The organism is Bacillus sp. 16GRE42 (genome assembly GCF_019837435.1).
Lineage (GTDB): Bacteria > Bacillota > Bacilli > Bacillales > Bacillaceae_G > Bacillus_A > Bacillus_A wiedmannii.
The window spans coordinates 1095755-1211097 of sequence record NZ_JADAXF010000001.1; the positions used below are offsets into that span (position 1 = coordinate 1095755).

At 35.5% G+C, this 115343-nt stretch carries 118 protein-coding genes and 3 pseudogenes (2 of these 121 running past the window's edge); 30 read left to right on the plus strand and 91 right to left on the minus strand.

Going from position 1 to position 115343, the window contains the following annotated elements; translation table 11 throughout:
• From ILS93_RS05590 to ILS93_RS05600, 3 genes are all read right to left on the minus strand, one after another.
• Window positions 1–30, minus strand: the 5' portion of a protein-coding gene (locus ILS93_RS05590; RefSeq protein WP_088047028.1) for an ABC transporter ATP-binding protein. Its footprint begins 822 nt before the window's first position; the window shows 30 of its 852 coding nt (coding positions 1–30); it begins with the start codon at window positions 28–30; its stop codon lies beyond the left edge, outside the window.
• A gap of 45 nt (window positions 31–75) precedes the next feature.
• Complete coding sequence (locus tag ILS93_RS05595; protein ID WP_064476994.1) at window positions 76–864, minus strand: helix-turn-helix domain-containing protein; 789 nt, start codon at window positions 862–864, stop codon at window positions 76–78.
• A 439-nt stretch (window positions 865–1303) separates the two neighbouring features.
• Window positions 1304–1507, minus strand: a complete 204-nt coding sequence (locus tag ILS93_RS05600) for a hypothetical protein (protein WP_064476995.1) — start codon at window positions 1505–1507, stop codon at window positions 1304–1306.
• A 152-nt stretch (window positions 1508–1659) separates the two neighbouring features.
• Here ILS93_RS05600 and ILS93_RS05605 point away from each other — a divergent pair, with 152 nt between their 5' ends.
• Entirely contained in the window at window positions 1660–2472 is an 813-nt protein-coding gene (locus tag ILS93_RS05605) for a GNAT family N-acetyltransferase (RefSeq protein WP_064476996.1), read from the plus strand.
• 171 nt (window positions 2473–2643) lie between these two features.
• On the plus strand, window positions 2644–2856 hold the full coding sequence (locus ILS93_RS05610) for a CsbD family protein (RefSeq protein WP_016077378.1): 213 nt from the start codon (window positions 2644–2646) through the stop codon (window positions 2854–2856).
• A gap of 227 nt (window positions 2857–3083) precedes the next feature.
• Here the strand turns inward: ILS93_RS05610 and ILS93_RS05615 are convergent, their stop codons facing one another.
• From ILS93_RS05615 to ILS93_RS05630, 4 genes are all read right to left on the minus strand, one after another.
• Window positions 3084–4562, minus strand: coding sequence for a DUF4822 domain-containing protein (locus ILS93_RS05615; protein ID WP_222660142.1), 1479 nt, complete (start codon window positions 4560–4562; stop codon window positions 3084–3086).
• A 441-nt stretch (window positions 4563–5003) separates the two neighbouring features.
• On the minus strand, window positions 5004–5255 hold the full coding sequence (locus ILS93_RS05620) for a DUF2164 domain-containing protein (RefSeq protein ID WP_001983516.1): 252 nt from the start codon (window positions 5253–5255) through the stop codon (window positions 5004–5006).
• Window positions 5256–5272: 17 nt separating this feature from the next.
• Entirely contained in the window at window positions 5273–5725 is a 453-nt protein-coding gene (locus ILS93_RS05625; protein ID WP_064476998.1) for a peptidoglycan recognition protein family protein, read from the minus strand.
• Window positions 5726–5740: 15 nt separating this feature from the next.
• Window positions 5741–6544, minus strand: a complete 804-nt coding sequence (locus ILS93_RS05630; protein WP_222660144.1) for a protein phosphatase 2C domain-containing protein — start codon at window positions 6542–6544, stop codon at window positions 5741–5743.
• Between the two features lie 114 nt (window positions 6545–6658).
• Between ILS93_RS05630 and ILS93_RS05635 the strand changes: the two genes are divergently transcribed.
• A complete protein-coding gene (locus tag ILS93_RS05635) occupies window positions 6659–7498 on the plus strand; it encodes a YitT family protein (RefSeq protein ID WP_141669153.1) in 840 nt (279 codons plus the stop codon).
• Between the two features lie 20 nt (window positions 7499–7518).
• On the opposite strand, the gene ILS93_RS05640 is transcribed toward ILS93_RS05635, so the two are convergent.
• Window positions 7519–7890 (minus strand): VOC family protein, encoded by a 372-nt coding sequence (locus ILS93_RS05640; protein WP_001246933.1) that lies wholly within the window; start codon window positions 7888–7890, stop codon window positions 7519–7521.
• 235 nt (window positions 7891–8125) lie between these two features.
• Between ILS93_RS05640 and ILS93_RS05645 the strand changes: the two genes are divergently transcribed.
• Window positions 8126–9658: a BA3702 family sensor histidine kinase gene (locus ILS93_RS05645; RefSeq protein ID WP_064477001.1), complete on the plus strand. Its 1533-nt coding sequence runs from the start codon at window positions 8126–8128 to the stop codon at window positions 9656–9658.
• 44 nt (window positions 9659–9702) lie between these two features.
• Here the strand turns inward: ILS93_RS05645 and ILS93_RS05650 are convergent, their stop codons facing one another.
• The 12 genes from ILS93_RS05650 to hutP all read right to left on the minus strand — a co-directional run bounded on the left by ILS93_RS05650 (window position 9703) and on the right by hutP (window position 24415).
• Window positions 9703–10311: an alpha/beta hydrolase gene (locus tag ILS93_RS05650; RefSeq protein ID WP_064477002.1), complete on the minus strand. Its 609-nt coding sequence runs from the start codon at window positions 10309–10311 to the stop codon at window positions 9703–9705.
• Between the two features lie 19 nt (window positions 10312–10330).
• Complete coding sequence (locus tag ILS93_RS05655) at window positions 10331–11275, minus strand: ring-cleaving dioxygenase (protein ID WP_064477003.1); 945 nt, start codon at window positions 11273–11275, stop codon at window positions 10331–10333.
• A 350-nt stretch (window positions 11276–11625) separates the two neighbouring features.
• The gene (gene putP / locus ILS93_RS05660) at window positions 11626–13104 is read right to left on the minus strand and encodes a sodium/proline symporter PutP (RefSeq protein WP_222660146.1); all 1479 of its coding nucleotides are present in this window, start codon (window positions 13102–13104) and stop codon (window positions 11626–11628) included.
• 300 nt (window positions 13105–13404) lie between these two features.
• Window positions 13405–13893 carry a cytochrome c biogenesis protein CcdC gene (locus ILS93_RS05665; RefSeq protein WP_222660148.1) on the minus strand — a complete coding sequence of 163 codons (489 nt, stop codon included), beginning with the start codon at window positions 13891–13893 and terminating at the stop codon, window positions 13405–13407.
• Window positions 13894–14005: 112 nt separating this feature from the next.
• Window positions 14006–15580 carry an FMN-binding glutamate synthase family protein gene (locus tag ILS93_RS05670; RefSeq protein WP_064477006.1) on the minus strand — a complete coding sequence of 525 codons (1575 nt, stop codon included), beginning with the start codon at window positions 15578–15580 and terminating at the stop codon, window positions 14006–14008.
• Window positions 15581–15647: 67 nt separating this feature from the next.
• Window positions 15648–16775: an alkene reductase gene (locus ILS93_RS05675; protein WP_088047022.1), complete on the minus strand. Its 1128-nt coding sequence runs from the start codon at window positions 16773–16775 to the stop codon at window positions 15648–15650.
• 918 nt (window positions 16776–17693) lie between these two features.
• A complete protein-coding gene (locus ILS93_RS05680; RefSeq protein WP_170771247.1) occupies window positions 17694–18155 on the minus strand; it encodes a CarD family transcriptional regulator in 462 nt (153 codons plus the stop codon).
• 282 nt (window positions 18156–18437) lie between these two features.
• Window positions 18438–19409, minus strand: a complete 972-nt coding sequence (gene hutG, locus ILS93_RS05685) for a formimidoylglutamase (protein WP_222660150.1) — start codon at window positions 19407–19409, stop codon at window positions 18438–18440.
• Window positions 19388–20659 carry an imidazolonepropionase gene (gene hutI, locus ILS93_RS05690; protein ID WP_000887534.1) on the minus strand — a complete coding sequence of 424 codons (1272 nt, stop codon included), beginning with the start codon at window positions 20657–20659 and terminating at the stop codon, window positions 19388–19390. The genes hutG and hutI overlap by 22 nt, the downstream gene beginning before the upstream one ends.
• A gap of 12 nt (window positions 20660–20671) precedes the next feature.
• Window positions 20672–22330 (minus strand): urocanate hydratase, encoded by a 1659-nt coding sequence (gene hutU, locus ILS93_RS05695; RefSeq protein WP_000416701.1) that lies wholly within the window; start codon window positions 22328–22330, stop codon window positions 20672–20674.
• A gap of 23 nt (window positions 22331–22353) precedes the next feature.
• Window positions 22354–23871, minus strand: coding sequence for a histidine ammonia-lyase (gene hutH / locus ILS93_RS05700; protein WP_000631835.1), 1518 nt, complete (start codon window positions 23869–23871; stop codon window positions 22354–22356).
• 103 nt (window positions 23872–23974) lie between these two features.
• Window positions 23975–24415, minus strand: coding sequence for a histidine utilization transcription antiterminator HutP (gene hutP, locus ILS93_RS05705; RefSeq protein WP_000926520.1), 441 nt, complete (start codon window positions 24413–24415; stop codon window positions 23975–23977).
• Window positions 24416–24609: 194 nt separating this feature from the next.
• Here hutP and ILS93_RS05710 point away from each other — a divergent pair, with 194 nt between their 5' ends.
• A complete protein-coding gene (locus ILS93_RS05710; protein WP_222660152.1) occupies window positions 24610–25557 on the plus strand; it encodes a class I SAM-dependent methyltransferase in 948 nt (315 codons plus the stop codon).
• 13 nt (window positions 25558–25570) lie between these two features.
• Here ILS93_RS05710 and ILS93_RS05715 read toward each other — a convergent pair whose 3' ends face one another.
• Both ILS93_RS05715 and ILS93_RS05720 read right to left on the minus strand, forming a co-directional pair.
• Window positions 25571–26143, minus strand: a complete 573-nt coding sequence (locus tag ILS93_RS05715; RefSeq protein ID WP_222660155.1) for a DJ-1/PfpI family protein — start codon at window positions 26141–26143, stop codon at window positions 25571–25573.
• A pseudogene (locus tag ILS93_RS05720) lies at window positions 26140–26718 on the minus strand (AAA family ATPase). The gene ILS93_RS05715 and the pseudogene ILS93_RS05720 overlap by 4 nt, the downstream one beginning before the upstream one ends.
• Before the next feature lie 253 nt (window positions 26719–26971).
• Here ILS93_RS05720 and ILS93_RS05725 point away from each other — a divergent pair.
• A complete protein-coding gene (locus ILS93_RS05725; RefSeq protein WP_000262403.1) occupies window positions 26972–27268 on the plus strand; it encodes a hypothetical protein in 297 nt (98 codons plus the stop codon).
• Window positions 27269–27371: 103 nt separating this feature from the next.
• A complete protein-coding gene (locus ILS93_RS05730; RefSeq protein ID WP_000889390.1) occupies window positions 27372–27803 on the plus strand; it encodes a DUF2621 domain-containing protein in 432 nt (143 codons plus the stop codon).
• Window positions 27804–27874: 71 nt separating this feature from the next.
• Here the strand turns inward: ILS93_RS05730 and ILS93_RS05735 are convergent, their stop codons facing one another.
• From ILS93_RS05735 to ILS93_RS28930, 3 genes are all read right to left on the minus strand, one after another.
• Entirely contained in the window at window positions 27875–28381 is a 507-nt protein-coding gene (locus ILS93_RS05735) for a CcdC family protein (RefSeq protein ID WP_001028637.1), read from the minus strand.
• Between the two features lie 90 nt (window positions 28382–28471).
• On the minus strand, window positions 28472–29179 hold the full coding sequence (gene ccdA, locus ILS93_RS05740) for a cytochrome c-type biogenesis protein CcdA (RefSeq protein ID WP_001152684.1): 708 nt from the start codon (window positions 29177–29179) through the stop codon (window positions 28472–28474).
• A gap of 16 nt (window positions 29180–29195) precedes the next feature.
• The gene (locus tag ILS93_RS28930) at window positions 29196–29339 is read right to left on the minus strand and encodes a peptidase T (protein ID WP_087944407.1); all 144 of its coding nucleotides are present in this window, start codon (window positions 29337–29339) and stop codon (window positions 29196–29198) included.
• Window positions 29340–29664: 325 nt separating this feature from the next.
• On the opposite strand from ILS93_RS28930, the gene ILS93_RS05745 reads away from it, so the two are divergent.
• Together ILS93_RS05745 and ILS93_RS05750 are read left to right on the plus strand one after the other, a co-directional pair.
• The gene (locus ILS93_RS05745) at window positions 29665–30573 is read left to right on the plus strand and encodes an EamA family transporter (protein WP_000947017.1); all 909 of its coding nucleotides are present in this window, start codon (window positions 29665–29667) and stop codon (window positions 30571–30573) included.
• Window positions 30574–30661: 88 nt separating this feature from the next.
• Window positions 30662–31807 (plus strand): M20 peptidase aminoacylase family protein, encoded by a 1146-nt coding sequence (locus ILS93_RS05750; protein WP_222660157.1) that lies wholly within the window; start codon window positions 30662–30664, stop codon window positions 31805–31807.
• Between the two features lie 37 nt (window positions 31808–31844).
• Here the strand turns inward: ILS93_RS05750 and ILS93_RS05755 are convergent, their stop codons facing one another.
• The 3 genes from ILS93_RS05755 to ILS93_RS05765 form a co-directional block, all read right to left on the minus strand.
• The gene (locus ILS93_RS05755) at window positions 31845–32789 is read right to left on the minus strand and encodes an ABC transporter permease (protein ID WP_000482782.1); all 945 of its coding nucleotides are present in this window, start codon (window positions 32787–32789) and stop codon (window positions 31845–31847) included.
• A complete protein-coding gene (locus ILS93_RS05760; RefSeq protein WP_142289321.1) occupies window positions 32782–33693 on the minus strand; it encodes an ABC transporter ATP-binding protein in 912 nt (303 codons plus the stop codon). The genes ILS93_RS05755 and ILS93_RS05760 overlap by 8 nt, the downstream gene beginning before the upstream one ends.
• Window positions 33694–33801: 108 nt before the next feature.
• On the minus strand, window positions 33802–34350 hold the full coding sequence (locus ILS93_RS05765) for an ABC transporter permease (protein WP_088047019.1): 549 nt from the start codon (window positions 34348–34350) through the stop codon (window positions 33802–33804).
• Window positions 34351–34524: 174 nt separating this feature from the next.
• Between ILS93_RS05765 and ILS93_RS05770 the strand changes: the two genes are divergently transcribed.
• Entirely contained in the window at window positions 34525–35124 is a 600-nt protein-coding gene (locus tag ILS93_RS05770; RefSeq protein WP_088047018.1) for a histidine kinase, read from the plus strand.
• A gap of 63 nt (window positions 35125–35187) precedes the next feature.
• On the opposite strand, the gene alsR is transcribed toward ILS93_RS05770, so the two are convergent.
• Window positions 35188–36093: an acetoin biosynthesis transcriptional regulator AlsR gene (alsR, locus tag ILS93_RS05775; protein WP_098103267.1), complete on the minus strand. Its 906-nt coding sequence runs from the start codon at window positions 36091–36093 to the stop codon at window positions 35188–35190.
• A 152-nt stretch (window positions 36094–36245) separates the two neighbouring features.
• Here alsR and ILS93_RS05780 point away from each other — a divergent pair, with 152 nt between their 5' ends.
• Complete coding sequence (locus tag ILS93_RS05780) at window positions 36246–36611, plus strand: CidA/LrgA family holin-like protein (protein WP_000872362.1); 366 nt, start codon at window positions 36246–36248, stop codon at window positions 36609–36611.
• The gene (locus tag ILS93_RS05785; protein ID WP_048565873.1) at window positions 36608–37285 is read left to right on the plus strand and encodes an LrgB family protein; all 678 of its coding nucleotides are present in this window, start codon (window positions 36608–36610) and stop codon (window positions 37283–37285) included. Before ILS93_RS05780 ends, ILS93_RS05785 begins: the two co-directional genes overlap by 4 nt.
• A gap of 11 nt (window positions 37286–37296) precedes the next feature.
• Here ILS93_RS05785 and ILS93_RS05790 read toward each other — a convergent pair whose 3' ends face one another.
• Window positions 37297–37710 carry an NUDIX hydrolase gene (locus tag ILS93_RS05790; RefSeq protein ID WP_088047016.1) on the minus strand — a complete coding sequence of 138 codons (414 nt, stop codon included), beginning with the start codon at window positions 37708–37710 and terminating at the stop codon, window positions 37297–37299.
• Window positions 37711–37851: 141 nt separating this feature from the next.
• On the opposite strand from ILS93_RS05790, the gene ILS93_RS05795 reads away from it, so the two are divergent.
• A complete protein-coding gene (locus tag ILS93_RS05795) occupies window positions 37852–38052 on the plus strand; it encodes a DUF3903 domain-containing protein (RefSeq protein ID WP_000624205.1) in 201 nt (66 codons plus the stop codon).
• 315 nt (window positions 38053–38367) lie between these two features.
• Here ILS93_RS05795 and ILS93_RS05800 read toward each other — a convergent pair whose 3' ends face one another.
• From ILS93_RS05800 to ILS93_RS05870, 15 genes and pseudogenes are all read right to left on the minus strand, one after another.
• Window positions 38368–39123 carry a sulfite exporter TauE/SafE family protein gene (locus tag ILS93_RS05800; RefSeq protein ID WP_088047015.1) on the minus strand — a complete coding sequence of 252 codons (756 nt, stop codon included), beginning with the start codon at window positions 39121–39123 and terminating at the stop codon, window positions 38368–38370.
• A 99-nt stretch (window positions 39124–39222) separates the two neighbouring features.
• On the minus strand, window positions 39223–39369 hold the full coding sequence (locus ILS93_RS05805; protein WP_000644411.1) for a BC1881 family protein: 147 nt from the start codon (window positions 39367–39369) through the stop codon (window positions 39223–39225).
• 238 nt (window positions 39370–39607) lie between these two features.
• The gene (locus tag ILS93_RS05810; RefSeq protein WP_088047071.1) at window positions 39608–41335 is read right to left on the minus strand and encodes an S-layer homology domain-containing protein; all 1728 of its coding nucleotides are present in this window, start codon (window positions 41333–41335) and stop codon (window positions 39608–39610) included.
• Between the two features lie 213 nt (window positions 41336–41548).
• Window positions 41549–42115: a hypothetical protein gene (locus tag ILS93_RS05815; RefSeq protein WP_088047014.1), complete on the minus strand. Its 567-nt coding sequence runs from the start codon at window positions 42113–42115 to the stop codon at window positions 41549–41551.
• Between the two features lie 6 nt (window positions 42116–42121).
• Complete coding sequence (locus ILS93_RS05820; RefSeq protein ID WP_088047013.1) at window positions 42122–43141, minus strand: nuclease-related domain-containing protein; 1020 nt, start codon at window positions 43139–43141, stop codon at window positions 42122–42124.
• A 118-nt stretch (window positions 43142–43259) separates the two neighbouring features.
• Window positions 43260–45023, minus strand: coding sequence for an ABC transporter ATP-binding protein (locus ILS93_RS05825; RefSeq protein WP_064477022.1), 1764 nt, complete (start codon window positions 45021–45023; stop codon window positions 43260–43262).
• Window positions 45023–46774: an ABC transporter ATP-binding protein gene (locus ILS93_RS05830; RefSeq protein ID WP_064477023.1), complete on the minus strand. Its 1752-nt coding sequence runs from the start codon at window positions 46772–46774 to the stop codon at window positions 45023–45025. Before ILS93_RS05830 ends, ILS93_RS05825 begins: the two co-directional genes overlap by 1 nt.
• Window positions 46775–46899: 125 nt before the next feature.
• Window positions 46900–47121, minus strand: coding sequence for a YneF family protein (locus tag ILS93_RS05835; protein WP_001123316.1), 222 nt, complete (start codon window positions 47119–47121; stop codon window positions 46900–46902).
• A gap of 78 nt (window positions 47122–47199) precedes the next feature.
• Entirely contained in the window at window positions 47200–47640 is a 441-nt protein-coding gene (gene sirA / locus ILS93_RS05840; protein WP_048562540.1) for a sporulation inhibitor of replication protein SirA, read from the minus strand.
• Window positions 47641–47796: 156 nt separating this feature from the next.
• On the minus strand, window positions 47797–49797 hold the full coding sequence (gene tkt / locus ILS93_RS05845; protein WP_088047012.1) for a transketolase: 2001 nt from the start codon (window positions 49795–49797) through the stop codon (window positions 47797–47799).
• A gap of 223 nt (window positions 49798–50020) precedes the next feature.
• A pseudogene (locus ILS93_RS05850) lies at window positions 50021–50502 on the minus strand (coproporphyrinogen III oxidase).
• A gap of 74 nt (window positions 50503–50576) precedes the next feature.
• Entirely contained in the window at window positions 50577–51380 is an 804-nt protein-coding gene (gene phnE / locus ILS93_RS05855) for a phosphonate ABC transporter, permease protein PhnE (protein WP_064477026.1), read from the minus strand.
• Window positions 51380–52174, minus strand: coding sequence for a phosphonate ABC transporter, permease protein PhnE (gene phnE, locus ILS93_RS05860; protein ID WP_222660159.1), 795 nt, complete (start codon window positions 52172–52174; stop codon window positions 51380–51382). Before phnE (ILS93_RS05860) ends, phnE (ILS93_RS05855) begins: the two co-directional genes overlap by 1 nt.
• On the minus strand, window positions 52171–52944 hold the full coding sequence (gene phnC, locus ILS93_RS05865) for a phosphonate ABC transporter ATP-binding protein (RefSeq protein WP_088047009.1): 774 nt from the start codon (window positions 52942–52944) through the stop codon (window positions 52171–52173). The genes phnE (ILS93_RS05860) and phnC overlap by 4 nt, the downstream gene beginning before the upstream one ends.
• A gap of 84 nt (window positions 52945–53028) precedes the next feature.
• Window positions 53029–53967, minus strand: a complete 939-nt coding sequence (locus ILS93_RS05870) for a phosphate/phosphite/phosphonate ABC transporter substrate-binding protein (RefSeq protein ID WP_064477029.1) — start codon at window positions 53965–53967, stop codon at window positions 53029–53031.
• A gap of 184 nt (window positions 53968–54151) precedes the next feature.
• Here ILS93_RS05870 and ILS93_RS05875 point away from each other — a divergent pair, with 184 nt between their 5' ends.
• Entirely contained in the window at window positions 54152–55735 is a 1584-nt protein-coding gene (locus tag ILS93_RS05875; RefSeq protein ID WP_088047008.1) for a bifunctional metallophosphatase/5'-nucleotidase, read from the plus strand.
• 39 nt (window positions 55736–55774) lie between these two features.
• Here the strand turns inward: ILS93_RS05875 and ILS93_RS05880 are convergent, their stop codons facing one another.
• Window positions 55775–56014, minus strand: coding sequence for a DUF896 domain-containing protein (locus tag ILS93_RS05880; protein ID WP_001190582.1), 240 nt, complete (start codon window positions 56012–56014; stop codon window positions 55775–55777).
• 45 nt (window positions 56015–56059) lie between these two features.
• On the minus strand, window positions 56060–56716 hold the full coding sequence (locus ILS93_RS05885) for a YneB family resolvase-like protein (RefSeq protein WP_046956545.1): 657 nt from the start codon (window positions 56714–56716) through the stop codon (window positions 56060–56062).
• Window positions 56717–56857: 141 nt separating this feature from the next.
• On the opposite strand from ILS93_RS05885, the gene lexA reads away from it, so the two are divergent.
• Window positions 56858–57478, plus strand: a complete 621-nt coding sequence (lexA, locus tag ILS93_RS05890; RefSeq protein ID WP_000413737.1) for a transcriptional repressor LexA — start codon at window positions 56858–56860, stop codon at window positions 57476–57478.
• A gap of 87 nt (window positions 57479–57565) precedes the next feature.
• On the opposite strand, the gene ILS93_RS05895 is transcribed toward lexA, so the two are convergent.
• The 7 genes from ILS93_RS05895 to hflX form a co-directional block, all read right to left on the minus strand.
• Window positions 57566–58315 carry a DUF4097 family beta strand repeat-containing protein gene (locus ILS93_RS05895; RefSeq protein ID WP_222660162.1) on the minus strand — a complete coding sequence of 250 codons (750 nt, stop codon included), beginning with the start codon at window positions 58313–58315 and terminating at the stop codon, window positions 57566–57568.
• Window positions 58316–58858 (minus strand): DUF1700 domain-containing protein, encoded by a 543-nt coding sequence (locus tag ILS93_RS05900; protein WP_064477032.1) that lies wholly within the window; start codon window positions 58856–58858, stop codon window positions 58316–58318.
• Window positions 58851–59174 (minus strand): PadR family transcriptional regulator, encoded by a 324-nt coding sequence (locus ILS93_RS05905; RefSeq protein ID WP_064477033.1) that lies wholly within the window; start codon window positions 59172–59174, stop codon window positions 58851–58853. The genes ILS93_RS05900 and ILS93_RS05905 overlap by 8 nt, the downstream gene beginning before the upstream one ends.
• A gap of 304 nt (window positions 59175–59478) precedes the next feature.
• On the minus strand, window positions 59479–60813 hold the full coding sequence (glnA, locus tag ILS93_RS05910) for a type I glutamate--ammonia ligase (RefSeq protein ID WP_000135336.1): 1335 nt from the start codon (window positions 60811–60813) through the stop codon (window positions 59479–59481).
• Window positions 60814–60861: 48 nt separating this feature from the next.
• Window positions 60862–61251, minus strand: coding sequence for a transcriptional repressor GlnR (gene glnR, locus ILS93_RS05915; protein WP_000656785.1), 390 nt, complete (start codon window positions 61249–61251; stop codon window positions 60862–60864).
• Window positions 61252–61425: 174 nt separating this feature from the next.
• Window positions 61426–62697 (minus strand): methionine gamma-lyase family protein, encoded by a 1272-nt coding sequence (locus tag ILS93_RS05920; protein ID WP_064477040.1) that lies wholly within the window; start codon window positions 62695–62697, stop codon window positions 61426–61428.
• Window positions 62690–63964, minus strand: coding sequence for a GTPase HflX (hflX, locus tag ILS93_RS05925; protein ID WP_064477041.1), 1275 nt, complete (start codon window positions 63962–63964; stop codon window positions 62690–62692). Before hflX ends, ILS93_RS05920 begins: the two co-directional genes overlap by 8 nt.
• A 92-nt stretch (window positions 63965–64056) precedes the next feature.
• Between hflX and ILS93_RS05930 the strand changes: the two genes are divergently transcribed.
• Window positions 64057–64680, plus strand: a complete 624-nt coding sequence (locus ILS93_RS05930; RefSeq protein WP_064477042.1) for a trimeric intracellular cation channel family protein — start codon at window positions 64057–64059, stop codon at window positions 64678–64680.
• A 99-nt stretch (window positions 64681–64779) separates the two neighbouring features.
• Window positions 64780–64917: a hypothetical protein gene (locus ILS93_RS05935; RefSeq protein ID WP_064477043.1), complete on the plus strand. Its 138-nt coding sequence runs from the start codon at window positions 64780–64782 to the stop codon at window positions 64915–64917.
• A 31-nt stretch (window positions 64918–64948) separates the two neighbouring features.
• Here ILS93_RS05935 and spoVK read toward each other — a convergent pair whose 3' ends face one another.
• Entirely contained in the window at window positions 64949–65905 is a 957-nt protein-coding gene (gene spoVK / locus ILS93_RS05940; protein WP_048562529.1) for a stage V sporulation protein K, read from the minus strand.
• A 113-nt stretch (window positions 65906–66018) separates the two neighbouring features.
• Between spoVK and ILS93_RS05945 the strand changes: the two genes are divergently transcribed.
• Window positions 66019–66984: a tyrosine-type recombinase/integrase gene (locus ILS93_RS05945; protein WP_064477044.1), complete on the plus strand. Its 966-nt coding sequence runs from the start codon at window positions 66019–66021 to the stop codon at window positions 66982–66984.
• 113 nt (window positions 66985–67097) lie between these two features.
• Window positions 67098–70937 (plus strand): Gly-Xaa-Xaa repeat protein, encoded by a 3840-nt coding sequence (locus ILS93_RS05950; protein ID WP_222660164.1) that lies wholly within the window; start codon window positions 67098–67100, stop codon window positions 70935–70937.
• Window positions 70938–71017: 80 nt separating this feature from the next.
• Here ILS93_RS05950 and hfq read toward each other — a convergent pair whose 3' ends face one another.
• Together hfq and miaA are read right to left on the minus strand one after the other, a co-directional pair.
• Window positions 71018–71242 carry an RNA chaperone Hfq gene (gene hfq, locus ILS93_RS05955; RefSeq protein ID WP_000813896.1) on the minus strand — a complete coding sequence of 75 codons (225 nt, stop codon included), beginning with the start codon at window positions 71240–71242 and terminating at the stop codon, window positions 71018–71020.
• A 21-nt stretch (window positions 71243–71263) separates the two neighbouring features.
• Window positions 71264–72217 (minus strand): tRNA (adenosine(37)-N6)-dimethylallyltransferase MiaA, encoded by a 954-nt coding sequence (gene miaA / locus ILS93_RS05960; RefSeq protein ID WP_064475075.1) that lies wholly within the window; start codon window positions 72215–72217, stop codon window positions 71264–71266.
• Between the two features lie 181 nt (window positions 72218–72398).
• On the opposite strand from miaA, the gene ILS93_RS05965 reads away from it, so the two are divergent.
• A complete protein-coding gene (locus ILS93_RS05965; protein WP_000814419.1) occupies window positions 72399–72644 on the plus strand; it encodes a hypothetical protein in 246 nt (81 codons plus the stop codon).
• A gap of 62 nt (window positions 72645–72706) precedes the next feature.
• Here ILS93_RS05965 and entD read toward each other — a convergent pair whose 3' ends face one another.
• From entD to gabP, 8 genes are all read right to left on the minus strand, one after another.
• Window positions 72707–73639, minus strand: coding sequence for a cell wall-binding protein EntD (gene entD / locus ILS93_RS05970; protein WP_098103122.1), 933 nt, complete (start codon window positions 73637–73639; stop codon window positions 72707–72709).
• A gap of 347 nt (window positions 73640–73986) precedes the next feature.
• Window positions 73987–75846, minus strand: coding sequence for a PTS fructose transporter subunit IIABC (locus ILS93_RS05975; protein WP_098103415.1), 1860 nt, complete (start codon window positions 75844–75846; stop codon window positions 73987–73989).
• 13 nt (window positions 75847–75859) lie between these two features.
• Window positions 75860–76771: a 1-phosphofructokinase gene (gene pfkB, locus ILS93_RS05980; RefSeq protein ID WP_088047334.1), complete on the minus strand. Its 912-nt coding sequence runs from the start codon at window positions 76769–76771 to the stop codon at window positions 75860–75862.
• Window positions 76768–77520, minus strand: coding sequence for a DeoR/GlpR family DNA-binding transcription regulator (locus ILS93_RS05985; protein WP_098103414.1), 753 nt, complete (start codon window positions 77518–77520; stop codon window positions 76768–76770). Before ILS93_RS05985 ends, pfkB begins: the two co-directional genes overlap by 4 nt.
• Window positions 77521–77678: 158 nt before the next feature.
• Window positions 77679–78842, minus strand: a complete 1164-nt coding sequence (locus ILS93_RS05990) for an iron-containing alcohol dehydrogenase (protein ID WP_064475071.1) — start codon at window positions 78840–78842, stop codon at window positions 77679–77681.
• 117 nt (window positions 78843–78959) lie between these two features.
• Complete coding sequence (locus ILS93_RS05995) at window positions 78960–79502, minus strand: DUF420 domain-containing protein (RefSeq protein ID WP_000228316.1); 543 nt, start codon at window positions 79500–79502, stop codon at window positions 78960–78962.
• A 317-nt stretch (window positions 79503–79819) separates the two neighbouring features.
• The gene (locus ILS93_RS06000) at window positions 79820–80131 is read right to left on the minus strand and encodes a hypothetical protein (RefSeq protein ID WP_064475070.1); all 312 of its coding nucleotides are present in this window, start codon (window positions 80129–80131) and stop codon (window positions 79820–79822) included.
• A gap of 159 nt (window positions 80132–80290) precedes the next feature.
• A complete protein-coding gene (gene gabP / locus ILS93_RS06005) occupies window positions 80291–81685 on the minus strand; it encodes a GABA permease (protein WP_098103413.1) in 1395 nt (464 codons plus the stop codon).
• A gap of 270 nt (window positions 81686–81955) precedes the next feature.
• Here gabP and ILS93_RS06010 point away from each other — a divergent pair, with 270 nt between their 5' ends.
• Complete coding sequence (locus ILS93_RS06010) at window positions 81956–83038, plus strand: chitinase (protein WP_098103412.1); 1083 nt, start codon at window positions 81956–81958, stop codon at window positions 83036–83038.
• Window positions 83039–83092: 54 nt separating this feature from the next.
• On the opposite strand, the gene ILS93_RS06015 is transcribed toward ILS93_RS06010, so the two are convergent.
• Both ILS93_RS06015 and ILS93_RS06020 read right to left on the minus strand, forming a co-directional pair.
• The gene (locus ILS93_RS06015) at window positions 83093–84304 is read right to left on the minus strand and encodes an amidohydrolase (RefSeq protein WP_088047332.1); all 1212 of its coding nucleotides are present in this window, start codon (window positions 84302–84304) and stop codon (window positions 83093–83095) included.
• A gap of 112 nt (window positions 84305–84416) precedes the next feature.
• On the minus strand, window positions 84417–85310 hold the full coding sequence (locus ILS93_RS06020) for a metallophosphoesterase (RefSeq protein ID WP_088047331.1): 894 nt from the start codon (window positions 85308–85310) through the stop codon (window positions 84417–84419).
• Between the two features lie 195 nt (window positions 85311–85505).
• Between ILS93_RS06020 and ILS93_RS06025 the strand changes: the two genes are divergently transcribed.
• Together ILS93_RS06025 and ILS93_RS06030 are read left to right on the plus strand one after the other, a co-directional pair.
• A complete protein-coding gene (locus tag ILS93_RS06025) occupies window positions 85506–86321 on the plus strand; it encodes a formate/nitrite transporter family protein (RefSeq protein ID WP_098102220.1) in 816 nt (271 codons plus the stop codon).
• Window positions 86322–86462: 141 nt separating this feature from the next.
• On the plus strand, window positions 86463–86735 hold the full coding sequence (locus ILS93_RS06030; protein ID WP_001043904.1) for an HU family DNA-binding protein: 273 nt from the start codon (window positions 86463–86465) through the stop codon (window positions 86733–86735).
• Between the two features lie 31 nt (window positions 86736–86766).
• On the opposite strand, the pseudogene ILS93_RS06035 reads toward ILS93_RS06030, so the two are convergent.
• The 10 genes and pseudogenes from ILS93_RS06035 to ILS93_RS06080 all read right to left on the minus strand — a co-directional run bounded on the left by ILS93_RS06035 (window position 86767) and on the right by ILS93_RS06080 (window position 95119).
• Window positions 86767–87234, minus strand: a pseudogene (locus tag ILS93_RS06035) (GNAT family N-acetyltransferase).
• A 163-nt stretch (window positions 87235–87397) separates the two neighbouring features.
• On the minus strand, window positions 87398–89818 hold the full coding sequence (locus tag ILS93_RS06040; RefSeq protein WP_103655833.1) for a heavy metal translocating P-type ATPase: 2421 nt from the start codon (window positions 89816–89818) through the stop codon (window positions 87398–87400).
• A 95-nt stretch (window positions 89819–89913) separates the two neighbouring features.
• A complete protein-coding gene (gene copZ / locus ILS93_RS06045) occupies window positions 89914–90120 on the minus strand; it encodes a copper chaperone CopZ (protein WP_000436980.1) in 207 nt (68 codons plus the stop codon).
• Between the two features lie 204 nt (window positions 90121–90324).
• Window positions 90325–90627: a metal-sensing transcriptional repressor gene (locus ILS93_RS06050; protein WP_000349635.1), complete on the minus strand. Its 303-nt coding sequence runs from the start codon at window positions 90625–90627 to the stop codon at window positions 90325–90327.
• Between the two features lie 292 nt (window positions 90628–90919).
• Entirely contained in the window at window positions 90920–91147 is a 228-nt protein-coding gene (locus ILS93_RS06055) for a hypothetical protein (protein WP_000849103.1), read from the minus strand.
• Between the two features lie 259 nt (window positions 91148–91406).
• Window positions 91407–92354, minus strand: a complete 948-nt coding sequence (locus ILS93_RS06060; protein WP_222660166.1) for a cation diffusion facilitator family transporter — start codon at window positions 92352–92354, stop codon at window positions 91407–91409.
• Between the two features lie 43 nt (window positions 92355–92397).
• A complete protein-coding gene (locus tag ILS93_RS06065; protein ID WP_064475063.1) occupies window positions 92398–92643 on the minus strand; it encodes a ferredoxin in 246 nt (81 codons plus the stop codon).
• A gap of 60 nt (window positions 92644–92703) precedes the next feature.
• Window positions 92704–93426: a 2,3-diphosphoglycerate-dependent phosphoglycerate mutase gene (gene gpmA / locus ILS93_RS06070; protein WP_064475062.1), complete on the minus strand. Its 723-nt coding sequence runs from the start codon at window positions 93424–93426 to the stop codon at window positions 92704–92706.
• Window positions 93427–93492: 66 nt separating this feature from the next.
• Window positions 93493–93867, minus strand: a complete 375-nt coding sequence (locus ILS93_RS06075) for an ArsR/SmtB family transcription factor (protein ID WP_064475061.1) — start codon at window positions 93865–93867, stop codon at window positions 93493–93495.
• A gap of 187 nt (window positions 93868–94054) precedes the next feature.
• Window positions 94055–95119, minus strand: a complete 1065-nt coding sequence (locus ILS93_RS06080) for a helix-turn-helix transcriptional regulator (RefSeq protein ID WP_064475060.1) — start codon at window positions 95117–95119, stop codon at window positions 94055–94057.
• 91 nt (window positions 95120–95210) lie between these two features.
• Between ILS93_RS06080 and ILS93_RS06085 the strand changes: the two genes are divergently transcribed.
• A complete protein-coding gene (locus tag ILS93_RS06085; protein ID WP_064475059.1) occupies window positions 95211–95900 on the plus strand; it encodes a class I SAM-dependent methyltransferase in 690 nt (229 codons plus the stop codon).
• Between the two features lie 39 nt (window positions 95901–95939).
• On the opposite strand, the gene ILS93_RS06090 is transcribed toward ILS93_RS06085, so the two are convergent.
• The 6 genes from ILS93_RS06090 to ILS93_RS06115 form a co-directional block, all read right to left on the minus strand.
• The gene (locus ILS93_RS06090) at window positions 95940–96758 is read right to left on the minus strand and encodes an alpha/beta hydrolase (RefSeq protein ID WP_064475058.1); all 819 of its coding nucleotides are present in this window, start codon (window positions 96756–96758) and stop codon (window positions 95940–95942) included.
• Between the two features lie 16 nt (window positions 96759–96774).
• On the minus strand, window positions 96775–97596 hold the full coding sequence (locus ILS93_RS06095; protein WP_048545874.1) for an ABC transporter ATP-binding protein: 822 nt from the start codon (window positions 97594–97596) through the stop codon (window positions 96775–96777).
• Between the two features lie 14 nt (window positions 97597–97610).
• Window positions 97611–98633 carry a FecCD family ABC transporter permease gene (locus tag ILS93_RS06100; RefSeq protein ID WP_064475057.1) on the minus strand — a complete coding sequence of 341 codons (1023 nt, stop codon included), beginning with the start codon at window positions 98631–98633 and terminating at the stop codon, window positions 97611–97613.
• The gene (locus ILS93_RS06105; RefSeq protein ID WP_001173055.1) at window positions 98626–99633 is read right to left on the minus strand and encodes a FecCD family ABC transporter permease; all 1008 of its coding nucleotides are present in this window, start codon (window positions 99631–99633) and stop codon (window positions 98626–98628) included. Before ILS93_RS06105 ends, ILS93_RS06100 begins: the two co-directional genes overlap by 8 nt.
• Window positions 99634–99660: 27 nt before the next feature.
• Window positions 99661–100626, minus strand: a complete 966-nt coding sequence (locus ILS93_RS06110) for an iron-hydroxamate ABC transporter substrate-binding protein (RefSeq protein ID WP_048545878.1) — start codon at window positions 100624–100626, stop codon at window positions 99661–99663.
• 300 nt (window positions 100627–100926) lie between these two features.
• Window positions 100927–101685, minus strand: coding sequence for an exodeoxyribonuclease III (locus tag ILS93_RS06115; protein ID WP_000767613.1), 759 nt, complete (start codon window positions 101683–101685; stop codon window positions 100927–100929).
• A gap of 154 nt (window positions 101686–101839) precedes the next feature.
• Between ILS93_RS06115 and ILS93_RS06120 the strand changes: the two genes are divergently transcribed.
• The 3 genes from ILS93_RS06120 to ILS93_RS06130 are packed head-to-tail and all read left to right on the plus strand — an operon-like array spanning window position 101840 to window position 103855.
• A complete protein-coding gene (locus tag ILS93_RS06120) occupies window positions 101840–102436 on the plus strand; it encodes a bifunctional transcriptional activator/DNA repair enzyme AdaA (protein WP_088047325.1) in 597 nt (198 codons plus the stop codon).
• A complete protein-coding gene (locus ILS93_RS06125; protein ID WP_222660168.1) occupies window positions 102417–102947 on the plus strand; it encodes a methylated-DNA--[protein]-cysteine S-methyltransferase in 531 nt (176 codons plus the stop codon). The genes ILS93_RS06120 and ILS93_RS06125 overlap by 20 nt, the downstream gene beginning before the upstream one ends.
• Complete coding sequence (locus tag ILS93_RS06130) at window positions 102944–103855, plus strand: DNA-3-methyladenine glycosylase family protein (RefSeq protein ID WP_222660170.1); 912 nt, start codon at window positions 102944–102946, stop codon at window positions 103853–103855. The genes ILS93_RS06125 and ILS93_RS06130 overlap by 4 nt, the downstream gene beginning before the upstream one ends.
• Window positions 103856–103892: 37 nt before the next feature.
• Here the strand turns inward: ILS93_RS06130 and pepT are convergent, their stop codons facing one another.
• On the minus strand, window positions 103893–105125 hold the full coding sequence (gene pepT / locus ILS93_RS06135; RefSeq protein ID WP_222660171.1) for a peptidase T: 1233 nt from the start codon (window positions 105123–105125) through the stop codon (window positions 103893–103895).
• A gap of 193 nt (window positions 105126–105318) precedes the next feature.
• Here pepT and ILS93_RS06140 point away from each other — a divergent pair, with 193 nt between their 5' ends.
• Complete coding sequence (locus ILS93_RS06140; RefSeq protein ID WP_001241260.1) at window positions 105319–105957, plus strand: YczE/YyaS/YitT family protein; 639 nt, start codon at window positions 105319–105321, stop codon at window positions 105955–105957.
• 91 nt (window positions 105958–106048) lie between these two features.
• Here the strand turns inward: ILS93_RS06140 and ILS93_RS06145 are convergent, their stop codons facing one another.
• The 3 genes from ILS93_RS06145 to ILS93_RS06155 all read right to left on the minus strand — a co-directional run bounded on the left by ILS93_RS06145 (window position 106049) and on the right by ILS93_RS06155 (window position 108106).
• The gene (locus tag ILS93_RS06145; RefSeq protein WP_222660173.1) at window positions 106049–106366 is read right to left on the minus strand and encodes a hypothetical protein; all 318 of its coding nucleotides are present in this window, start codon (window positions 106364–106366) and stop codon (window positions 106049–106051) included.
• Between the two features lie 318 nt (window positions 106367–106684).
• On the minus strand, window positions 106685–107260 hold the full coding sequence (locus ILS93_RS06150; RefSeq protein WP_064469414.1) for a histidine phosphatase family protein: 576 nt from the start codon (window positions 107258–107260) through the stop codon (window positions 106685–106687).
• A gap of 30 nt (window positions 107261–107290) precedes the next feature.
• Complete coding sequence (locus ILS93_RS06155; RefSeq protein WP_064469413.1) at window positions 107291–108106, minus strand: alpha/beta fold hydrolase; 816 nt, start codon at window positions 108104–108106, stop codon at window positions 107291–107293.
• Between the two features lie 438 nt (window positions 108107–108544).
• On the opposite strand from ILS93_RS06155, the gene ILS93_RS06160 reads away from it, so the two are divergent.
• Window positions 108545–111265 carry a sensor domain-containing phosphodiesterase gene (locus ILS93_RS06160; RefSeq protein WP_064475051.1) on the plus strand — a complete coding sequence of 907 codons (2721 nt, stop codon included), beginning with the start codon at window positions 108545–108547 and terminating at the stop codon, window positions 111263–111265.
• 99 nt (window positions 111266–111364) lie between these two features.
• Here ILS93_RS06160 and ILS93_RS06165 read toward each other — a convergent pair whose 3' ends face one another.
• From ILS93_RS06165 to ILS93_RS06180, 4 genes are read right to left on the minus strand one after another with little or no spacing between them, the layout of a single operon-like run.
• Window positions 111365–112429, minus strand: coding sequence for an undecaprenyldiphospho-muramoylpentapeptide beta-N-acetylglucosaminyltransferase (locus tag ILS93_RS06165; protein WP_064475050.1), 1065 nt, complete (start codon window positions 112427–112429; stop codon window positions 111365–111367).
• A 48-nt stretch (window positions 112430–112477) separates the two neighbouring features.
• A complete protein-coding gene (locus tag ILS93_RS06170) occupies window positions 112478–112798 on the minus strand; it encodes a DUF6572 domain-containing protein (protein WP_064475049.1) in 321 nt (106 codons plus the stop codon).
• Between the two features lie 25 nt (window positions 112799–112823).
• Complete coding sequence (locus tag ILS93_RS06175) at window positions 112824–113735, minus strand: SDR family oxidoreductase (RefSeq protein ID WP_064469409.1); 912 nt, start codon at window positions 113733–113735, stop codon at window positions 112824–112826.
• Entirely contained in the window at window positions 113732–114718 is a 987-nt protein-coding gene (locus tag ILS93_RS06180) for a UDP-N-acetylglucosamine 4,6-dehydratase family protein (RefSeq protein WP_064475047.1), read from the minus strand. The genes ILS93_RS06175 and ILS93_RS06180 overlap by 4 nt, the downstream gene beginning before the upstream one ends.
• Before the next feature lie 310 nt (window positions 114719–115028).
• Here ILS93_RS06180 and ILS93_RS06185 point away from each other — a divergent pair, with 310 nt between their 5' ends.
• Window positions 115029–115343: the beginning of a DUF2515 domain-containing protein gene (locus ILS93_RS06185; RefSeq protein ID WP_064469407.1), read on the plus strand. Its footprint extends 864 nt past the window's final position; the window shows 315 of its 1179 coding nt (coding positions 1–315); the start codon lies at window positions 115029–115031; the stop codon falls past the right edge of the window.

A 115343-nucleotide genomic window follows, 5' to 3' on the forward strand; every position in this document is an offset into this window, starting at 1 on the left:
TAAATTTTTAATTTCTAGAATGTTTGACATCATTTCACTCCTATCTTAGCTTTTAATAAAATAGATTTTCTCCTATTAAAAATTATCCACTTTATCTCTCACTTTCTTTTTTAGTTTAAAAATAATACGATTGCTATATTCTTTATTCTCTACTAAAATCCGATACATCTCCCACACTCCTACAACACGAACAAAAAGATAGACTCCAATCGCAATAAGTACAACACAGTACGGATAATACTGCACTAATTCTCCTGAAGTGATATGCTTTTTCTCAAATAAAAATGGTATCGCTCCTGCTGCTATAAAACAAAATCCAACGATCATTACTGCAGCATACTTTTTCTTAATTACTTCATATCTTTTTGTCAATTCTTTTAGAAAGTTTTGATCAAATAGTAGTTCTTCTTTTTTCAATACATTGTATCTACTCTCTTCTATCGTTACAGGTACCATCATTGCTCCAATTCCAAGGACAGCAATGATAATAACAAGGAATGTCGAAATTGTTGCATTTTCTTTAAATAATAAATACGGTATTGTAGATAAAATGAGCAAACTAAATCCTAGCGCAATATATTTAGAAATTTTTTGCCCATACACTATATACCCTTCTGCCATTTCCTGACTTACGTAATAGCCCTCCACATTTTCATTACTTTGCTCAGCAGTTTCTTTTAATAAATAGTCGAGTGATACTTCAAATACATTTCCAATCATTATTAACTTTTCAGTTTCAGGAAATCCTTGACCGTTTTCCCACTTACTAACTGCTTGCCTTGTTGTGTTTAATTTTTCAGCTAACGCTTCTTGAGAAAGACCCTTTTCCTTTCTTAATTTAAAAAGCTTTTCACCAAATCCCATATGTGTGTCCCCCTTTGTTTTCTTACCTAAATTGTATGTAAACATTGCCCTTATCTCTATCTTCCTGCGGTTGCACTTTGTCAACTTACGGTTGCGATTGTGTTATTTAGCGGTTTTGTATACGATTTAGCTATTTTCCCCCATGATTATGGGGCGTTAATTATATAATCCATCTCAATAACAAATTATAACAATTAAAGGTAATTATTGTTATACAAAATCAAAAAACTCCCTTGTTCATTTAAAGGAGTTTTCGATATAAAATATTTCAAGAGGACTAATATTGATTCACAATTTCTTCTATACATTTTTGTACGTTGTGCAACGATTAATAAGCATCCCACACAATATATGTTGTCATCTCTTTATATAAGGCATACTCACATATATGTAAAATATTACTCCTATTAATTTCCCTAATAAAAACACTTCTCAATAATCATAACGGCTTCTGCTTAAACTTTTCATAATTTCGTACTTTTAATAAAAGGATATTCCCGCAATCTGTACAAATATAAGCATCTACTGGTGAAGATGTAAACATCGTCTCCTTTTTCCGTATTTGTGCATATCCGACAAACTCACCTTCTCCTATATTTTGAGAACCACAATTAGAGCATGTCTGCACGCCTTTCTGTTTCATGAGAGCACCACCTTTAATCTGTTTCCACTCCCTTCGACAGTTCACTTCCATTTTCCTTCCAAAAAACCTCTTATTCTCTTACATTTCAACAGGAATCTCATAACATACATCGTATATGTACTATGAAATATATTTATTAACGGAGGAATTTTATGAGTACTATTATGACGCTCAATACAGCACAAGAAATTGAAAGCGCAGAAATACATATGCTTTCTTCTAGATTAAAGGCACTACAAGCAATAAACGGAAATCCAATGCAAGTACAAATGAAAAAGTTCGGGAGTGCCACTGCCTTTTCATCAAAAATAATTGCTGGTCCTGCTTTTAATACGGTAAAAGGGATTACATTTACAAATACAGATGAGATAGATGAAATCGTCTCTTATTATCAATCGCTACAAATCCCTTGTCGTTTTGAAATTACACCCGCTCAAGGTACAGCCAAATTATTTCAATACTTATCTCAAAGAGGATTTTACCAATCCAGCTTCCATACCGCTTTATATAGTATACCGAGAGAAGACCCTTCCCTTCTTCCTTCTAACATTTCAGTACGCGAACTAAAAGAAAATGAATTTCATATTTTTGCAGACATATACGTACGCGGATTTAACATGCCATCCTTTACAAAAGATGGCGTCCATCAAAATAACGAAATTCTCTACAATAAACCTGGCTGGCATTTTTTCATAGCCGAAGTTCAAAACACTCCTGCGGGTATTGGTGTCCTGTATATAAATAATGGGATTGCATCATTAGCTGCTTCTGCTACTTTGCCAGAATTTCAGCGTAAAGGCTGTCATACTGCATTAATTCAAAAACGAATAGAGACGGCTATTGAATCCAACTGTAACTTAATAGTTGGACAAACAAGGTTCGGTAGCAGCAGTCAAAATAATATGGAACGTGCCCATATGAAAATTGCTTATACGAAATCAATATGGACTGCAAAAGACATGTAATTTACATTCTTTCTCTTCTCATTACAATTTTATACATTTTATGACACTTTCTTTTCTATCCTATTAATCATTTGAATATTCAAACTATATTTGTTACGCTATTACTAGATACATCATTCAACTTGCAATATGAAAAGAGAATTCTAATCAAACTACAAGGAGGAGAAATGTATGACTAAGAATGATCATGGTTTAAAGGAAAAAGTAGAAGGTGCCATTGATAAAGTAAAAGGTGAAGTAAAAGAAGTTGTCGGGAAAGTAACTGACAATAAGAAATTACAAGCTGAAGGAAAATGGGATAAAGTGAAAGGCACTGCTAAAGATACGGTTGGTAATGTAAAAGAGAAAGTACATGAATATAAAGAACATAAAGAGAATAAATAAAAAAGAACAAAGATGTATGGTGGTGCAAGTAGGGAGTTACTAGATCCGAGAAAAAAGAATTTGTATTTTATATTTACCTGTAAAATCATTTTAAAACGACAAATAGATGCCTTCAGGCATCTATTTGTCTATAAACAGCTATTTTTCTTCTACTATATAACTTCCTAATCACTGAGGCTTCTCCTTACCAACATTCCCCAACATAATACCTTTGCTAGAGTAAAAGATCACTTTGTGAAATTTGGTTTTAGGTCGCCTGTATACGGTTCGTGCTCAACAAAGATTTTTATATCTTTTCCATTCGCATCTTTCCCGATTCTTGTATACGTAAATTTCTCTTTATTTAACTCTGTAAGTTCAAGGACCGCACCATATTTATTATTTCCTAACGAAGCGTGAGCTCTTATTTTATTACCATGTACAACATCGAAGAAACCATAATCCCCACGACTTACCCCTGTGTTCACATTAAAAAACTCATATTTATTTGTATTTTTATCATATTTTGCTAGACTGATTAAGTTTGAGTTGTATTTTGTTACATTATTACCCTGTTCGTCTAATACCACCGTTCCGTTCCATAGTGTACTAGATAAAATTTCATCTCCATCAACGTCTGTAACTATTTTCCCTGTCGAGCTTTCTAAATTTTTATCAGGTTGCGTGAAAGAAAGTTCTTTTTCATGGTAAGGAACATGTTCAACAAATACTTCTACATCGTTCCCTTTTGCATCTTTCCCCATTCTTTTATATGTAAATTTCTCCTTGTCTAATTGCGTTAATTCAACAACTGCCTGATAATTTTTCGTTTCAGAAATTAACACTCTTTTCTTTCCATCATTCGTTATAAAAAAGGTACCGCTATCATTACGACTTTCTCCTGTACTTGCATTAAAAAATTCATACCTTGCAGTTTTAGCATCATATTTTGCAAGCCCGATGAAATTTTGATTTTCTTTCGTTACATCATTATGATCTTTGTCATAGACTTTTGTCCCTTTCCAATTTGTTTCACCAAGTATGCTAGCTAGTAGTTGCCCTTTCGTTTGTTGAGTTTGTTTAGTTTCTTGTATTGCATTGTATAAAAATTGTGCGTACTGTTCACGCGTCACATCCATACTTGGAGCAAATTTCCCTCCTCCTACTCCTTTTGCAATATTATTTGTTTGAACAGCACTAATTGCATTTCTTGCCCATGAGTTCGTTGAAACATCATTAAAAGTATGATCACTCTTTGCCTTTAAATGAAAAGCATTTGTAAGAACTTGTGCCATTTCTGCACGTGTTACGGATGCCTTCGGTCTAAAGTTCCCATGCTCGTCACCCGTAAAAACGCCCATTTCTGTTAAAGATAAAATTTCCTTTATATAGCTTGTCGAATCTTCGCTTACGTCCCCATATGGGTTCTCATAATTTTTGTTTTCTGCCATATTAAAATAACGATACATTAATGCTGCAACTTGTTCGCGTGTTACGTTATCTCCAAAACCAAATCTTCCATCATCATAGCCAAAAATAATTTTCTCACCTGTTAATTGATGAATCGCCTCATATGCCCAGTGCCCCTTTGGAACATCTTTGAATACATCAGTATGACTCGTTTGTGGTGGAACCTCTTCTGCTTTTACCTCTCCATTTTTTTCACTCAATAGGCTTCCACCTAAAACTGCTGATATGATACATGTTTTTAAAATCGTTTTATTCATAGCTTCCCAATCCCTTCATTTAACAAAGAATTACACCACTTATCTTCCAAAAGAAGATTCTATGTGAGCAATTCATGTTTTACATTTTGATTACAGCTAATTGGTTACACCTCCAAAGTTCTTTTTCGTAGTATCCATAGCTGTTATATATAGGAATTATAAATAGCAACTATAAATTGCCCATAAATAAATTATTAAAAAAAGATAAAATTAAGATAATATATTTTTAATCTCAATCTAAAAAAACGTTATTCTTTCTCATCTAGCCTGTTAAGAAAGAATAACGTTTTTAGTTCTAGGGTTCTTTTTGACAAAAAAAAGAGAAACTTTATTTTATATGCCAAAAAACAACTTCACGGCCTTTTCCAAACAGAACATCGGAAAAAGCCGTGGCATAATACTTATTTTATAATTGATGGAATACGGCCAAAACGGCTCTTTTTACTTCCCTTCACTCTTCTCTAACACATACAAATCTTCTTCAATATTAGATAGTTTCTCTGTTACAAGCTTTCTAGCATCTCCAATTGCTTGATTGTATGCAAATGGTCCTACTAATTTAATCATTTCTTCTATTAATCGCTCTGCTTGGAAACGTCCAATTTCATCTAAATCTTCTTCAACGAAAAATTGCTGGATTTGTGCCACAAGCTCTTCTTTTTTATCATTTGGTATTTTTATATTCATCATCATTTATGACTCCTCTATATTTAAGATAGTACGTTTCTTAACTCTACCATAGAAAAACGCTTTCCAGGACAACTTTTTGTAACGCCTTCTAGCTCCCTATGACCGAGTATATTTTCTTTCTTTATAGCAAACTGCTTCATAAACATTTTACATAAAAAATATAATGCATTTATTTGTGCGGTAGTTGGATCATATTTGTCAAAATTACCCGTCATACATATTCCAATTGTATCCCTATTATTATCTTTCGCATGTGCTCCAATATGTAAACCTCGCCCTTCGACTACAGTTCCATCTTCTTCAATAAAATAATTGTAACCGATCCCGCTCCACCCTCTTACTTTTTGATGAAATTCATGTGTTTTATACACATCCCATCCATCTTCGGATGTATGGTGGATAATCAGTTTATTAACTTTCTCTAAAGGAACTAATTCATCTTGAAATGTTAAATTAACACATTTAATTTCCATTCGAACATCCTCCCCTTAAAAATCAATGATCATAATTGTTTTATCGTCTGGCCTTATTCTCTTTTCCTCTTCTAGCTCTTCAATAATTGCTACATATTCATTTATACTATTCTTTCTTATATATGCAACAGTTTGTTCAAGTGGCCAATCTGGGTGGAATAATCCGTCTGAACAAAGAAAAATCCCGCTCACTTCATCTATATGTAGTTCACCATGTTGTAAATAATGTATCGCTTCTTTCATTCCATTCGCAACGGAGTACCCGCCCTGCATATTTGCAAGATAACGATTATATTTTAACTGTTCTCGCACATCTTGAAAAACATGTTCTTCTGGTACAGTTAACCCTTTATTACGGTCTTCTTCCCTCTTCTTTTTTGCTCGTTTACTAATTCCTTCAACCGTGTCTTGCGCTAATACTTGCATCGTCCCATTTTGAAGTATTGCGACAATCATACAGTCCCCTAACTGTGCGTATTCAATTTTCTCACCATCTATTTGAACTGCCGCAATACATGTACACCACAAATGCTCTTTCTTTCTCGTATCTACTTCATACTCTAACATTTTCCTTTGCAATGCTTCATTTGCTTTTGCAACAGCAACTTGCAAACTATGATTTTCACGTAATGAAGCAAAATAACTTGCAAATAAATGCGAAGCGATGTATGCTCCATTATGTCCCTTTTCATCACGAAACGGGACGAGCGGTGTTGCACCATCACATACACCATACATCTTTTTTTCTTCATTACAAAAATAAGAATCCTCACATTCTTGCTTCAACGGGCTTTTCTGTTGATACGTTTTTACCTTCATATCTGTATCCCCTTCCAAATGATAAAATACTCGAATTCTTTTGATTAATCTAATTTTCCGAAATAAACTGTTTTTACCCAAAACTTTCAATATCATATATAATCTTGAAATAATATGAATTTTTTAGTGAAGGACGGGAAAGAGATGGTCAGATTTCTTGGTGTTATTATCGGTTCTATTATTATTGCGATTGCATTTAATCTTTTCCTTATCCCCCACAAAATTTTAAGTAGTGGAATTGGCGGAATTGCTATTATTTTAGGGATTGTAACGCCTGTAAACACAGGTATTATTAACTTTGTATTAAACTTACCTATCCTTATTCTAGGATACATAGGTCTTGGAAAAAAAGTAATTTTTAACACGATTATCTCTGTTATTGTATTATCTGTTGCATTATACTATGTTCCAGTGAAAGTCGTAGCAACAGATCCACTTTTATCATCTATCTTTGGTGGTGTCATTGCTGGGGCTGGTATCGGTCTTGTTTTTAACTGTAATGGCTCAACTGGTGGATTTGATATTATCGGTATGCTATTGTCTCGTAAAAGAGATATTAAACTTGGTGGATTCCTTATTATTTTAAATGCAGTCGTTGTAATAATTGCAGGATTCTTCTTCACTTGGGATGTTGCTCTTACAAGCTTACTTTCAATTTATGTAACTGGTAAAGTGATCGATGCTATTCATACGAAACATCGAAAGGTTACACTTATGATTGTAACAAATGAAGCAGAAAAAATGAAAAAACAACTTCTTTCAACTGTTGTACGTGGAATTACATTACTTGATGGCGAAGGTGCTTATTCCAGCGAAAAAAAACGTGTACTTATGACAGTCGTTTCTCGTGAAGAATTAGCAAGTATGAAATTAACAATTTCCGAAATTGACCCTCATGCATTCGTTAACATTACCGAAACTGTTGAAGTATTAGGTTTGTTTAGAAAAAGTTAAAAAACTAGGTGGATTTCCACCTAGTTTTTATTTTCCATAAATTCAATTCGATTTCCGAACGGATCTGACACATAAAATCTAATTACATCTGGCCGTGCATGATCATCTATTACTTCAATACCTTGCTTTATTAACTCTTGTTTAAATTCATCAATTTTTAAAACATAAAAAGCTGGATGCGCCTTTTTAGCTGGATTGAAGTTTTGCTCAACTCCGATATGAATCTCTTGATTTCCACACTTAAACCAGCACCCACCACGCTTCTTTAATTCCTCTGGCTTCGGTATTTCCTCCATACCAATTTTATTACCGTAAAACTCTCGTGCTGCTTCTTCACACCCTACAGGCGCAGCTACTTGCACATGATCGATACCTTGAATATAATTTCTCATTTTCTCTCCCTCTCTTCTACCCTAATGTTATAAAGAAAACCTACTCCTGTAACTTACAAAAGATTTATAAAACAATATAAGCTCCCCTTATTACGACCTTACACTCACTTTTCCAAAATAAAGAAAACAAAATTTATTATATAACTTCCATTTTTTATAGAAATACACATTACATCTATATTATAGTTATGGATAGACAAATCTTTTTAGATGCTATTTGTACGGAGGAACTATTATGAGTCGTAAAAAATATTCATCAACTCAAAGAAAACGTCATCCGAACATTTCTAGACGTTTGCGAAACCATATACAAGATCGTTCATTAACAGAAATGTACGCATCTCTGTTCAAACACAATCCTGATAGTATTATTTCATTAAATTTAGAGGGAGTTATTCTACATATAAATCCTTCTGCCGAAAAAATATTAGGTTACAATTCTTTAGAATTAGAACAGAAAAATATTACCTCTATTTTAGAAGCTCATATTTCTGAGCAAGTATTACAAAATATAAAGAATACTGGAGCAGATAATCAACAAGAGTATATTTTATCTATTTATCATAAAAATGGATTCTTATTAGACGTCGTGACAAAACTAGTTCCTATTTTTGTCCAAAATCGTCTAACTGGCGTATATGCCATTATGAAACCTCTTGAGAAATCAGAAAGAATTGAGAATATGCTAAAAGAAAGTGAGAAGAGGTTACGTACATTAGTGAACTCCATGCCTGCGTTTGTTATATTTAAGGATCATGAGGGGCGCTGGCTTGAGGCAAATGACTACGCACTTTCTTGCTTTAATTTCCATCATGTACCTTACCACGGAAAAAAAGATAGTGAACTCATTCAATATAATGAAGCGTACCGAGAAGCTTTTTTACATTGTGAAGAAGTCGACGAACTAGCATGGCAACAAAGACAAATTCTTCATGGTGAGGAATTTATTATACATAGAGATGATTTCGACCTAATCTTAAGTATATCGAAAGTTCCACTTTATCATCCTGACGGCTCGCGAAAAGGTCTTATCGTCATGGGAAGAGACGTTACCGAGCTAAAAGAAACGGAAAAGTTATTACGAAAATCAGAAAAGCTCGCAGTAGTCGGACAACTGACAGCTGGAATCGCCCATGAAATTCGAAATCCACTCACTTCTCTAAAAGGTTTTCTAACATTGCTACTCCCTGAAATAAATGAAGAGCAGAAATGGTATATCGATGTTATGTTAAGTGAAATTTCACAAATGGAATCTATCACAAGTCAATTTATGGCGATGTCTAAACCACAAGTATTATCTATCCAAACTTGTAACATACAAACTTTAATTGAAGAGGTAGTTACATTTATTTTACCAACTGCTATTATGCATAGTGTTCACATCATTATGGATCATTTTGATTACAAACATGATATTCAATGTGATGGTAACCAGTTAAAACAAGTTTTTATAAATATATTAAAAAATGCGATAGAAGCAATGCCAAATGGCGGAAATATTTACATCCAAACAAAGCCATTTGAGGATACCTTCATCTTAATACGTATTATCGATGAAGGTTGTGGTATCCCAGAAGATCGTATCTCTCGTTTAGGCGAACCATTTTATAGTTTAAAAGAAAAGGGAACTGGACTAGGATTAATGATGTGTTACAAAATAATTGAAGAACATCATGGTAAATTACACATTTCAAGCGAATTAAATAAAGGTACAATTGTTGATATTCAACTACCGCTTTCTTCATCTCACCTTGCAATCCAGTCGTAAATAATAAAAGAAGCATCTGCTAGTTGTTAGCAGATACTTCTTTTTTAAAATGCTTTGTCATACCATTCTTTTGCTTTTTCTACTTCGCCCATTGTTAATTGATGTCCTCTATTTTCCCAATGCATTGTTACAGTAGCGTTTGCATTTTCTAATATTACCTTCAATTCCTCAGACTCTGCTGATGAACAAATTGGGTCATTTGTCCCAGCAGCAATAAATACGGATTTCCCTGCTAAATTAGGCAATTGTGTTCCTCTTCTAGGCACCATTGGGTGATGGAGCACAGCGCCTTTTAATGCATTAACGTAATGGAATAATAAGCTTGCAGCAATGTTTGCTCCATTTGAATAACCGATAGCTACAATGTTATTTCTATCAAATTCATATGTTTTTGCAGCTTCATCTAAAAACTCGTTTAATTCCTTCGTACGGAAAATCAAGTCCTCTTCATCAAAAATACCTTCTGCCAATCTACGGAAGAAACGTGGCATGCCATTTTCTAATACATTTCCTCTAACACTTAATACAGATGCTTCCGGATCAATTATTTCTGCAAGTGGTAATAAATCTAATTCATTACCACCTGTACCATGAAGTAATAACAACACTGGTTTTGACGTATCTTTTCCTTTTTGAAACACATGTTTCATCATAATCCTCTTCCCCTTTCAATCACTTTTCGTCTAAATTTCTCACTTCAAATGGTAAAAGTGTTTGTTCAATTTGTTTTCTATGTGGTTCATATTGCTCCGGTAACTTTAATTCCTCACCCATCGTCTCTAACGATTCGTCATGAGCGAAACCAGGAGGGTCTGTTGCAATTTCAAATAAAATTTCGCCGTGTTCTCTAAAATAAATTGCGTTAAAATAATTTCGATCTTGTACAGGAGTTACGTGATATCCAAAACGAGACGCATGCTCTTTCCAGTCTAGTTGATCATCATCATCACTCGCTCTCCAAGCAATATGATGGACTGTACCAATACCCATTTGGCCACGCCCGATTGTCGATAGCCTCAAGTCGATAATATTCCCAATATCAGCAGAAGAACGGAATCGAACGAATTCACCTTCTTCTCCCATTTTCTCAAGACCCATAACATGCTCTAACAATTCAGCTGTGTTTTGAGGTTGTGCAGATAAAAGAACAGCACCGCCAAATCCTTTAATTGCTACTTCTGGCGTAACTTCTCCAAAAGTCCAATTATTTAATACGCCTTCTTCTCTTTCTACTAATTCTATATGCAAACCATGTGGATCATCAAATTCTAAATACTGCTCTCCAAATCGAGTCATTTTTGTATACGAAATATCGAATTTTTCTAATCTATTTTCCCAAAACTCCATTGCACCTTTTGGTACGACATAAGACGTAATGCCAACTTGACCGTCCCCAATAATACCTTGACGAGCACCTGCCCATGGGAAAAACGTAATGATTGTTCCAGGCTTTCCTCCTTCATTACCAAAATAAAGATGGTACGTGCCTGGATCATCAAAATTCACTGTTTGTTTCACTAAACGTAACCCTAATATACCAGCATAAAAGTCTACATTTTCTTGTGGGTGTCCTACGATTGCTGTAATGTGATGAATTCCCATTGTTTTCTTTTCCATTTTCTCCGCCCCTTTTTATTTCATTTTAAAAACTTTTATACATTAAAATTCATTATTCATTTTGTCCATACTGCAAAGTAAAATCCATCGTTATGATTTTATCTTGAATTCGAGATAAAATACACGAAATTACATATCATTCTCTATCTTTTTAAAATTATCTCGAATTCGAGATAATTACCCAAAAAATTTTTCCATCTAACATCATTAAGAAATCATTACTTAAAATGTAAATTATCTTGAATTCGAGATTTATTATAAGTTACTTATTTTTTATTGTCAATAATTCCTTATTTTCATTTGAAATGAAAATAGAGTAAACGTCAGTTATCGTTTACTCTATTCGCTAATTATTTCGTTTCTTCTTCCAGCACTGCTTCCATCTCATTAAATTCACGATGAATTGCTTTCACTGGTTCTTTCGTTAATAAACTTACAACAATTACAGCTAATAAACTACAGAAGAATCCAGGTACCATTTCATACATAGTCGCTTTTAAACTTGGAATTTGCACCCAAGTAATAACAACTGCTGCACCTACAATCATACCGGCAAGAACGCCCCATTTGTTCGTTCTCTTCCAATATAAACTTAATAAAATAGCGGGTCCGAATGCTGAACCAAAGCCTGCCCAAGCATAACCGACAAGTGTTAAAATTGTATCACTTGGATGATACGCTAAAACAACTGCAATCATAGCTACTACTAACACTGACAGTCTACCGATAAATACAAGTTCTTTGTCACTTGCGTTACGACGGAAGAATGTTTTATAGAAATCTTCCGTTACAGCACTTGAAATAACGAGTAATTGCGAGGAAATACTACTCATAATCGAAGCCAAAATAGCTGATAATAAAAACCCAGTAATGTACGGATGGAATAAAATGTTTGAGAATGTTACAAAGACCATTTCTGGGTCTTGTAACGTCGCATTATTTTTAGCATAATAAGCAATACCAATTAGACCAGTAAGCATTGCACCTATAATTGAAATCGTCATCCAACCGATACCGATTCTACGAGAAGTTTTTAAATCTTTAACAGAGGTAATTGCCATAAAGCGAACAATAATATGCGGTTGACCAAAATACCCAAGACCCCATGCTAAAAATGAAATAATACCAAGAATTGTAGTACCTTTAAACATATCTAAATGCGATGCATCAACTTGGTTAATCGTATTGAATGTTTCTGTTACACCACCGACATCTGTAAAAGCTACAATTGGCACTAATACAAGAGCAATAAACATAATACAACCTTGCACAAAGTCGGTCCAACTTACTGCTAAAAAGCCACCGAATAGTGTATAAGCAACAACGACACCGACAGTTACAAATAAACCAATTTTATAATCAAGGTTGAAAGAATTTTCAAACAAACGTCCACCTGAAACTAAACCAGCCGACGCATAAAATGTGAAAAATATTAAAATGACGATAGCGGAGACAAAACGAAGTATTTTCGTACGATCTTTAAACCGATTTTCTAAAAAATCCGGAATCGTAATTGAATCATTTGCCACTTCTGTATACGTTCGCAAACGCGGGGCAAGAATTAAATAGTTTGCATAAGCACCTATTAATAAACCTATCGCAATCCATACACTTGATAATCCTGTTGCATACATCGCACCAGGTAATCCCATTAGCATCCAGCCACTCATGTCAGAAGCACCAGCTGATAAAGCTGTAACTGCTGGACCGAGTCCCCTTCCGCCTAACATATAATCTGATAAATCGGACGTCTTCTTATAAGACCAATAACCGATATACAACATACCTGCCATATAAATAGCAAGCGAAACCATAATCTCAATCTTCACCAAATCTCTCCCTTAGTTACATAAGCCATTCAAAATTTCGAAAAATGACTTTTTCTATTTTCTTGTTTTCGCTTATGGTTCCCTACCTTAACAAACATTTTTTGTTCTTTCAAGTGAACAAGCCCTTTTCACTACATGTGAAAACCTTTATAAACGCCTTTATCCCAGTGGATTACCCGGCTTTCAAAATAAATTAAAGTAAAAATATTCAAAAAATAAAATACCGTTTTTTTCACACCTTATTCTCATTCACTTATCAGACAAATTTTAAAAGAAAAAAGCCATACGAATGTATGACTTTTAACTTATTGGCATTGCAATTTTCTCTTTCTCTACATATACTTTACGAAATTTCATATAGCAACCAATGCGCCAAGGTACTATATAACAAACTGCAAGAGTGTAAAAAAGAATGCCGATTGACTTTGGATCTAAACCTTGCAAATGTCTTCTAAAATAAGCACGTAAAAGAACGATAACTAAAAATGTAGCAATAAAAGCGATACTTTTTTTTGCATAAATATGACCATCTTCTCTGATTTCATATTCACTTAAAATAATAAGTGGAATTGATAATAACAGTCCAATTCCAGCAGCTATACCAATTTGCCAAACAGCAAGTTGTATCGGTGTAGCATATAAAGAAAAACCTGGTAATAAAAAGAATAATGGCAATAGTAGTCGTCTTCCTTTATTTTTAATTGGGCGATTCATAGAACGCATGCGCCTAAATATAACGAGCCCTATGACGAGTAAAAAAATTGTAATACTGTATGAACCTTGCTGCAAGTGAATCTCTCCCTAAAAATAGTCATTTTTAAAAATACTCCCCTATTATACTCCTAATTTTTCCAAACGATATGATTATTCCTCTGAAAAATCTTACATATTAAATATACTTTTAGGTTTGATTTACTATAGGAAACAATTCCGAAAGAGGAACTACTCTTCCCATCTCATCTTTAAACACAATATGCTCTCTCGTTAAATGACGCGGACTCTTTACTCCCGCTGCTGCCGCAAGTGAAAACAAACTATATCTCATACTTATTATATAGTTCATGACCCGCCACTTCTTCTCATACGGATCTAACGCTTTTTGATAATGAGGATTCGTCGTCGCCACACCAGACGGACATTGCCCAGAATTACATTGAAGCGCCATTATGCAGCCACTTGCCATCATAAAACCGCGGGCTGAATTTACAGCATCTGCGCCAATAGCTAAAGCAATTGCCACTTTATCTGGTGTAATTAATTTCCCCGAGGCAAAAACTTTGAATTTGTCCCGAACATCATAATGATTCGCTGTATCAATACATGTCAGTAACGCTGGAATAAGCGGCATCCCCATACTATCTGCCATCGATTTATACGTTGCACCTGATCCACCTTCTGAACCATCAACTGTAATGAAATCTGGATAGATGTTTAACTCTTTCATCGATTTGAATAAATCTTCCAACGGCTCTTGCTGTCCAATTACAATCTTCATCCCAACTGGTTTACCGCCGTTTTCTTGCAAACGTTGAATAAAATAAAGTGTATCTACTGCATTCTTTAAAAATGGAAATCGATTCGGTGAATTAATCGTTTCTCCTTCTCGCACATTCCGAACAGAAGCAATTTTCTCATTTACTTTTTGTCCCTCTAGATGACCACCACGTATTTTCGCACCTTGCCCAAATTTCAATTCGAATGCTTTAATATTGCTTTCTTTTGCTTTCTCCATAAATTTCTCCATTGAAAAATTACCATCCTCGTCACGATATCCAAATAATCCTGGACCAATTTGCGCAACGATATTTGCACCTGTATGTAAATGTTCTGGAATAACGCCACCTTCGCCAGTATTAATCCACGATCCGCCAGCCATCTTCGCACCAAACCCGCTCGCTAAAATATAATTTTCGCCAATCGCACCGTAAGAAGTTGCTGATGCGCCAAACATGCCATACAGTTTCCACGGATATTTGCGGTTGTCACCGACGATAATTGCATCGTCTTCTTCGTATAACCAAAGATTCGTTGTATCCGCTGTCAATTTTTCTCTTCGTGAAAATAACCCTTCTTTATGAATCACATACTTTTTCCCTTCACGTTCTTTCGTTACATTCATACTTAATTCATCTGTTAATTTCGGAAATAATGTATTAGCGATATAATATCCAGATGCATCAAAATCTCGTTTTGATCCAAAACCGAGTATTTCTGAACGGTATTTTGCTAGAAACATTACACTTTGAAAATCATAACGTGAAAAGGGCTTTCCATCCGTATCATGATCAAACCAATATTGCCTAAATTCCGGCCCTATCTTTTCAAGTAAATAACGCATCCTTCCTAAGTATGGATGTAACTTTAATATAGAATGATGCGTCCGTTTTTTAATAAAAAATGTAATAATAAAAAAAATGATTAATAGTAACATCAATAAGAGCAATACACTAATAATAACGAGTAGCGTTTCACTCATCCCGCTTCCTCCTATGAAAATCCATAATAAAAGGAGAACACCTGATGTGTTCTCCTTTTATCTTTATTCAAATTAAAGTAGCAAGATGCTCTTTCGCATCATATTCAACTAAACTTTCAGCATTTTTAATTCGATGAACAAAATCTGGATTAGCTATTAAAGGTCTTCCGAATGCCACTACATCAATTGTTCCTTCTTGCAACGCTTCTTCAGCCTCTTTCGGATTTAAATTCCCTACTCCTACGATCGTACCATCCCAATATTTTCTTACTAATTGATGAAAGTTTTTTCCGTCAGCAATAACTGCCGTATAATTCATCGTTGAAGGGTGAATCATCGTTAATCCAACTTCTTTGAACATAGTTACAAACGTTTCAATTGCAAGCTCAGGGTTTTCCCACATATAAGTAGGATTATCACCTTTGAAAGCAGAGAAGCGAAGAAGTGTTTTATTAGCTCCAACAGCTTCTATTACAGCCTCCGTTACTTCTTTCATAAACGTTAACCTTTCCTTTAAGTCTCCGCCGTATTTATCAGTACGCTTATTCGCAAACTCATAAGTAAATTGATCGATTAAATATCCGTGTGCACCGTGTATTTCTACTCCATCAAATCCAGCTTCGATCGCGTTTTTCGCGGCTTGTGCGTATTGACCGATCACTTCTTGTATTTCTTCTAACGTCATTGCTTCTGGCGTATCAAACGGTTTACGAAAACGTGGAACATTTCCCTCTGCAGCGATAGCAGACGGTGCTTGTGGCATTTGCCCACCAATTATTTCGTGATGACTCATACGTCCAACATGCCATATTTGAGCAATAATCGTTCCGCCTTCTTTATGTACTGCCTCTGTAACAGGCTTCCACGAATCGATTTGTTCTTGCGTATAAATTCCTGGCACTCCCGGATTCCCTTTTGCTCTTGGGCTAATGACGATTCCCTCTGTAATAATTAATCCAACTTCATCAGCTGCACGCTTTCTATAGTACTCGACTACATCAGTACCAACGACTCCCGTTTCATGATTCGCGAAACATCTCGTCATCGGTGCCATTGCTATGCGATTACGAAGAGACCAAGATCCAATTTGAATCGGGTCAAATAACTTCGTTTCTTCAATATTTTCAAAAGATCCCCAAGCGTTTATATTTGTTCCTTCATAAATACTTGCTGCTTTATTATTTGAACTTGTCATTTTTCTTCCCCCTAAAAAATTCTTACTATAATCGCATCATACTTACTTTTAGATAGTAACGTCAATTTATACGCTCTTATGTAGAAATATTCGCATAATAAAACTAACTGTTTTTTAACTTTAAGGGTTCTGGTATTCAAGACTCTTACTGTCTATTTTTATATTCAGTAAGTGGATGAGAAAAATACTTGTTAAGTGGATGTTTTCTTTTCTTCTAGTTTTATTACTATAGAATATATTGGTAATTGTTTTTCAAACTATTTACTAAAAAAAACGATTTCCACTGTACTATATTCAAACTTACAGTTACGAGGTTTCAATCATTCATTTGTTTTTTATTATACAAACAAAAATTTTAGGAACGAATAAAAGACTCCTACATAGTTGAAAATATTTTTTCTATTTATCCGTTCCTAATCCCCATGAAAAAAGGAGCTGTCATATAGTCGATAATTCGACTATATGACACTCCTTTTTAGTTGACCGTATATGGCTAACAATTCATTTATCTCTTTAATATAAAGAATATAAACAATTATTATCTCTTCACATATAAAAAATTCCTTAGCAGTAGAAGTGAGAGTGGTTCAGTATTCTTCTAAAAATAATAACTTATAAACCTAAAACAATGAAAGCCCTACCTCTCTTTCATCCTTACGGCTCCTCGTCCGTGCCAGTGTGAATCAGGATTGCAAAAATCAAGTAACTATTCTATCGAAGTGTTTAATTAAACTTCGAATATTCGTAAAGAATTTAAAAAATAAAAATGGATTTGATTGTAGTAATAACAAAAGAGGTTAATGCTCTAAAAGTGGTTTGAAAGAATTGAATGTCTTTGAAATGATTAATTCTCTATAATTATGTTCCCAAAAAATTCAAAACCTTTTTTGGGATCTAATACATTATTTGTAATGAATCTTAACAAAAGCTTTTTATTTGACTTTCCGTGATACCTTCAATTAATCCCAGTTCACTAATCAAAAATTCGTGTGCGTTATCTAACATTTTCTTTTCGCTTGCATTAAGTGCTTTTTCTTTCTGCATACGTAATAAATCACGTACAACTTCAGCACCTTCTTGTATTTTACCCGTCTTTATTTTATCAGTGTTCAATTTATACCTTTGTTTCCACGTAAGTAATCTATCAGATTCTCCATGTTGAAAAATATCCAATATGTGTGCTATTGCCGTTATATCCGTGACTGGTCGTATATTTGAGCTCAATATTCTCCCTGCCGGAATCATTACTTCCATATTACTACCCGACATTTTTATAACATAATATTGTTGTTTTTCTCCTGTGATTTCCTTCTCTTCTATGGCTTTAATTATACCTGCTCCCTGCATTGGATAAACAATGTTATCGCCAATTTGAAACAAATAATCCACCTCCATATATGGTAACCTTCTCAATCTTAACACACAATCAATTTTTTAGCAAAATTTTTATTTTATCATAAAATTATTTTTAATGTCAATCCTTTCGAACTAAGAAAATAAATTCGTAAAATATCACTAACAACCCACAATCTTATTACCTTTTTCCACACATATATACATTCTAATTTCACCTTCTCTTTTTACATAAAAACACATTACTACATATAAGTAGTAATGTGTTTTTCATACTGAATCGTTAAACATTCCCTATTAATTTCACGCCTATATACTAACCTGCTTACGGACTGTCTCTCTCGCTAAAAGAAAACTCATAATCACTTGCGCAGCTACTCGACTCGTCATATCTCTGAAATCAAGGGTTGGATCAATTTCTACTATATCCATCCCTTGAACAAGCGGTTCTTTACCAAGAAATTCAATCGCATCAAGTAAAGTCGTACTATCCATACCGCCAGGACCAATTGCTGGACAACCTGGTGCAAATGCTTGATCTAGTACATCCATATCAAGAGAAATGTAAATAGAAGTCACGCCTTGCTTTCTTAATACTTCAATACTTTCTGTGATGATATCTTTGATTTGTCGCTCTCGTACATCTTTCATTGTATACACTGTCACGCCATGTTCTTTTGCATATTCATGGTACGCTCGTGCATTTGAAAAATTACGAATTCCGATTTGAACGAGTTGTTTTCCTTTAATGACATCATTTTCTAGCAAACTACGGAACGGTGTACCATTTGATGGGCCACCATCATCTAAATTACGTAAATCATGATGGGCATCAAATTGAATAACACCGACCTTCCCTTTACTATTTGCAAACCCTGTTATACTTGGAAAACTAATCGAATGGTCACCACCAAGAACGATTGGTATCATGTTCGGATTTGCTTTCGTTACATGACCAACTGTTTTCGCAATGCGCTTATGACTTTCTTTTATATCAGTCACATGCATCGTAATATCGCCGCAATCATATAAGACACTTTCTTTCATATCATGTTCTTCTGTAATTGCGTACGTGCTATATGCATCTAACATTGCACGAATTGTTTTTGGCGCAAAACTTGCTCCTGAATGACTAATAGATGGTTTAGAAAGGGGTGCTCCAATTAAGGCAGTACCGAATATTTCCAAGCCTTCCTCCCAATCTTTAATCATCTCACTCCATTTCGTCACTTCACGATCGATAAACTTTGCATTTTTCTTTAAATAGTGGCCGTGCTCCACGATTGTTCACCTCTTGTATATGCGATATTACCATTCTTCCATACTGTATTTACATGACTCACGCCGTAATGATACGGTACGTAAGCATAATTGTAAGCATCCCATAAAACTAAATCTGCCTTACGACCAACTCTAATCTTTCCAGCTACATCACCTCGATTAATTGCGTAAGAAGAATTAACTGTTACGGCATTCCAAACTTCTTCTGGTGTCATTTTCAGCTTGAGCATTGCAATGCTCATAATAAGCTGAATGTTCTCAGTTGGACAACTACCTGGGTTAAAGTCTGTAGCCAAAGCAACTGCAACACCTTCATCGATCATTTTACGTCCACGAGCAAAGCTTTCTTTATTTAAATAGAAAGTTGTTCCTGGTAATAAAGTAGCTACTGTATTAGAGTTTGCAAGCATTTCAATTCCTTTATCAGAAGCGCCCACTAAATGGTCCGCTGATGCTGCACCAATTTCAGCCGCTGCTTCTGCACCACCAAGAGGGTCAATTTCATCTGCATGAATTTTCACATCAAAGCCAAGCTCTTTCGCTTTTAATAAAAACTCTTTTGATTCTTCGACAGAGAACACACCTGTTTCGCAGAAAATATCAACGAATTCAGCTAATTGCTTCTCTTTCATTTCTGGTAGTAGGTCTAACATCCATTGTAAAAATTCTTTCGATCTACCTTTATACTCTTTCGGAACTGCATGAGCACCTAAAAATGTGGAAACTAAATCGATTGGATGCTCTTTTTGTAATTGTGCAGTTGCCTCTAATTGTTTCCATTCCGTCTCATCATCTAATCCATAACCACTCTTCGCTTCTACAGTTGTAACTCCGAAAGATAACATACGGTCTAAATGGAATTTCGCTTTTTGAACAAGTTCTTCTCTCGATGCCTGTTTCGTTGCATTTACAGTTGAAAGAATACCTCCGCCTTGTTCTAAAATTTCTAAGTACGGAACTCCTTGTAATTTTAGTGCGATTTCATTTTCACGAGATCCACCAAATACAAGGTGAGTATGCGGATCAACAAGACCAGGAGAAACCATTTTCCCTCCGCAATCAATAACTTCTTTCGCTTGTAATCCTTTCGCTTCTTCCGCTGTTCCAACGAAAGTAATTACGCCATTTTCAATTCCAACCGCACCGTTTTCGATAACAGGAAGCGTGTTCATCGCTTCCCGTCTTAACAAGCCATCTTCTTGATCCATTGTTAGTAATTGACCGATATTTATTAGTAAAGTGTCCAGCATGTTTTCTCCTCCTTATTTCATCATCGGAATGTTAACGCCTTTTTCTTTCGCAGTTTCCACAGCTAAGTCATATCCTGCATCAACGTGACGAACAACACCCATACCAGGATCAGAAGTTAATACGCGCTCAATACGTTTTGCTGCTGCTTCTGTTCCATCTGCAACGATAACCATTCCAGCATGAAGTGAATAACCCATACCAACGCCACCGCCGTGGTGAACAGACACCCAGCTCGCACCGTTTACACTGTTAATTAATGCATTTAAAATTGGCCAATCGGCTACTGCATCACTACCGTCTTTCATCGCTTCTGTTTCACGGTTTGGAGATGCTACTGATCCGCAATCTAAATGATCACGACCGATAACGATTGGTGCTGATAATTCACCATTTGCCACCATTTCATTAATAATGCGACCAAATTTCGCGCGCTCACCGTAACCTAACCAACAAATACGAGATGGAAGACCTTGGAACTCAACTTGCTGACGAGCCATACGAATCCAGTTACATAAATGCTCATTATCCGCAAACTCACGTAATATTACTTCGTCTGTTTTATAAATATCTTCTGGATCACCAGAAAGTGCTACCCAGCGGAATGGTCCTTTACCTTCGCAGAATAATGGACGGATAAATGCTGGAACGAATCCTGGGAAATCGAATGCATTTTTCAAACCTTCATCGAAAGCAACTTGGCGAATGTTATTTCCGTAATCAAATGTAATTGCGCCTTTTTCTTGCATAGCAAGCATTGCTTCTACATGTTTTGTCATACTTTCTTTTGATAATTGTACGTAACGTTCTGGATCTTCTTCACGAAGTTTCGCTGCTTCTTCTAATGTGTAACCTACTGGAATATAACCGTTTAATGGATCATGAGCAGATGTTTGATCCGTAACTAAATCTGGCGTAATATTGCGCTTCACTAGTTCTGGTAAAATCTCTGCCGCATTTCCTAATAAACCAATTGAAATTGGTTCTTTCTTCTCTTTATACTCGTTCGCAACCGTTAATGCTTCTTCTAATGATTCTGTATACATATCACAATATCTCTTTTCAATACGACGATCGATGCTGCGCTTATCAACATCAATAGCAATGACAACACCGCCGTTCATCGTTACAGCAAGAGGTTGTGCACCACCCATACCACCTAAGCCAGCAGTAAGTGTTAATGTACCTTTTAATGAACCATCGAAATGTTGACGTGCCGCTTCGCCAAACGTTTCATATGTTCCTTGTAAAATACCTTGTGTTCCAATGTAAATCCAGCTACCTGCTGTCATTTGTCCGTACATCATAAGACCTTTTTTCTCTAGTTCACGGAAATGATCCCAGTTCGCCCACTTCGGTACTAAGTTTGAGTTCGCTAAAAGAACGCGAGGTGCATCTTCATGCGATTTAAAAATTGCAACTGGTTTTCCTGATTGAACAAGTAATGTTTCATCGCTTTCTAACGTTTTTAATGAATCTACAATCGCATGGTAGCTTTCCCAGTTACGAGCTGCACGGCCAATTCCGCCATATACAACTAATTCTTCTGGTTTTTCAGCAACTTCAGGATCTAAATTGTTCATTAACATACGAAGTGCAGCTTCTTGAACCCACCCTTTCGTTTGTAGCTCTGTACCTCTTGGCGCGCGAATTGTTTGTTTAACTTTTTCCATTTCAATCTCTCCCTTTTCTCATTTTATAGTGCTGCGTTTACATCTAATCTTTCTTTTATCGAATAATTCGTTTTTAACCAGTGCGTAATATTTTCAATATCCGTTGAGAATATGCGATCATTTGTAATAGAAGGTACTTGTTGACGACCTTGATGGTAGAAGCTCTTCGTCACTGTACTCATGTTTTCAATACCGCGATATTCTGCTGCTTGCATCGCGCAAATCATCTCAATTGAAAGAACACGTCTTACATTTTGAATAATTTGATGTGCATGGCGTGAAGCGATTGTTCCCATACTTACGTGATCCTCTTGGTTAGCTGACGACGGGATTGAATCAACACTCGCTGGATGTGCTAACGTTTTATTTTCAGAAACAAGTGACGCTGCAGCGTATTGCATAATCATTGCACCAGACTGAAGTCCTGGTTCTGGACTTAAAAATGGAGGTAAATCATTTAATTGCGGATTTACTAAACGCTCAATACGACGCTCTGAAATATTTGCAAGTTCCGCCATTCCTACCTTTAAGAAGTCCATCGCAAACGCAATCGGTTGACCATGGAAATTCCCACCCGAAATTACTTTTTCCCCACCATCAAAGATTAGTGGATTGTCCGTTGCTGCATTCATTTCAATTTCTAATTTTTCTTTCACATAATTTAAAACTTGCCAAGAAGCACCGTGTACTTGCGGGATACAACGAAGTGAATATGCATCCTGTACACGTAGTTCTCCTTGTTTTGTTGTTAATTTACTATCATGAAGGATGTCACGAATTCTGCTCGCTACTTCCACTTGCTCTTTATAACCACGTGCTTTATGAACATTTTCATCAAATGCATCAATAATGCCTTGTAATCCTTCAATTGTCATCGAAGCAATGAATTCAGCTTGATACGCCATTGCTTCTGCTTCTATATAAGAAAGAACTCCTTGCGCTGTCATCGCCTGCGTACCATTGATTAATGCCAGCCCTTCTTTCGCTTCAAGTTCAATCGGTTCAAGACCTTCTTCTGTAAGAGCAACCATCGCATGAACTCGTTTCCCCTTATAGAACACTTCACCTTCGCCTAATAATACAAGCGCAAGATGAGATAAAGGTGCTAAATCGCCACTCGCACCAAGTGACCCTTGTTGCGGAACGACTGGATGAATTTTACGATTTACAAACTCAAGAAGCATATTTACAACAAGCGGTCTAACACCAGATACTCCTTTAAGCATCGTGTTCGCTCTTAAAATTAACATACCGCGTGATACTTCTTCAGGGAATGGATCACCTATACCGCATGCATGTGACTGAATTAAATTGTGTTGAAGTGCCTTTACATCATCTTTTTGAATAAGCACATCACTGAACTTTCCAAATCCAGTTGTAATACCGTAAACGACTTTTCCGTCCTCTACAATTTTCTCAACAACTTCGCGGCACTCCGCCACCTTTTGCATACTATTTGGACAAGCTGTTACACCTTCCCCTTCAAGTAACAACCTCTTCATTTCTTCAATTGTCAATGTGTGTCCTGTTAACGTAATCATTCTTTTTCCTCCTTAAAAAGGCAAAAGGGGACCTTATCTTTTTAAGACAGACTTCTGTCCTAAAAAAGTAAGGCCCCCTTCTAACTAATAGACTATGGGCAAATCATATGTGATTAATTCCTAAACCAATCGCCTCATGCTCAGATCCTTTTACAGGTGCACCAATCGTTCCATATAATGCAACAGCAACCCATTCGCCTTCTTTTTTTCCGTCGTATGGTCTACCGCGCACAATCGCAAAGCGAAGTCCTACTGTACGAAGAACGTCTGCTAACTGAATTTGACCTCTCGTCACTCCGTACAAAGCTTCCATAATTGCATGATAAAGTGCATGTGTTTCTCTGTAAACATCTGTTTCAATAACTTGGGTGCTCTTAGCCGCTGTTTCCATTGCTGCTACAACTTTTTGCGAATTCATCGAACCCACTTTCCCCGTACAATACTTCCAACCTTTTGGAATAGATAATACAGGGCTTTCATTCTCATCCGCAAGTGCCAACAACATGGCCATACGACCAATTCGATGTGTTCCTTGAAGAAGCATGTGACTCTCTCATTTCTTTTAATTATTTGAATATTTCTTAATTTAAGAATATATGAAAACGGTTAAATCGTCAATAGTTTAAACTCACATTCGAACAATTTTTTCATCCCCTCCATTTGTGTACACAAATTATTTACACGAATTTTTCAGGCGTGCTATAGTCTCACTAACAGATGCAAAGGGGCGAGATTTCATTGGCAAAACGAAAAGATATTCATTTTCGAATTGAAGAAAAATTACTTGAAAGGTTTGAAGCTGCACTCCATTACGAAGGTTTAAGGAAAACCGACGTATTAACACACGCGATTCAGCAATTTTGCACGAAGGTGGAATGTGAAAAAATGAATGATGTAAAACGCCAATATAACGTAAGCAACCATTTACAGACACGTATCGATACGCATAAACATTACGAAGAAAAACAAGTAAATTTAGATGAACTCGTCATGGAACATTTACAACTTCAAGGAGAAGAAAAAATATTAGAGGTTGGGTGTGCTAATGGAAATTTTCTTTCCCTTTTACAAACTAACGGTCATAAAGGCCAACTAACCGGTTTTGATCAATCGAAAACGATGCTTTCTGAAGCTGCAATAAAGAATAGCATAATTGAATGGAGACTAGGTGATGCTGGTAAACTTCCTTTTGAAGCTAATCGCTATGACTGGGTCATCGCAAGACATATGTTATATCACATGAAAGATGTCGAAAAAACAGTTCAAGGATTCCATAAAGTAATTCGTCCCGGAGGCTCACTTTTAGCTACAACAAATTCTGACGTTACATTACCTCGTATAGTTGAAATGTGTAACCGCATGTTAGACGCATTTGATTTACCGAAAACAACATCTTCAGTCACTCCATTTTGTTTAGAAAATGGTAAAGAAATATTACAATCTGTTTTTCCAACTGTTGAAGAAGCAGTTATTCATAATGCTCTCGTTTTTCATCATGCTACTCCGATTGTAAACTATATTTCTAGCATGTTTCCATCGCTAAATATACCTGATAATACATATCTTCACGCCGAAATGAAGGAATGGCTAAAAAAAGAAGTAGAAAATGAATTGTCACTTCATAACGGTATATGGCGCGACCCGAAAACGTTAGCCATTTATCGATGTCAAAAAGAAAAAAGCTAGCAAATGCTAGCTTTTACACATTCTCATGTAAAAGTTTCTCCATCATCATATTGCCCTTACCACCGTAAAAATTTATATTATGTTCGTTCGCTACTCCAAAATAAGAGGCAACTGCTATTCCGAATGGTACAAATGCATGCCCCTGTGCTGTAATAATATTTGAGTGTCGCACAACTTCTTCATACACAAAATTTTCTACTGGAAAACAATCTAACTTTTGATAATCTATAGTCGCTGTATAAGAAATCCCTTTAAATAAACCTGCTCTTGCTAACGCATACGGTCCAGCACAAATCGCAGCTACTAATTTTTCTTTTTCAGAAAATTGGAAAATGACCGAAAGGAGAATATCTGCGTCTTTCATATGTACTGCGTCTCCCCCTGGAATGATAATCCCCTCATATTCATCTACACGCACTTCACTTAATTCTATATGCGGTTGTACTTGCAAGCCTGTTTCACTTATAATCAACTCTTTTGTTAAGCCCGCAGTAATGATTTCATATTTCTTTTTCAGCAATGCTGTTGCTACTGTTATTTCAAACTCCGCAAATGTTGGGTATACGAATAATAATATTTTTTTCATAGTCCTTTCTCCTTTAACCAGCCCATAAAATATGCTTCTAACTCATCCACTGTTAATGTATTCGTGTCCACATAAGTTACAGGAAATTGTTTATACCATTCTTTTTCAGTTTCTACTAATTTAAATTGTTCTTCGAATGTACCTCGATTTCTTGCCCCGTCATTATTTTTTCTATCATATAAATTTTCTTTCGAAACATCTAAATAAAAAATTGCATCCGAACAGCATTCTCTTAATTTATACAATTCATCTTTTAATTCTGTTTCTATATCCCACTCTTTCCCTATCACTTTCGGATAAAAGAGTGTATAAAATTCAATATCTTCTGGTCCGCGATCAAAAATCACGACTGAATCTTTCACATTTTGAAACTCCTTTATTTTTGCTTCCATAAACATTTTTTAATTTATTATAAATCCTTCTTTTGAATTCATATCCAAATTTAATTGTTTTCGCTTTTCTACAATTGGATATGGATTTTCATATATAACTGAAAGCCCACATCTCTCTAACCTTTTAGCCAATGTTGTTTTTCCGCCTGCCATCGGTCCTTGGAGTGAAATTACATATGCCATTCCTCTCATTCCCTTGCATTTTATTACATCTATAATATACAGAATTTTAAAAACTATCAACGGAATATATATCATCTTGTTTCTTATTCTTATCTAACTTATAATAAAAATAGAGATTATGACGGACGCATCAATAATGTAAGCTTGGAAATCCAAGCTTACATTATTTTTTGCTTTCCCTTTTCTAATAAAAAGAGTATACTAGTTTAGAACGTATGTTCTTAATGGTTACATACAGTAAGGAGATAGAACAATGGTATACGATACAAAAGCAATTTCTTGGAATGAGTCTTTAAAACAACTTCAACGCCGCTATACAAACAAACAAGTTGATCGAAAAGAATTTGAAGATATTGAACTGATGGAATTCTTCCGCGATAACGACTACATTTCTTTACCTACACATATAAGCGGCCTATCAACAGCACGTTTTACTTCTTACTCTATTTTCACAACTGAAGATAAAGATCGTAAAGTTGGCACATTAATCATTGAATATGTAGAAGATGATAATAATAATTTATGTGTTGAACAACTATACTTTGTTTAAATGATAACGCTTGGTCAAAATGACCAAGCGTTCTTGCTTTCTATGAATATCACTGTTTATAATATGAATAAAAGAAAACCGCAATCATTAAGGGGGGATAAGCTTGCTCGAAGGATGGTTCAGTTGGTTCATAGTGCTATGGACTGTTATTTTATTAGGACTTATGTCTATCGGTGGATACTTTATGTTCAGAAAATTCCTAAAACGATTACCTAAAGAAGATGGTATGTCCATTTTAGATTGGGAAGAGCACTATATTAATAAAACTAGACATTTATGGGATGAAGAACAAAAACAATTGTTAGAAGAGCTCGTAAGTCCTGTTCCAGAACTATTTCGCGATGTTGCTAAATCAAAAATTGCTGGCAAAATCGGAGAACTGGCATTACAAGAAAAAGCCTCTCAAATTACACAAGATTTAATTATTAAAGGATATATTATTGCTACACCGAAACGTGATCATAAATTTTTAGTAAAAAAACTACAAGAAAAAGAGATTGATTATTCTAACTATAAATCTTTACTCGCAAAGTAACTTCACATTATTTTCAATAAAAAGGACAGCGCCTTTGACGCTGTCCTTTTTATTTTATACATATAACGTTTTCAAGTTAGCTTCATATCTTTTTCATTATAAAAACCATCTTCTTTTTCCATTTCCTTCTGTAATTTCGTAAAGGAACGGTACATAGCAATTCTCCATGACACAATCATCGCGAACGCCAGTAAGAAGAACATGCCACTAAGTTGTCCTAAATCAAGAGACTGACTTAAGTATGTTTTAAATACAATTCGCACGACAAGTAATCCAATTAATATAAAAACAAATGCTTTTGAACGCTTCAAATAAATCTCTTGTCCTCTAATTTCAAATTTAGATGTTTTAATAAGAAAAATAGAGAAAAACAAACCGACGCCAATTGCTTCTAACATTTCTGCTGGAGTTAATCGAAATTCAGGAAAAACAAACATCAACGCTCCCGTGCTCATAAAAAATGGTGGAAGTATAATTTTTTTCAATGTTGCCGGTTTCTTAGCTGCTTTTAAACGAATAAACATCGCACCAACAGCCATACAAACAGCAACGATACTGGATAAAACAACTATGTTCATATTTTCTCATCCTTTTTTGTGGCTATATGCAAAATATACTTTCATTATATGCTTTTCCGTTAGTATTTCCAACATTTTCACAGAATAATACTAAAAACCGGTAAAACCACCAAATAAACTTGAGAAATATACGATAATTTTCGTCATCCAGTTAAAATATAGGAAGATACCCATGACAATCATAACGTATCCCCCGATTTTCATGAATTTCATACTATTTCTTTTAATCCAAGACATTTTCGTAATAAAGAATGATAGCACGAAAAATGGGATAGCAAACCCAAGTATGTATGCTATCATATAAATCATTGCTGATTCTGGATTTGTTGCTGCTAATCCAATGACAGACACTAAAATAGGTCCAGTACAAGGCGTCCACCCGGCAGCAAAGGCCAATCCAATTAGAACGGATCCAAAATAGCCACTCGGACGATTTTTAAACGTAAATTTACGGTCTTGCATTAAAAACTTCGGCTTAAACACACCGACAATAATAAGACCGAACACGATGATAAATATACCACCTAACTGTCTAATTAAATCTTTATAATTTGTAAAGATGCCTCCAATAAAACTTGTACCAAACCCAATTGCAATAAATATAATTGAAAATCCAAGTAAGAAAAACGCTGTATGTATCATACTTCTTTTACGAAGCATTGCATTTTCTTCTTTCAACTCAGAAACCGACATACCTGTTATGTACGATAAAAATGCCGGATAAAGCGGTAAGCAACATGGGGAAATAAATGATAAAAATCCAGCGCCAAACGCTAAAAAAATACTAATATCTTGCATGATTCCACTCCTCTCCTTACATATTGTAGCAAAAACACATAAAAATACTATGAACAATTCGTGAACTCACTTTAACAACGTGATAATAAGAAAAACTCCCCTTACAAACAGTTTCTAATAAAACGTTTTCATTTCCTTCTATTATATAGAACAATCTCAATTGGACTACGAAACTTCTCTAATTGTTATTAACATAACAAAGGTAACATAGTTTCTCAAATGATTAGCACACTATAATGGACTACCCTTCTATCTCCCTAAAAAATATTTTTTTCAAATGCTGTCTTTATACAATACGAAGCTGATTTTACAATACTTTTATTATTACTAATTTCAAGATTATGCATAAATATCATACTTTTATTATTATTCTATAAAATGTCATACTTTTCTTTTATTTGACCCTTCATTTTTAATTTTGTATACTTCCCTCTAGTTATATATGTCCGTTAGGAACAATTTCATATAGATGGGAGGAATTTTTCATGCTTCGTTATTCTCTTTTAGTTTTATTAGGAGCGTGTAGTTATGGGATTTTAGCTATTTTCGTTAAACTTGCCTATGCAGACGGATTTTCACTTGGAGAGGTAATTGGCAGCCAATATTTGTTCGGTTGGATTATTTTGCTTGCTATTACTCTTCTATTTTCTAGACATCGTGTTCCATTAAAACAAGCGTTAATTTTATTCGTTGCAGGTACATCTGCAAGTTTTACTGGAATTTTTTATTATGCTTCATTAAAAACTGTACCAGCATCTATTGCAATTATACTTTTATTCCAATTCGTTTGGGTCGGAATTATTATTGAAGCAGTCGTAACAAAAACATTACCTTCAAGAGAAAAGGTTATTTCCGTTATTTTCTTACTTGCAGGTACATTTTTATCAAGTGGTTTACTAGAGAAATCAGCAGGTGATTTCGATATGACTGGAATCATACTAGGTTTATTATCTGCTGTTACATTCGCAACATACATTTTCGTGAGCGGAAAAGTTGCTGTTGAAGTACCTTCATTACCGCGCGGTGTTCTCTTAATGACTGGCGCTTTAACTTTAGTAATGATCGTATTCCCGCCAACATTTATTTTTAGCGGTGCAATTTCTGAAGGACTTTGGAAATACGGTTTAGGATTAGGAACATTTAGTATCGTTATTCCTTCTATCGCCTTTACAATCGGTATTCCAAAGATCGGTTCTGGCTTAGCGACTATTCTTGGTGCAGCAGAACTACCAGTTACAACAATTATGTCTGTATTCGTTTTAAAAGAAGCGGTGCTATCTTCACAATGGATCGGTGTATCACTTATTTTAATCGGTATTGCAATCCCGCAAATTGCCTATGCAATGCGTGGACGTTATCGTAAACATCATACACACAAAAAATTGGCAGCATAAAACGAGAGAGGATTTTCATTTGAGAATCCTCTCTTTTCTTATTGTATACTTAATGTAAATACTTTATTTAAGAAAGAAGGCATTATACGTGGCAGCAAATCTAGAGCAATTAACTGAGATGCTAATTTCTATTCGTCGAAATTTACATGAGCATCCAGAATTATCATACGAAGAATTTGAAACGACGAAGACTATAAAAAATTGGTTAGAAGAGAAAAACATTACGATTATAAATTCTAGTTTAGAAACAGGCGTTATTGCTGAAATTTCAGGGAATAATAGCGGACCAATTATAGCAATCCGTGCTGATATTGATGCCCTTCCTATTCAAGAAGAAACAAATTTACCGTACGCTTCAAAAATTCCCGGTAAAATGCATGCTTGTGGGCATGATTTTCATACAGCTGCTATTATAGGTGCCGCTTATTTATTAAAAGAAAAAGAATCTTCTCTTAGCGGAACTGTACGCTTTATATTCCAACCAGCTGAAGAAAGTAGCAATGGTGCTTGCAAAGTAATTGAAGCCGGGCATTTACATGGCGTGCAAGCTATTTTCGGTATGCATAATAAACCTGATTTACCAGTAGGTACAATCGGTATTAAAGATGGTCCACTGATGGCCGGGGTCGATCGATTTGAAATTGAAATTCACGGAGTTGGTACACATGCAGCTGTACCAGATGCTGGGGTAGACCCTATTGTCGCGTCCTCTCAAATCGTGATGGCACTCCAAACAATTGTAAGCCGAAATATAAGCTCTTCACATAATGCCGTCGTCAGTGTCACAAACATCCATTCAGGAAATACGTGGAACGTAATTCCTGAAAAAGCAACGCTGGAAGGAACTGTACGTACATTCCAAACTGAAACACGTGAAAAGATTCCAGCTCTCATGAAACGTATTATTCAAGGGGTTTCTGATGCATTAGGTGTAAAAACAGAATTTCGTTTTTATGCAGGTCCTCCTGCTGTTCAGAACGATACATCTTTAACAAACTTATCCTCTCAAGTTGCTGAAAAAATGAATTTAAATATTATCTCTCCTACCCAGTCGATGGCCGGAGAAGATTTTTCTTTTTATCAACAAGAAATACCTGGTTCATTCGTTTTTATGGGAACGAGTGGTACACATGAATGGCATCATCCAGCTTTTACAATAGATGAGCAAGCATTACCTATAAGTGCAGAATACTTCGCTTTGTTAGCTGAAAAAGCACTTAAACAATTTGCATAAAAAAGAGCCGTTAAGAAATACTTAACGGCTCCTTTTTTTAAGTTAAATCGCGTTTTAAAAATACTGTATAGGAAATGCTTAAAAATACAAATAAATATAGTAATAACATACATGAAGCAAATGGGAATGTTACTCCATCAATAAAACTTCCATTCTTTGAAATACTGTATAAATCTGTGTTTGCTGGCAATAAATATTTCGCCCAATCATATCTAGTTGCTGCTAATAATGCAATATTTCCTGATAAAGCAAGAAATAGTGAAATACCAATCGCGCCTCCACTAGATCTTGTTAATACAGAAATCATAAATGCAAACGCTGCGTACACAATGGTCGGCAACCACGATAAAATATAATACTTACTAGCTTCCACAAAAATATTTTGTTTTATAATATTTCCATCTTGGAAAATAAGCTCGCTCCATGCAGGCTGTTGGAATTTATAAATAACAAGTCCACATAAAGTGGAGAAAATCATATTAAATATAAACAATAACGCTGCAAATATCACAATTGCTAAAAATTTAGCTGTCAAAATTTTAAATCGACTCGCTGGTCGTATCGTTAAAAATTTATATGTTCCCCAGCTATATTCATTCGCAAAAATTGTACTTGCATACACGAGGATAAATGGGAGCAATATTGGAAATACGATAAAACCTGTATCTCTCATGAAAGAAAGCGGAGAACTGCTTGCCGGTGCTGTATCTGTATCTAAATGCTTCATCTTAAGCTGATATTCCTTTACAAGCTCGTCCCCAGATCGTTCCGCTAAAATAGCTTCTTTTTTCATGCCTAGCTTTTTCTCAATTTCTACAGTTCGTTCTGTATAATCGGCTTTCCATCCTTTTGTTTCCGGTTCTAAATACTTTACCGTAACCCATCCTAATCCAATTATTAATACTGCAATAACTGCAAAGGGAATAATCGTTCGCTTTCGCTTAAATATTTTATACAGTTCGTTATACACTAAATTAAACAATATCTTTTCCCCCTGTTAATTCTAAAAATTGCTCTTCTAACGTTTTTCTTTCTTCATATACACGATACACTTGAATATTTTTCTCAAGCAATGTACGAATAACATTTGGGATTTCTTCATCTTTTACAGTAATAAGTAGATCATTACCTTTTATTAAAACATCTTGGTCTAACATTTCTGCTGCTTTATTCGCATCATCCACACGTATACGGATTGTCTCCATCTCTTCGCTTTGATTATGCTGAATATTTTGCGTCGCCACATATTCTCCGTGCTGAATAATGATAACTCTGTCACACATTAATTCAACTTCTGAAAGTAAGTGACTAGATACAAGTACCGCTTTTCCTTGTTCATGTGCAATTTTCTTTATGTACATTCTCATTTCATGTATTCCACTAGGGTCTAATCCATTCGTTGGTTCATCTAATATCAATACATCTGGATCGTGAATAAGCGCTTGAGCAATTCCTAAACGTTGTCTCATGCCGAGTGAATATGCTTTTACTTTACGGTCAATTACTTGTCCCATTCCTAACAATTTCACTACTTCATCGATACGTTCTTCTGTCACATTGCCATTCATCCGTCCAAAATATGTTAAATTTTCATAGCCGCTCAAAAATGGATAAAATTCCGGTGCCTCAATTACTGCTCCAATTTTCGAAGCCGTACTTTCAAATTGCTGTTTTACAGATTGGCCGTCAATCCAAACTTCTCCCTCTGTCATACGAATCATGCCGACCATCATTCTCATTAAAGTCGTTTTTCCAGCACCATTTGGTCCGAGCAAACCAACTACTTCACCCTTTTTAACTTCGAAACTAATATTTTCTACAAGTGTCTTTGAACCGATTCGCTTCGTTAACCGCTCAACCTTTACAATTGATTGTTCATTTGTCATACTATACAACCTTTCCTTCCCATTCTTTGTCAGGTCTTTACACTGTAACATGATTATTTTTATGTGTAAAATAGGAAAAGGCATGATTTCTCATGCCTTTCCCTTGAATTAAAATGAATTTTCATCTTGTAAACTTTGAACAAATCGAAAACATTGCATCATCGATAATAGGACGATAACGATCATAATTATACTAACAACTACTATTGCATATATTGTAATCGGTGCACTATTTATCCCTTGTATTCCTGCTATTTTCATAAAAATAATCGTAAATAATTTCAAAAATAACATCCCATTAACTAATCCAAAAACAAACGCTGCTCCATAAATGAATAATTGCTCCTGACATAATAAACATAGTACGTTCCTATTCTCTACTACATAAGATTTAATTTCCTCTTTCCTCACTTGCAGAAGAGAAAACATTATTTTATATGTAGTAAAAATACATATAAAAATGAATATAAGAAACAGTGTGTAAAAACACATTTGAAATAAAAGTGTAGTCCCTAATTCCCCAACAATTACTTCATTAAATTGGAGCGATATCATAAAAAATAAAATCATAGTACTCATAGCAATCCACATAAATTGCTTCATCCTTTTGGCAGCAAATGTTCTTATATTTTTTCTCACTAACTGACATAAAGACATATGTTCTTCCCCTACCTCACTTCATACCATACTCATTCTATACTACTAGTGTATAAAAATATGACATTTTAAACATCGCACTACAATCTGAATTTGTTCTAAGTCTTTAGTCCTAGAAAATAAAATGGTAAAAAAAGAATATTCAGAATATAATTGTAAAAAAGAGAGGATTGCATGCGTATAAATTTACTATCAATCTTGTTTTTATTATTTTTCACAAGTTGTAGCCCACTGAATGATAATGAAGTAGCCTCTGTTAAACCATATAAGTTAACAAAAGAGCAATCTGAAATTCTACAAATGACTCCTATAGGAGCAGGAAATAGAATGTTTTATAATGTTGCACTCAAAAATAATAATGATGAGTTGCATGCTACAATTGAATATTATCAAAATGGTAAAAAAGTGAAAGAAATTACCAATATAGCTTCATCACATTTTTTAGAAAAGAAAATAAGACTTTCTTTCATAGCACCATATTTCCATTTCGATAAAGATGTACAAGAAAAAGGTCAATGGTATATTAATATCGACGGTGGTTCAACGCTTGTCCCTCAAGACGCTCTCCTAGGCATAAATAGTTCTGCAACTACTACAATCCAATCTACTAAAAACTTAAAATACAATCAAAAAACAATTTTAGCAGCGGTCATCCAAACAAGTAAAGAAACTGTAAGCGTCCCTACAATTGATGAAGATTCAGGTATTGATATACTCTTGAAAGAAAACGAACATGTTTATCTCTTTAGTATAGAGCTAAAAAAAGAACACTAAAGCGGAAATGCCATACTATTGCATTTCCGCTTTAGTGTTTAATGAGGTGTACTTTTGAATAACTTAATTAATCTCATCCTCAACTTCTATTCTTTTCTTCTCTCTTGCAATTTTTAAAAACTCTAAAAGCTCTGGATTGCTATTCATTTTTTTATAAGCTACTGACATTTCTGCAACAAAATTAGAATCACATAACTCTTTATATACGACTTCTGTTTTATATAATTTATTTGCCGATACAGGTATGACCGTAATTCCGATTCCTGCTGCTACAAGTCCCATAACTGTTTGATATTCCGTTGCTTCTTGTACAATGTGTGGACTAAACCCTACGTCGCGGCAAAGTGATAAAATTGTATCGTATAACGCTGGCCAGACCGGTCTCGTAATAAATACGAACGGTTCGTCTCTTAAATCTTCAATATGTATTTCATCCTTTTCAGCAAGTGGATGTGCCTTCGGTAAACATAGCGTACAAGAAAGCTTTTGAATTGGTTCTAACTCTAGTAATTGCGTTGGAATTGGCGGACGCAAAAAGCCAATATCAATACGGTTATCGTGAAGTGCATGCACCTGATCCGGTGTTGACAGTTCATGTAATGCAACAGACACTCTCGGAAATTTCTTTCTATACTCCCTTACGATAGATGGTAAAATATCATATATCGCCGCACCTACAAAACCAATTGAAAGTGAGCCCACTTCTCCCCTTTGGGCACTTTGTGCAACTTCTACTGCTTTATCAATTTGTTCGAACGCTTTTTTTACTTCTTTTAAAAACATTTCTCCAGCTTCTGTTAATTCAACTTTTCTCTTCGTTCTTGAAAATAACATAACTCCCATTTCTTTTTCTAATTGCTGAATTTGTTGACTAAGCGGTGGTTGTGTCATTTGTAAACGAGCAGCTGCTCGTCCAAAGTGTAACTCCTCTGCCACTACAACAAAATATTGCAAATGCCGTAATTCCATTTTGGACACCCTTTTCACTTTCAATTAATACATCTAATATATTAATAACATATAATTTATATATTAGACAAATTTTTCGAATGAACGTATAGTAGAAATTGTTAATTCTTTTTTACAATTTTTATGTAAAAAAAGAAAGAGGTGGGTACTGTATGAAATGGTGGAAATTAAGCGGACAAATTTTATTATTATTTTGTTTCGCTTGGACAGGTGAATGGATTGCAAAACAGGCACACCTCCCAGTTCCAGGAAGTATAATCGGTATTTTTTTATTGTTAATTTCATTAAAATTTAACCTAGTGAAAAAAGAGTGGATACAGGACGGAGCAGACTTTTTATTAAAAGAACTTATTTTATTTTTCATTCCTTCTGCAGTCGCTGTCATACGCTACAAAGATACACTATCACAATATGGAATCGATCTCATTTTAATTATTATGATTAGTACACTTTGTGTCACTCTCGCTACAGGACTCCTAACAGAATTGCTACTAAAGCGGAAAGGATCAACACAATGATCGGCTTTCTTTGTTTACTATTAACACTATTCACATATTGGATATCGAAGAAAATGTATCAACGCTGGAACTGGAGCTTACTTTCTCCTCTTCTCGTCTGCCCTATTATTTTAATTGCTTTATTACTCGGACTAGACACACCTTATGAAACATATGAAACAGGTGGTCAATGGTTAACAGAATTATTAAAGCCTGCAACAGTCGCTTTTGCATGGCCAATCTATAAATACTTTGATTTACTCAAGAAACACGGAATAGCTATCTTACTTAATGTCATTGTCGGCTCGTTTTTATCAGTTATTACTTCAGCCCTACTAGCAAATTATTTTCAAATTGATTCATCGCTAGAACATAGTTTAGCACCTCATATTGTAACGACACCAATTGCAATGGCCATTTCAGAAATGATCGGTGGTATGTCAGAATTAACGGCTGTATTTGTTGTTTTAACTGCGTTAACAGGAGCATTACTTGGACCTTCTCTCATACGTATATGCCGTATTAAAACAGCGCTCGCAAAAGGCATTATGTTAGGCACGAGCGCAAATGGAACCGGTACATCAAAAGCATTCGAAATCGGCCCTGTAGAAGGAACTATTGCAAGTTTATCTATGCTTTTAACAGCAGGAGCTAGTTTAGTTATCGTTCCACTTTTCTTATCATGGATACATTAAAAAGCAAGTGTTTAAACACTTGCTTTTTTTATTATATATTTATTTAAAATCTCATAATCCTCCGGGAAAGATAGCATTAATTCCTTCACTTCATCTATCCTTTTCCAAGCAATTTCATGTATTAACTCATCAGGATCTTGAATCTTCATACTACCGCCTATTTTTTTAACGACATAATAATGAACGTATACAGGAACTCCGTATGTAATACCTTCTTTTTCGTATATTTTATTTACAACTTCCACATTGTAACCTGTTTCTTCCCAAACTTCTCGAATACAACATTCTTCTAATGTCTCTCCCTTTTCAAGCCCTCCACTTGGAACAGACCACCTTTTTTCTTCTCCCTCTTTTCCTTGCAACACCATTAAAACTTCATTTCTTTCATTTACACATACTGCTGCACAACCTATCCATCTTTCCATATACATCCCTCCCCTACTACTATTCGTCTTCTTCTTTATTTTCCCCTTGAAAAAAGAGGAAAAAAGGAAAACGATGACGAAAACTTACATCAACTTCATAGACAATCCCTTCTTAGAAATTAAAAACGGAAGGATGAAAATATGATTTCTAAATATGTTGTGGAATGTGTCTTTTGTGAAGAAAATCGAAAACCACGCCAAGCTATCGTAACAGTTCCCGCCACTACTCAGCTACTAGCCATTGAAAAAGTGCGTGCGGAATGTAAACGTCGTTTCGGAAAAGCTTTATTATTGCAAACAGAAATTAAAGAAGAAATAGTTTTTGAACAAAAAGAAAGCTAACCATAAATTGGTCAGCTTTCTTATCCGATCATATTTTCACATGAAGATTAGGGGCATCCTCTTTAAGGATCGGGATTTCCCCATTATGTACGTTCCATAATGGTCATCGAACAATATATTTCTATGCAATTAATTATTGAATAGAATAGGGCAAAACTTGTTCGCATTTTTAGAAAAGGGATAGGGATATAATTCAAGTAGTACCTCGAATACTCGAACTTTACACTCATTATATTAAAGCAAATCCTTTTATATGGGAAATATGAATTACTTACATAATTCATTCGTAAAACATATTAGTTTGCTATATTATTTTTATTCCATCAATAACATACATCCAGCTACAACTGGTGTCATAATCATTGAAAACTTCAAAAGCATACGTGGTGCATAATTTGTAAACTTCGCTCCGATATACGCTCCTAACATCGTCCCAATTAATACTTGCAATAACAATATATAATCTAGATACCCTTCTGAACTATATCCTATCCCACCTCCAATCGCAATCGGCAATATAACAAGCATTGTTGTTCCTACAGATTGCTGGATTGTTAAACCTAGTAGAACCATTAATCCAAGTTGAATAAATGGTGCAGAACCAATCCCGAATGAACCAGCCATCATTCCAGTGACTAATCCAAGACATATACATTTCATTATATTTTCTTTCGAAAAATCTTTAATTTCTGCTAAAAGTAATTCTTCCCTATTTTGAAACTTAATTAATTTAATAAACATAAAAATTGCAGATAAAAATAACATCCCAGCTGTAAACCAATGGAGAAAATGCGGGGGGATAAGTGAACCAAGCTTTGAACCAATATAAGAACCAAGTGCTCCACATCCACCAACAATCCCGCCTGTAGTAAATACAACATTTCCTTCACGATAATGACTTATAACCCCAGATAACGTCGTAAAAGCCATAGCTGTTAAAGATGTCGCAAGCGCAACATGGATAGGAATATGAAATATTAAAGTAAGTATTGCGATAATAAAACCTGCTCCACCCGCTCCAACAAACCCCAATAAAATCCCCATTACTAACATCGTTGTAATAATTGCCACATACTCTCCCTCCAGTACCCCCATTATCTACTAAACACTCTCTTTCACACAAATAAAAAGCACCCTAAACGGATGCTTTTCTAAATGGATACTATGTACTTAATCTTGATTAATCAAAATAACCGCAGGGCCAGCGACTACTACTCCAGCTACTTCTATCTTTTCAAATTCTTTTACTGTAATAGATATAACGCCTTCTCTTTCCATCAATTCTTTACTCAGGACATCAGTCGGTATAGCTTTCACCGTCTTACCTCCTTTTCATTTATACAATATGATAAAGTAAAAGTTTAATCAGTAGCGGTTTAGTCCACTCCACACTGATTATAATCGGGCTGCCGTTCATACGCGATAAAAACAACCCAACGCATCTATATATATGCATCACCTCCGCTTTCATTCCTTATTCCACTCAATATCCTCCCCTCCCTTCCATAACATATTGAAAAATAAAAAAGCACTCGCAATCGCGAATGCTTTTTCATTATTTACTTTCTATTACTTTTAACATTCTATTAATAAATGCTGCCGATTCTCCACGCGTTGCAGAACCTTTCGGCATAAATTCATTATTTTCATTTCCTTTTACAATACCTAATCCATAAACACGTTGTACAGCTTGTTTATCATATGCTAAATCTTGATCCGAGAATGGTAACGGAACTAAGTTACCTTTAATTTTTTTATATTGCAGTGCACGGTCAATCATGATAACGGCTTCATCTCGTTTAATCGTATCATTTGGAGCAAATGTCCCATTTCCTCTACCACTTATTATCCCAGCACTTGCTGCACGATTAATACCATCTATTAGCGATGAATGTGCTGTATTTAAATCATTAAAATTCGATGATCCTTCAGGTAACTGTAATGATCTTGAAATTAAATTCGCAAATTCGCCACGTGTGACAAGACGCTCTGGCCAATAAGAACCTTTCCCATCCCCAATCATAATGCCTCGTTTATCTAATTCACGAATGTCTGCTTCGTACCAACCACCTGTTATATCATCTTTATGGTTCGCATCATAATAAACCTTTGTTCCTTGTAAGAATGGTTCCCACGCATTATTTTTAATCATAATAGCCGGACAATTCTTTCCACTCCAGAATTGATGTTTCTTCACATTTTCTAAAGGAATATGTAATTCTCCCATTAAATAAGCTGTTAATTTACGAGCATTTTCAACAGCTTTATTATAATCACCATCTTCGTTTACAGCAATTTCAATCGCAATGGATTCTCGATTTCCAGTTCCTTCTGCTCCATCTCCTGCATGCCAAGCATTTTCGTTTAATGGAAGATGTTGATAAATCTCTTTATCGTCTACCGTAAAGTGCCATGACGCTGAACGATCTTCCGTTCCCGTTGCTTGGTTATATAAATATATTGCATGGTTTTTAGCATTTGCCCCAACACTGTAATTATCTGTCTCATGAATCGTAATATACTTCGGCTTCATCGCATAACCAGGACGGATATTTTCATTTCCTTTCGGTACAATCATTTCTTTTAAAGTTACACCATAAATATCCGTTGTTTTCTCTTCTATTGGTGCAGCATACATAACTGCTGCACGTTTTGTACGTGCTGGTGTTGCCTCTTGAATAAGCGAAGCCTTTGTTCCTTCAAATTTTGCTGAAGGTGAATAAATCCATTTCATTTCATTATTTATTTTTACTTGGAACCATTCTCCCGCCTGTCCCATTACTTGAATGGTTTGTGGTTCCAATACATTTTCTTCTTTGTATGAAGTAAATGGTTCAGAGTATGTAGAGATTTCTTCATTAATAACTAACTTTTCACTTGATAACGTATGAACTTCTTTAACCTCTACATTCCCCTCACTATTTTGTATCCATCCAGTTCCAGATGAAGCCCGAACATAGTAAGCGTTTCCTTTTCTCTTCTCAGCTTTTACGACTTGATTCGAAAGGTGAACCCCTGTCTCTTTTTGAAAATTACTAGAATCATATAAAGGTACTTCTTTCACTATATGTACAAGAAATTCACCTTGCACTTCATTTTGTACTCCTTTATCTTCTCCTCGACCATCTTCATCTTTCATATGGTTTTCAATACTTTTTAAAGCTTGTTCATCAGGTGAAACCGCTACAGTTTTTTCCAACTCATTAGCATAGGAATAATTTGGAATCGTTACCAAGCTAAATACAATCGATGCAGCTAAAACATTATAAAATCTTTTTTTCATCATAATACTTAACACGCCATAATTAAATTCGTGTTATTTTCCCCTCCTCAACCAAAATATAGGATATCTAGTAAACTATTAAACTACATAACCATTTACAATATAACAGACTCATTCCGATTCGTATAGATAGGAATGACTACTATTTGCCTACATTTACTATATTGGAATATAAAAAAGAAGCTATAATATATAGCTTCTCTCTCCGTTTCTTTAATCTCTTTGCACCTTATATTCCACAACTCTACCATCTCTATCAAATTGTAAAACAAGCTGTTCACTATCTATTGGAATAAAGCCACGTTCAGTTCCAAGATAGTACGAAGTGATAACACCGTCTTTTCCATTGCTCGTTCCAGTAGATGCTCCTAATAATTTTGTGATTTCTTCATTTGATTTCCCTATTAATTTATATTTTTGTAATAGATCATCTACCATATGTACCCGTTTCTCTTCAGCATGTAACCACCGATCTTGATTAAACTTTGAAGTGTATGTATTCATACTTAATTGTCCTGTGCACACTAACAATAGAATACAACCTACTATTATTACACCTAGCATTTGTTTCTTTTCTGTATTACGATTTACAGAAGTACGTAAGACGAATTTTTGAATCACGACTAATAAAACAAATGGCATGACTACTACAAACATACTTTTTACACTTACTGACATATGAACCGCATCAATTACAAAAATAAACGCAAGATACATTAGTATATACAAACAAACATAAACATACATAATCCCCCTCAATATAGCACTCAAAAAGCCCACCCCTTCTTAATTCATTATATAATTCATCCGGCTAATGATTTCTCGAAGTTTTTCTAACTCTTGATCTGTATATATTACTTTGCCTGTTAAGATCTCATTTCTGAAGAACGTTACAATTTGCTCTCTATCTTTTAATCTCGGCGTTTTTTCTTCAGAAAGATCTAGCACTTCTTTCCCACTCGCATTATAAAAATATACAATCGGTTTTACGTTTTCCTTTACAATATCAACTTGCATTTCTTTCAAACAATTGTATAGAATATGAGATAGTTTCTTCGCTCTATATACTGGATTCCCTTCATTTTTCACTTGTATCGTTAATGAATCTTCACCTGTAATGCATTCAAATGTCTCTTCTTTCTCTACCTCTTGTTGATACTTGCCCATTTCATCAATCATAAATGAATATATACTAGCATTTTCTTTCGTTAATCCATGAATTAATTTCCCTGTCCATTCTTTCGTCTCAAGTAGATACATACCCGTTTTACTTAAGACAAGATGATGAATGCGACAATCATTTCCTCCGTGCTGATTTTTAATAAAAACATTCGGCATAATATGAAATTCATTGTCTAGTATTATGCCTTGTTCTACGAATCCACGCTTCATATAATGTAATGCTTCGTGTGTATTCACTTCAGCTCCATTTTTCGTATACTCTCGCAAATTTGCAATTAACTTTTGAAACATATGTATTTCGTTACTATGTTTGTCTTGCATTTCACTGCGTTCTTTACTATGTTGCACAGCTAATTGATTTTTCATCATACGCATATTTTCAAGTTCTCTAGCTGCACTTATTTGTAAATCATTGTATTTCTTCTGTTCCATATTTTTCAATGTATTTTGTTGTTCTTTATGCTCTGTAACCGTAGCTGCAATTTCAGTTTCATACGTTTCAATTGCTTGCTTCTTTTCAAATTCTACTTGCTGGCTCTCTGATTCTAACTGTTTATTTTTATAGAACAGCACAAATACTGCAGCTAATAATAATAAAATTACACCTATTAGCACATAATCCATATCTTTTCTCCTTTATTTCGTTTCCTACTATTCTCCATACACATTTCTACTACATTATACTATGTTATTCGTATATTTTTTGTAAAAATTTCACGTGCAGTCAAAAGACCTTGTAATTTTACAAGGCCTTTTGTAAATTCCCTTTATTTTGTAGTAAATACATATTATAATACAACCCTTGCTCACTCAGTAATTCTTGATGTGTTCCTCTTTCTACTATTTCTCCATCATGCATAACAAAAATTTGATCTGCATCTTGAATTGTAGATAATCTGTGTGCAATTGCTATAGTCGTTCTCCCTTTTCGCATTTGCTGTAATGCTGTTTGGATCGCATCTTCTGTTTCTGTATCAATATTAGCTGTGGCTTCATCTAATACTAATACTTTCGGATTCGTTGCTATCGTTCTAGCAAAAGCAATTAATTGTCGTTGACCACTAGAAAATGCAGCTCCTCTTTCTACTACTTCCGTTTCATACTGTTCTGGTAATTTTTCAATAAACGTATTCGCTTGCACAAATTGTGCCGCTTCTTTTACTTCTTCATCCGTAATTTCTTCATTGTACATACGAATATTTTGTTTTACATTTCCCGCAAATAAAAATGCATCTTGCAATACGAGCCCTATTTTCTTTCTAATTTCTCTTTCTTCAAATCTCTCTAAATCTACACCATCTATTACAATATTTCCGGACTTAATATTATAAAATCGCATTAACAAATTCATAATAGTACTTTTTCCGCTACCAGTGTGCCCAACGAAAGCCACTGTTTGCCCCTGTTTCACGTGAAAAGATACATTTTTTAAAACATCACGTTTTCCATCATACGAAAAAGTAACATTTTTAAATTCAATTTCTCCATTAACGACTTGAGGATTTCCATCTCCTTTTTGAACTGGCGCTAAATCTTTCTCGTCCATTAAATGAAATACACGTGATGATGAAACAAGTGCCTGTTGGAAAAATGATAATTTCATCATCATCTCATTTACAGGCTGGAAGAAACGATGTATATAGTTAACAAACGCATATAAGACACCTACTTCAACAGGACTCTTCAAAGCATCAATTCCAAATAAACCAAGTACTAACGCAATAGCGACAATATGAACTAAATCAGTTGCTGGACGTAAAAGTAACGCGTCTAATTTTAACGTCCGCCGCCCTGCACTATAATGTTTATTATTCACTTCTTCAAACTCTTTTCTCATACGCTTTTCTTGTCTGAACACTTGGACAATATTCATTCCTTGAATGGACTCATTTAACTTTGCATTTAACACGCTTAATTGATTACGTACTTCTAAATAAAAGGCTGCACTCTTCCGGCGATATAGCACCATAATTGCAAACATTATTGGAATTAATACGAGAGAAAATAGAGCTAGTTTTACATTTAATAAAAACATTGCTACTAAAATACCTATTAAAAAGACTACATTTTTGACAAATGTGGATAATACACTGACATAAAAATCTTTAATTGCTTCCGTATCATTCGTTATGCGCGATACAAGCGTACCAATCGGCGTACGATCAAAGAAACTTAATGATAACTTTTGAACATGATCATATACTTCAACACGCATATCTTGAACAATTTTAAAAGCGATATTTTGAAAATACAATAAGTCTAAATAAGTAAATAATACTTTTAATAAGTGAGCAATAAGATACACTACAAATAGAGTAACAAGTGCTGATTGATCAAAGTTACGTGGTACTAAATGTTCATCAAGAAATTGTTTAATTAAAAAAGGACCCATCATTTCAGTTACAGTTGCACCAACTAAAAAGATAAATGCTAAAGATAGCAACCTTTTATATGGCTTCATATAAGAAAGTAATCTACTTAAATCACTCCGCTTCTTCCCTGTCATCATACGCCTCCTTTCTCGACTAATGCTTCTAACTGCTGGCTCTCGTACATTTCTTTATACCAACCGTTTTCTTCCATTAATTGTTCATGTGTACCTCGTTGCACAATTCTGCCTTCATCCACAACAAGTATAAGATTGGCATGTTGAATTGCACTTAAACGATGAGCAGTAATAATCGTTGTTTTTCCTGCTCTTTCCCTCTTTAATGCATTTAAAATCGTTTCTTCTGTTTTTGCATCTACCGCTGATAAACAATCATCTAAAATTAAAATTTCCGCATTCGTTAATAAAGCACGTGCAATAGAGATTCTCTGTTTTTGGCCTCCAGATAACGAAACGCCTCTTTCTCCTACTACCGTTTCATACCCTTCTGAAAATTGGAGGATGTCATTATGAATACAAGCAATCTCTGCAGCGCGAATTATTTCATTATATGTAGCATCCGCCTTTCCGAAGGCAATATTCTCCCCAATACTCGCTGAAAATAAAAAATGATCTTGCGGCACGTATGAAATGGCAGAACGGACACCGTAAAGTGTTACATCGCGAATATCCCGCTCCCCAACTTTTAATTCACCACTAAAATGATCATACTCACGGATTAAACATTTTAATAAAGTCGTTTTCCCTGCTCCTGTACGTCCAACAACTCCTAGTGTTTCACCCTTCTTCAAATCAAAGTGAACATCTATTAGCTGTAACAGTTCATTTTTCTTATATGAAAATGAATTGACCGCAAATGTAACATCACCGCTTGCTACTTTATGTACAGCATCTTCTCTATTTACTACATCTGATTTTTGCGAGAGAATTTTTTCTACACGGTCATACGAAGCACGCCCACGCTCCATAATGTTGAACAACCATCCAAAGGCTAACATTGGCCAAACGAGGGTACCTAAATACGTTGTAAATGTAACGAGATCACCTACAGTTAATTCACCCCTCACAACTAATACTGACCCGTAACACACTGCAATTAAAAAAGAAAATCCAACGATAAGAGAGATTGTCGGATCAAACAACGAATCAATACGTGCGACTAACATATTTTTATGTACAACATCTTCTGATTTTTTTCGAAATGCTTGTAAATCTTCTTTCTCTTGTCCAAGTGATCGAATTACCTTCATCCCACTCATACTCTCTTGCACTTTATCATTGATTTCTGAAAACGATTGCTGCGCTTTATGAAACCTTTTATGTAATAACGTTCCATAATAATTTGTCGAAATCGCTACAATCGGCATTGGAATTAAGCTTAACAATGTTAACTTCCAACTAATTGTAAAACCCATCGCTACGAGTACACATCCCCCAACCGCTAATGAGTCAACAAGTGTTAAAACGCCCGATCCAGCAGTTTGTTGAATCGCCTGAATATCATTAGTCGCATGCGCCATCAAATCACCCGTACGACGTGATTGATAGAAAGATGGGCTCATCTTTGTAAAATGTTCATATAGATTCTTTCGTAATTGACGGGCTAGTTTTAACGAAGATCCAAAAATCATAATACGCCATAAATAACGTAATATGTACATAGTAATCCCTACAACTACTAACAGAATAACCCACTTCAACAATTTTTCAGATGTTAATGTTCCATTATTAATTTCATCTACTACAATACCTAGTACTTTCGGAGCTACAAGTTCAAGAAGCGCGACACCAAATAACATAATAATTCCGATTATGTACGCTCGTTTTTCTTGTTTAAAAAACCACGCTAAATTAATAAATACCTTCATTTTTATCCTCCTCTCTTAAAATGAGCGATGTTTTCAGTTTACCAAAAATACTGAATTTTTAAAAGTTTTAAACACTTCAAAAAAACCAATAGGAAAGGGCACTCTTATCGAGTGCCCTTTAGCGCTTATTTTGTTTGTTGCTTGCTCATCGCGCTCATCATTTGATTGATTTTCTTTTGGGAAGGTTTTTGTCCCATTTGCATCATCATCATTTTTAACATTTGTTCATTAATTGGTGGATTTTTTTCTAAGTAGTTCATCATGTATTTGCGGGCAATGAAAAATCCTAACGCCACACCTGCTACTAGTGCTACTACGCCCACTAGAATACCTAACCAAATCGGCATATATTTTCCTCCTTCATGTTGTCTACCTTACAGTGTACTAAAACCTTTTCAATAAGACAAGATACAATTCGACATTTTTTACACATATGTTCGTACTTGTTTTAGAGGATTCAGCCATCCGTACTTTGTATTTTCATAATCCATAGCTAAAAATGTTAATTCACACTTTCTTAACACCTCAAAGAAGGTCGTTTCCATAGAAACGTTTCCAGAGGTATTCATGCGAATATAGTGTGGTTTCACCATTATTTCACCGTATTCCGCTCCTGTATAAAGTGTATGTGTATGATGTGTTCGATCATATTTACCAAGAACCCGTAAAGCTTGTTCTAATTTATGATGAATTTTCATTACTTGTAATGGTCTCGTTATATACATCATTTGTTTATATAACACTTTTTTCTCTGAAAGGGACCCAGATTCTGAAAATCGAGCAAATAAATCAAAAAACAAATATTCACGACCAAAGTAAGCTTTCGCAATATCCTCTTGAATTAAATACAATTCATACGTTTTCATCTTTTGCCTCCCAATCTGGACAACCTTTTCTCTTCATTATATAGAAGAAATTTTGCAATGATTGTCTGACTGCGGAGAGATAAAAAACTTTTTCTGTCGAAAAAACTCATTTACATAGAAAAACCTCTCCATGCCGGAGAGATTTTTCTAAAATCATTAAAGCATTTCTTTTACTTTACGAACAACGTTCTCTACAGTAAATCCATACTCTTCCATAATCTTCTCACCAGGAGCAGAAGCACCGAATGTATCGATACCTAACACATCTCCTTCAAGACCTACGTAACGGTGCCATCCGAATGTAGCACCCATTTCGATTGCGAAACGTTTTGTTACTGCTTTTGGTAATACAGATTCTTTGTACTCAGCAGTTTGAGCTTCAAAGCGATCCATAGATGGCATGCTGACAACAGCTGCGTCAACGCCGTCTACTGCTAGAACTTTTTGTGCTTCAATAGCTAGACTTACTTCAGATCCAGTTGCAAGTAAGATTACATCAGCCGTTTCTTTCTTGCTTGCAGAAACTACATATGCACCTTTTGCTACTTTTTCATACGTATCGTCTTTTGCACCTTCTAATGTTGGAAGGTCTTGACGAGTTAATACTAAAGCGGTTGGTTGGTTTGTAGATTCTAGAGCTAGTCTCCAAGCTGCAACAGATTCGTTACCATCAGCTGGACGAATAACAGATACATTTGGCATTGCACGAAGCGCTGCTAATTGCTCGACTGGTTCATGTGTTGGACCGTCTTCACCAACAGCGATACTGTCGTGTGTGAATACATACGTTACTGGCAATTGCATTAATGCTGCAAGACGAATTGCTGGACGTAAGTAATCAGAGAATACGAAGAACGTACCACCGTAAGTTTTTAAACCGCCATGTAGTGCAATACCGTTCATTGCTGCACCCATTGCAAACTCACGTACACCGTACCAAATGTTTTTACCGCTGTAATCATCTCTTGTAAAGTCTTTTTCGTTATTCATGTATGTTTTGTTAGAACCAGCAAGGTCAGCAGATCCACCGAAGAATGATGGTACAGACTCTGCAATTGCATTAATTACAGCACCTGAAGAATTACGAGTTGCTGCTTTTGATCCTAATTCATAAGTTGGTAAGTTTTGCTCCCAACCTTCTGGAAGAAGACCATTCATTGCTGTTTGCAGTTCGTTTGCTAATTCTGGATATGCTTGTGCATATTCACCTAGCATAGTGTTCCACTCTGCTTGCGCAGTTTCACCAACATCTTGTACTGTTTTACGGAAGTTGTCATATACTTCTTCTGCTACATGGAAGTCTTGCTCAGCAGTCCAAGCATATGCTTCTTTCGTTAATTTTGTTTCGTCTACACCAAGTGGAGAACCATGTGAAGCTGATTTTCCTGATTTGTTTGGAGAACCGAAACCAATTGTCGTTCTTACTTCAATTAGCGTTGGGCGTTTTTCGTCAGCTTTCGCTTCTTCAATTGCTTTCGCGATAGCTTCAATATCGTTTCCATCCTCAACACGGATTACTTGCCATCCGTATGCTTTGTAACGATCTTCTACACTTTCAGAGAATGAACGATTTAAATCGCCATCTAATGAAATATCATTTGAATCGTAAAGCACAACTAGACGACCTAATTGTAAATGAGCAGCTAATGAAGATGCTTCAGCAGAAACGCCTTCCATTAAATCTCCATCACCACAAATAGCGTATGTATGATGATCTACTACATTATACGCATCACGGTTATATTTAGCCGCTAAATGTCTTTCAGCCATTGCCATACCTACAGCAGTTGCAATACCTTGTCCAAGTGGACCAGTAGTTGCGTCTACACCTGCTGTATGACCGTACTCAGGATGTCCTGGAGTTTTGCTTCCCCATTGACGGAAGTTCTTTAAATCATCCATTGTTAGATCATAACCAGATAGGTGAAGTAGGCTGTATAGTAACATTGAACCATGACCTGCAGATAATACGAAACGATCACGGTTAAACCACGTTGGGTTATTTGGATTGTGTTTCATAAATTGAGTCCATAATGTATAAGCCATTGGTGCTGCACCCATTGGCATTCCTGGGTGACCAGAGTTTGCTTTTTCAATCGCATCGATGGATAATGTGCGAATCGTGTTGATAGAAAGTTGTTCGATTGAATGTGACATGCTATTCTTCCCTTCGCTTATATTAGTAAACGTTTTATACATTTATATGATAGCTTCCCACGCAAGATTATACAACATGTATCGACAAATATGTTGATATTTTTTTGGTTTTTCATAAAAAAATCAATGATTTCGAGAATGTATGGGTATTCAATATGACATACTTTTTCATTGTTTTTATTTTAAAAAGAAAGGGAATTATCTGTATATTTATTCATCATTTTCAAATTCCATAATGCAAAATATATCCTTCCCCATTTTCCACTCTGCAAAGCAAACGAATAAAAGAATTTAAATCTTGGCATAATTTATCTCGATCAAATACGTATCTTTCATATTCTCCATCAGTATTATTATCATTTCCCCATCGAAACTGACCTGTCAGTTCGATTGTTTCTGGCGCTAGAGAAAACATGTTAACTAGCGAACAAAATAACTGTTCTGCTATCACTGCTCCTTGCTGTTCTATTTTCGTAATACCATAATAGTGAATTCCAAATCCTTCTGCTCTTTTCGCTGGATAATAGGTCGGAATCCAATGGGTAAAATCTAATAGATATACGATTAGCTCATCACTTAATACGACACACTCATCTATCGTTGCCTCTTCTTTATATAGAAAACAAAGTTCAATCCAATCTATACCTATAAAATCCAACCCTTTTTTTCATTTGAAACAAATACAAACTCGTGCTGTAAAGCCAAATTATCCCCCCTATTGCTCACATTTATTATTCTTATTATATAAAAAAGCACCTTTTATAGGTGCTTAAAATAAATTATACAATTTTCTTCCGTATCGAACTTGAAATAAAGTCAATGATAATTACCATTAAAATGATACCCAATAAAATAATACCCACACGAGACCAATTGCGTGAACTCAGTGCAAAAATTAACGGTGTCCCAATCCCACCTGCTCCAATAACACCTAAAATGGCAGCGGATCGTACATTAATTTCGAACCTGTATAACGTATATGATAGAAAATCCGGTAATACTTGTGGCAATACTGCATACCAAAGTATTTGAAACCGATTTGCGCCTGTAGCTATTAATGCTTCCGTCGGTCCCTTATCTATATTTTCAATTCCTTCTGAATATAATTTCCCTAACATTCCAATAGAGTGTAACCCTAAAGCTAGAACTCCGGCAAAAGAGCCTGGTCCAACAGCTTTTATAAATAAAATGGCCATAACTAATTCAGGAAATGTACGAACAAAACTAAGTACAAATTTCCCAGTTCCTGACGTTAATTTTCCACTGCTCATATTCGTTGCCGCCCAAAAAGCGAATGGAATAGATAAAAAGGCAGAAATAAATGTACCTAATATCGCAATTGCCAACGTATCAATTAAACCATGTAATAAATCTTCACCATCTGGCAAAGATACATACGACCAATCTGGACTCAATACACCTGTCATAATTGCTTTTGTAATTTCTCCTGCCGTATCCTTTATTCCCTCTAGCGGGACTCCTGAAAAAGCCCATACATAAACAAATGCAAGTGCTATAAAAACAAACCAGCGATACACACTCGGTTTCTTCGGTTTTGGTACAATTATCGTCGTTTTACTCATTATAATTTCTCCCGCAACAATGTACTTACATAATCAATTAACAATACAACAACAAGGGTATAAATAATAATAGATGCAGTTTGTTGATATTGTAAAAATCCAAGTGTACGGTCATAATATAACCCAATACCACCTGCTCCTACTAAACCTAAAACAGCTGCTGCACGTACGTTCACCTCAAATGTATAAAGAACATAGGAGACAAAATGTGCTTTCACTTGCGGAATTACCCCATACACGATCCATTGCACTTTATTTGCTCCTACTGCCGTCATCGCTTCTAATGGACCTGGATCAATTGATTCCATTGACTCATACAACAATTTTGCCACGATCCCAATTGAGAAAAAAGTAAGAGCCAAAATACCTGGAAGTGGTCCTATTCCAAAAATAGCTACGAAAATTGCCGCTAATAATAAATCTGGTATCGTTCGGATAAAGTTTAAAACCAATCGAGCTGGACCGTACAAAAATGCACTAGTAAACACATTACTTGCCGCAAATAGTGCCAGTGGAATAGCTAAAATCGCTCCTAAAGTCGTTCCAATAATCGCCATACGTATTGTATCTAACATCGCTGTTGTAATAACTTGAAAATAACTCCAATCTGGCGGCACCATCTCTTTTAATAAGTCCATCATATTAGGAAAACCAACTACTAGTTTTGAAAATGATGCGTCGACCTGTATACTACTTCCCCACAACAGTAAAATAACTAGAATAACCGTTAACATATGTTTCAACTTACTTGGCGGCTTCGGTATCGATTTTGAATATATCGTCACATCATTCATTTAACTGCCACCTTTAATAATTCACTTTTCTGCGCTACGTCTCCATAAATTTCAGCAAATTTTTCATCCGTTGCCTCGTCTACAGAACCATCAAAAACAATTTCGCCTGCATGTAATCCAATAACGCGTGTCGCATATTGCCTAGCTAAATCAATAGAATGTAAGTTTACAATTGTTGTAATCCCAAAATCTTCATTAATTTTTTTCAAATCATCTAATACTTGCTTCGTTGTTAGCGGATCTAACGACGCAACAGGTTCATCTGCCAATATGATTTTTGCTTCTTGCGCCAACGCTCTAGCAATCGATACGCGTTGCTGTTGTCCTCCTGATAATTCATCAGCTCGCGCATATGCTTTTTCTAAAATATTCACCCTTTTTAACGATTGAAAGGCAAGCTCCAAATCTTCTTTTGGAAATAGACCTAACGTTGTACGCAGTGTCGAATGATATCCAACACGCCCAGCCAATACATTCTTCAATACCGTGGATCGCTTTACAAGGTTAAAACTTTGAAAAATCATGCCAATATCCCGGCGCATGCGTCGTAATCCTTTTCCTTTCGCAGCAGTAATAGACTCACCTTCAATTATAATTTCGCCTTCTGTAATCTCATGAAGGCGATTTACCGATCTGAGAAGTGTAGATTTTCCAGCTCCGGACAGCCCTACCATTACAACAAACTCACCTTTTTGAATGTTCAAGTTTATATTATTCAATCCTTTTGTACCATTCGGATACATTTTGGAAACATTTCGAAATTCTATCACACATCTTACCTACCTTCTATGTATTCAAAACGGCAAACTAACTGGAAACATACACCTTCCAGTTAGCTGCCATTTCCATATGTATTATTGCGTTTTTACTTTCTTTCCATATTCACGAACGATATCAAATTTACTATCATCAGATTTAACATATCCTTCATGTGAATATACTTCTTTAATGATTTTGTGACCTTCCTCATTCTTTCCTATTTCAATGAAAGCATCCTGTAATTTCTTACTCCACTCTGCATCTAAATCAGAACGTACCGAAATCGTATCGTTTGGAATTTTTTCCGTAAATTTCACTATTTTCGTTTGATCGAATATATTCGGATAATCTTTTTTCACAATATTACGAGCATCTTGGAATACAACAGCTGCATCTACATCACCATTTAAAAGAGCAATAAGCGACTGATCGTGACCTTTTAGTGTAACAGGTTTCACATCCTTTAACGGATCAATTCCCTCTTTTAACAATACAGCCGCAGGCCATACATACCCTGCTGATGATGTTACATCTTGATAGCCAATTTTTTTACCTTTTAAATCTTTTACACTGTTAATATTTGAATCTTTCTTAACTACAAACTCAGATTTATAAAAGTCTACTAAATCCTTTGTAGGGGCTCCTGTTCCATCATCTACTCCAAAACGTTGTGCTTGTAAAATTACGTTTGCAGCCTTTTTCTCATGCGCTAGCACATACGCTGTTGGAGGTAAAAAACCTACATCTACTTGCTTAGACGCCATCGCTTCTACAATTGTATTGTAATTCGTTGAAATACTAACTTTTACCGGAATATTTAATTTATCACTTAGTAGCTTTTCCAATGGTTTTGCCTTTGCCTCTAATGTATCTGCATTTTGAGAAGGAACAAATTGAACATTTAAAGTCTTCGGTACATAACCTTTTTTCGTATCTTCAGTTTTACTTGCACTTGATTCTTTCGTTCCACAACCACTTAATAATCCCGCCGCTAGTACAACTGTCGTACTCATTGCAAAAACTTTTTTCAACATATTAATGCCTCCATTTTTGTTGTTATAAAATTGTCTTCCGTAAACATGAAGAAATATATCACACATTTTTACGGATAATTCATTATTTACAGAATCTTTACACATTCTATACATTCTCATTAAAATTCTCTTCATATATTTGATATGCTTAATTAGTAGATAACAATAGAAAAGGTGAATGATATTGAATCCAAATCAAATTGTAACTTTAAACATTTTTTTAACAAGTGATATACATGGCACTGTTTATCCAATTCACTACCAAGATAACTCCCAAGCTGAAATTGGTTTAGCCAAAATTTCTACTCTTATAAAAAAAGAACGTTCCCAAAACAGAAACGTTCTTTTAATTGATAACGGTGACTTCATACAAGGAACACCCTTTACTTATCATTACGCTACATATGAAGAAGATAAGAAAAATCCAATGTCTTTATTAGCGAACTATTTACGTTATGATGCTGCAGTTATTGGGAATCATGAATTTAATTATGGAATGGACATATTAAATAATGCTATTTCTACTGCAAACTTCCCGTATCTATCAGCAAATATTTTAGATAAAAACAGAAAAGAACCTTATTTCGGGAAACCATATATAATAAAACATATTGAATCAAATATAAAAATTGCTATTTTAGGGGTGACAACACATTACATTCCCAATTGGGAACAACCCCATCACATTCAAGATTTACAATTTGAAGATGCATTAGAGACAACAAAAAGATGGGTTTCTTACATTCGCGAACACGAGAAACCAGATTTATTGATCGTAGCCTACCATGGGGGATTTGAACGCGACTTACAAACTGGGGTACCGACTGAAGTTTTAACAGGTGAAAACCAAGGATATGCAATGTGCCATGAAATTGAAGGCATAGACATTTTACTAACAGGCCACCAACACCGGGAAATCGCTCACACCGTAATGAATGGTGTAACAATTTTACAGACTGGATGCAATGGACACTCCGTTGGAAAAGTAACAGTAACATTCGAAAAAACAGAAAAAAAATGGGTAAAAAAAGAGAGTTACTCACAATTATTGCCCGTACAAGGAATTGAGGCTGACCAAGATATTCTTTCCTTGGTTGCCGATTATGAAGAAAAAACACAAAATTGGCTCGATCAACCTATTGGAGTAATCTATGGGGACATGCAAATTTCAGATGCTATGCAAACTCGTTTGCAAGACCATCCTTTTATTGAATTCATAAATAAAATACAGATGGATATAGCTAATGTTTCCATTTCTTGTACAAGCTTATTCCATAATACATCTCCAGGTTTCCCGAATCGCGTAACAATGCGTGACATCGTTTCTAATTATATTTATCCAAATACATTAAAAGTAATTAGAATAACTGGAGCGGATATAAAAGATGCCCTTGAACTCTCTGCTTCTTATTTCATATTAAAAGCAGATGGAACTATCATCGTAAACCCTACCTACATAGAACCAAAGCCGCAACACTATAATTACGATATGTGGGAAGGAATTTCGTACGTATTAAACATTTCCAAACCAATTGGCGAGAGAGTAGAATCCTTACAGTATAAAGGCGCTCCACTTCATATGAATGAAGAATATGACGTCGTTATGAATAATTATCGTGCAAGCGGCGGAGGGAACTTCTTTATGTTTCAAAATAAGCCCGTAATAAAAGACATACCAACAGATATGTCTGAACTTATCGCTAACTATATATTGAAGCACAAAAAGATAGAAGCAACAGTCAATAACAACTGGAAAGTTATTAAATAGCGGATATAATAAATAAAAAAGATGGGCTTCGCCCATCTTTTAGTTTAATTTTGCATTATCTTGCTTTTTTAAAGCTTTTAATTTCGCCGGTGTAACATCAGTACCTTCTTCGTTAACAACTTTAATTCCTTTAAGTTCGTTTAACATATTTTGACGAAATCCTTTTAAATATTGTTCACGTAGCGATTGGCGCTCACGTTGTTCTTCTTCAGTTAAACCTTCAGCTTTTGCTTTTTTCGCTAAGAAGTTAATGCGTTCAATGAGTTCGTGACTTTGCATCTCGAATCCCCCTTTTACTCAAAACTGATTATTATCATACAATAGTTAGTCCTCTTTATCAAGCAATTGCTTTGTATATTCGACATATCTTCGATGTACAGTTGCTTTTGAAACATCATGACCAAAACCACGAAGTGTTGCTGCAATTTCTTCAAAAGTTAATTCATTCCGGCGTAAACGTACAATTTCCTCAATTGGCACTTCTTTTTTCTCACGTCCTATACTTAAATGACGATTTTTCAAATTATTCTCTGGACGAAATCCTTTCTCTACCGCTCTTTGCATGCCACGTTTAATTTTTAAATTGTGGATTTTTCTTTGATACTCTTCAACAATCCCAATTATATCTAGCACCATCGAATCAGAGTCAGAAAGTTCTAATTCTCCATTATGCGTATGCGTATATACTTTTATTCCCTCTTTATGTAAACAGTGCATTAATGCAATCTTTGCATTCCCTCTACCAAGGCGCGTTTCATCTTGTATGAGAAGTACATCAACTTGTTCATCGCGAATTGTATCTAGCACTTCTAATATGCCATCACGTTCAATTGTATAACCACTAGCCTGCTCCTCAATCACCTTTACAACATTCATTTGATAGCGCTCAGCTAAATGCAATAATTCATCTTTTTGACGCAATAATGATGTTTCCTGTTCTTCTTTTGTTGTGCTCACACGTGCATAAATAATTGCATTCATTTTGAACCCTTCTTTCTCACTATATTTTCCTTATAGTGTATCATAAATTCGTCTTTCGTTCGAACTTATGTTTGTAGAATGTTTTTTCGCATGTTATACTTATTAATAAGAAAAATGAAAGAAAACGAGGTGTTAGAAAACATGGAAAAGTTAACGAAACGCCAGCAAGACATTCTCGACTTTATTAAGCTAAAAGTACAAGAAAAAGGATATCCACCTTCCGTACGTGAAATCGGTCAAGCAGTCGGCCTCGCTTCTAGTTCTACAGTGCACGGACATTTATCACGACTAGAAGAAAAAGGATATATTCGACGTGATCCAACAAAACCACGAGCAATTGAAATTTTAGGTGACAACCGAATGGATACAGAAACACAATCTGTTATTCAAGTTCCAATTGTCGGAAAAGTTACTGCTGGATTACCGATTACAGCAGTTGAAAGTGTAGAAGATCACTTCCCACTTCCAGCTAGCATTGTTGCTGGAGCAGACCAAGTATTTATGTTACGCATTTCCGGAGATAGTATGATTGAAGCTGGTATTTTCGATGGGGATTTAGTTGTTGTTCGCCAACAACAGTCTGCATACAACGGTGAAATTGTAGTCGCTTTAACAGAAGATAACGAAGCAACTGTTAAACGTTTCTATAAAGAAAAAGACCATTTCCGTCTACAACCAGAAAACTCTTCATTAGAACCTATCATTTTAAAACAAGTGTCAGTTATCGGAAAAGTAATTGGCGTATATCGTGATCTACATTAAGAATAAAAAAAGAAGATAATTACCTTATTTATATACGGTAATTATCTTCTTTTTTATATTTTGATAGATTTTCATACATTTTATTTCTTATGAACGAGTTTCAATCGTCACATCGCCAGCAGCTGTTTTACCGCTAATCTTTTTACTACCATTGCCAATTGTTATATTTTTATTTTCTTCATTAAAAATCATCACTTCGCCAGCAGTGCTTTGCCCAGTTATAACTGCATCTTGTGGTTTTTCTAATAAAGTAATATCTACATCCCCAGCAGTTGAACTTGCCTCTACATCATACTTCGGATCATGATCCACAACATATACATCCCCGCTAGCCGTTTTCGCTGTCACTTTCCCTATTACCTTTTTTAAATTCACCTCTCCAGCGAGCGTCCCAGCACTTACACGATCACTTTTCACATCACTCATTTCGATTTGTCCTGCAGATGAATTTACTTTTATATCTTGGTAAAGACGTTCAGGCACAAGTATAGTCAATGTAGACGTTTGAATTTTGAAATTGTAAAAGGAAAAATCAAATGAAGCACCTTTTTCTCTTTCCCCAATAATTTTTAATGTGTCACCATCTTCGGTAATAAGAACCTCTTGTTTACGTACATCTCCTGATTGCTTTACATAAAAAGAAGAGTCGGGAGATTTTTGGACAACAATATCCCCAGCATCTAACTTAACTTCTATATTTATTAGTGTTTCGTTTTTAATTACGTCTTCTTTATTTCCTTCTTCTGCAGTTTGCACTGCTTTTTCATATGTTTGTGAAATCCCTATTACTCCAATAATGATACAAGCGATAGCTACTAACAATATTTTCTTCATCATCTACTCCCCTTTTATCATTTTGAAGTTCCATATTACATAACGTACGCATAACTTTTTAAACCACTTCGTACTATAATAAGCGATAAGACATAACAACAAACCTACTCCAACAAACGTTATACTAACGAATACATCCAGCCATATAAAGGTACCCATAAATACTTTTGCAATAACGAAAAATGGTGTCACTACACTCGCAATCCCACCGACCCAAAAAGAAAATATAAAAGCGATAATTGCAACTAACGGGCCTAACACAATAATAAAATTAAACAAACTAAGTCCAATCACTGCCATAACAGCCCTTGTTATATTGGTAGTTGATGGGTCCTTTTTCATTTCGTCAAAGCGATACAAAGCCAGTAAGTCTTTCGCAATTACTTTCGGAGAACCAAGGCCCTTTATTATTTCCGATTCAGTTTTTCCTTCTTCTACCCCAAACTGAAAATGCTCTTCATAATCAAATAAAATATCTTTCCTCTCTTCTTCCGGTAACTTTCTAAGATGACTTGATAATTCTTTAAGAAACTGCTCTTTACTCATCCCATTCCACCCCTTCAATAATTTCTTGTACGCCTTTTGCAAAATCACGCCACTCTGTTACTAACAAATTCAGTTGCGTTTCCCCTTGCTCCGTTAGTTGATAATATTTACGAGGCGGTCCTTCCGTAGATTCTTTTAAATACGTTTGAAAATATCCTTCTTTCGTTAAACGACGTAATAAAGGATACACTGACCCTTCCGATATTAAAAATTTATTTGAGATTTGCTGAACAAGTTCATAGCCGTAACAATCTTTACGTTTCACAAGTACTAAAACACACAGTTCTAATACGCCTTTTTTAAACTGAACGTTCAAGGTCAATCCCCCTTTCTCATTTCAGTACTATTCAATACACGGTACCTGTTATACCCATAATATACCACTTAGTATTATTCATTGCAAGGTACTATATTTTTCAATACTTAATTTTCGAATTAAATACATCCACACCATATTTCAACTTCCACATTTTCATTCATAGCTAGCACGCATTTTAAATAATCCACATGACTTTTTTCGGGCATTTTGCGGGCACACATCCAATTCATTTCACAAGCCTTTATATTTGCTCACAAATAAAAAAAGCCCTGATACCGTAGTATCAAGGCTTTTTTCTCTCTTAGTATAGAGACATATATTGATCGCGTTCCCATTGGTGAACTTGTGTGCGGAAGATGTCCCACTCAATCTCTTTCGCTTCGATGAAGTGCTCAAGTAAATGGTCACCTAGTGCACCACATACTACTTCATTCGATTGCAATGTAATTAATGCTTGCGCTAATGTTGCTGGTAAGTCAACGATGCCTGCTTCTTCGCGCTCTTCTTTTGTCATTACATAGATGTTACGGTCTACTGCAGCTGGTGGAGTTAATTTGTTTTTAATTCCATCAAGACCTGCTGCTAATAATGTAGCCATTACTAAATATGGGTTTGCAGCTGGGTCAACACTACGTACTTCTACGCGTGTGCTAATTCCACGAGATGCAGGGATACGTACTAACGGGCTACGATTTTGTGCAGACCATGCTACGTAACAAGGAGCTTCGTATCCAGGTACTAAACGCTTGTAAGAGTTTACAGTTGGGTTTGCTACCGCTGTAAATGCTGGTGCGTGTTTTAAAATACCTGCGATGAAGTGACGAGCATCATCACTTAATTGTAAGTCACCGTTTTGATCGAAGAATACGTTCTCACCATTTTTGAATAGTGATAAGTTACAGTGCATACCTGAACCGTTCACACCATATAATGGTTTTGGCATAAATGTTGCGTGTAAACCGTGTTTACGAGCAATTGTTTTTACAACAAGTTTGAATGTTTGAATGTCATCACATGAACGAATTGCATTTGCATATTTAAAGTCAATTTCGTGTTGTCCTGGAGCAACCTCATGGTGAGACGCTTCAATTTCAAAGCCCATTTCTTCAAGTTCAAGAACGATATCACGACGACAGTTTTCCCCTAGATCCATCGGCGCAAGGTCGAAGTATCCACCGTTATCGTTTAATTCTAATGTTGGATTTCCTTTTTCATCTACTTTAAATAGGAAGAATTCTGGCTCTGGTCCAAGATTGAAATCTGAGAATCCTAATGCTTCCATTTCTTTTAATACACGCTTTAAGTTGTTACGTGGATCGCCATCAAATGGAGTGCCATCTGCATTGTAAATATCACAGATTAATCGAGCTACTTTGCCTTTTTCAGCTGTCCAAGGGAAAATTACCCAAGTATCTAAATCCGGGAATAAGTACATATCAGATTCTTCAATACGTACGAAACCTTCAATAGAAGATCCATCAAACATCATTTTGTTATCAAGAGCTTTTGTTAATTGGCTCACTGGAATTTCTACGTTTTTAATTACTCCTAAAAGGTCCGTAAATTGTAAGCGGATATACTTTACATTCTCTTCTTTCGCCAAACGGAAAATATCTTCTCTTGTGTACCTAGCCATTATAAATTCCTCCTTAGTCCCTCTAAACACCTTCAGAATCAGTTATCTTTAGTGAAAAAACCTTGAAATGTCACCTTGTCGCAATGAAGTCCGATTAAACCTACCTGTATGTTGTAGTTCATCTCGAAGTATTTTGCGAAGCTCAGTTTTTGAAATTTCTTTCGTTTCTTCTTTTACTTTCACTGTTTCTGTTTGATTTACTTTCATTAGTAACACTTGTTTAATACCAGCCATATTCAAGCCTTGATCTAATAAATCTTTAATCTCTAACAACTTATCTACATCGTTAAATGAAAATAATCTACGATTCCCCTTTGTACGGGTTGGAGAAACAAGATTATGCTCTTCATAGTAGCGAATTTGACGTGCAGATAATTGTGTTAAATCCATAACAATACCAATAGGAAACAGCGGGGCAGAACGTCTATCTTCTTTCATTGTTTCAGTTCCTCCTTCGCCTTAACTGCTTCTCATTTTACACCATGTTATGTTTAGTGTCAATAGATGTTAGCTTTTCTTACATGATTTTTTATAAATTTTTTCATTCTTTTTTCTAATGAAATAAATTATTACTTTCACACGAAAAAAGCTGTCGAAATCGACAGCTTCTCCTTAAGAAATTGTTAATAATTCTTTTTCAATTAACGCATCAATTGCAGAACAAATCGCAATCTTTACATGTGAATAAGTTAACCCACCTTGCACGTAAGCAACATAAGGCGGACGAATTGGACCATCAGCTGACAATTCAATACTTGCACCTTGAATAAACGTTCCCGCAGCCATAATTACATCATCTTCATAACCGGGCATATAGTTGGCATATGGAGTGAAGTGAGAATTAATCGGAGATGCATATTGAATTGCTTGGCAGAATGCAATCATACGATCTTTATCATCAAATTGAACAGACTGAATTAAATCTGTTCTTGGTGCATTCCATGCTGGTGATGTATTCATTCCTAACTTCTCTAAAAATGCAGCTGTAAAAATCGCACCTTTTAGCGCTTGTCCCGCTACATGCGGCGCTAAGAAGAAACCTTGATACATTTCTTGTAGACTGTATAAAGATGCCCCTGCTTCCGCACCGATTCCTGGAGATGTTAAACGATATGCACATGCTTCAACATACTGTTCTTTACCAACAATGTAACCACCAGTTTTAACAATTCCACCACCAGGGTTTTTAATAAGCGAACCTGCCATTAAATCTGCACCAACATGACATGGCTCTTGCTCTTCAATAAACTCACCATAACAGTTATCTACAAACACAACAACATCAGGTTTAATTTCTTTAACGAATGCTATCATCTCTTTAATTTGAGAAATAGTAAATGATGGACGAGTAGCATAACCTTTTGAGCGCTGAATCCCAATCATCTTCGTATTACTATGAATTGCAGTCGCAACAGCTCCAAAATCAACAAGCCCCTCTTCAGTAAGCGGAACTGCATTATAACCAATATTATATTCTTTAAATGAACCTACACCTTTTCCGCGTACACCAACGATTTCTTCTAACGTATCGTACGGTTTGCCAGTGATGTACAATAGCTCATCTCCCGGACGTAAAATACCGAATAACGCTGTAGAAATAGCATGAGTACCTGAAATAATTTGCGGACGAACAAGACCAGCTTCCGCTCCAAATACATCCGCATACACTTTTTCTAACGTATCACGGCCAATATCATCATAACCGTAACCTGTCGTCGGAATAAAATGCGAATCACTAATTTTATGTTTACGAAAACTTTCTAATACACGAAACTGATTACTTTCAATTACTTCATCCGCGCGTTTATGTACTTCTGTAACCTGGCTCTCTACTTCTTTTACGATTGGAGCAATTTTTTCTCCATTTTTCAAACGATCAAACATTTTTATTTTCTCCTTCTTCCACTAAAAATCTCTTTAATTGCACATTAAGCGATGAATGAGCAAAAATATACCCTACGCAATCATATACAAATTTATCTTCCAGAAACTCCATCTTTGTTAATAGCGTTTCTGTCTTTAATAGCGTTAACAACTTACCTTCACTCGGTGGAATTTCCACTTGATAACGATTCATTTCTTCCTTCATTTTCGTTTCTATCGCTTCTTTTATATGCAATAAATCACTTTGTTCAAAGGCACTAGTCATTAAGAAGTCACTTTTCGGAAACGGAATAAAGTTTTGATGTAATTCATCTTTTTTATTATATAACGTAATAATAGGAATATGATTAATTTCAAGTTCTGACAATAATCGTTTTACTGTTTTCTCATGCCCTACATAATTAGGATCTGCTGAATCAACTACATGTAAAATAACATCCGCTTCACCAGCTTCTTCTAATGTCGAACGAAAAGCAGCAATTAATGACGTAGGTAAATCTTGTATAAAACCCACCGTATCAGTTAGTAATACTGTATAACCTGAAGGTAACGGCATCTTCCTTGTCGTCGGGTCTAGCGTTGCAAACAACAAGTTTTCTTCAAACGTATCTGCTTCCGTCAATCTATTAAACAGTGTAGATTTTCCCGCATTCGTATACCCTATTAATGAAACTTGAAATACTTTATTATTTTTTCTTCTCTCACGATATCTTTTTCGATGCTCCACAACAACCGCAAGTTGTTTCTTTATTTCATCAACGCGTGATCGAATATGGCGACGATCCGTCTCAAGTTTCGTCTCACCCGGCCCTCTCGTTCCAATACCACCACCAAGACGTGATAACGACAATCCTTGCCCCATAAGACGCGGCATTGTATATTGCAACTGAGCTAATTCTACTTGAAGCTTACCTTCCCTCGACTTCGCACGTTGCGCAAAAATATCTAATATTAGTTGCGTTCGATCAATTACCCTCGCATCTAATACTGAGGATAAATTCCGAATTTGACTCGGCGTTAATTCGTTATTAAATACGATAACATCCGGTTCTAATTCTTCCGTTAACATTGTAAGCTCTTCTAATTTACCTTTACCTATATAAGTCGCCGGATGAAACTTCGGTCGTTTTTGCGTTGTAGACACTAATAATTCTGCTCGTGCAGTCTTCGCTAGCGATGCAAGCTCTTTCATGGAATGCATAAACTTTTCATCATCATCTTGTGGCAATTGACAGCCTACTAATATGACTTTTTCTTTTTCTTCCATCAAATATGTTCACTCATCCTTTTCGAAATTTAAACCTTCTAATATAATAGCAGAGGAAGCACATTTCATCTAGTTAGCGGGGGAGAAAATTCATGGCATGGGAGATTTTTAGCATCATAGGCACAATCGCTTTCGCACTAAGCGGAGCCATTGTTGCAATGGAAGAAGATTATGATATTTTCGGAGTTTATATTTTAGGAATGGCAACCGCATTTGGGGGAGGTGCCCTTCGTAATTTATTAATCGGTTATCCGATTGTCGCGCTTTGGCAACAAGACATGTTATTCCAAATCGCACTACTATCAATGACGATTATTTTTCTTTTTCCTAATAAATTAATTAGACACTGGAAAAAGTGGGAAAATATCACTGATGCTATCGGCTTATCAGCATTCGCCGTACAAGGAGCATTATATGCTCAAAAATTAAATTTACCAATTAGCGCTACAATCGTAGCAGCTGTTTTAACTGGTATTGGCGGTGGTATCATCCGCGATCTTTTAGCCCGCAGAAAACCTCTCGTCCTTCGAGCTGAAGTATATGCCTTTTGGACGATTCTAGCAGGTTTCTTAATCGGTGCTCAAATTATTGTTAGCGATTGGGCTCTATATACCTTATTCATTTTAATTGTTTGCTTCCGCATGGTTTCTATTCATTACAAATGGCATTTACCGCATAGACGCATCGATACAAAGGAACGTTCAATGCATAAATAGTAATCTAACCTCTTTACATATCGTAAAGAGGTTTTTCTTTTCTAATGAGTTTTTCTTTACAAAATGTTTATACTAATCCTCAAAGCGAGGTGAATACAAATGACAAACCATGTTAATAAAAGTGCTCAAAAAAGCTCAGTAGGTCAAATTGGACACGATCCTAATTCTGCACACGAAAAAAGCGCTAAAATGGAACACTTCCATAAACCTTATCAAGAAAAAGCAAAAAAAGAGTAAAAGCACTTATACAAAAAAACAGACGCACAGTTTACGTACTGTGCGTCTCCTCTTCAAGCATCAAATCACAACTTGATATCCCAATTAAATCATATTTATCATACGTATCCTCTTGCAACAACCGCATAGCCTGTGTACGAATCGATTTTTCAACAATATTACGTACATATCGTCCATTACTAAATGATGTAATTTGCGACGAGTACTTTACAGCATGTAAATGATCTCTAAATTTCCATTCAGCCTCTTTCGATAACTGGTATTCACGTTCTTCATACATCCTCTTCCCTATTTCTAACAGCTGATTTACTGAGTAATCCGCAAATTCAATTATAAACGGAAAACGTGATTGCAGACCTGGATTTAATGAAAGAAAGTGATTCATTTCTCTTGAATATCCGGCTAAAATCAATACAAAACCGTGTTGTTTATCTTCCATATGCTTTACGAGCGTATCAATTGCTTCTTTCCCAAAATCTTTTTCTCCCCCTCGGGCTAATGAATACGCCTCATCAATAAACAAAATACCTCCCATTGCTTTTTTTATTAAATCTCTTGTTTTTTGAGCTGTATGACCGATGTACTCTCCTACAAGATCCGCACGTTCAGCTTCAACTAAGTGCCCTTTTGACAGAATATTCATCTCAAACAACAATTTCCCTATCATTCTAGCAACAGTTGTCTTCCCTGTACCTGGATTCCCTTTAAACAACATATGAAGTACTTGCTTCTCAGACTTCAACCCTATTTCTTGTCTTTTTTTATTTACATAAATCCAAGCATATATTTCTTTTATTATCTTTTTTATATCATCCATCCCAATAAGCTTTCCCATTTCTTCTTCAATTCTTTGCAACATCTCATGTTTCGTAGTAGTTTCACTTGAAATCACTGTTTTATTTTCTGCGGCTGGTAAAGAAATTTTCTTTCGATGATTTAAAACAATGTTAATTTGATTATTATTTTTCTTTCGCATCGATTGTTCCATACAATCACCTCATTTTATCCACTCACCAAATATTATTATTCCTGTCTCCCTTGCAAATGACTATTTTCAGAAAAGTTTGCTATAATATAAGAAATAATGAAGGTGGTGGGACTATGGAAACATCGGAATTCCATGATACAATACAAGCCTTTTCTATTTTTTTATTGAATAAAGGCCGAAAAGCTTCAACCATTAAACGTTATGTTTATGACATTGAAGATTTCGGACATTGGTTAGAAAAAAACAATAAGCTCCCTTCCAGTAATATATGGGCTACACTTTGTACAAAAGACTACGAAGATTACTTTTCCGACCTAAAAAAGAATCGACATTACTCAGAGAAAACGATGCACCGTGTATTTATTGTATTAAATAGAATGCATCATTTTCTAAACATCCCTAACCCATTAAAGAACATGGAAATTTCTATTCAACCAGACCGCACACTTCGTAACGAAGATTTCATTTCATCTGATGAAGAAAAAAGATTAAAACATATAATCACTTCATTAGAAGGACTTTCAGAAAAACAACGTCCTGTGCGCCCTTTATTAATGGATCGTAATGTTGCTATTTTAAACTTATTAATCGACTATGGATTATCCTTACAGGAACTTACAGCGTTAACTATGCATCACGTTCACTTTGAAACTAACACATTCTCTATCCCAGCAACCGCAGGGGTAGAAAGAACAATTACATTAACTAACGAAGACAAAAAACAACTATATACTTATTACAAAAGCATCCCTGAACCCGTTCGTCCAAAATACCATAGTCATGACCCATTATTTATCGCATTTGATTTTAATCGCGGAACATACAGATGGGTATACGAAAATGATGCACCGAAGGGATTAACAGAAATCGCTATCCAAAAAATGATTCGCCTTGAAGTATCTAGAGCTAATTTACGCAAAGGAATCTCAGGACAACACTTTCGTAACACCTATATTTTAAACTTAATAAAAAAAGAAACTCCGGAGTCAGAAATTATAAAACTAGCTGGATTCAAATCAAAAGTTTCACTAAAACGATATTATCAATACGCAGAAAATAGAAAAAACGCCTTATCATGAGGCGTTTTTTCTATTTTTTCTTTAAACAAACGATTTTACTATGACCATTTAACTAATTTTTGCATCTACTATGATGAGTTTCATTCACATTCTCATTAGAAAGGAGAGATTTAATGTCTCGTTATGACGACAGTCAAAACAAATTCTCCAAACCATGCTTTCCAAGTAGCGCTGGACGAATCCCAAATACCCCATCCATCCCAATTACTAAAGCACAACTTAGAACATTTCGCGCAATCATTATCGATTTAACAAAAATAATCCCAAAACTTTTTGCAAATCCATCTCCCCAAAATATTGAAGATCTAATTGATACATTGGACCTACTAAGTAAATTTATTTGTTCACTAGAAGCTACTTCCTCCCTGAAAGCGCAAGGATTAGCAATTATTAAAAACTTAATAACTATATTAAAAAATCCAACTTTCGTAGCAAGTGCTGTATTTGTTGAACTCCAAATTTTAATTAATTATTTACTTTACATCACAAAGTTATTCCGAATCGATCATTGTACACTCCAAGAACTCCTTAAATTAATTGCAGAGTTACAAACTACTCTAGTTAATTCAGCTTCGTTCGGCAGAGGTCCTACCGGGCCTACTGGGCCTCGAGGTAACACAGGCGCTACTGGTGCTACTGGACCTCAAGGGAACACGGGCGCTACCGGACCTCAAGGGAACACAGGCGCTACTGGTGCTACTGGACCTCAAGGGAACACGGGCGCTACCGGACCTCAAGGGAACACAGGCGCTACTGGTGCTACTGGACCTCAAGGGAACACGGGCGCTACCGGACCTCAGGGCGTTCAAGGGAACACAGGCGCTACTGGTGCTACTGGACCTCAAGGGAACACGGGCGCTACCGGACCTCAAGGGAACACGGGCGCTACCGGACCTCAAGGGAACACGGGCGCTACCGGACCTCAAGGGAACACGGGCGCTACCGGACCTCAGGGCGTTCAAGGGAACACAGGCGCTACTGGTGCTACTGGTGCTACTGGACCTCAAGGCGTTCAAGGGAACACGGGTGCTACCGGTGCTACTGGACCTCAAGGTGTTCAAGGGAACACGGGTGCTACCGGTGCTACTGGACCTCAAGGTGTTCAAGGGAACACAGGCGCTACTGGTGCTACTGGACCTCAAGGGAACACGGGCGCTACCGGACCTCAGGGCGTTCAAGGGAACACAGGCGCCACTGGTGCCACTGGACCTCAAGGTGCTCAAGGGAACACAGGCGCTACTGGACCTCAGGGCGTTCAAGGGAACACAGGCGCTACTGGTGCCACTGGACCTCAGGGCGTTCAAGGGAACACAGGCGCTACTGGTGCCACTGGACCTCAAGGTGTTCAAGGGAACACAGGCGCTACTGGTGCCACTGGACCTCAGGGCGTTCAAGGGAACACGGGTGCTACCGGTGCTACTGGACCTCAAGGTGTTCAAGGGAACACGGGTGCTACCGGTGCTACTGGACCTCAAGGGAACACGGGCGCTACCGGACCTCAGGGCGTTCAAGGGAACACAGGCGCTACTGGTGCCACTGGACCTCAAGGTGCTCAAGGGAACACAGGCGCTACTGGACCTCAGGGCGTTCAAGGGAACACAGGCGCTACTGGTGCCACTGGACCTCAAGGTGTTCAAGGGAACACAGGCGCTACTGGTGCCACTGGACCTCAAGGTGCTCAAGGGAACACAGGCGCTACTGGACCTCAGGGTGTTCAAGGGAACACGGGTGCTACTGGTGCTACTGGACCTCAGGGTGCTCAAGGGAACACAGGCGCTACTGGACCTCAGGGTGTTCAAGGGAACACGGGTGCTACTGGTGCTACTGGTGCTACTGGACCTCAGGGTGTTCAAGGGAACACGGGTGCTACCGGACCTCAGGGCGTTCAAGGGAACACGGGCGCTACCGGCGCTACTGGACCTCAGGGTGTTCAAGGGAACACGGGTGCTACTGGTGCTACTGGACCTCAGGGTGTTCAAGGGAACACGGGTGCTACCGGACCCCAAGGTGTTCAAGGGAACACGGGTGCTACCGGTGCTACTGGACCTCAGGGTGCTCAAGGGAACACAGGCGCTACTGGTGCCACTGGACCTCAAGGTGTTCAAGGGAACACAGGCGCTACCGGACCTCAAGGTGTTCAAGGGAACACAGGCGCTACCGGACCTCAAGGTGTTCAAGGGAACACAGGCGCTACTGGTGCCACTGGACCTCAAGGTGTTCAAGGGAACACAGGCGCTACTGGTGCCACTGGACCTCAGGGTGTTCAAGGGAACACGGGTGCTACTGGTGCTACCGGACCTCAAGGTGCTCAAGGGAACACGGGTGCTACCGGTGCTACTGGACCTCAGGGTGCTCAAGGGAACACAGGCGCTACTGGTGCCACTGGACCTCAAGGTGTTCAAGGGAACACAGGCGCTACCGGACCTCAGGGCGTTCAAGGGAACACAGGCGCTACTGGTGCCACTGGACCTCAAGGTGCTCAGGGGAACACAGGTGCTACCGGACCTCAAGGTGTTCAAGGGAACACGGGTGCTACTGGGCCTCAGGGTATTCAAGGACCTCAAGGGAACACGGGCGCTACTGGCATAGGAGTTACCGGACCTACCGGACCTTCTGGCGGGCCTCCTGGACCTACTGGACCTCAGGGGCCTCAAGGTAATACTGGTGCTACTGGGCCTCAAGGTGTTCAAGGGAACACAGGCGCTACCGGACCTCAAGGTGCTCAAGGGAACACGGGTGCTACCGGACCTCAGGGCGTTCAAGGGAACACGGGTGCTACTGGGCCTCAGGGTATTCAAGGACCTCAAGGTAATACTGGTGCTACTGGACCTCAGGGCGTTCAAGGGAACACAGGCGCTACTGGTGCTACTGGACCTCAAGGCGTTCAAGGGAACACGGGTGCTACTGGGCCTCAGGGTATTCAAGGACCTCAAGGGAACACGGGTGCTACTGGGCCTCAGGGTATTCAAGGACCTCAAGGGAACACGGGCGCTACTGGTGCTACTGGACCTCAAGGCGTTCAAGGGAACACGGGTGCTACTGGGCCTCAGGGTATTCAAGGCGTTCAAGGGAACACGGGTGCTACTGGGCCTCAGGGTATTCAAGGACCTCAAGGGAACACGGGTGCTACTGGGCCTCAGGGTATTCAAGGACCTCAAGGGAACACGGGTGCTACTGGGCCTCAGGGTATTCAAGGACCTCAAGGGAACACGGGCGCTACTGGCATAGGAGTTACCGGACCTACCGGACCTTCTGGCGGGCCTACTGGACCTCAGGGGCCTCAAGGTAATACTGGTGCTACTGGGCCTCAAGGTGTTCAAGGGAACACAGGCGCTACTGGACCTCAAGGTGTTCAAGGGAACACGGGTGCCACTGGACCTCAAGGTGTTCAAGGGAACACGGGTGCTACTGGACCTCAAGGTGTTCAAGGGAACACGGGTGCTACTGGACCTCAAGGTGTTCAAGGGAACACGGGTGCTACTGGACCTCAAGGTGTTCAAGGGCCAACAGGCGCTACCGGTGCCACTGGTATAGGAGTTACTGGCCCTACTGGACCTAGCTTCCCTGTAGCAACAATTGTTGTTACAAACAACATTCAACAAACAGTACTACAATTTAATAACTTTATTTTCAGTACTGCAATTAACGTAAACAATATTATCTTTAATGGCACAGATACAGTTACGGTTATCAACGGCGGTATTTATGTGATTAGCGTATCTATTTCTACAACTGCGCCAGGATGCGCTCCTCTTGGAGTAGGCATTTCAATTAATGGAGCAGTCGCAACTGATAACTTTTCTTCAAATTTAATAGGCGACTCACTTTCATTCACTACAATCGAAACGTTAAGAGCTGGCGCAAACATTTCTGTCCAATCTACTCTTAACGAGATTACGATCCCTGCAACAGGAAACACTAACATTCGCCTTACTGTATTTAGAATTGCTTAAATTTCACTATGTATTGTTTATAGCAAATAAAAAAAGAGCGAGAAACTCGCTCTTTTTTTGTTATGTACAATAATTCATTACTACTCTAATTCAATTGAAACATTTTTTTGTGGTACAAATGTAGAAATTGCATGTTTATAAATAAGCTGTTGCTTACCCTCTGTTTCCAGTAGGACTGTAAAATTATCAAATCCTTTAATTAATCCACGAAGCTGGAAACCATTTAATAAGTACAGCGTAACAAACGTATTTTCTTTACGGAGTTGATTTAAAAACTGATCTTGAATATTGATTGATTGCTTCATGTCGAATCCTCCTCTTTTTCTCTACTTACTATTATTCGACTTTAGTTGTAATTTTCCTTCTATGTATCGTAAAATTTCTGACGTTTTTTCACCGCCTGTAACATCAAACCACGTGACATCCATCTTATTACGGAACCACGTTAATTGACGCTTTGCATAACGACGTGAATTAGTCTTTAATTGTGATACCGCTTCTTCTAAAGAGACACGATCCTCAAAATAATCATATATCTCTTTATACCCAATCGCTTGAATAGATTGACAATCTCGTATCCCTCTATTATACAATCCTTCTACTTCTTCTAATAACCCTTGGTCCATCATTATATCAACTCGTAAGTTAATGCGATCGTATAGCATTTCTCGATCCATTGTCAAGCCAATCAAGGAAACATCGTATAATAACTCGTTTTCTTGTTTTTCAAGTTGATCACTCATTTTTTCACCCGTCGTGTGGAAAATTTCTAACGCTCTAATGACACGACGTACATTATTTGCATGAATACGCTCAGCACTTTCTGGGTCTACTTCTTGTAATTTCTTATGTACATATTCCACACCACGTTCTAATGCTAACTTTTCCATTTGTTCTCGGTATATAGTATCGCCAGCATCATCCGTAAACTGATAATCGAATAAAACAGATTGTATATACAGACCAGTTCCACCAACGATAATTGGCAATTTACCACGCTCTGTAATCTCTCGAATATGCTTACGAACACGTTCTTGAAATTCGGCAACAGAAAATGATTCTTCCGGATTTTTTATATCGACCATATAATGCGGCATTCCATCCATCTCTTCTTCTGTCACCTTTGCAGTTCCAATATCCATCGTACGATAAATCTGCATGGAATCTCCACTTATAATTTCACCATTCAACGCTTTGGCAAGATCAATACTTAACTTCGTCTTTCCAACAGCAGTTGGTCCAATGATGACAGCAACTTTTTCACGTTGCACTTCTCCCATATCATTCAACTCTCTTTATGTAATGTACTCCATCTATTGATTATATCCAATCTTACCAATTTTAACGGCATGATTGCAAGTTCTTTCATTTCGGTACATGAAATTATAAATAAAAAAGAACATAGTTTGTCCAATTCCGCATATACATGATTAAAAATACCTTCGAGAGGATGAGTTGACTATGAAACAATCCACCATTAATTTTTCATCTTTAACAAAAGACCTTATTTTAGCTACTGCTACAAAAGAACAAAATTGTTCACAAGAAGAATTATATTTCGCCTTAAATTGTTTGCTACGTTCTTTTCATTCTACTCTCCAAGAAACAACATTACATCCAGAAAATAAAAATACAGAGTATATACAAAATCAATTTTGCAGTGCCTATAAAATTATTACAGGTAAAACTATTTATCCTTTTCAATAACCTATAAAAGGCGGTTGCTTACATACTTTCAAGCAACCGCCTTTTATATTAATACATATACACTATTTGATCACTTTCACTTTTACAGATTTGCGCCCCCAGCTATTGGCACTACCATCTGAACCGACTAATACATCAATACGATTTCCTTTAATCGCACCACCAGTATCTCCAGCAATCGCTTCTCCATATCCTTCTACCCATACTTTTGATCCAAGCGGAATTACTTTAGGATCAACAGCAATTACTTTCATATTCGGATTTGCTGTTAAATCATGCCCCATTGCAGTTAATACACGACCACCATACGTACCATTCTCACTTGGATGGGCTGTATACGCTGTCGCTTCTACTGTTATTTCACGTCCACCAGCAGGTGCACTTGTTTCAGTAGATTTCGTAACTTGTTTCGTAGTTGACTGTTGTTTTGCGACAGGTTTACTTGATTCTACATTTTTAACAGACTCTTTGCTCTTAACTACTTTATTATTTTTAACTGGCGTATTTACTCTTACTGGCGCCTCTTCTTGCGTTACAACTTCTTTCTTTTCTATTACAGGTGCCGTCCCTGTTAAAAATGGCATGTGAACATATCCCGTTTTTCCATTATAGTCAAATTGTAACCATTCATTTTGAACTTGATTTGTCGTTTCAATTACATCATCTTTATTCAGTTTACCAAGAATTTCAGAGTCAGTATTCGCTCCAGCACGAACATTTAACGCGCCCGCCGTTACATAATATGTACTTTTTGTAAATTCAGCACTTACAAACGCTTCTTTACCATTTAATTTAATTTTTGCCCATCCGTTTTCTGTATTTATAACATCTAATTTATTTCCACTTAACATTTTACCTACAAGCTTTGACTCTACAGTTGGGTTTTCTCTAACATTTAATACGTCTGTTGTTACAATCGTTTCTGCTTTCGCAGAACCTGCAAAAATCCCAAGACCAAAAACTGCCGCCGTTGCTATACCTAATAATTTTTTCATGAATAGCCTCCATTTGCTTTGTTTTCGTATTTTCATTATAGCAACAGATTTTTAAGATTTTTAGAAATCACACAATTACAAACCATTCGTAATACACGATTAATGAGTTGTAACATAAATTTCCATATTAATGAATTCCATTTCTAATAGAATTCCCAATAGTTTTCATATATTTTCTACATATCAGCCCAGAATTTTTTTCCAAAAAAAATTACAGTATTACTTTTTTGTTACAAAAAAACCATATTTCATTACATCTTTTACCAAAATTCATCATTCTCCAATTATTAATCTCCTTTTTTGTAATAAAAAAGAGCAGCTAATAAAAGCTACTCCTTTTTCATGTGTTATTTAACTTTCTTTTTCCAAATCCCCATCATAAGAGCTGAAATAACTGTCCCTATAAATATCGAGAAAATATATAGCACCGGTTTATTTACTAATGCGATAACAAACAATCCACCATGCGGTGCTGGTAATGTAATTTGGAATAACATAGATAATGCACCCGCAATACTTGAACCAACAACACAACTTACTATTACTCGAATCGGATCTGCAGCTGCAAATGGAATCGCACCTTCTGTAATAAACGATGCTCCCATAATATAATTTGTTAAACCAGATTTACGTTCTGCTTCAGTAAATTTCGATTTAAAGAAAGTAGTTGCGAATGCAATCGCTAATGGTGGTACCATACCACCCGCCATAACAGCAGAGTGCACGCCAAAGTTCTGCGCTTCTATTGCAGCAATACCAAATGTAAATGCAGCTTTGTTAATTGGACCACCCATATCAATTGCCATCATACCACCTAATATAAGACCTAGTAATATAGCATTTGTACCGTTCAAACCATTTAACCAACCTGTTAACATTTCATTCAATGCTACTACAGGCGGAATTACTACTTTTTGCATAACAACTCCTGTAATCAACAATCCAAAGACCGGATATAACAATACAGGTTTAATTCCTTCTAACTGTGCTGGTAATCCTGAAAACAATCTTTTCAATCCTAAAACAACATACCCAGCTAAGAAACCAGCAATTAATCCCCCTAAAAATCCAGCATTCGCATGTGCTGCTAAGAATCCACCGACAACACCAGGCATAAATCCTGGACGATCAGCAATAGAACTCGCAATAAATCCAGCTAAAATTGGTACGAGGAATAAAAACGCACCTGTTTTGCCTCCACCAATAGACATTAACAATTCAGCCAATGGTCCTTCTGCTTTTATACCACCAATCCAAAATGCTAGTGCAATTAAAATCCCGCCACCAACAACGAATGGAAGCATATTACTTACACCACTCATTAAGTGCTTATAAATCCCTAATCCTTTTTCTTCCTCTGTACTTTCTGTCTTCCCATCTTCCTTTATTCCTTTAAAGATTGGCGCATCTTGTTTTACAGCTCGATTAAGAAGCGCTTCCGTTTTTCTAATCCCATCAGCGACTGGCACTTGAATGACATGTTTCCCAGCAAAACGGTTCATTTCTACTTGTTTATCTGCCGCAACAATTATAGCCGTTGCGCGTTCAATGTCCTCTTTCGTTAAACCGTTTTTTACTCCTGTTGATCCGTTCGTCTCAACTTTAATTGCTATACCTAGCTCTGCTGCTTTTGCTTTCAAGCTATCCGCTGCCATATAGGTGTGAGCGATTCCAGTTGGGCAAGCCGTAACTGCTAGTACGTATGGTTCGTTTCCTTCTGGTTTTGCAACTTCAATGTCTTCTTCTTCTTTTTCATTCTCTTTTTCATCAAATAAACGAAGAAGTTCCTCTTCATCCTTTGCTTCTAACAATTGCTTACGAAATCCTTCATCCATTAATAATGTAGATAGGCGCGATAACGTTTCTAAATGAGTATTATTCGCCCCTTCGCTCGCAGCAATCATAAAGAATAAATGCGCTGGCTGTCCGTCAAGCGATTCATAGTTGATACCGCTTACACTTCTACCAAAACAAATCGCTGGTTGTTTAACAGCTTTTGTTTTCGCATGAGGTATTGCAATCCCTTCCCCTATGCCAGTTGTACTTTGTGACTCCCGCTTTAAAATAGCTTCTTTAAATTCAGCTTTACTATTTAAACGATTTGCGCCGTCTAATTTCTCAACTAATTCATCTATGACAGCTTCTTTATTTGAAGCTGTCAAATTCATAATAACTGTATCCCTTTTTAATAGTTCTGTAATTTTCATATATTGCTCCCCCCTATCGCTTAGCTACAATTACTTGCGACAATAATTCTTCTACTTTTTCTTTTTCACATAAATCAGCTGAAAATGCTGTTGCACTCCCTGTTGCAACGCCATATTGAAATGCCTTTTCAATATCTTTTGTCTGTTCATATTTACCCACAAATCCTGCAACGAGAGAATCTCCGGCCCCAACCGAATTAATTACAACACCTTTTGGAACAGTTGCTTCATATATACCTTCTGCCGTAAATAATAAAGCCCCATCTCCAGCCATTGATACGATAACATGCTCTACACCTTGTTCAACTAATTTTCTTCCAAACGGTAAAACATCTTCTACTGTTGAAATCTCTACTCCGAATAACTCACCAAGTTCATGATGATTAGGCTTTATTAAAAATGGTTTATTTTTAATTACATGCTGCAGCGCACTTCCACTTGCATCGACTACTACGCGAATACCTTTCTCAGCTCCGAGCGTTGCGATTGATTCATAAAAAGTAGTTGAGATAGACGCCGGTACACTTCCAGCTAGTACAACACAATCTCCCTGCCTCATACTTTCGATTTGTTTCATTAATTGTTCAAATTGTTCATTTGTCACATTAGGACCTTGCCCATTTAATTCTGTCTCTTCTTGCCCTTTTATTTTCACATTAATTCGGGAATCACCGTCTACTTGGACGAAGTTTGTTGTTACACCTTCCGCCTGTAATACATCTTTAATAAATCGACCGGTAAATCCACCAGTAAATCCAAGCGCTACATTTTCAACACCTAAACGATGAAGAACACGAGAAACGTTAATACCTTTCCCTCCAGGAAATTTCATATCTTTCTCTGCTCGATTTACTGCGCCTAAATCGAAGGAATTAACTTGTACTACATAATCAATAGATGGGTTTAAAGTAACTGTATAGATCATTGTTTATCAGCCTCAATTACATTGGTTTGTCTTTTATATTTTTCTAAATCAATTTCTAAATGGTTTGTAATAATATTCGCTTCTTCAACATTGGCTATTTTCGCAAACGCAACTTCTGAAAACTTACTTTCATCAATTAAGAAATATCCTTCGTTCGCAAATGTTAATGCCATTTGTTTTAAAAGTGCCTCTTCTGGATCTGGAGTTGTAAAACCAAGCTGTTCATGTACACCATTCGCTCCTAAGAAACATTTATCAAAACGGTACTTCTGCATGCTTTCCTGTGCCATAGCACCAATTAAAGCTTTCGTCCTACTTTTCATCATTCCACCTAGTAAATACGCACGAATATTATTTTCAGCTAAAGCTTCAATATGCATAAGTCCATTCGTAACGACAGTAACATCTTTATTTATTAAAAATGGAATCATTTCAAATGTTGTACTTCCTGCATCTAAATAAATGCAATCACCTTGTTCAACAATGCTAGCCGCATAGTTAGCAATTTGTTGCTTTATTTGAATGTTTTTGGATGATTTTTCAACCATCGTTGGCTCTTGCCCTTTTCCTGTTAAAACAGCAGCACCACCATGAACTCTTTTTAATAACCTTTGCTTTTCCAATTGCGCTAAATCACGACGAATTGTTGATTCAGAGCTTTCTGTTCTTTCCACTAATTGCTGTAATTTAACAACCTTCTGCTCTTTTACAAGTTGCAATATCATTTGATGACGTTCAGGAGTTAACATTTTATTCACCTCTTCTTTGATTACAGTATAATGAAAACGATCACAAAAATCAACCATAAACATTCACAAATAACCAAAACCGGTCATAAACAGTTATAAACAATAAAAAAGAAACCCATTTGATTGTTATATCAAATGGGTTTCTTTTTTCGATTCACTTATAAAGAAGCTTTATATATACTTAAAACATCGTCTTTATTTAATTTTTTAAAGTTACCAAATTCACCATAAGCCATCGCTTTATCAGCCATTAAATCAATTTCATTTTCCCCAATACCGTAATCCGCTAACCTTACTGGTGCCTCAATTGAAGTCCAAAATTGACGTAACGCCTCAATTCCTTCTAGCGCAATTTCTCGATCAGCCTTTTCATCTGTTTCTACATCGAATACACGAATAGCGAACTGTTTAAAACGACTTACATTTTCATCTACAACACGCTTCATCCAGTTCGGGAATAAAATCGCAAGGCCACCCCCGTGTGGTATATCATGAACCGCAGATACTGCATGTTCAATATTATGAGTCGCCCAATCTCCTTTTACTCCCATCGCTAAAATACCGTTTAACGCCATAGTACCGCAATATAAAATAGTTTCTCTATGCTCATAATTTTCTAAATCACTTAAAAGCTTAGGAGCAGTTTCAATTACTGTTTTTAAAACAGATTCACAATAACGATCTTGTAATTCTGTATTTGTTCCATGATGGAAGTATTGCTCTAATACGTGCGACATAATATCTACCATACCGTAAATTGTTTGATCCCTCGGCACAGAAACAGTATGAACTGGATCTAAAATCGAAAACTGCGGGAAAGTAACTGGGCTACCCCAGCCATATTTTTCATTCGTTTCCCAGTTTGTAATGACAGAACCAGCATTCATTTCAGATCCTGTTGCCGCAAGCGTAAGTACCGTACCAAATGGTAACGCCCCACTAGCAAATGCTTTTTTCGTTACAATATCCCATACATCTCCATCATATTTGCTACCAGCAGCAATCGCCTTCGTACAGTCGATTACACTTCCTCCGCCAACCGCCAATATGAATTCGACGCCATTATCTTTACAGATTTGAATCCCTTTCTTTACAGTTGATACACGCGGATTCGGTTCAACACCTGTCAATTCAAATATTTCTGCATTTATATCTTTTAAAATAGAAATTACATTATCATAAATACCATTTCTTTTAATACTGCCTCCCCCGTATACGAGAAGAACCTTTTTACCGAACTGTGGAATTTCAGTTTTCAACTGTTCTAATTGACCTTTACCGAAAATAAGTTTCGTTGGATTACGAAATACAAAATTTTGCATATTTCTTTACCATCCCTTCTATATGAAAAGCAACTATACTTTTGTATACCATATTTTTTTCATTTCACAAAAATATTTGCCTAACAAAAAAATCCCAGCCTACAGGCTGAGATTTTTTTATTGGTAATAAGGTGAGATCATTAAGTAAACAATAACACCAGATAAACTTACATATAACCAAATTGGCATCGTCCAACGTACAATTTTACGATGACGTGTTAATTGATTTGTAAAACCAAATACAAGTGCAAACAATGCAAGTGGTACAATAATAGCTGCCAGGATAATATGTGTAATTAAAATAATGAAGTACACATATTTAATGAATCCTTCCCCACCAAAATGTGTTGCCGGCGCCAAGTAATGATACGATAAATAAGAAACACAAAATAGCAACGTCGTTGTAAATGCTGCGAGGATGAAACCACGGTGCATTTTCACATTCTTCTTAATAATAGAGTATAAAGCTGCTAATAAGAATACGAACGTAAAGCTATTAAAAATTGCATTTAACATTGGTAAAATTGTTACATCAAAATGTACTTCTCCTTCATAGCCAACAGGTCCAAAGAACAAAAATAAAATAATCGCATTTACAATTACAGAAAGCGTTATCACAATAGGAGCATAGCTTTTCTGATTCGTTGATTGATCCACCAAAATGGTCACTCCTCTTCCTTCAAATATGTATACGTAACCTCACTATTTTAACATATTATTCACAGTGTAAATGTGACAATAGTTTGACACAGTAAGACAAAGCAAAGAAAAAAATCCTTCTTAATAAAACTTCTTAAGAAGGATTTTATCGCTTTATTATTTAAATAGCAATGTAATTAGTTTTTGTTAAAAAACGTATTGCTATATGCTTGATAAATTTCAGACACTTGATATCCCATTAAAGAAATTGCTGTTAATGAAAAGAAACCAATCATAAGAAATCGAAACCACATATAAATCTCCTCCTTGTATTTAGCTTAAAAAGCAGTCGCTATATTACAAGTTGAGTGGCACTCTTCATCGTCACTTTCCTTTTTCTTTACAATTGCTGTTATAAATCGAAGCATAAAGAAAATCACAAAAGGAAATTGTTCGTAATTTACCTTGGCATAGTTTGGCAACGGCTCGCGTTGCACATCGAACGGAGATGCGAAGGAATAGAACATACCTTGCTCTTCCATATATACAATTACAATTTTCATACAAAACATTATTCCTAGAAACGAAACAATATCTTGCCATTCTGTCGTATATAACAAGTTATACAGCTCTAATACGTACTCTTCCATCGTCATCCCCCTTCCTTTTTTATCATTTTGCTCGCCTTCGTATAAAAAGTCAAGAAAAAAGTTTATATTCACTATGACAATAGTAATTACTTGTTTCTATGATTATATATGATTCTTTTATAGCAATGATTGGGTGTAACTCTCTTCTAAAACAAGAAATTAGAATCGAACAGATTCCTCATTCTTACTTTTAGGATTCAACAATGTACTATTTTTATTTCTATTAAAAATAAAATAAGAAATTATTATAAGAACAGTAACAAGCATTGTTAAAAGCGCTTGTGAACGTAAAGATTCAATTGCGATCATGGCAACTAAAACTGCTATAATCGCAGCAATTGTAACATATGTTACATATGGAAAAAGCCACATTTTCACTTTCAAATTTTGTTGTTCCGCTTTCCCCATTTTTTTACGTATCTTGAAATGTGAAACTGCTATAACGAGATAAACGAGTAACGCAATCCCGCCAGATGCATTCACTAAAAATAAAAATACTTTATCTGGAGATATGTAACTAAAAACAACTCCAATGTAAGCAAAGAAAGTTCCAAATAAAACCGCCCGAACTGGAACACCACTACTATTCAATTTCAAAAATGCCTTTGGCGCATCTCCTCTTTCTGCCATTGAAAAAAGCATTCTTGAGTTCGTATATAAACCCGAATTTAAACAAGAAAGTACAGCTGTTAAAACGATAAAATTCATAATTTGTGCTGCCGCTGGTATCCCTATATGTTCCAGTACCGCCACAAACGGACTTTTTAGTATGTTCGCTGAATTCCACGGAAGGAGTGTAACAACTACAGCAATCGATCCAATGAAAAATACGAGAATACGCCAAATTACACTATTTGTTGCTGTTTTTACTGCTTTTACAGGTTCGGCAGATTCACCAGCGGCTACTGCAACAATCTCAGATCCCATAAATGAAAATATAACGACGGTAATTCCAAGTAGCACCGAACTTATACCATTTGGCATAAATCCTCCTTGCCCTACTAAATTCGAAGTGCCAGGTGCTTCCGTTCCTGGTACAAATCCTAAAATAACAGCGAGCCCAAGACAAAGGAACAAAACAATACTTATTACTTTAATAAATGAAAACCAATATTCAAATTCTCCAAATGATTTCACCGAGAAAACATTCGTCAACGTTAATAAAATCGTTAATATTAAGCTTAATAACCAGAGCGGGATTTCTGGAATCCAATATTGAATAATACCAGCACCTGCTGTAGCTTCTATTGCAATAACAATTACCCAGAAAAACCAATATAGCCACCCAATTGTATAACCCGCCCATGGACCAATTGCTTCTCTTGCATATGTTGCAAATGAACCACTTGTCGGGTTAATAGCTGCCATTTCCCCTAGCATTCTCATAACGAAAATAACTAGAAGTCCTGCTAATGCATATGAAACGATAGAACCTGGTCCGGCTGAATGCACAACCGCACCGCTTCCAACAAACAAACCAGCTCCTATTACGCCACCAATGGAAATCATTGTAATGTGGCGTATTTTGAGGTCTTTCTTAAGATTTTTATCCAACTCTTGTACATCCCCTTCCAAACTTAATTTTGAAATTTATGTAAGAGTATTATGCGAAAAATCTTGTCCTATATTTTAAAATATATCAAAATATTCTGAATTTAACAATCGTAATTCGACCTCCTTCAAAAATTATTTCATTAGGTTTAATAGTTTTCCATATACAATTGTTGAGAAAATTATAATCGACTTACAAAAGAATGAATTTTCAGATATTATTAAACGAACAAGATTATACATCTAGACAACTTTTTGTATAGGAGTGTTGATATGTTAAACAAGTTCAAATTCATTTGTTGCGCTTTAGTAATTTTCTTACTGCTACCGCTAGCTCCCTTTCAAGCACAAGCAGCAAACAATTTAGAATCAAAATTACTCGTTGGATACTGGCATAACTTTGATAACGGTACTGGCATTATTAAATTAAGAGACGTTTCACCAAAATGGGATGTAATCAATGTATCTTTCGGTGAAACTGGGGGTGATCGTTCCACTGTTGAATTTTCTCCTGTGTATGGTACGGATGCAGAGTTCAAATCAGATATTTCTTATTTAAAAAGTAAAGGTAAGAAAATAGTTCTTTCAATAGGTGGACAAAATGGGGTCGTTTTACTTCCTGACAATGCGGCTAAGCAACGTTTTATTAATTCCATACAATCTCTGATCGATAAATACGGTTTTGATGGAATAGATATTGACCTTGAATCAGGTATTTACTTAAACGGAAATGACACTAATTTCAAAAACCCCACGACTCCTCAAATCGTAAATCTTATTTCAGCTATTCGGACAATCTCAGATCATTATGGTCCAGATTTTCTATTAAGCATGGCCCCTGAAACAGCTTATGTTCAAGGTGGTTATAGCGCATATGGAAGCATCTGGGGTGCTTATTTACCGATTATTTACGGAGTAAAAGACAAACTAACATACATTCACGTTCAACACTACAATGCTGGTAGCGGGATTGGAATGGACGGTAATAACTACAATCAAGGTACTGCAGACTACGAAGTCGCTATGGCAGATATGCTCTTACATGGTTTTCCTGTAGGTGGTAATACAAATAACATTTTCCCAGCTCTTCGTTCGGATCAAGTCATGATTGGACTTCCTGCAGCACCAGCAGCTGCTCCAAGTGGCGGATATATTTCTCCAACTGAAATGAAAAAAGCTTTAGATTATATCATTAAAGGAATTCCTTTTGGAGGAAAGTATAAACTTTCAAATCAGAATGGCTATCCTGCATTCCGCGGCCTAATGTCTTGGTCTATTAATTGGGATGCAAAAAACAACTTTGAATTCTCTAATAACTATAGAACATATTTTGATAGTCTTTCCTTGCAAAAATAATAAAAAACAACAATAGGTTTTATATGACCTATTGTTGTTTTTTATTTATGTAAATTACTTTTTCACTTCTACATGATGAAGAGATTCTTTTCCATCTCTTACATAACTATTTACAAGACTTAAAAGTAATTTTCCACCAATTAACATTGCTCGTTCATCAAAATCAAATTGAGGATGATGATGTGGATATGTTGCTCCTATTTCTTCATTACGCGCACCTGTGAAAAAAAATGCTCCTGGAACACATTCTAAGTAATATGCAAAATCTTCTCCACCCATAATAGGTGGCACTTCAATGACCCTTTCTCTTCCAAGGTCACGTTTCGCAATCTCCATAAAATGACTCGTTTCATCTAAATGATTTATTAATATTGGATAACCTCGTTTATATTGAATACTAACCTCAGCATGAAGAGACTGACAAAGCCCCTCAACAACTCGTTTAAATTCATTCTCCATATATTCTCTCACTTCAGGATCTAGCGTTCGAATGGTTCCTGTAAACGTAGCAGTATCCGCAATGATATTATCCGCCTGACCAGCATGGAATGTACCAACTGTTAATACCGCAGATTGAAGCGGATCTATTTTTCGACTCACTAAAAGTTGTAACTGATTAATTACTTGTGTTGCAACGATAATAGCATCAACAGTATGATGCGGCATACCGCCGTGACCGCCTCGCCCTTGAATCTTTACTTCAAATGTATCAGCTGCCGCCATCATTGCTCCAGCTTTCGCTCCAACCATTCCTATAGGCATTTGAGAAGATAAATGTGTTCCAAACACAACATCTACACCTTCTAAACAACCATCCTCAATCATAGCAATTGCTCCGCCAGGCTCTTTCTCTTCTGCATGTTGATGTATAAGAACTATTTTTCCAGAAAGCTGGTCTCTATGATCACTTAATATTTTTGCAACGCCTAAAAGTGTTGCTGTATGTCCATCATGTCCACAAGCGTGCATTACGCCGGGAACCTTTGATTTATATGAAACTTGCTTTTCATCTTGAATAGGTAGTGCATCAAAATCAGCACGTAGCGCTATCGTCTTCCCAGGTTTTCCACCTTCAATTACGCCGATTACCCCTCTTCCCCCAACATTTGTTGTCACATCAATATGAAAACTTTTTAAGATTTCAGCTATTTTTTTCGGTGTTTCTATTTCTTGAAACGATAGCTCTGGGTATTGATGAAAATCTCTTCGCCACAAAACCATTTCGTTATATAAACTTTCCAATTCTTTATGCCATGTTTCTATCATAGAAATGCCCCTTTCTTTTTTAACACTTTAATTAAAAGTTACATAATATTCCGTGTTTAATCAATAAAAAAGAGCACTTTCTTTGAAAGCCCTCCTACTACTCTAAAATAGTCTAGTTACTATTTTGCTTCAATACAAATACTGAAAGTTCAGGTACACTCCAAAATCTAACAGGCATTCGGGTTGTCCCAATACCACGATTTACGTATAAATGTAACGGCTTATTCTTCCCTTCTAATTCATACATACCTTCAACATGACTCTCAGCTAACTTTGTAGTAATTAATGGACCTATAAAAGGAATTTGAACTTGTCCTCCGTGACTATGGCCTGACATTTGAAAATCAACTGGGTAACGAGCTACTCTATCTACAACATCTGGCTCATGTACTAATAGCATATTGAAATCTTGTTGCCTTATATGTTTTAAAGTCGAGTCTATTTGCGGCTTACCTAATAAAAAATCATCCAAACCTGCTATTGTAATATACTTACCGTTTTCCGCTTTTATTTTCTGCACTTCATTTACTAACACAGAGAAACCAGCTTCCTCCATATACTTTTTATAAAATAAACTACCTCCCCCGCCCCTATCATGATTCCCAAACACAGCATATTTCCCTAAAGGCGCATGTATTTTCTGTAAAATACTTTTCGCTTCTTCTCTTTCGGCTTTATACGATCCAAACTTATCTATTAAATCCCCTGTAAAAACTACTACATCTGGATGTAACGCATTCATCTTCTCCACCAAATTTTCTAGTTGTTTCAGTGTAAATTCTGGCCCTAAATGTACATCTGAGAATTGTAATATTTTTTTATTATTAAACTCTTTAGGAATTGTAGATGCTTCTATTTCATTCCACGTAACTGTTACTAGTTTTCGTTCTATTTCTGTCGCATAGAAATACAAACTTACTGAAATCATTATTATACTTATGAAACTGATTGCAAATATTTTTATGATTGATTTTTTTTGTTCTTTTTTTACATGATGCGTATTCATGTTCTCACCTCTAGAAATACTTTAAAGCCTTATTGTTACATTAATGTGACAACATGAACAATGTTAGTTATATCCAATTCTACCCCATTCACTTTGACAATTTTATACAGAAGGCATAACATATTTTTATAATACATAGATTCTTAAAAACATTCCTTCTATTTATTCTATCATTTTATTAAGGAGAGATTATTCATGTCTGTATTTACACCAGAAGAAATTACGGAACTTGCTGCGAATTCCGGAAGAAAAAAAGCTCATTTATCATTACTCCCTATGTTAATTCTCGGTTTTTTTGGTGGTGCTTTCATAGCATTAGGGTATTTACTCGATATTCATGTTATTGGAACAATGCCAAATTCTTGGGGATCATTTACTAGTTTTCTAGGTGCCGCTGTATTCCCTATCGGTCTTATACTCGTTATTCTTGCAGGCGGTGAGTTAGTAACTGGCAATATGATGACCGTTTCAATGGCGTGGCTTCACAAAAAAATCGACTTATTTCACTTCATTCAAAATTTAGTTATTGTTACGTTTAGCAACTTCATAGGTGCTGTATTCGTTGCTTATTTTTTCGGTCATATCGTCGGATTAACAGAGGGAGCTTTTTTAACGAAAACAGTTTCTATTGCGCAAACTAAACTACAAGATACACCACTACAAGCCTTCATTTCTGCAATCGGATGTAATTGGCTCGTTTGTTTAGCTGTTTGGCTCAGTATGGGAAGTAAAGAATTTATCGGAAAGATTATCGGCATTTGGTTCCCAGTTATGACTTTTGTTGCGATTGGATTTCAACACGTTGTAGCTAATATGTTTGTCATCCCAGCTGCAATTTTTGCCGGTCATTTAACTTGGATTGAATATTTTCCAAACTTCATTTTTGTTTTCTTCGGAAACTTAGTAGGAGGTATGTTATTTGTAGCATTACCTTATTTCATATCCTATAATAAGAAACTCCCTTCCAATAAAGAGCAAACTGCATTAAAGAAAAAATCTGTATCCGCTTAAATTGAATGTCTATAAAGTAGCTCTCAAAAATATTACAAATTTCATTTTTTTTACGAATATATGTACGTACACTTGTTCTCGAATGTTTTATACGTTATAATAACAACTTAAATAGCATTATTTACATATGAGGTGAAAAACATGAACAAAACAGAATTAATTAAAAACGTAGCACAAAATGCTGAGATTTCTCAAAAAGAAGCTACTGTAGTTGTACAAACTGTAGTAGAATCAATCACTAACACTTTAGCTGCTGGTGAGAAAGTACAACTTATCGGATTCGGTACATTCGAAGTTCGCGAAAGAGCTGCTCGTACAGGCCGTAACCCACAAACTGGTGAAGAAATGCAAATCGCAGCTTCTAAAGTACCTGCTTTCAAAGCTGGTAAAGAACTAAAAGAAGCTGTAAAATAATGAAAAAATAGCCTTCTCGTTTACGAGAGGGCTATTTTTTCATTACATAATTAATAAAAATCTGACCATTATGCTGTTTCTTTTGTTCCTTTATGCAAATAAAACCTTTACTTTCAAAGAAAGGTTTTGCTGTAATACTCGCCTCTGTATATACCTCCCCATGCCCCAAGTTCACTGCTTTTTTTTCTAACTTCTGTAGTATATAGGAAGCTATCCTTTTCCCTTGATAATCTTTATGCGTAAATAAACGATCTACGTAATGATCTTCATTATAATCCCCAAATCCCACTATCACACCGTTATGATCCGCTACATAACTAATATTCCTCTCTAAAGAATTTAACCAGCTTTCTCTATCTAGTCAATCCGGTGCCCATGCCTGTAGCTGTAATACGTTATAATCTTTTGCATTAATTGTATGAACTGTTTCATAGAACAACTGTAATACTTGTTCTAAATCCTCTTTATGAAATGTTCTAATAATCGTGTCTTTTAACATATACGAACCTCCTTACTAAACTATCATTTAACTTTTCTACCATCTAGTATTCAATATTTCTGCTTTATTATATCTTTTTTCTTTCTATAGAAAGAAAAAAACAATACTTATTTCAAAGTATTGTTTTTTTGTTTGTAAGCATCTGCAATTACTCTATAGATTTTTATTTTTTTAATTTCACTCTTTGCAGTCGTAATGCATTTAATACAACGGATACAGAACTAAATGCCATCGCGGCTCCAGCAACCCAAGGTGCTAAGAAACCGAACGCTGCAATCGGGATGCCTAAGCCGTTATAAGCTAGTGCCCAAAATAAATTTTGCTTAATATTTCTTATCGTCATCTTACTCATAAAGATTGCATCAGCAATACTATTTAAATCACCACGGATTAACGTAATATCTGCCGCCTCCATCGCTACATCCGTTCCTGTTCCAATTGCCATACCGATATCCGCCGTAGCAAGTGCAGGAGCATCATTTATTCCATCCCCAACCATTGCTACTTTCTTACCTTGTGCTTGCAGTTTTTTCACTTCTTCTGCTTTTCCTTCTGGTAATACTTCTGCAATTACGTGATCAATACCAACTTGCTTAGCGATTGCCTCAGCAGTTTGTGTATTATCTCCTGTAATCATAACAACGTCTAGACCCATTTTCTTAAGTCTTGAGATAGCTGCTTTTGAAGTATCTTTTACAGTATCTGCAACGGCAACTATTCCAGCATACTCCTTATCTATTGCTATTAACATTGCCGTTTTTCCTTCTCGTTCTAGGGCTTCCATCGATTTAGAAACTTCTTCAATATCAATATCGAATTTCTTCATTAATCGACGTGTACCAATTAATAATTGTTTCCCTTCTACGACTGATTCGATGCCGAATCCCGGAATTGCTTCAAACGTTTCTGAACTTGGGATTTCAATTTTCTTTTCTTTAATTCCTTCTACAATCGCTTCTGCAAGTGGGTGTTCAGAATTTTTTTCTGCCGCACCTACTAAACGTAGTATTTCTTCTTTGTGGAATCCATCTGCTACAATTACATCTGTTAGCACCGGCTTCCCATTTGTCACAGTACCTGTTTTATCTAAAATAACTGTATCTAATCGGTGCGTTGCTTCTAAATGCTCCCCGCCTTTAAATAAAATACCATACTCTGCTGATCTTCCTGATCCCGCCATAATAGATGTAGGCGTTGCAAGACCTAATGCACATGGACAAGCGATAACAAGTACGGCTATCATTTTTTCAAGTGCTCCGCCAAAATCACCAGGTGTAACAAATAGCATCCACACTGCGAATGTGATAATAGCAATCACAACTACAACCGGTACGAAAATACCAGAAATTTGATCTGCTACCCGTTGAATAGGAGCTTTTGAACCTTGCGCCTCTTCTACTACTTTAATAATTTGAGCTAATGCAGTATCTCTTCCTACCTTAGTTGCTTTCACTTTTAAAAAGCCATTTTTATTTATTGTAGAACCGATTACTACATCCCCAATTGTTTTATCAACCGGAATACTTTCACCTGTTAACATCGATTCATCTATTGCTGACTTTCCTTCTACAATTTCCCCATCTACTGGGATTTTTTCACCAGGCTTTACATAAACGATATCACCAGCTACCACTTCTTCGATTAAAATTTTTATTTCTGTTCCATCTCGTACAACAGTAGCAGTTTTCGCCTGTAATCCCATTAATTTTTTAATCGCTTCTGACGAGCGTCCTTTTGCTTTCGCCTCAAATAATTTACCTAAAATAATTAATGTAATAAGTACTGCACTCGTTTCAAAATACAAGTCTGTCATATGTTCCGAAGAACCAATCGACCTAATACTTAAATACACACTGTAGAAATACGCTGCAGACGTTCCAAGTGCCACGAGAACATCCATATTGGCGCTTTTATTTCGTAACGCTTTATAAGCCCCAACATAAAACTGCCCACCAATGATAAACTGAACTGGAGTTGCAAGAGCTAGCTGCACCCAAGGGTTCATAAGCATATCAGGTAAATAAATAAATGATGTAAATGAGAAATGACTTACCATTGCCCACAGTAACGGGAATGATAAAATAAACGAAATGATAAATTTCTTCTTTTGTCGCTCAATTTCTTGTAAGCGATGATCAGTTGATCCATCTTGCTCATCTGATTTCACTTCTAATTTATATCCTAATTTCGTAATTGCACTCTTCATTTCATTTACATTAATTTCATCAGGATTAAAATCTACTGTAGCTGATTCCAAAGCGAAATTTACTGTCGCTCCGTTCACACCTTCTAACTTATTTAAACGCTTTTCTACTCTATTCGCACATGCTGCGCATGTCATCCCAGAAACAGTAAACTCAGCTTTATCACTGACAATTCCATATCCTAACGATTCAACTTTTTCCTTAAATTGTTGCGGATTTGTTTTTTTGGGATCATACATTATTTTTGTTTTTTCAAGTGCAAAATTTACATTTGCATCATGAACACCTTCTACTTTTTTTAGACCTTTTTCAATTCTATTTGCACATGCCGCACATGTCATTCCTGATATTTGAAGATTGGCCTCTTTCTGTTCATTCATGTCTCTCACCTCTATATACCCTCATAAGGTATAATTATTAACAAAATAAATCGTACTTCCTATAAAGTACGATTTATTTCCATATCTAAAAATAATTATTGAACATCGTACCCTTGATCTTCAATTACAGCAACGATATCTTTTAACGTTACAACTGATGAATCGATAGTAACTTCAACAGTACCTTCTGCTAATTGAACTTTCACTTGCTCAACACCGTTTAGTTCTTTCACACTGCTTTCAATAGAATTTACACAATGTCCACAAGACATACCTTCAACTTGTAATGTTAACTGTTCCATTTAAAATCCTCCTCTTGTTTCTTCATTGTTTGTTAATCACAATTACATCTTACCATACCCCCCTAAGGTAATCAATGGTTTTATATCATGATTTTTCAATTATTTTCTAAAAGTTTATTTTACACACACTTTTTCACACCAATACCTCGAAATCCTATATAAAAATAAACAAAAAAAACAAGCCAGTGACATACTAGCTTGTTTTTACGCTTTTGAAAAACGTTCAAATACTGTCATTAATTCTTCAATTGCTTCGTCACCATTGCCATCTTTAATAGCACCTGAAACACAATGACTTGTATGGTTTTTTAATACACCCATTCCTACTTTTTTCATTGCTGCATTAATCGCTGAAATTTGCACTAAAATATCCACGCAATAACGATCATTTTCAATCATATTTTGAATACCGCGGACTTGTCCTTCAATTCTCTTTAATCTATTTATAATTTGTTCTTTTTCTTTTTCTGATCTATGTGTTACCGCTTCATGATCTTTATGATCCATATTATCACCTTCTTAAAGTTTCTCTTCATCCAATAAAACAATTGCTTTTACGAGTATACCAATTATAGCATTAAATATCTACGTATGATACCCCATATGAGTATATTTCTGCTCTATGCTTATTCTTAACAACTTATTAGCTTCTCAGACTCAATTATTATGATACCCTTACCTTTTTTTCAAAAAACAATAATAAGCAGGGATTATTCCTCCCCGCTTATTATTCATCCACAAATATAAAAGTCTCAATTTTCATACGTGTAAATTGAGACTTTTTTCTTCCTATATATAATTATTGCTGATCACATACTTTTGTGTCATTCACTACTGAAGTTCCTTCAACGGTTACCGTATGAAAACAGTCATTTACACGAACTGTCACGACATTATCTTGCCGATCAATGATATGATATTCATTAAAATTTTTATTCAGAGCACTGCGAATTTGTTCTCCTTCATAAATTGGAATGCCATGTGATAAAACCCAAATAAGCCCAGCGATAGCAAGAATAGTTTTCATACGATCTACCTCCTTGAGAATATAGTGAACTTTTAATCCATGCTTTTTCAGCTCTACTAATCATGACTGGAATGAATCAAGCCTTTTTGGAAATAAGTTCATTTCGTCTATTTTATGTTTATGCTAATTGTGACCGAATTGTGACAACTTTTTGTCTCTTTAGACGAAAAGTTGAAACAAAACTTTCAAAAAGGACAATTCTACTTGCACAAACAAAAGGCTATGGAGAATTTCCCCATAGCCTTTTGTTTGCATTTTATTAGACAATCATTTCATTATGTTTAATGTTAAGTGTTTCAATTTGAATTGTAGCATGTTCAATATGGAACTCTTTTTTTAGCATATCAATAATATTTTGAAGTACTTCTTGATCATCCTGTTTTTTATCAATTATTACATGGACACTTAATGCATCTAATCCCGATGTAATTGTCCAAATATGAAGGTCATGTAAATCACGTACACCTTCTACTCCTTTAATCGCTTGCTTCACTTTCTCTATTTCAATTGCAACCGGTGTACCCTCCATAAGTATATGAATAGAATGTTTTGTTACTCCCCATGCGCTCTTTAAAATTAATAAAGCTACAACTACTGAAATAATTGGATCTGCAATATACCATGAGAATAATGACATAAGTACACCAGCTACTAATGCTCCCACTGACCCTAACGCATCCCCAAGAACATGTAAATACGCGCTACGTAAATTCACGTTATTTTTCACGTCACCTTGTCTCATAAGTGCCCATGCACTAATTAAATTTGCTAATAAACCAATTGATGCGATTAACATCATTGGACCACTTGCTACAGTTGGTGGTTCAAAAAAACGACCAATTGCTTCCCATACGATAAGCCCTGCTACAACAAATAATGTGATTCCATTAATTAATGCTGCTAAAATTTCAAAACGATAATATCCATATGTTTTTGTAGAAGTAACCGTTCTAGCTGCAAGTCCGATTGCAATTAAACTTAATAATAATGAACTCGTATCACTTAACATATGTCCTGAATCTGATAATAAAGCTAAACTATTTGTAACTAGTCCTCCAAAAAATTCAAGAAACATAATAGTTGCTGTAATTACTAAAGCTGTAATTAATCCTTTTCTATTCCCTTTTCTACTCGCCTCAAAATGATGATGTCCATGGGAATGCCCGTGAGCATGCCCATGATGTTGGTGACCGTGATGATGTCCCATATAAATTCCTCCTTTTAATTTTGTTTTATCCTTAATACTTCCTCTATTGAATTTTCATTTTCTTTATAAATGGTTCTTTTCTTACCTGAATTGAACTTGTTGGGCAGCCATCACTAGCCGCCAACATTGCTTGCAAGAAAGTTTTTGGGATCCCCATTATTCCTTGATTACTATCTAATAGACCAAATGATTTTCCTCTTCCATCTAATTGATATATATCAGGTGCTATAGAAGTGCATAATCCACATGACTCACAATTCTTTTTATCTACAACCGTATAATGTAACACTATAAATCTCCTCCGTTATTTATATACAATACATAGGTATGGTATATAAAACCGTTTGTTTTATACCAAATTTCCTTCTAAAGTTTCTATTTCCCTATTTAAATAATAATGGCATATCGGTTTTAAATCATTATCCAACTCATAAACCAATGGTGTTCCTGTTGGAATGTTTACATTTTCTATTTCTTCATCTGAAATTTGATCTAAATGTTTTACTAAAGCACGTATTGTATTTCCATGTGCTGCAATAATTACTTGTTTACCAGCTTTTACATTAGGAGCTACCTCTTCATTCCAATATGAAACAACTCGTTTCTCTGTATCTTCTAGATCTTCTGTAAGAGGAAATTCATACTCTTTTACATCTCTATATTTCGGATGTGCTGCTTCATATCTTTCGTCATCTTTTGTAAGTGCTGGTGGGCGTACATTTGTTGAACGTCTCCATAAAGTTACTTGCTCATCGCCATATTTTCTCGCTGTTTCTTCCTTATTTAATCCTTGAAGCGCACCGTAATGGCGCTCATTTAATTTCCATGTTTTATGAACAGGTATCCACATCAAATCCATTTCTTCGAGAGTGATCCATAAAGTACGCATCGCTCTTCTCAAAACAGACGTATATGCGATATCAAATGAGAAACCATTCGCTTTCAGCATTACTCCGGCTTCTCTTGCTTCTTCCAAACCTTTATTGGATAAATCAACATCCGTCCAACCAGTAAACCTATTTTCAACATTCCATTCACTTTGTCCGTGTCGTATTAAAACTAGCTTTACCATACTTGCTATCTCCTCTCCTTTTAAAGTTGCATTTTCATAAAGAAGTATCTTTATGAAAATGCGCGATTACATATCAAGTTCTTTATTCTTCATTTCACTACTATGACTAAACGCTAATTCAATTAATCCATTTACGTGAGAATCATCTAATGAATAAAAAACAAGTTTCCCCTCTTTACGCTTTTTCGCTAATCCTATCGTTTGTAATAGTCTTAAGTGATGTGAAGCTGTTGCAATACTACTATGAATAATACTTGCGACATCACGTACACAAAGTTCTTTCTCCGTATACAACGCATAAGCAATTTTCAAACGTGTTTCATCTGCAAGTGCTTTAAACATTTTCGCTACACTACTTATATTTTCTTTCTCTAGCATATCACTTGCATGTTTTACTTTTTGTTCATCATGATAACAAAGTTCACAATGCTCTTCGCTCATATGTAACACCTCTTATTCAAGTATATATTTGATTATGTATGTAGTATACCTTATAAACGAGAAACATTCAAACGTTCATTTGAATGTTTCTCGTTTATCCTAAAAACCCCACTAATTATTAGCCCGCAGTAATCGATCTTATGAGCTGTCCGACCGTTAATACCGGATAAATTAAACCATTTTTCTTTTAGTATTCCCCCTTTAAAAAACAAAACTTAGAAAAAAGCTCCCATATAAGTTCGTTTCTACTGCCTACTCCGACCTTTTCAAAAATTGACTTGAAATGATCCTGAACTGTATACGTAGAAATACACAATTCTTTTGCCACTTCTTTCGTTGACATCCCCCTAACAATTCCTACTATCACTTCTTTCTCTCTTTGAGACAAACTATAAGAATCTGCAAGAAGAGGAAAAACTTCTTCTGGCCGTGCACTTTCGAACAAAACCCTATATCCTGTATGACAACTACTGTAACTTTCTAACCTACTTGCACGAATAACCAAAAATTGTCCACACGTTAAACTTATACAGACTGTTGCTTCTTTATTAGTTTCATTTGCTTTTACTTGCGAACAAACTGCACGTATCGGCCTTGGAATGTCCTCTTCAGTCAATTGTTCATACTTTCTAAAGTTTGATAACCATATGTATCCTGTTTCATCCCAATAATTTAGTTTAAGATTTTCATTTAATATAATCATGCCCATTCCTACTACTTCTATTTTTTCTTCTGAACGGGTTATAAAGGATGTTCTTAAAGTATCTCCTGCCAATAAACCCACCTTCGATAAATACTTACATTCATCATGCTGAAAAGGTATTTTTGTATTATCTCGAAACAAACTTAAGTGTCCAAAACATTTTCCTTTACTCATACAAACCACTCTTACTTCATCTATAAAACCGGCTGGTTTTAAAATATTTCGATACCTAGCGCTTTTTATCGAATTATCATTTGTGACAATACGTATCGCACCAACATGAGGAGGCTTTCGTGCTAACTCTTTAAATTTGTTATAATCATCCTCTAAAAATTCATTCATAAATAACTGCGGATGCAGTTGTTCAATTCTTTGATCTGTATATGCTCCGGTTGATAAAAATGTACGCGGGTCTATAGCGGTGAAGCAGGAAGCATCAAAAGGAATTACCTTTTTTAATATATTTAAAAAATCTTTTTGAAATGGTCTAGTTGAGCTCTCGCTTTTCATTAACAGTGTTATTTCTTTCGTTGCCTGTTCATAAATCATCTTTATTCCCCCCAGATTTATGGGATTGTTTCCTCTAACCATTTCATTTCATAATAAAGTGAAACTTTATTGGAAAAGAGGAGGCTAAAAAATGAGCTGGAATGATCATACTGTACATACATATGAACGAACAATTCCGTTAAAAATCCCTGGATATTTTACCCTTTATAACATGATGAATCATTTTTTACTTACTACACTCCCTAAAGAAAATATGAATCCCAATTTAATAGTTATAGGTGCTGGTGGTGGACAAGAAATTCTCTCAATAGGCAAACAAAATAGCAACTTATCTTTTACAGGTGTTGATCCATCTGAAAGCATGCTACAGTTAGCTAAAAAAAGAATTGAAAACGAAGGCATACAAAATCCAATTCACTTTGTACATGGAACTGTGCATTCATTATTAACCAATCCATTATTTGATGCTGCTACTTGTATGCTTGTTCTTCACTTCATCCCAACTATTAAGGAGAAAAAAGAGTTACTTAATGAAATTAGTAGTCGCTTAAAGCCTGGTGCTCCATTCTTTCTCTCTTCAATAAATGGTGTACCCCATACAAGTATGTTTTCTGCACAATTAAATGCTTGGCACAACCATATGATGCAAAATCAAATTCCATTAGAAGATTGGAACAGATTTGAAAATTCTTTTGAAACGGAAATATTCCCTATTTCCGAAACGAATCTACTAACTATTATGGAGGAATGTGGCTTTACTCAAATTACTCGCTTTTTTACTAGTTTTTTAATTGATGGATACGTTGCCTTTAAACAATAAGGAAAAAAGGTAAGCAATTGCTTACCTTTTTTCTACCTTCTATACGTGACTAATAAATCTTAACCCTTTACTTAAAGAGGTCGGCACAACTGATGCGTGATTCTCCCCTTCAGCCTCATAAAACGTAAATCTAAACTGATCGTGTTTTACTTGAAGAAGGCGCTCTGATAATTCGTTTGCCCCTACAACCATATGCTCTCGTTCTAGTGATCCGACTGTAAGGAACACTCCTGTTTCAAACTTAGCGTTGTTTAATTCACTTATAAGGTTCTCTTCTTTTTCAAGTACGGATTGGTTATTCCACCAAATAGATGGACTACTTATAAAATAATTTTGAAAGGCATTTAAGTTGGTAAATAGTATATGTAAAGCAAATAAGCCACCTAACGAATGCCCAAATAACGTTTGCTTTCCTTTATCAATCTCATAATTATTTTCAATTTGAGGTTTCAGTTCTTCTTCCAGAAATGTAAAGAAGTTATGTGCTCCTCCTGTTTTAGGCCACGGTTTGCCATCTGGTTTTAAAGGTGCATCTTTTGAAATTACACTAGGCGTAAAATCATAGCATCTTTCTTCACCTGAAAATGCCCCTTCAATTGGATAACCAATACCTACTATAATGGCTGGTGAAACACCTGTTTTTTCCGCTCTAACTGATTGTATTTTAACCGCTTCATGGAATGTTTGAAAAAAAGCATTGCCATCTAATACGTATATAACAGGATATCCTGACTCTGGCGCTGGTCGCCTCGGCTTTGAAATATGAATTTGATATTCCTTACCTTCTAATTTCGAATACATTTTCCACTGTTCTGTATTAGTTGTGATAATCTGCTGTTTTTCAATAGTAGTATTCATCTTATATCCCTCCCTCTTAACTCGTTACATATATTTCTACTTTCTCTTCTTGAGAGACAACACTATCGTATCCAAAGCAAACAGGAGATCCATTATACGGATCAATCATGACACGCGCATCAATATGAAATACTTCTTTTAACACTTCATTTGTAATGATTTCTTCTGGGATACCAGTTGTAACGATTTCCCCTTCCTTCATTGCAATAATCTCATCTGAAAACCTTGCTGCATGGTTAATATCATGTAGTACCATTACAACTGTACAATTATGTTCTTTATTTAACTTCTCCACAATTTGTAATACATCTAATTGATGAGACATATCAAGATATGTCGTTGGTTCATCTAGTAGTAACACTTCTGTCTCTTGTGCTAAAGCCATCGCTAGCCATACCTTTTGCCTTTGACCACCTGATAAATTGGCAATTTGTCTCGTTCGAAATTCAGAAGTTTTCGTTATATCTAATGCCCAGTCAATCATCTCTTTATCTTTTGAAGTTAACTTATTTACATTATTTCGATGTGGATAGCGTCCATAAGAAATTAATTCTTCCACTTTAAGTTCTCCTGGTGCAATTGGAGTTTGCGGGAGTAAAGCTAACTGCTTCGCAATTTCTTTCGTTGGAATCGTATTTAAATCCTGTCCTTGCAAATATACTTTACCGCTCTTTTGCTTTAAAATTCTTCCCATCGTTTTTAACAGTGTTGATTTACCGCACCCGTTTGGCCCTATAATTGTCGTTACTTTTCCTTCTTGTATTTCCACATTTAAATCGCGAAACACTGTAAGCTTTTCATAACTCGTTTCTAAATTTTTTGCACTTAAAATACTCACTTTTATTCCTCCTCTTACGCTTTCGCCTTATAAAGTAAATATAAGAAATACGGTACACCGACAATAGAAATAACGATCCCAACAGGTAACTCTACAGGGGTGAAAACTGTTTTTGCAATAAAGTCTGAAGCTATTACAAGGAACATTCCGATTACTCCACACGTAGGAATGATATGCTTATGTTGAATACCAACAAGTCTTTTCGCTATATGCGGTGCCATTAAACCAATGAAACCAATACTTCCTGAAACTGCAACACATGCACTGACAAGTCCGATACTACTTAGTAGTAAAATAGATTTCTCTCTTTCTACCGAAACACCTAAACTTGTAATACTCGTTTCTTCCAATTGAAATAAATCTAATAAATAAGCTTTTTTTTGTATAAGCGGAATTAATATGATAAGCCACGGCAACATAGCAACAATATACTTCCAGTTTGCGCTATATATGCTTCCTGACACCCAAACTGCAGCCATTTCGAAATCAGTTGACTTCATTTTGAGTGATAAGTACATAGAAAATGCTCCAAATCCTGATCCAATTGCAATCCCTGTTAATAAAAGACGTTGCGAGTCTAGCTTACCGTTTTTCCATGAAAACAGATAAATGATGATAGCTGCACCTAATCCGCCGACTAAACCAAACATTGGCATCATCATAATAGACATCCAGTCTGTGCTCTTTAATTGCCCTTGAAAGAAAAACATAAAAATAACGATGGCTGTGCCGGCCCCAGCATTCACTCCTAAAATACCTGGGTCTGCCAATCCATTCCTCGTAATCCCTTGAATAACAGCACCTGCAACGCCTAGGCCTAATCCTACTAATCCAGCGATTACGATGCGCGGAAGACGAAACTCAAAAATAACTAAATCATGATCTGGTACTGGATCTATTCTAAAGAGTGTTTTAAATACATCTTTAATCGTAATATCAAACGTACCATTCGTTAAACTAATATAAATTGCACATAGTATTAAAAATATAATAATCCCCATTGTCATTCCAAAGCGCTGACTCGAACTTTTAAGCATGTCTCTCTCCTCCTCTTGTACGGATTAAATAAAGGAAGAAAGGAATTCCAATTAAGGAGGTAACGACTCCAATTGGTGTTTCAAATGGATAGTTTACAAATCTACTTAAAACGTCACATAACGCTAAAAACACGCCACCAATCACGCCTGCACATGGCAATATCCACTTATAATCTACTCCAATGATAAAGCGAGTAATGTGCGGAATAATTAAGCCTACAAAACCAACTTTCCCCACTAAAGCAACTGCCGTTCCTGTTAAGAAAATAACCGATAAAATAGCCATCGCTTTAACTAGTTTTGTACGCTGTCCTAGATTAATAGAAACTTCTTCTCCTAAAGAAAGAATAGTAATAGATTTTGATATTAACAGCGCTAAAACTATTCCAATTATCCCAAACGGTATCGTGATTTTAATGATATTAGGGTCCACTTGGTCTAACTTTGCATTAAACCAAAAACTAACATTTTGAGAAATTTGGAAATATGAAGCCATTGCAGCAGATACACTACTTAAAAATGTTCCAATAACTGTTCCGATAATCGCTAACCTAACTGGTGATAAGCCATTTTGAAGGAGCGAACCAAAACCAAAAACGATACCGGCTCCTAGTGCAGAACCAATCATTGAACATAAAACCATACCAATTGATGACATTCCTGGAAGAAAAATCATGCAAAGTGTAATAACAAAGGCTGCCCCATCCGTCACACCCATAATAGAAGGGGATGCAAGATAGTTTCTTGTCATCCCCTGCATAAGTGCTCCTGATATTGCTAGAAACGCTCCGACTAAAAGAGCTGCAACTACCCTTGGTAAACGTGAAGTAATAATAATATTATGATTTACATCGCTTGAATCAAAATGAAATAATGCGTTCCACACTGTTTCAGCATCAATACTTTTCGCCCCATACAAAATAGAAAGTATAACTGTAAATAAGATCAGTATGGGTGCTATACATAATATGGTTACTGGTACTGCATTTGTTTTCTGCATATCATTCAACGCACCTTACTTATTGTATTATTTAGATAAATTTTTTACTGCTTCTTTTAAGAATACTGTTTTACTCCAAGCTGTACCACCTTGTGCCATTGGGTCTACAACGTTTACAAATACTTTCTTTTCCTTCGCAGCATTCATACTTTGCCAAATTGGATTGCTTTCAATTTCTTCTAGCACTTTCGGATTTTTATTTTCACTTGCCTCATATTGTAAGAAAATATAATCTGGGTTAAGTTCAGCAAGTTTTTCAAATGAAATTTTCTCTTGTGCTTTTACAGCTTTAAGTTGTTCTGGAGCAGTTAGCCCAAGATCTTTATAAATGACAGGGTTGAAGTATACTCCTTCTGGATATAGGAATAATTCGTTTGCTCTTAGTCTAATGACAAGTACTTTTTTGTCTTTTAACTTATCTCCTAGTTTTGCTTTTGCTTTTTCAGCATCTGCATTGTAATCTTTAATAATTTTTTCTGCTTTATCTTTTTTACCAGTTAATTCTCCCATTAACTTTAAGTTATCTTCCCAATCTGTTGAAACATGTGATACTGGGAATGTCGGAGCTACTTTCGTAAACTTTTCAGCTGTTTCTGCTGGGAATTTCGTACTTGATGTAATAACGTCTGGCTTTAATTGTAGTAATGTTTCAAAATTTGGTTGCATTTTCTCACCAACAGATTTCGCACCCTCTAAATCTTTCTCAAGATACTTCGGTAATTTACCACCTACAGTAATGGCACCTACCGGCTTAATACCAAGTACCGCTGCATCTTCCATTGACTCTAAACTAGCTGTCGCAATTTTATCTACTTTTGCTGGTACTGTATATTCTTTACCTAAATATGTAATTTTTCTTTTTTCGTCTTTTTTCGTTTCCGTAGCTTTTGTCTGTTGCTTTTGTTCTCCTGAAGTTTTATCCGTACTATTGCATGCTGCTAGTCCTACACTTAATACTGTAACCATCCCTAATGTAAATAACTTCTTATTCATCTTTATATATCTCCTCTCGAATTTTCAAACAATATTCTTAATAAAATTTAACTATATGAAACTTATCTTACATATATATTTCATTAAATTAATAATTCTATCCAGAACTCATTCTCGTTCACTTCCCCTAAGCTATAATTCTTTTTACACCTCATCCTTTGATAATCTTCCCCACTGATAATGATTATCGTTACTAAGTATATATTTAATATGCGATTATTTCAAGAAAGATTTGAAAAATTTTAACAAAATGAATAAAAAAAGAAGTATCCGCCTAATCCTAGGAAGATACTTCTTTTTTTAGAAATTTATATGTAATTCAACTGGGCAATGATCTGATCCCATTACTTCACTATTAATTTTCGCCTCTGTTATTTTGTCTTTCATTCTTTCCGAAACAACAAAATAATCTAAACGCCATCCAATATTTTTTGCTCTCGCTCCCATACGATACGACCACCACGAATATGCACCTTCCTGATCAGGATACAGATAACGATACGTATCAATAAATCCCTCTTCTAAAATACGTGTGAATTTCTCCCTTTCCTCATCAGAGAATCCAGGATTTTTACGATTACTTTTTGGATTTTTTAAATCGATTTCTTTATGAGCAACATTTAAATCTCCGCAAAAAACAACGGGCTTTTTTTTATCTAATTGCTTAATATAAGCCCGGAAATCATCTTCCCATTTCATTCTGTAATCTAATCGTTCTAATCCACGTTTTGAATTTGGTGTATATAACGTAATTATGTAAAAATCTTCGAATTCTAAAGTGATAACTCGTCCTTCTTGATCATGCTCTTCAATTCCTAAACCGTATGTAACAGCAAGCGGTTCTTTTTTCGAAAAAATAGCTGTTCCTGAATAACCTTTTTTCACGGCATAATTCCAATATGCATAATATCCCTCTGGATTTAAATCAATTTGTCCATCTTGTAATTTAATCTCTTGTAGACAAAATATATCAGCACTTGATTCCTCGAGATATTCTAAAAATCCACCTTTTGCGATAACAGCTCGCAAGCCATTTACATTCCATGAAATTAACTTCACTTATAGCCCTCCTCTTGATGTTTATTTCCAAATTTCATGCTATCACAAAATAGAAAAACAATCATATTTTCACCTTTGTAATCTTGCTCTTACATTTGTGAATACATACATACGCACTTTATTCAGGTTATACTAATTTCAGAGGTGATGTTCTTTGCACAATGAAGGGGTTACGTTAACAAATGAGCATTGGCAAGCAATTATTCATAATGATTCTTCCTATGATAGTAAATTCTTTTATGCTGTGAAATCAACCGGAATCTTTTGCAGGCCATCATGCAAATCAAGAATACCGAATAGAAACAATGTACGAATTTTTCATCACGCAGAGCAAGCATTGAGTGAAAACTTTCGCCCGTGCAAACGTTGTAAGCCAAATGGGATCACTTTACCTAATGAAGAGTGGGTAAAACAAATTAAAGATTGTATCGAAAAAGACTTTAACGAATTATTAACTCTCGACATACTTGCTGAAATGTGCCATGGTAGCCCATTTCATTTACAACGCACTTTCAAAAAAATGACTGGAATAAGCCCAATAGAATATATACAACAGTTTAGGATTGTTAAAGCGGCAGAGCACCTTTTACAAACAAATCAATCCATTAAAGAAATTAGTACTGCTATCGGGATAGAAAACCCAGAGTATTTCGCAACTTTATTTAAAAAGAAAACTGGGTTTACTCCTACTGAATATCGAAAAAAGAACGAAATGAAAGAAGGATACAATAATGAATTCCTCCAAAAATAAATTTATATATTGGACGCTACTTACACATGAAGATTGGCATTTTCATATTGCTGCAACTGAAAATGGACTATGCTTCATTGGATCACAAGATGAAAGCTTTGAAGAACTAAATATATGGGCTAGAAAAAAATTGCCACAACATATATTGGCATGTAATCCAGATTACCTGCCATCATATACGAAAGAAGTTATCGAGTATTTAGAAAGTAAGCGAGAAACTTTTACATTCCCTATCGATGCTTACGGAACTGATTTTCAATTATCTGTTTGGAATACGGTACGTGAAATTCCTTATGGAAAGACATATTCTTATTCAGAAATTGCCGAAAGAATGCACAAACCTACTGCTGTGCGTGCCGTTGCTACCGCTATTGCTGCCAACCCTCTTCTTATTACAATTCCTTGCCATCGTGTTATTGGAAAGAATGGGAAACTAACCGGATTTAGGGGCGGATTAGAAATGAAGAAAGTGTTGCTTACATTAGAAAAGTCTCAGGTAGAATGCATATGACAGCAAAATATACTAGCGCATTAACTTTAGCAGTTCCAACAGAATTTAGTTTCCAAGAAAATTTGCGCTATCTATCACGTTCTAACAATGAATGTATGTTCCACATTGAAGATAATAAAATTTATAAAGTTATTGCTGTTCATGATGTAAATCCTTTAGTTGAAATCAGTATCAACTCGGATGATAATATTCAAATACGTTTTTTAGAAAAATCATATACATCTGAAAAATCGATATGCGAAGCTGTCGCTCACTATGTGAAAGAGTGGTTTGATTTAACTACTGATTTAGCTCCCTTTTATACATTAGCTAAACATGATGTACTCCTTCAAGGACCAATTGAACAATATTATGGGCTTCGTACTTTAGGTATTCCAGACTTATTTGAGGCACTTTCCTGGGGAATTATCGGTCAGCAAATTAATCTCACATATGCTTATACACTAAAAAGAAGATTAGTCGAACACTTTGGAAATTATGTAGAATGGAACGGTAGAAAACATTGGATATTCCCTTCTCCTGAAACGATTGCCAATTTACATGTAGAGGATCTCAAAAACTTAAAAATGACGACTAGAAAATGTGAATATGTAATCGGTATTGCAAAGCTTATTACAGAAGGAAAACTATCAAAAGAATCTTTATTGCAAATACAAGATGTGAAACAAGCTGAAAAACAATTAACTGCTATACACGGTATAGGACCGTGGACTGCCAACTATGTTTTAATGCGTTGTTTACGATTTCCTTCCGCTTTTCCAATTGATGATGTTGGCTTGCACAATGCAATTAAATATATAACAGGTTCTGAAAGTAAACCGAATAAACAGGAAATAAAAGATTTTGCGGCAAATTGGACCAACTGGGAGTCTTACGCAACTTTTTATTTGTGGCGAGTATTATACTAAAAAACCAAGTAGCGCATCCGCACTACTTGGTTCTTTTTTAAGCTTGTTCCTCGAATCGTCTTGCGATTTCCACAATAACTTGAACAGCTTTTTCCATCGTATCCACCGAAACATATTCAAATTTACCGTGATAGTTTTCACCACCTGTGAAAATATTCGGCGTTGGTAATCCCATATACGATAATTGTGATCCATCTGTTCCACCACGAATCGGATGAATGTTTGGTTCGATATTTAAACTTTTCATCGCTTCATATGCAATATCAACAATTTCTCTCACTGGTTCGATTTTTTCAAGCATGTTATAGTATTGATCATTCATTTCTAAAACGACTGCATTTTGTCCATACTTCTCTTGCATTTGCTTCACAATATTTTCAACGTTATGTTTACGCGCCTCAAAATTTTCACGATCAAAATCTCGAATAATATAATACGCTTTACTTTGCTCAACATCACCATTTAATGAAAGTAAATGATAGAATCCTTCATAGCCTTCTGTATATTCTGGTGCCTCTTCTACTGGTAAATATCCATTAAACTCCATAGCAAGTTTAGTTGCGTTACGCATTTTATTTTTCGCTGTTCCAGGATGTGTATTCGTTCCATTAAACGTTAACTTAGCGCCTGCAGCATTAAAACTTTCATACTCTAAACCACCTAATGGACCGCCATCCATCGTATAAGCAAATGATGCACCAAACGCTTCTACATCAAAATGCGCTGGCCCACGGCCAATTTCTTCATCCGGCGTAAATGCAACTCTTATTTTCCCATGCTTAATTTGTGGATTATGTATTAAATAGTTCATTGCAACCATAATTTCTGTAAGACCAGCTTTATCATCTGCTCCTAGAAGTGTCGTACCATCCGTTGTAATAATCGTATGTCCTTTATATAATGGTAATTCTGGAAACTGTTCTGGTGTTAACACAACATTTAGCTCTTCATTTAACGTAATCGCATTGCCATCAAAATTTTCATGAATTTGTGGTTTTACGTTTTTACCTGTAAAGTCTGTTGCCGTATCTAAATGTGCTAAAAAGCCGATTACTGGCACATCCTTATCCGTATTAGCAGGAAGTGTTGCCATTACATACCCATTATCATCCATTGTTACTTCTGTTAAGCCAATCTCTTTTAACTCTTCCACTAATAACTTACCAAACTCAATTTGTCCAGGTGTTGTTGGTACTGTATGACTTTCTTCATTTGATTGTGTATCAATCTTTACATATCTCGTAAATCTTTCAATAAGTTCTTGTTTCAAACTCATTCACTCCCTTTTATGTTTCTCGTTCTATTATAATCCTTAAAACGAAATATTTTAACTTTTTTGACCGCGAATATATATTTCATTTGTATTTTAGCAATTTTAAATAGCAGCTAAAAAGTCGTAATATTTGTACATTAAAACTCTTACATGTAATATACATAATTATACAATATAGGAGGTTTTAAAGATGAGGCTAACTCTCTTTCGCTATTTTCTTTTTTTCTTGGGATTAATTTTTTTCGGCCTTGGAAACGCCCTTGCAGTCAAAGTTAAATTTCTCGGTTTACACCCTTGGGAAGTTTTAAATATGGCTCTCTACCAAAGATTTGGATGGACCATTGGTACGTGGAGTGTCATATGTGGATTATGTCTCGTTCTCATTTCTTTATTAGTAGATCGAAAATATATAAATGTGGGCACATTTTTAAATGCACTACTTATCGGTCCCATTATGGACTTTTTCTTACAATCAAACATTCTTCCAAACGCTAGTGATTATTTATGGATAAACTTACTCATTTTATTTGCTGGTATTGCAATTACAGGTATTGGGGGAGGGATGTATGTTGCGGCTGGGATTGGTGCTGGCCCTCGAGATGGATTCATGCTTACTATTTCCGACAAAACAGGGCTATCTATTAGTCGTGCTAGAATCATAGTAGAATGTGTTGTACTAGTTATTGGATTTATGCTAGGAGGTCCTGTTTTCATCGTAACTTTTCTTTACACCTTTATTCAAAGTCCAATCTTTCAGCAATCATTTAAGATGTTTCAAACCCTCTTACATACTTTACATAACAAAGAGAAAGTTAGTGAACATATTTAAAATACAACTTAATACAAAGTATTCACCCTATTTACGATTCTCACCGCAAATAGGGTGTTTCTTTTTTTATCTCACAATTTAAGAATACATACTATTTATTTACAATAAATATATATATATCATCATAAATACAACCATTTACTTTAATAACATACTTCCCTGGTTTACTAAAACTAATTGTGTATTTATTTAACTGGATTGCTTCTTTATCTCCAGAAAGAATATCAATACTTCTACCACTCAATACATAAAATTCACTTTGATTCATCATTACATCAATTGCATTGAAATTTCCTTCTTTCACCTGCTGGGTTTCCGCAGCGCTTACACTTGGTTCTAAAAACAGTAGTCCACTTAATCCAATCGTACCTGCTAAAGCTACTCCCGCAAACTTTTTAATCTTTTTCATTACAATGTCCTCCTTATAAATTTTGTGTAAAGGTGATTTCCCCCCTTACACCACAAAGCCTATATGTAATAAAATGAAAAGTAAACGGGGACCGTAAGACAAAATTCTACATCTTTTTTTCCAATTGAATAGAAATCCAACGTTTGGAGTTTTGTCACATTTAAAATTGTTTCCTTAAACCAACTTCCATTTATATTATTCAGAAATTGAATAATTACTTATTAATTTAACATTCTAAAAATAGTTGATAAAAATGCATTCTATAAAAAAGAGTGTGTTTTATAAGTACAAATTAAAACACACTCCATATATGCAGTTTCATTCTCCTATCCATAATCTTTCTACATTCATGAATTGCTCCTCTTTAAATTCCAACTTATATATGTCAGGCTTTGATGTATGTATTAAAAATTCAAACCCATATTGGTTATTGAAGTAATTCATCATTAATGTCATTACAAGTCCATGTGTGCCAATTACAATTTTTTGTCCTTGAAAATTCATTAATATTTTCTTTAACATTTTCACTACCCTTACCTGACAATCCTTATATGACTCTCCTTCTGTTAGTGCAAAATCCGGATCAGAGAACATCTTCTTTACAAGTGGATACACCTCTTTATCTGATATAATCTTATCCTCACTTAAAAACATACACTCTTTGAGATTCTCATATACTACTACTTCTTTTTCATAGAAATCGGCTGATTTTTCTATCGTTAACACAGCCCTCTTATACGGACTTGAAATGAAAGTATCGATTCCCTCTGTTTTTAATATGTCTGTTACTCTGTGAGCGTCTAAACTTCCCTTTTCAGTTAAACCACGTGTTCTTTCACTCCCTTCTAATTTTGATGATTCACCGTGCCTAACCATATAAATATATGTATTCATACTTCCTCCTTGAAAATATTCATTCGTTTTTTATAAATTTTGTTGTTTTGTTCGTGTAATCCATTCTCCTACTAAACTCTCGAATAGTTCAGGCTGTTCAATTTGCAAATTATGTCCCGCCATATCAAGCACCGCTAATGTTGCTCTTGGATAATCTTCAATAATTTCTATAATATCTCGATAACCTACCGATATATCTTGTCTTCCTGCTAATAAAAGAACGGGTTTCTCATATTTCTTTCGGTGAAACTCCATAGTAAGAGAATAATTTTTTTGCAACCTTTCAATAAATTCATAATTAGCAACATCTAACCCCGGCTTAATTTCTTCTTTAAATCGTTTATATGTATATTCATTTGCTACCACTGCTAACTCGCTAAATTCTTTTCTTTCGGTAGAAGTTAACGTATTTAAAAACTCCTTATCTTGTACAATTATCTGTTTATCCGGTAAACGTCTTTCTTTTTGCAGCGCAACAACCACAGGACATATTAATAATAATCCATTGACTCTCTCAAACATTTTTGAAAGTATCCCTCTAGCTAAATATCCGCCGAAAGACTCTCCTACTAGTAAAAAATCTTTCTTTGGAATGATTTCTTCAATAAATATAGTTAACACTTCTAATATATGATCTGAACTATTTATCCAATCTGGAGCGTTCGACTTTCCCATTCCAGGTAAATCAATATATATTCGTTGATAACCTTCATATTTTTGAAATACTGATTCCATACATTTCATCATTAACCTATGATCCGGCGCACAGCCATGTATGATAAGGACCGGTTTCCCCTCTCCAACAATTTCATAGTATATTTCCGCACCTTTCATTCGCCATAACATAAAAAGTCCTCCCTATTTAGTGAAAATACTATCCACTCTGTAAGAATACATGTTCTTATTTTATATCCCTTTGTAACATTTTTACAAATGTTAATTTTCAGATTAAAAATAAAAACCTTACTTAAAATAGCCTATAACAATCAAAAGATCAGCTAGAAAGAGGATTCTCATCATTTTATATGCAATTGTGCATCTCCACTTACAAATTACTAAAAAACCTTTACAATTCAAAGGATGACTAAATATACAATTTCCATTTAAAATCTTGATGAAGTACATATTATCAAACTCAATATTTTTCAATTTTAAGAAGTATTAAACTCTTCAATAGTTTCCTTATAAACAAGATTTTTACAAGGAAATCTGATACAATTCTTAAATAATATTATTATGTATAGATATTACGAATATAGTGCATAATTAAAGAAGGTGATTTTATTGAAATTAAATAAAAATTTACAACTATGTATATTAATTGGAACATTAATATGCTATTCAATCTATTTTATATTTTTTTATCTGTTCCCTACTCATTTTTCAAATTCGGATGTACGCTTCGCTTCACTTATCGTTGAAGCCATTACATTTGTATCACTAATTTATTCTATATATTCTAAAAAAGTCAGTTCAAATCCATTTTGGGTATGTATCACAATAGCAATTGGGAGTTTTTTATTAGGAAAAATAGTATATACATATCAAGATAGCTTCTTCGAAATTCCAATACATCGTTTTACTATTTCTGATGTATTTTACATGTTTTTTCTACTCTTTTGTCTTATCGCTTTCAGTTATAAAATTTTAAAAGAATGCGATAAATGGGAAAAAGCGTTCTTTATTTGTGATATATGTATAGTACTTACTTCCATATTCACATTAGAGTGGTATTTATTTAATCAGCCAAATTTAAATATATTCTCTCTTTCACTAGGAGATGTATTCCTTTCATTTCTATATCCAATTGCAGATTTATTATTTCTTCTACTAGGCGTTAGTCTCTTTTTCCGTCCGACAATTTTTAATTCTAAACGGAAGATTTATATCTTTATTTTTGTATTAATAAGTTCTGCAACTTTTAACTATATTTACTTTTACTTAAATAACCATTTATCAACTGAAACGATAACATTATTACGTCTTTTATATAGAATACCTATATTATTTATTGCAATAGCTGGATCTATTTCAGCAGATCGTAATAGCCATAAAAATTATTTCATTGTTAACCCTATAATAGGAAAAAAGGCTTTAGTTGTATTTCCCTATCTTGCTGTTGCAATACTAATTGGGTTTACATTAAAAGAACAAACATCATCTTCAACTCTCATTACAGGAAATTGTATTACTTTTATTTTCGTACTCATTCGTCATTCTATTGTACGTATGCAAAACAATTCCCTAACGAAACGTTTACAGGCATTTAATGCGCAACTAGAAGAAAAAGTGACTTTACGGACTTCTGATTTAGTTCATAAATCAGAGGCTCTATCTCAAAAACAACAAAAGTTTAAATCGTTATATGAATATCACCCTGATCCTATTTTTACAATTGATTTACATGGCGTATTCTTAAATGTAAATCAAGCCGGGAGTATACTACTTGGGGCACCAACGAACGAGTTACTCGGTGAAACATGTTTTTCGATTATTTTAGATGAAGACAAACATAAACTAACATCTGCATTAGAAAAGGTGAAACAACAAGAATCGGCATACTTACAACTAAGTTCTAAATATAAAGATGGTTTTACTTATTTCTTATACGTTACCATCGTCCCTATTATAATAGACGGACAAATTTCAGGAAGCTATATTATGGTAAAAGATATTACCGCACTAAAAAAGCAACAAGAAGAAATAAAGTATTTAGCATTCCATGATACTGTAACAAAGATTGGAAACCGTGCCTTTTTCCATAAGAAATTAAAAAGAGTTATAAAACATGCTAAAACGACAGAAAGCGAGTTTGCATTATTATATTTAGACTTAGATCGCTTTAAAGCGATTAACGATACACTTGGACATTCGGCAGGAGATCACATATTAGAAGAAGTAGCGAAGCGATTCCAATCATGTCTTCCATCACATACTCATCTGTCAAGAATCGGTGGCGATGAATTTACAATCTTAATTGAAAACTATACTGACGAAGATTCCTTATTCGATTTATGCAACCAGTTATTTGAATGCATGGAAAAACCGTTTGTCATACATGAGCATACATTAACTTTATCACTTAGTATCGGCATCGCTATTTATCCACATTCCGGAATCGATACCGCTACACTTTTGAAAAACGCTAATGTTGCAATGTATGATGCAAAGGCAAAAGAGCTTAACTCTGTCTCTATTTATGACGATGTAATCGCTAAAAAAATTGAAAGACGATTACGATTAGAAAAAGATTTACCAAACGCAATACAAAATGAAGAATTGTTCCTTTTATATCAACCTCAAGTTGATAGTGAATCTAATAAAATTATCGGTGCAGAAGCTCTAATCAGGTGGAATCATCCTGAATTAGGCGTTATTTCTCCATACGAATTTATTCCGATTGCAGAAGAAACACTACAAATTATTCCAATAGGAAAATGGACATTGCAGCAGGCCTGTGAGCAAATGAAACGTTGGCACACACTCGGATATTCTCATTTGAAAATTGGTGTAAACTTATCTGCTAAAGAATTTGAACAAGAAGATTTTGTAAAGTCTATTTCTTCTACATTAGCAACTACATGCTTACCGGCAAGTTCTCTCGACCTTGAATTAACAGAGCGCATTGCAATGATGGATGAGCGAGAAACATTGATAAAGCTCCGCACACTAAAGAGTTTAGGAGTTCACATTTCAATCGACGACTTTGGTACAGGTTATTCTTCACTAGCGTATTTACCTTTATATCCAATAGATACGTTAAAAATCCCAAGAGAATTTATAACAATGTCTGAAACGTGTGAAGATGGAATGGAAATTATTAAAACGATTATCACATTAGCACATACATTAGAAATGTCTGTCATTGCTGAAGGTGTAGAAACGAAAGAACATGTGAATTTCCTTCAAAAAAATAAATGTCAGTTTATTCAAGGTTACTATTATAGTAAACCTATCCATACTCATGCATTTACTGAGCTATTAGAAATCGGTATTCACCCATAGTATATAGCTAATATGGATAAGTAATAATGAATTTGAACAACTATAGTAAAAAGGAAAGAAGATACCTTCTTTCCTTTTGTTTTTTTATTTAAATTTCTATTACTTCACCACTTCATTTATTATATCTATTAATTGACGAATCCCCTCATCATTTGTTTTCTTATATCCATTCATGTTTTGAATATATCTCTCCTTATTTGTATGCAACTTATTTATTGCATGTATGAATACATTCGTACTTATTCTGTCCTGGAGTATAACTTCCGCATATCCTTGCCGAGAAAAATATTCAGCATTTAAAACTTGATCTCCCCTACTGGAACTGTTAGTTAACGGGATAAGCAACATCGGTTTCTTCAAAAATAGCAATTCAGAAATAGCAGTAGAACCCGCTCTAGAAACTACAACACTCGCCATATTTAGTATATGCGGCAACTCGTCCCCTATATACTCAAATTGCATATAACCCTCCATACCAATAGATGAATCCACCTTACCTTTACCGCACATATGAACAATATTAAAATTTAATAGTAATGTTTCCAAACTTTCCCTTACCATATCATTTATCCACTTAGCACCTTGACTCCCACCCATAATTAACAATACTGGTTTATCTTGCTGAAATTTACAATAGCTTCTTCCCCGCAATACGTTGCCCCTCTCAATTTCTTCCCTTACAATTGGTCCTACATAAACCTTCTTCTCATTACTGACAGTTTCTCCTGTCTGAGGGAATGTTGTGCATAGTTTTGTAGTAAAAGGTAATGCTATTTTATTTGCTAATCCTAACGTACTATCTGGTTCACGTATTATTACAGGCACTTTATTCATCCACGCTCCTATTACTACAGGAACGGACACAAATCCTCCTGCCGAAAAAACAACATCTGGTTTTATTCGTTTCATCAATTTATAACTTTGTATGCAACCTTTTATTATTTTAAAAGGATCTTTAAAGTTCTCCCAATCCCAATATCTCCTAAGCTTCCCCGTTGAAATACTATTGTATTTCACATTTTGAACTAATAGTTTTTCAATTCCATTTTGAGATCCAATATACTCAACTCCCCATCCTTTTTCCATAAATTTAGGAATCAATACCATATTAATCATTACGTGTCCGGCTGTACCGCCCCCAGTAAAGAGAATCTTTTTATTCATAATTTATATCCACCTTTATCATTAAAAATCTTGTTTTATACTAATCTATTAAATGTAAGTAAACTTACTATTATTTATATAAACATGTAACTCAAATCCTATATCTTGCAAAAAATCTTTAATGAGATCATAAAAATCATTTCCATACTCACTACATTCATAATGAGCAAAGACTTGAATTACATGCCTAGTTCCTGGACCTATTACTGGATTTTTCCTATCATCCTTTTTACCTTCCACATAGGCTCGACATTTATTTATCGCCTCATAGATACACAAAACATGCTCTTCCTCATCTTTCCAGTCCAGCGTATCAACAATTAAAAGAAATAGCGTATTTTGATTATCTATTGTTTTATAGCCATTCATATATTTCTTACACCCTTTTTATTTTTCATTGAATGCAGATTTCACTACACTTCGCATACTCGAGTACATCTTTTAATGATTGATGGAATTGAATTTCTGGGACCCAACCTAACCTTTTTATATCCTCTATTACTAAACTCTCATTTGATTCGCTCCCACTATGCTCGGCTTCTTTTATGGAAAAATTCAGCTGTGTTAATTCTTTGTATTGTTCTAGTACATCTAATAAAGATCGTTTCACTCCTGACCCGACATTATATTGTTTTCCATTTATCCCATCTCGTAATAACACATGATACGCTTTAACCGCATCACGTACATCTAGAAAATCCCTACTATCTTTCAAACTGTTTACTTCAATAATTGCTTCACTTTTGTTCGACTCTATAGTTATCATTTTTTTTGCAAGAATAGAACAAATACCATTCGATACTCCTGGACCAATTAAATTCGAGGGCTTTGCAATGATAATATTTGAATTCATTAATTCACTCCACGCCTCTGCAATAATGATTTGCATCGTTTTACTTAAACTATATGGATTTGAAATTTTTATTTTGTTCATACTATCTGCTTGCAAAGCAGATCCTATAACCAATATCCTACAATGAGGTGCTTCTTGCTTAATTGCTTCTAATAAATATAATGTCCCTATTACATTAATCTCTACATATTCAAGAGCGGCTGTCCAAGACTCTATGACCGAATTCTTTCCTGCTAAATGCAATACATAATCTGGCTTTATTTGTTTCATTACCTTCATTACTTCGCTCTTATTAGTTAAATTACAAGTAATACCATTCCCAATTATTTCTCTATGCGCACGATTTTGAAACATGGGAATTACATGAAAACCCTGCTCTAAAAAATATTGACAAGCATGGCGTCCTGTGAAGCCATTTGCACCAGTTATTAAGAGCTTCGCATTTTTTTTCATCGTAAAAACCCTCCTTTTAATAACATTTGTTTCACCTCGTGTTTTGCAAGTAAGTCTTGTTGAGAACTAAAACTCTTCACATCTACTAGCGGATAACTAGTATAATATTCTTGCAGCCCTTCTATAGGAATAGTCGGTAGTACCACAAAATAATTTTGATCAAAGCTTATACTTGTTTTACTCTCTACCTCAGATAAAAGCATTTCACTTAATTTTTCACCCGGCCTTATCCCTATCTCTTTTAACTTCACGTTTTCTTTTTTTGAATCTTCAATTAACACTTCTGCTAAATCTGTTATTTTACATGCTGGCATTTTCATGACAAAGATTTCTCCACCTCTACCTTGATATACGGCTTTAAATAACAATCCAACAGCATCTTCAATCGTTAAGAAAAATCTAGTCATATTTGCATCGGTAATCCCTACTTGTGAAGATTTTTTAATTTGGTTTTTAAAAAGTGGTACCACACTTCCGCTCGTCCCTAAAACATTTCCACCACGAACACAAATAAATTTTGTTTTCTTCGTTTGCATATTCGCATGAACCATTAACTTCTCACCAATTGCTTTTGTCATCCCATACGTATTTGATGGGTCAGCTGCTTTATCCGTTGAAACATATATAACTTTCTCAACTTGCATCTGTATAGATGCTTCAATTACATTTTGTGTACCATGTATATTAGTTTTTATAGCTTCATAAGGATAATACTCACATACTGGAACATGTTTTAAAGCTGCAAGATGGAATACATAATGTACACCTTGGCATGCATAGGCTATTTGATCTTTATCACGAATATCTCCAATAATAAATTTTAACCTATCATCATTTATAAACTGTTGCTGCATTTCAAACTGAACCGTTTCATTTCTTGAAAAAACCCTAATTTCTTTCGGGGATTTTTCTAATAGTTGTTTTATAAGTTCATGTCCCCACGAACCTGTACCACCAGTAATTAAAATTATTTTATTCAGCATCTCTTTTCCTCCTACCAAACATTTCAATTCATATAGTATTTATAAAATTTATTGAAATATTTTCAATTGATTTAAATCATAATCGTCGTTTGTTACATTTAATTGACAAAATAAAAAAACAGGAACTATTAAAAATAGTTTCTGTTTTTTTATTTCACCTCACAACAGTAAGATTTTTTATACTTTTTGCATGATAACTAAACCTTTGTAAAAAACACCGCTCATTTATTTCTTATACTCGTAATAAAATAAATAGAATGATTCATAGCCAATAATCATGTTTAAATTTATGAAAAATGGAGGTAACGGAATGTACCGAAGCAATTCAAATCATACAGATAACGGACCTTCCAAAGCACTGCCTCTCTCCCTATTTGATGTAAAAAATGAATTAAAACAAAAAAGCAAACTCATACATTCTGGCACGATGTATAAATTAACGAAAGAAGAGCAACTCATCATCAACAACATAAAAATACAAACAGAACAACTAAATAAAAATAATGTGACAAGAACACGCGCATACTACCAATTTTACATTCAATATCCAGAAATACATTGGGCACTACTTGGGCATATGGTATCACGTAACGGCGGTTGGAATATGACTGATTTAAAGGGCGAT

Bases quoted from the DNA above. Each gene is read 5' to 3' on its own strand.
- ILS93_RS06015 (WP_088047332.1), bottom strand. From the start codon at position 84,304: ATGATAGAAACATGGCATAAAGAATTGGAAAGTTTATATAACGAAATG.
- alsR (WP_098103267.1), bottom strand. From the start codon at position 36,093: ATGGAATTACGGCATTTGCAATATTTTGTTGTAGTGGCAGAGGAGTTA.
- hutI (WP_000887534.1), bottom strand. From the start codon at position 20,659: ATGCTGGACACTTTACTAATAAATATCGGTCAATTACTAACAATGGAT.
- ILS93_RS06060 (WP_222660166.1), bottom strand. From the start codon at position 92,354: ATGGGACATCATCACGGTCACCAACATCATGGGCATGCTCACGGGCAT.
- ILS93_RS06150 (WP_064469414.1), bottom strand. From the start codon at position 107,260: ATGAATACATATATTTATATGGTTAGGCACGGTGAATCATCAAAATTA.
- ILS93_RS06020 (WP_088047331.1), bottom strand. From the start codon at position 85,310: ATGAATACGCATCATGTAAAAAAAGAACAAAAAAAATCAATCATAAAA.
- ILS93_RS05615 (WP_222660142.1), bottom strand. From the start codon at position 4,562: ATGAATAAAACGATTTTAAAAACATGTATCATATCAGCAGTTTTAGGT.
- glnR (WP_000656785.1), bottom strand. From the start codon at position 61,251: ATGAAAGAAGATAGACGTTCTGCCCCGCTGTTTCCTATTGGTATTGTT.
- ILS93_RS05655 (WP_064477003.1), bottom strand. From the start codon at position 11,275: ATGGAAAAGAAAACAATGGGAATTCATCACATTACAGCAATCGTAGGA.
- ILS93_RS06025 (WP_098102220.1), top strand. From the start codon at position 85,506: ATGTCTGTATTTACACCAGAAGAAATTACGGAACTTGCTGCGAATTCC.
- ILS93_RS05985 (WP_098103414.1), bottom strand. From the start codon at position 77,520: ATGTTAACTCCTGAACGTCATCAAATGATATTGCAACTTGTAAAAGAG.
- ILS93_RS05630 (WP_222660144.1), bottom strand. From the start codon at position 6,544: ATGAAGGTAAAAACGTATCAACAGAAAAGCCCGTTGAAGCAAGAATGT.
- lexA (WP_000413737.1), top strand. From the start codon at position 56,858: ATGGAAAAGTTAACGAAACGCCAGCAAGACATTCTCGACTTTATTAAG.
- ILS93_RS06145 (WP_222660173.1), bottom strand. From the start codon at position 106,366: ATGAAAAAGATTAAAAAGTTTGCGGGAGTAGCTTTAGCAGGTACGATT.
- ILS93_RS05600 (WP_064476995.1), bottom strand. From the start codon at position 1,507: ATGAAACAGAAAGGCGTGCAGACATGCTCTAATTGTGGTTCTCAAAAT.
- ILS93_RS06100 (WP_064475057.1), bottom strand. From the start codon at position 98,633: ATGCTTAAAAGTTCGAGTCAGCGCTTTGGAATGACAATGGGGATTATT.
- ILS93_RS05950 (WP_222660164.1), top strand. From the start codon at position 67,098: ATGTCTCGTTATGACGACAGTCAAAACAAATTCTCCAAACCATGCTTT.
- ILS93_RS05745 (WP_000947017.1), top strand. From the start codon at position 29,665: ATGCTTCGTTATTCTCTTTTAGTTTTATTAGGAGCGTGTAGTTATGGG.
- ILS93_RS05920 (WP_064477040.1), bottom strand. From the start codon at position 62,697: ATGTTTGATCGTTTGAAAAATGGAGAAAAAATTGCTCCAATCGTAAAA.
- ILS93_RS05650 (WP_064477002.1), bottom strand. From the start codon at position 10,311: ATGATGAAACATGTGTTTCAAAAAGGAAAAGATACGTCAAAACCAGTG.
- gpmA (WP_064475062.1), bottom strand. From the start codon at position 93,426: ATGGTAAAGCTAGTTTTAATACGACACGGACAAAGTGAATGGAATGTT.
- hutU (WP_000416701.1), bottom strand. From the start codon at position 22,330: ATGGAAAAAGTTAAACAAACAATTCGCGCGCCAAGAGGTACAGAGCTA.
- ILS93_RS05790 (WP_088047016.1), bottom strand. From the start codon at position 37,710: ATGGAAAGATGGATAGGTTGTGCAGCAGTATGTGTAAATGAAAGAAAT.
- ILS93_RS05835 (WP_001123316.1), bottom strand. From the start codon at position 47,121: ATGCCGATTTGGTTAGGTATTCTAGTGGGCGTAGTAGCACTAGTAGCA.
- entD (WP_098103122.1), bottom strand. From the start codon at position 73,639: ATGAAAAAATTATTAGGTATAGCAACGGCGGCAGTTTTTGGTCTTGGG.
- ILS93_RS06125 (WP_222660168.1), top strand. From the start codon at position 102,417: ATGAATTCCTCCAAAAATAAATTTATATATTGGACGCTACTTACACAT.
- ILS93_RS06110 (WP_048545878.1), bottom strand. From the start codon at position 100,626: ATGAATAAGAAGTTATTTACATTAGGGATGGTTACAGTATTAAGTGTA.
- ILS93_RS05965 (WP_000814419.1), top strand. From the start codon at position 72,399: ATGAAACAATCCACCATTAATTTTTCATCTTTAACAAAAGACCTTATT.
- ILS93_RS06155 (WP_064469413.1), bottom strand. From the start codon at position 108,106: ATGTTATGGCGAATGAAAGGTGCGGAAATATACTATGAAATTGTTGGA.
- ILS93_RS05625 (WP_064476998.1), bottom strand. From the start codon at position 5,725: ATGGAAATTAAATGTGTTAATTTAACATTTCAAGATGAATTAGTTCCT.
- hutH (WP_000631835.1), bottom strand. From the start codon at position 23,871: ATGATTACGTTAACAGGACACACATTGACAATTGAAGAAATGAAGAGG.
- ILS93_RS05880 (WP_001190582.1), bottom strand. From the start codon at position 56,014: ATGCAAAGTCACGAACTCATTGAACGCATTAACTTCTTAGCGAAAAAA.
- ILS93_RS05735 (WP_001028637.1), bottom strand. From the start codon at position 28,381: ATGAACATAGTTGTTTTATCCAGTATCGTTGCTGTTTGTATGGCTGTT.
- ILS93_RS05785 (WP_048565873.1), top strand. From the start codon at position 36,608: ATGATCGGCTTTCTTTGTTTACTATTAACACTATTCACATATTGGATA.
- ILS93_RS06105 (WP_001173055.1), bottom strand. From the start codon at position 99,633: ATGCAGAAAACAAATGCAGTACCAGTAACCATATTATGTATAGCACCC.
- ILS93_RS05620 (WP_001983516.1), bottom strand. From the start codon at position 5,255: ATGATGATGAATATAAAAATACCAAATGATAAAAAAGAAGAGCTTGTG.
- ILS93_RS06000 (WP_064475070.1), bottom strand. From the start codon at position 80,131: ATGGAAGAGTACGTATTAGAGCTGTATAACTTGTTATATACGACAGAA.
- ILS93_RS06040 (WP_103655833.1), bottom strand. From the start codon at position 89,818: ATGAATGAACAGAAAGAGGCCAATCTTCAAATATCAGGAATGACATGT.
- hutP (WP_000926520.1), bottom strand. From the start codon at position 24,415: ATGCTTCTTCAAGGAACACATCGAATTGGTCGTATGGCCATGTTGTTG.
- ILS93_RS05725 (WP_000262403.1), top strand. From the start codon at position 26,972: ATGGTATACGATACAAAAGCAATTTCTTGGAATGAGTCTTTAAAACAA.
- ILS93_RS05605 (WP_064476996.1), top strand. From the start codon at position 1,660: ATGAGTACTATTATGACGCTCAATACAGCACAAGAAATTGAAAGCGCA.
- ILS93_RS05770 (WP_088047018.1), top strand. From the start codon at position 34,525: ATGCGTATAAATTTACTATCAATCTTGTTTTTATTATTTTTCACAAGT.
- ILS93_RS05765 (WP_088047019.1), bottom strand. From the start codon at position 34,350: ATGTCTTTATGTCAGTTAGTGAGAAAAAATATAAGAACATTTGCTGCC.
- ILS93_RS05930 (WP_064477042.1), top strand. From the start codon at position 64,057: ATGGCATGGGAGATTTTTAGCATCATAGGCACAATCGCTTTCGCACTA.
- phnE (WP_064477026.1), bottom strand. From the start codon at position 51,380: ATGAGTAAAACGACGATAATTGTACCAAAACCGAAGAAACCGAGTGTG.
- ILS93_RS05825 (WP_064477022.1), bottom strand. From the start codon at position 45,023: ATGACAGGGAAGAAGCGGAGTGATTTAAGTAGATTACTTTCTTATATG.
- hfq (WP_000813896.1), bottom strand. From the start codon at position 71,242: ATGAAGCAATCAATCAATATTCAAGATCAGTTTTTAAATCAACTCCGT.
- ILS93_RS05610 (WP_016077378.1), top strand. From the start codon at position 2,644: ATGACTAAGAATGATCATGGTTTAAAGGAAAAAGTAGAAGGTGCCATT.
- ILS93_RS06175 (WP_064469409.1), bottom strand. From the start codon at position 113,735: ATGAAAAAAAATGCGAAGCTCTTAATAACTGGTGCAAATGGCTTCACA.
- ILS93_RS06140 (WP_001241260.1), top strand. From the start codon at position 105,319: ATGAGGCTAACTCTCTTTCGCTATTTTCTTTTTTTCTTGGGATTAATT.
- ccdA (WP_001152684.1), bottom strand. From the start codon at position 29,179: ATGCAAGATATTAGTATTTTTTTAGCGTTTGGCGCTGGATTTTTATCA.
- ILS93_RS06030 (WP_001043904.1), top strand. From the start codon at position 86,463: ATGAACAAAACAGAATTAATTAAAAACGTAGCACAAAATGCTGAGATT.
- ILS93_RS05975 (WP_098103415.1), bottom strand. From the start codon at position 75,846: ATGAAAATTACAGAACTATTAAAAAGGGATACAGTTATTATGAATTTG.
- copZ (WP_000436980.1), bottom strand. From the start codon at position 90,120: ATGGAACAGTTAACATTACAAGTTGAAGGTATGTCTTGTGGACATTGT.
- ILS93_RS05715 (WP_222660155.1), bottom strand. From the start codon at position 26,143: ATGAAAAAAATATTATTATTCGTATACCCAACATTTGCGGAGTTTGAA.
- ILS93_RS05895 (WP_222660162.1), bottom strand. From the start codon at position 58,315: ATGATGAAGAAAATATTGTTAGTAGCTATCGCTTGTATCATTATTGGA.
- ILS93_RS05645 (WP_064477001.1), top strand. From the start codon at position 8,126: ATGAGTCGTAAAAAATATTCATCAACTCAAAGAAAACGTCATCCGAAC.
- ILS93_RS06165 (WP_064475050.1), bottom strand. From the start codon at position 112,429: ATGAATAAAAAGATTCTCTTTACTGGGGGCGGTACAGCCGGACACGTA.
- ILS93_RS05595 (WP_064476994.1), bottom strand. From the start codon at position 864: ATGGGATTTGGTGAAAAGCTTTTTAAATTAAGAAAGGAAAAGGGTCTT.
- ILS93_RS05870 (WP_064477029.1), bottom strand. From the start codon at position 53,967: ATGTTGAAAAAAGTTTTTGCAATGAGTACGACAGTTGTACTAGCGGCG.
- ILS93_RS06170 (WP_064475049.1), bottom strand. From the start codon at position 112,798: ATGAATGGCTATAAAACAATAGATAATCAAAATACGCTATTTCTTTTA.
- ILS93_RS06085 (WP_064475059.1), top strand. From the start codon at position 95,211: ATGAGCTGGAATGATCATACTGTACATACATATGAACGAACAATTCCG.
- ILS93_RS05670 (WP_064477006.1), bottom strand. From the start codon at position 15,580: ATGAGTGAAACGCTACTCGTTATTATTAGTGTATTGCTCTTATTGATG.
- ILS93_RS05810 (WP_088047071.1), bottom strand. From the start codon at position 41,335: ATGAAAAAAAGATTTTATAATGTTTTAGCTGCATCGATTGTATTTAGC.
- ILS93_RS05990 (WP_064475071.1), bottom strand. From the start codon at position 78,842: ATGCAAAATTTTGTATTTCGTAATCCAACGAAACTTATTTTCGGTAAA.
- ILS93_RS06180 (WP_064475047.1), bottom strand. From the start codon at position 114,718: ATGCTGAATAAAATAATTTTAATTACTGGTGGTACAGGTTCGTGGGGA.
- ILS93_RS05795 (WP_000624205.1), top strand. From the start codon at position 37,852: ATGATTTCTAAATATGTTGTGGAATGTGTCTTTTGTGAAGAAAATCGA.
- phnE (WP_222660159.1), bottom strand. From the start codon at position 52,174: ATGAATGATGTGACGATATATTCAAAATCGATACCGAAGCCGCCAAGT.
- hflX (WP_064477041.1), bottom strand. From the start codon at position 63,964: ATGGAAGAAAAAGAAAAAGTCATATTAGTAGGCTGTCAATTGCCACAA.
- ILS93_RS05935 (WP_064477043.1), top strand. From the start codon at position 64,780: ATGACAAACCATGTTAATAAAAGTGCTCAAAAAAGCTCAGTAGGTCAA.
- pfkB (WP_088047334.1), bottom strand. From the start codon at position 76,771: ATGATCTATACAGTTACTTTAAACCCATCTATTGATTATGTAGTACAA.
- ILS93_RS05820 (WP_088047013.1), bottom strand. From the start codon at position 43,141: ATGGATTATGTGCTAATAGGTGTAATTTTATTATTATTAGCTGCAGTA.
- ILS93_RS06050 (WP_000349635.1), bottom strand. From the start codon at position 90,627: ATGGATCATAAAGATCATGAAGCGGTAACACATAGATCAGAAAAAGAA.
- spoVK (WP_048562529.1), bottom strand. From the start codon at position 65,905: ATGGAACAATCGATGCGAAAGAAAAATAATAATCAAATTAACATTGTT.
- sirA (WP_048562540.1), bottom strand. From the start codon at position 47,640: ATGAAAACGTATGAATTGTATTTAATTCAAGAGGATATTGCGAAAGCT.
- ILS93_RS05780 (WP_000872362.1), top strand. From the start codon at position 36,246: ATGAAATGGTGGAAATTAAGCGGACAAATTTTATTATTATTTTGTTTC.
- ILS93_RS06130 (WP_222660170.1), top strand. From the start codon at position 102,944: ATGACAGCAAAATATACTAGCGCATTAACTTTAGCAGTTCCAACAGAA.
- ILS93_RS06055 (WP_000849103.1), bottom strand. From the start codon at position 91,147: ATGAAAACTATTCTTGCTATCGCTGGGCTTATTTGGGTTTTATCACAT.
- ILS93_RS05885 (WP_046956545.1), bottom strand. From the start codon at position 56,716: ATGAATGCAATTATTTATGCACGTGTGAGCACAACAAAAGAAGAACAG.
- ILS93_RS05760 (WP_142289321.1), bottom strand. From the start codon at position 33,693: ATGACAAATGAACAATCAATTGTAAAGGTTGAGCGGTTAACGAAGCGA.
- miaA (WP_064475075.1), bottom strand. From the start codon at position 72,217: ATGGGAGAAGTGCAACGTGAAAAAGTTGCTGTCATCATTGGACCAACT.
- ILS93_RS05640 (WP_001246933.1), bottom strand. From the start codon at position 7,890: ATGAGAAATTATATTCAAGGTATCGATCATGTGCAAGTAGCTGCGCCT.
- ILS93_RS06075 (WP_064475061.1), bottom strand. From the start codon at position 93,867: ATGAGCGAAGAGCATTGTGAACTTTGTTATCATGATGAACAAAAAGTA.
- ILS93_RS05945 (WP_064477044.1), top strand. From the start codon at position 66,019: ATGGAAACATCGGAATTCCATGATACAATACAAGCCTTTTCTATTTTT.
- ILS93_RS05900 (WP_064477032.1), bottom strand. From the start codon at position 58,858: ATGAGTAAAGAGCAGTTTCTTAAAGAATTATCAAGTCATCTTAGAAAG.
- ILS93_RS05635 (WP_141669153.1), top strand. From the start codon at position 6,659: ATGAATTTTTTAGTGAAGGACGGGAAAGAGATGGTCAGATTTCTTGGT.
- ILS93_RS06010 (WP_098103412.1), top strand. From the start codon at position 81,956: ATGTTAAACAAGTTCAAATTCATTTGTTGCGCTTTAGTAATTTTCTTA.
- ILS93_RS06090 (WP_064475058.1), bottom strand. From the start codon at position 96,758: ATGAATACTACTATTGAAAAACAGCAGATTATCACAACTAATACAGAA.
- tkt (WP_088047012.1), bottom strand. From the start codon at position 49,797: ATGTCACATTCAATCGAACAACTTTCTATCAACACGATTCGCACATTA.
- ILS93_RS05675 (WP_088047022.1), bottom strand. From the start codon at position 16,775: ATGACAAGTTCAAATAATAAAGCAGCAAGTATTTATGAAGGAACAAAT.
- ILS93_RS06080 (WP_064475060.1), bottom strand. From the start codon at position 95,119: ATGATTTATGAACAGGCAACGAAAGAAATAACACTGTTAATGAAAAGC.
- glnA (WP_000135336.1), bottom strand. From the start codon at position 60,813: ATGGCTAGGTACACAAGAGAAGATATTTTCCGTTTGGCGAAAGAAGAG.
- ILS93_RS05830 (WP_064477023.1), bottom strand. From the start codon at position 46,774: ATGAAGGTATTTATTAATTTAGCGTGGTTTTTTAAACAAGAAAAACGA.